The sequence below is a fragment of the Pyxidicoccus sp. M6 genome, assembly GCF_055568925.1.
Window position 1 is genome coordinate 10918312 of the sequence record NZ_CM145714.1, and the last position, 115343, is coordinate 11033654.

Genomic DNA, 115343 nt, shown 5'->3' on the forward strand with positions numbered 1-115343 from the left:
CATCGGGACCGCTTCGGACTGTGAGCTCGCGGTAGGGCTCCTCCTGCGACGTTCGGGTCAGGCCATTCCAGGCGTCCCCATCCGCGCGTCCTCGATGACCACGTAGTCCTGCTCACGGAGGACGCGGCAGGTGGGGCCGGCGCGCACGGCATCCAGTGCCTCTGGCAGCACCTCTGGACGCGCCGCGAGGAAGTACGGCACCTCGCCGTCCGCGGTGACGCGCTCCAGCACGCCGGACACCTCGTACAGCGTGGGCGTGCTCAGCTCCGGGTCCTCCTCGAGCTGACTGAACGAGGCCTCCAGCGCGCGCGACATGGCGAGGAAGAGCTGGCGCGCGCGGGCCCAGGTGGCGGGGTGCTCCTGCTGCCGCTCGAAGAGCTCCTCGGACTCGTAGAGGGCCACCGTCGTCAAATCCCTCCGGTGGTAGTTCCACAGCAGCAGCGACACCTCGTGGTGCACGTGCTCCACGGTGTAGCGGAAGTGGATGGCCACGCCCTGCCACGCCTCGGCCTGCGCGAGCGCGTCCTCCACGCTGCGGCATGGCGCGGTGCGCCCCGTCCACACGTGCTGCTGGAGCCGCGCCTCCAGCGCCAGCTCCTCGCAGTCCTCGTCGGTGGGGAGGACACCCTCCGTTTGGAAGACGGGCGCGAGGCGCGCCAGGACATCGGCCCGCGTCAGCGGCAGGGCGGGAAAACGAACGTAGTGGTCCTTCACTTCACGGCTCCCCTCTCCGGGTACCGGTGATGATGACCCAATCCGGCGGCAACCCGAAGGGGCAGGCCGGGGACGACGCGCGCCCGGGCGCGGAGTAAGGTGCCGGCTTTCCGCGCCATGAAGCTCTACGCCATCAGCGACTTGCACCTGCGCCACCCGGACAACAAGCAGGCCCTCCAGGCCCTCCCCGCGCACCCGGAGGACTGGCTCATCGTCGCGGGCGATGTGGGCGAGACGCTGGCGGAGATGGAGCTGATGCTGCGCACCCTCACCGAGCGCTTCCGGCAGGTGCTCTGGGTGCCGGGCAACCACGAGCTGTGGACGATGCCGTCGGAGCAGCCGCCCCTGCGCGGCGAAGCCCGCTACCAGCGGCTGGTGGCGCTGTGCCGCAGCTACGGCGCGCTCACCCCCGAGGACCCCTACCCGCGCTGGCCCGGCGAGGGGCCGCCGCGCGTGCTCGTGCCCATGTTCCTGGGCTACGACTACTCGTTCCGTCCGGACCATGTCCCGGCGGAGCGGGCACTGGAGTGGGCGTGGGAGGAGGACCTGCTGTGCACGGACGAGGTGCTCTTGCACCCGGAGCCCTACCTCAACCGTGCCGCCTGGTGCGCCGCGCGCGTGGAGTCCACGCTGGCGCGCCTGCAGGCACTGCCGGCGGACTGCAGGACGGTGCTCATCAACCACTACCCGCTGCGCTACGAGCACGTGCGCCTGCCGCGCATCCCCCGCTTCTCCATCTGGTGCGGCACGAAGAAGACGGAGGACTGGCACACGCGCTTCCGCGCGGAGGTGGTGGTCTCCGGGCACCTCCACATGCCCGCGACGCTGTGGCGCGACGGCGTGCGCTTCGAGGAGGTGTCGCTGGGCTACCCCATGCAGTGGAAGCACCGCGGCGGCGGAGGTCTGGAGCGCTTCATGCGCGAAATCCTCCCCGGCCCCACCGTCCGGCCGCTCTGAGGCCCGCGGGCCGTCCCTGAAACGCCGAAGCCCCGGGCACCCGCGCGAAGCGGATGACCCGGGGCCCCAACCGGCGCGGCTTTCACCGCGCCGGTGCTTCGGACCTATCGACTACTGGAGGAACGAGGCGATGAAGGCGATGTCCTCGTAGCCGCCCTTCGCGCCGAAGACCTCGATGTAGTACTTGCCGGCCGGCACGTTCAGGAGGTTGCACGTCTCGGACATGTGCTCCTTCACGCTGCGGCAGTCGTAGTCGGACTTCGTCGGGGCGGAGCCGAGCTTCACGTACACGTCGGGGTTGCCGTAGCCCTCACCCGTCGAGACGTACAGGCTGTTCTTGCCGCTGCCCGGCTTGCGCTCCGGCACGTTGATGGTGAACACCGTCGACGAGCCCGCCGCGCCGCTGAAGTACTTGTACGGCACGCCGCTCTGCACCGGGATGTAGCCACCCTTCCAGGTCACCTTCAGCGAGGTGTTGGAGTAGGAGCTGAAGCCACGCAGCATCACATACCAGTCGCCGTGCGAAGGAGCAGCGAAGGCGCAGGTCTCCTCGTTGCCCGAGCGGTACGGACGGCAGTCGTACGTGGTGGTCGTCGGCGCGTTGTTGTAACGGACGTACAGGTCCGCGTCACCCGTGCCACCCGACAGGGTGAACGTCAGGTCGTACGCACCCTCGGGGATGGTCACCTTGTAGTACTTCAGCGAACCGCTGGAGCCGGAGATGCCGGTGATCGGCAGGTCCTTCTCGAGAGGCTCCGTCACCGGGGGAGGAACCGGCACGCCCACGCCCACGGCCTTCCACGCGTTGCTCACCGAGGTGACCGTCGCCGCGTCGTAGCCGAGCTGCGTCGCCGCCTGCTCCGTGGCCGTCTTCGCGGCCTCGAAGTTGGACGACGGCAGGAGCAGGTCCGCGTTCGCCTTGTAGAAGATCTTGGCGGCCTTCTCGATGCCGATGCCGGCGACGACCGTGGTCGTCTTGGCGCGCGGGTGCGTGCCACCCTGCGACAGCAGGTAGAACGCCAGGTTGGAGATACCCGAGCTGTAGTGCACGTCCACGCCCGACGAGTAGTCCGGGTAGTAGTCGAGCGAGTCCCCGTCCAGCGTGGGGTTGTTCATGTAGCGGAGCGCGTCGTTCGGGATGCTCGGCGTCCAGACGTCGTCACCCACCAGCCAGTGACGCGGAGACACCTCACCCTGGCCGTCGCCGTACCACTCGCAGACCGCGCCGAAGATGTCGGAGAGCGACTCGTTGAGGCCGCCGGACTCACCCGAGTAGATGAGGTCCGACTCGTTCTCCGTCACCGCGTGCGTCAGCTCGTGCGCCGTCACGTCCAGCGAGTTCGCCAGGTTGGACGCGTTCACGCCGTCGCCATCGCCGTACACCATCTGGGTGCCGTCCCAGAAGGCGTTGACGTAGTTGTTGCTGTAGTGCACCGAGCTGATCAGCATCGCGCCCGCGTTGTTGATGGAGTCGCGGCCGAACAGCGTGCTGTAGCAGTTGTAGACGGTGCCCAGGTGGTCGTAGTTGGTGTTGACCACCTCGTCAGCCACGGGAGCCCCGCCCTCGACGCGCGCAACCGGGCCAGGCAGCGAGGTGCCGTGGTTGAGGTTGTGCAGGCGGCGGTTGAGCGCCTCCTTGATGGTCGGGATGCGCAGCTGCACGTCGCCGCTCTTCGCGTCGACCAGCAGGATGTCGCGCACGGGCGTGCCGTCCGCCTTCACGCCGGTCTGCAGCACCTTGTACATCAGGCGCAGCTCGTCGCCGTCGCGGAAGTACACCAGCTCCGTGTCGCGGCTGGTGACGAAGCCCTCGAGCGCCTCGCGGTCCGACCCCGCCGAGGACACCGCGGCCTCGGCGTCGATGCCGGGCTTCGCCTCCGCCTTCAGGTCGCTGCGAACGTTGGTGTTCGCCGCGATGACCTGACCGGCGCGCACGTGCAGGCGGAACTCACCACCGAACACCGCGATGCCGTTGTGCACCACGTCGTAGCGGAAGTGGCTGTCGCCCTGCGCGTCCGTGTAGCCCTTCTTGAACACCAGGTCGGCCGGAGCCAGGTGGAACAGCGGAGCCACCGCGTCCACCACCGGAGCCAGCGCGTCCCGGGTCAGGGAGCCCGCACCCGTGGCCGGAATCTCCGGCGCGGCGGCCAGATTTCCCGTGATGAACTTGGCGATACCCGCCGAGTCCTTCTCCACGATGTTCTGGCCACTCTCCAACGCCGCGGTATGGGCGGCCTCCGCGGGCTTGTTGGCCTCGGGAGCAGGGGTGGACTCGTTGCAACCAACAACTACGGAGAGAGCTGCAATTCCGAGTGCCCCACGCACTCGCTTGTTCTGCACCATGTAATCCTCCTAAGCGGAAAGATTAGGAAGCATGGTCGCATAACGGTTACGGCTATTTCAAGGTTGCTCGATTATTTCACTTAGTCACGATCTCTTAAAATCCAAGATATGTAAGTGAAAGCCAAAAATTCCATGGGCTTAGAAGGACCCAGCCGGGTCCGTGGAAACCACTAGAGAACGTGACAGGTCACATCCAGATCGGCGCTTTTTCACGAAGAGATGTGTGGCCGGAAGAACGTTCACGGGGTCCGCGCGCGAGACGGCGAAGAAAAGCGCTCCGGCGCCGCGCCGGAACGACCTCCGTGGCCGGGAAGCAGGAGGCAGGGTCCGCGCGCGCGAGGCCGTGGGAAGGAACGCGTCCGGGCCGCGTCGATGGGGTGCCTTGGGGAGGCACTCTGCATCGCGCGGCCGGCTCATGCGTGGAGAAGGATGACGTCCGAGTGGAGAAGCCGTCTGGTATCAGGCTCGCGCTCTACCTCTGAGCTATCTCCCGTCAGCAAGTCGGGAGAGCCGGACTCGAACCGGCGGCAACGGGCGTTGGTGCGTGTAGGGCCGCTCCGGCCGGACGTCGAAACGTGTGAAAGGCATTGAAGCGCCCGAGGGGTGAAGCCATCAGGTGATGCTCGATCTGCAGTCGAGTGCCTTTACCATTTGGCTATTCCGCCATGTGGTGGCGGAAGTTGGATTCGAACCAACATGAGTGCGTGTAGGGACTCACCAGCCGGGCGCTTCAAAAGGGTGGCTCGGTATCTGGCGGTGCCGCCGTCGACCTTGCCTGCGAGGAGAAGGACGCGCGCGGCGCGCGGGCCCTGACGTGCGCCGCATTTTTCGCGCGATTTCCTTCCTCGCGCGGCGGGCTGTGGCCGCTACTCTAGGGCCCCACCCTGGAGGTAGAGAGACATGCGCGCACTGCAACTGCAGCGGCTGGACGGGCCAGATGGGCTCCAGCTCGTGGACCTTCCCGAGCCCGAGTCGGATGACCAGGTGCTCATCGACGTCGTGGCGGCGGGGGCGAGCTTCCCGGACCTGCTGCTCACCCGCGGGCAGTACCAGATGAAGCCCGCGCTGCCCTTCGTGCCGGGCGTGGAGGTGGCGGGCGTGGTGCGCAAGGCGCCGGCCAACGCGGCGGTGAAGCCGGGGCAGCGGGTGATGGCGTTCAGCTTCGGGCTGGGCGGCTTCGCGGAGGTGGTGGCGATTCCGCCGGAGATGGTGTTCCCCATCCCCGAGCGCTGGAGCTTCGAGCAGGCGGCGGGCGTGGTGATGAACTACCACACGGCCCACTTCGCGCTGCACCGGCGCGGCCGGGTGAAGGCGGGCGAGGCGGTGCTGATTCACGGCGCGGCGGGCGGCGTGGGGACGGCGTCGATTCAGGTGGCGCGTGGCGCGGGCGCGCGCGTGCTCGCCGTCGTGAGCGACGAGCGCAAGGCCGAGGTGGCGCGGAAGGCCGGCGCGCACGAGGTGCTGCTGTCCACCGGTGACTGGCTGGCGCAGGTGCGCGAGAAGACGGGCGGCCTGGGCGCCAACATCGTGCTGGACCCGGTGGGCGGCGACATCTTCGACAAGAGCCTCAAGTGCCTCGCGCCCGAGGGACGGCTGCTGGTGGTGGGCTTCGCGGGCGGCCGCATCCCCGAGGTGCAGGTGAACCGGCTGCTGCTGCGCAACATCGACGTGGTGGGCGTGGCGTGGGGCGGCTTCCTCCTGCACGAGCCGTCGCTGACGCCCACCATCGCCAAGGACCTGGAGGCCATGGCGGACCAGGGCGTGCTGGAGCCGGTGGTGGGCAGCGTCTTCCCGCTGGAGCAGGGCGCCCAGGCGCTGCACGAGCTGGGGTCCCGGAAGGCGACGGGCAAGGTCGTGCTGCGGATGAAGTGAGCCGCGCGCGCGCTCGAAGTCCGCGCGCGAAGGGCTGGCCCGCGTTGTCCCGCGGCGGCAGGAGGAACTGGACCGTGCCCGCGCGCCCGCCGGGCATGCGTCCGGGCGCGAGCGCCCCCTCCCCCGCTGCCGTCCTCCCAGGACGGGCCGCACCTTGGGGCAGGAGGCAACGGCACCATGGCGGACAACCCCATCGACAGGCAGCACCAGCGCGAGCGGGAACAGGAGCGGGAGCGGCTGCGCGAAGAGGAGGAGAAGGACCTGGAGGTGGAGGCCCGCCGGGGGCCCCGGCCATTGGAGGGCTACGCCGGAGGGCACACGACGTGGACGGGCTCGCAGGACGACAAGGCCGCCGCCCGCGTGCATGCCCGCGACGCGGACGAGTCCTGGGAGGCCAGCGAGCGACAGGCACGGCTGGAGCCGGAGCCCGAGTCGCGCAACCCCGACGAGGACGAGGAGGCTCGGAGACGCGGCGAGGAGCCCGTGTCCCAGCGCGAGTAGGCGCGTGCCTGAGGAGCGAGGCACCCACGCGGCGGACTGGTAACGTCCCACGCCGTGCCTCCGTCTTCCCTGCCTCCTCCCGTGACATTGCAACCGGATGAAGCGCGGCGCTACCTCGTGGGCCAGCTCGGGCTGGCGCGCGACACGCTGCCTCCGGGCGCCAGGGGCGTGCGCGCCCTGCTGAAGGCGCTGCGCTGCATCCAGCTCGACCCGCTCGACGTCATCGGCACCAACGCGGACCTCGTGGCGCTGGCGCGCGTGAACGGAATCACTCGCGGCGACGTGTACCGCCACCTGATGCCGGGCCATGCCTTCGAGCACTTCGCCAAGGAGCGCTGCCTGCTGCCCGCCAGCGCCTTCCCCTACTACCGCGAGCGCGCCATCCAGGCACCGTGGTGGCGCCTGCAGGAGCGCCTCAAGCGCGTGCCCGAGGCCGTGCTGCACGCGGTGCTCAAGGAAGTGGAGGAACTGGGCCCGGCCTCCTCGAAGACGCTGACGGACCACGGCCCCGTGGTGCCCATCGACTGGAGCGGCTGGAAGGGCACCAGCCGCGCCACCGCCATGGCGCTGGAGGTGCTGTGGACGCGCTGCCAGGTGGTGGTGTGCGGACGCGCTCCTGGCGGCAAGGTGTACGACGTGCCCCGCCGCGCCCTGCCCCGCCACGCGGACAGCCCGGTGGACGAGAGCTTCGGACGCTGGGCCCTGGTGGAGCGCGTGGAGGCCGCGGGCCTGCTCAGCCGCGTCACCGGGCCGCACTGGTCCACGCTGACCGACGTGCGCACCTCGCCCCTGCCGGACGCGCTGGTGAAGGAGGGCGTGCTGGAGGAGGTGTCCGTGCCGGGCTCGCCGAGGCGCTACCTCGCACCGAGGGGCTTCCGCGCTCGCGAGCTACCGGAGCCGGACGCGCGCATGCGCATCCTCGGGCCGCTGGACCCGGTGCTGTGGGACCGCGCACTGGTGCGCGTGGCCTTCGGCTTCGACTACGTGTGGGAGGTGTACAAGCCCGCCTCGCAGCGGCAGTGGGGCTGGTACGTGTGCCCGCTGCTTCACCGGGGCGCGCTGGTGGGCCGCCTGGAGGCGCGCGTGCGCGAGGACACGCTGCACGTGGACAACCTGTGGCGCGAGAAGGGCGTGAAGCTGGACGACGCGGCGCTCGACGAGGCACTCGCGCGGCACGCGGTGGCGTGCGGTGTGGACCGCGTGCGCAGGCCCCGGGCCCGCGTCGCCTCGTGAGGCGCGGGCTTCAGCCCGTCTCGGGCAGCTCGCGGAGCTCGCGCGCCAGCGTGTCCGCGGCATGGGCGTCGCGCGACACGCCAAAGCGCTGTCGCGAGCAGGCCAGGAGCTGCCCCGCGTAGACGGTGTCCTCCAGCGCGGCCTGGTAGAGGCCCCGCTCCGCGAAGACGCGCGCCCGCTCGTCCACCAGCCGGGCGAGGATGCGCGCCTGCTCCGCGTGCGCGAAGAGGCGCACCACGGAGCGCGCGTCGAAGCACACCAGCGTGTCGAACTCCATGCCGAGCGACAACGTGCACGCCTCGCGGATGCCCTGGAGGCACTCGTCCCACGAGGCCTCCGCTCTCGCACGGGCGATGTCCGGAGCCAGGCGACCGAGCTCACGCACGGCGTTCAACGTGAAGACGTAGCGCAGGACGGGCATGCAGATGGGAACTACACCTCAGCCCCGGGGATTCATCCAGCCCCCCGAGGCGCGCTCCTCCTGCAAACTTCCCGGCTCACGCGATGAAGTCGTGAAAGACGTGAAGCTCTCGGTGGACCGTGCTTCGGCGGACGCGCCAGACTCGTGGCATGCACCTGCCGCGCATCGCGCTGTTCGTCCTGATTCCGTCGCTTGCCGCCCAGGCCGCCGAGTACCGGGTGGGCCCCGGCCAGACCTACACGTCCATCGGCGCGGTGCCCTGGGAGTCGCTCGCGCCCGGGGACACCGTGCTCATCCACGCCCGCTCCACGCCCTACGCGGAGAAGTGGGTGCTGGGCCGCCGGGGCACCGCCGCCGCGCCCATCACCGTGCGTGGCGTGAAGGACGCCGCGGGCAACCTGCCCGTCATCGTCGGTGAAGGCGCCACCACGCGCTCGCAGCTCAACTACTGGGGCGAGGAGCGCGGCATCCTCAAGATTGGCGGCTCCAACTCGCCCGCGGACACGCTGCCCGCGTACCTCGTGGTGGAGAACCTGCACCTGCGCCGCGCTCGCGGTTCCTTCACCGGACGCAACGGCGCCTCCACGTACGCGGCCAACGCCGCCGCCATCTTCATCGAGAAGGGCGAGCACATCACCCTGCGCGGCTGCATCCTCGAGGACAGCGGCAATGGCCTGTTTATCGCCAATGGCACCTCCGACGTCACCGTCGAGGGCAATGACATCCACGGCAACGGCAACGCGGGCAGCATCTACGAGCACAACGCGTACACCGAGTCGCTCGGAATCACATATCAGTTCAATCACTTCGGTCCGCTGTGCTCGGGCTGCCCTGGCAACAACCTGAAGGACCGGTCCGCCGGCACCGTCATCCGCTACAACTGGATTGAGGGCGGCAACCGGCAGTTGGACCTGGTGGAGTCCGACAGCGCCACGCTGCGCGCGGCCCCGTCCTACGCACGGACGTTCGTCTACGGCAACGTGCTGCTGGAGCCGGACGGCGCGGGCAACCGGCAGATTGTCCACTTCGGCGGTGACAACGGCGACACCGCGACGTACCGCCGCAACCTCTACTTCTTCCACAACACCGTGGTGTCCTCGCGCACGGACCGCACCACGCTGCTGCGCCTGTCCGACAACGCGCAGACGGCGTACGTGACGAGCAACGCGGTGGTGGTGACGGCCGGTGGCAACACGCTGTCCCTCACCGACGAGGCGGGCACGCTGCGCCACGGCGGCAACTGGTACAAGCCCGGCTACGTGTCCAGCTTCGGCACCGTCACCGGCGCCGTGGTGGACACCGGCGACAACGTCACCGGCAGCGACCCGGGCTTCGTCAGCCTCGCGGGTCAGGACTTCCACCTGACCAACGCCTCCGCGCTGCGCGGCACGGCGGTGGAGCCTCCCGCCGAGGCCAGCGGCCACCTGGTGGACAGGCAGTACGTGAAGCACACCACCGGAGAGATACGCGCCCGCGTCGAGCCAGCACACATCGGCGCGTTCGGAGACCCACCAGCGCCTGGAGCGGAAGGGCCGGATGCGGGGACTCCTCCGGATGCCGGTACCGCGGATGCCGGTACCGCGGATGCCGGAGCTTCCGACGCGGGCACGGGCTCGCAGGCCGATGCGAGCATCATGCCCGAACCCCCTCAACCGGATGGAGATGACGACGGCGGCTGTGCGTCCACCGGCGCGGGCTTCGCCGGACCGCTGGGCCTGATGCTCCTCGCGGCGTTGGGTGCAAGGCGCAGAGCTCGGGCCGACTGAGACGCGCGGGGCGGGCGCCGCGCTTCCGTGCGGCCCCGCCCCTGTTCTCACGCCTTCGCGAACGTGGCCCACCACGAGGGCGGGTCGATTCGCGTCAGCTTCTTGTCGGGCCCCAGGAAGAAGCGATTGGTGGGCTTGTCGAGCACGTACCGCGGCTCCACCATCTCCGGGTCCCAGGTGGCGTCCTCACGGCTGAAGACGGCCTCGTAGACGAACTCGGAGGCGACGCTGCCCGTGCCGCTCTTGCGCCGCTGGGTGAAGGCGGCCACCGTGACCTGACGCAAGGTGGGCGCGGCCATGAAGACGGTCCGCGTCACCAGCATCCCCAGGCCCGCCACCAGGCGCAGGTAGTCCAGGTTGCGCTCCTCCTTCTTGCGCTTGCCCTTCGTCTCCATCGCCCCGTCCCACCGCATGCGCTGCTCATCCTCGTCGAAGACGTCGTCGATTTCGGGCAGGTCCAGCGCGATGAGCACGCGCTCCGCGTCCTCGAAGAGGAACTCGCACTTCGACTCGCAGGGCAGTTCCAGGGCCTCCAATTCGCGCTGCACGGAGTCCAGGACGGCCTCGGGCTCGCCGGCCACGACCCTGCGGGTCCACTCCACCCGCTCGCGCTCCTTCTCCGCCCAGGTGGCGTGCTCCGCGTGGGCGGCGAGCGCCTCTCGCCAGTACTCGGGCCACTGCTCCTTGAAGCGCGCCTCGGCGAGGCGGCGCGTCTCCCGGCGCCAGGGCCCGGTGACCATCCACACGAAGAACACGTATCCGACGAGTCCCGCCACCCTCGCCCCGTTCATCCCCAGGGAGTCCTTCAACGAGGCACCGATGCCGCCGAACACACAGGGGAACAGCAGGAGGGAGAGGAGGATGCGCTTCCACTTCCCCCAGCTCCGCTCACTTCGGACCTGTGCGTCCACGGCCTTCCGGAAGGCCACCTCGTCATCGACCTCGTGCGTCTCGCGAGGAGGTTTCCCGTCGAAGGGCCGCTCGACGAGCAGCTCCGAGTAGTCCTTCGGAAGCTCCGGCATCTTCTGCCAGCAGGTCTCGTCGTGGAAGCCCGTCCCCGTCCCCTCGCGCGCTTCGATGTTGGCCCTTCGCTGCCGCTGCTCCCGCAGCAGCTTCGCGTGCTCGGGGCGCCATTCCTCCGGCGCGGGCAGCACCAGCTCATTGGAACGGTCGCGGTGGAACGCGGCCCACTGCTTCCGGATGCGCGGCGGGTGCCGTGGCGCTTCTTCCTCATGCTCCTTCGCGCCGGACGTCAGGTCGACGCTCCGGCGAGACTCGAATCCCATCGCTCTCGAGCTCCCCAAGGACGGCCCGCGCTCTCCCCCGGAGGACCATCCTCCGAGCCCCCTGCGCCAGGCGCCATCCGCGCGCAGCATCAACGCTCGCGTTCGCGGAGGAAAGCGGATTGCGGCACACTCGCGCGAGGAGGCGCTTCATGACACACGCAGGCCCCCCCAGTGCGCGCTCGCAGTGGAATTCCCGCTTCTCCGTGCAGGAGTACGTGTACGGGACGGAGCCCAACGACTTCCTCGCGGAAGCCGCCGCGGCGCTGCCCCCCGTGCCCGTGCACGTGCTCAGCCTCGGTGAGGGTGAGGGGCGCAATGCCGTGTTCCTCGCGTCGCTCGGCTACCGGGTGACGGCGGTGGACGCGTCGGACGTGGGGCTGCGCAAGGCCGAGCGACTGGCGGCGGAGCACGGCGTCTCCGTGGAGACGGTGGTCAGCGACCTGGCGGACTTCCACTTCGCGCCGGGCGCGTGGGACGCCATCATCTCCATCTTCTGCCACCTGCCCATGCCGCTGCGCCGGCAGGTGCACCGGGCCGCGGTCGCGAGCCTGCGGCCCGGGGGCTTGCTGATTCTGGAGGCGTACACGCCGGCCCAGCTCGCCATGCACACGGGCGGGCCTCCCGTGCGCGAGCTGCTCTACACCGCCGAGGAGCTGCGCGAGGACTTCGAGGGACTGGAGCTGTCCACCCTGCGCGAGCGGGAGCGGGACGTGCTGGAGGGGAAGCTCCACACGGGCCGAGCCGCGGTGGTGCAGGTGCTGGGGCGCAAGCCCATCGGCTGAGCGCCCTCGCGAGACTCCTTCCGGGCACACCGTCGTGGTGACGACAACTCCCGGGGTGGGCGCCTTCGCCTGAGCACCCGGCCGCGAAGGCGCGCGGGAGCGGTGATAGGCTGCCGCGCCGAGACGTCCATGCACACCGACTCCCGCCTTCCCGACGCCGTGTCTCACGTGCTGGAGGACGCGAAGTGAAAGACCTCGACGCCATCCTCCGCGCCCGGCAGCGGGCTCGCGGTCCGCTGGTGCTGGCCACCGTCGTCGCCGTGTCCGGCTCGTCATACCGGAAGCCCGGAGCCCGCATGCTGATGGGCGAGGACGGGTGGCTGGCCGGTGGTGTGAGCGGCGGATGCCTGGAGTCCGACATCGTCCGCAAGGCCTTCTTCTGGACGAGCACCGGGCCCCGGCTCCTGCGCTACGACTCCACCGGAGACAACGCCGAGGACGAGGGCGGCCTGTCATTCGCGCTCGGGTGCAACGGCGTGGTGGACGTGCTGCTGGAGCGTTGTGAAGGCGGGGCCGAGGAGGCGCTCACCTTCGCCGCCGAGCAGCGGCAGGCGGGACGCCGCGCGGTGGTGGCCACGGTGTACCGGGGGCCCGCGAATGCGGTGGGCTCGCGGCTGCGGGTTCGCGAGGACGGCTCGGCGGAGGGAGATTTGTCCGGCGCGCTGCGCGACGCCGTGCACGAGGCCGCTCGCGAGGCGCTGGAGGCGGGACGGACGTGGAGCGGGCCGTGCGGAGGCGCGGACGTGCTCGTGGAGGTGGTGGAGCCGCCGCACCCGCTGGTGCTCTTCGGCAGCGGCTTCGACGTGGCGCCCGTGGTGTCGCAGGCCGCGAGCCTCGGCTGGCAGGTCACCGTCGTGGCGGACCGGCCCGCGGAGACGCTGCGGCGCAGGTTCCCCCTCGCACACGCGGTGGTATCGGCGAAGGCTCGCGACGCGGTGGACGCGCTGACGCTGTCGCCGCGCACGCTCGCGGTGCTGATGACGCACAGCCTGCCCATGGACCGTGAGCTGCTGCCCCGGCTGTTGCCGAAGACGCTGCGCTACCTCGGAGTGCTCGGGCCCCGCTCGCGCACGGAGCGGCTGCTCGAGGAGCTGTCCCCCACACCGACGGCCGCGCAGTTGGAGAAGCTTCACGCGCCGGTGGGCCTGGACCTGGGCGCGGAGGGCGCGGAGGAGATTGCGCTGTCCATCGTCGCCGAGCTGCAAGCCGTGGTGTCGGAGCGCGAGGGCGGCAAGCTGCGCGAGCGGCGGGCACCCATCCACTCCGTGGCGCCGCCTCCGGCTCGGAAGCTGGCGTGAGGGCGGGAGACATCCGTCTGACGGTTGAAGGCCCCTCTCTGCTGGCCACCCTCATCGCTCGGAGGCGCATGTGACGGTCGGCGTCGTGCTACTGGCGGCCGGCGGCTCGTCGCGGCTGGGCCGTCCGAAGCAACTGCTACTCCATCAAGGCAAGACGCTGGTGCGTCGTGCCGCGGAGACGGCCATCGTAGCGAAGTGCGGCCCCGTGGTGGTCGTCCTCGGTGCGCACCGTGAGGCCGTGGCCGCCGAGCTCACCGGCCTGTCCGTGCAACTCGTGGAGCATGCGGACTGGGCCTCGGGCCCGGGTGGCTCGCTCGTCGCGGGCGTGCGCGCGCTCTCGGGGACATCCTCCGTGGACGCCGTGCTCATCATGCTGTGCGACCAGCTCCGCGTGGACTCCGCGCACCTCGAGACGCTGGTGGACACGTGGGAGCGCACGGGCTCGGCCGTGGTGGCGTCCTCGTACGACGGCACCCGGGGCGTGCCCGCGCTGTTCGCCCGCGCCATGTTCCCCGAGCTCGAAGCCCTCACTCCCGAGCAGGGCGCTCGCGGCGTCATCGCCCGTGATTCCGCTCGCGTGACGGAAGTCCCCCTGCCCGGTGGGGGTGAGGACGTGGACACCGTGGCGGACCTCGCGCGCTTGCGGTGAGCCGCGCCTTTATTCTCCGGCCGTCGCGCCTCGCGGGCCGGTGATTGCCCAGCAGGCGGACTGGCGACGCGTCCCCGGCCACCCGTTGCCGCATGGCGTTGACGTCCCAGTCTTCCCGTGGACCCGCGAGCCCCGTGCGCCGCGGGCCCCACGTGACACCGCCACGACACCCGGCCTGAACCGTCACCGTCACGTGACACGCACGCGCACGCTCGAAGGAGATGCACGCCATGGCGTACAGGGACTACGAGAATCGTCGCTACCTCGGAGACGACCGGGACCGCTGGGGAGTCCGCGAGCGGGACTTCGACGACAGCGGCTACCGCGGCAGTGAACCGGGGCCGAGACAGGAGCGTGGCCCGTGGCAGGGCGGGCAGGGGTACATGGGCAGCGGCTTCAACCGCGGCTACGAGGATTACGGCCGCAACATGCGCGAGGACTCCAGCCGCTACCTGGGCCGCGACCCGGAGCGCGACTACAACCCCGGCTACAACCGGGACTACAACTCCGGTTACAACTACAACCCGGGAGTCAACTTCCAGGGCAATCCCAACCACTTCGGCCGCACGCAAGGCTTCACCGGCAATGACGGGAACGCCCGCCCGGGCTACGGGCAGTACAGCGTGCCGGGCACCTTCGGCGGCGGCGGGTCCGACAGGGACCTCGGCTACGACAGGGGCCAGGACCGCGGCTTCGGCACCTACGTGGCGAGGGACAGGAACGACGGGCTCCACCTGCGCCGGGACATGGACGAGCGCGGCCCCTTCGAGCGGTTCGGAGACAGGGTCCGCGAGGGCGTGCGCAAGCTGGGCAAGAGCCCCAAGGCGTACACGCGCTCGGATGACCGCATCCGCGAGGACATCTACGACCGGCTGATGCACGGGTGGGTGAACGCGGAGAACGTGGAGGTCCAGGTGAAGAGCGGCGAAGTCACGCTGACGGGCCTGGTCGAGGAGCGCCGCGACAAGCGCATCATCGAGGACCTCATCGAGGACGTGCTCGGCGTGAAGGACGTCCACAACCACCTCAAGGTGGGCCACACCGACACGCTCGGCGCCAACGCCACGACGCCCGGGGCCACGGGCACCACCAAGGTCCCCCGCGTGTAGTCACACGCTCCGAGTCACCGGCGGCGCTCCGGAGTGACATCCGGAGCGCCGTCACCTGTTCACTGCTCCGGAGACGACCTCCGGCGTTCGTCTCCCTGGCGGCCCCGGGGCGTGGCCGCATAGGGTGGCGCCCATGGAGAGTCGCGCCACATTGGTGTTCACCGACGGTGCCTGTTCCGGCAACCCCGGCCCTGGAGGCTGGGGCGTCATCATCGTCACGCCCGACGGTCAGGTGACGGAGCTGGGAGGCCACGAGGAGGAGACCACCAACAACCGCATGGAGCTCACCGGCGCGGGCAAGGCGCTGCGCCACCTGGAGCGCGCGCCGGGGCCGCTGCACATCTACACGGACTCCACCTACGTCATCCAGGGCATCACCAAGTGGGCCTTCGGCTGGGCGAAGCGCGGGTGGAAGACCGCCGAGGGCGGCGACGTGGCCAACGCCGCGTACTGGAAGCGACTCATGGCCCTGCTCGCCGAGCGCAAGAAGACCTTCTCCGGCGAGGAGGCCGCCGTCGAATGGAAGTACCTCCGGGGCCACTCGGGCATCCCCGCCAACGAGCGCGTGGACGAAATCGCCGTCGCGTACTCCAAGCGCAAGACGCCCCTGCTCTACTCCGGCCCGCTGCAGAGCTACGGCGTCGCGGTGATGGACCTCCCCGAGGACACGTCCATCCCCGAGAAGTCGCCCGGCGAGCGCTCCAGCTCCAACAAGAAGGCGTACTCCTACCTGAGCGAGGTGGGCCGCGCCGTGAAGCGCCACTCCACCTGGGCCGCGTGCGAGCGCCGCGTGAAGGGAGTCCCGGGCGCCCGCTTCAAGAAGACGCGGAGCGCCCAGGAGGAGGCGCAGGTGCTGCAGGAGTGGGGCGTGAAGCCCCAGGACGTCCAGGCGGAGGACTGAGCTACTTCTTCAGCGGGAAGTAGCCCACCTTGGTGACGATGGCCTGGCCCTCGGGCGAGAGCGCGAAGTCGATGAACGTCTTCGCCTGTCCGCCAGGCTCGCCGCGCGTGTAGAAGAACAGGTCGCGGCTGAGCGGGTAGCGGCCGGACTGGATGTTCTCCTCGGACGGCGCCACCTCGTCGCTGCCCACCTTCACGGCCAGCTCGCGGATGCCCTTGCCGTAGGCCGCGCCGCCGAAGCCGATGCCCCACTTCTCCTTGGACACCGCGTTCACCACGGCGGCCGTGCCCGGCAACGTCAGCGCCTCGGGGGTGAAGTCCTCGCCCTTCAGCACCTCGTCCTTCACGAAGACGTAGGTGCCCGACGAGTTCTCACGCGAGTAGACGACGATGGGCGCGTCCGGGCCGCCCACGTCCTTCCAGTTCTTCACGTCGCCCAGGTAGATGGCCTGGAGCTGGTCCAGGCTGAGCGCGCGCAGCGGGTTGGCCTCGTTGACGTAGAAGGTGACGCCGTCACGCGCCACCGCCGTCGCCTTCGCCTCCACCTTGTGACGGGCCTGCACCTGCTGCGACTCGGCCGGCTTGATGGGGCGGCTGGACATGGCGATTTCGGTGGTGCCGTTGAGCAGCGCCGCGATGCCCGTGCCCGAGCCGCCGCCCGTCACCTGGATGCGCTGCTCCGGGTGCGCCTTCATGAAGGCCTCGGCCCACTGCTGGCCGAGGATGACCATGGTGTCGCTGCCCTTGATGGTGAGCGCGTTGCCACCCGGCTTCGGCGCGCTCGCCTCGGACTTCGCCTCGCCCGCCGCCGGCTCCTTGTCGCCGCCCTTGCAGCCGATGACGAGGGCGCACAGCGCGAGGGTACACAGGGAGGCAAGGATGTTCTTCATGCGCGACTCCGGAGATGGGGGACGTGGCATGGCGCCCCAAGCGCGGCGCCAGCGTCGCGACAATCCCATGCCCCCGTCGAAGTGGAACCCGGAATCCGGCGTCCGTCCGGTCCGCGACGTCCGCGCCTCAGGCGAGGGGCGGCAGGTGCTCCAGCAGCCGCTCCAGGTCGGGCTGGAGCTCGTCGGGCATGGCGCTGGCCAGCTCCTCGTGGGAGTGGGTGCCCCACGTCACGGCGTAGGTGCGCAGGCCCGCGGCCTGGCCCGCGCGCAAATCCAGGGTGGTGTCGCCCACCATCCACAGCCCTTTCGTGCCCAGCGCGGCCAGGGCGTGGTGCAGCACGTCCGGCGCGGGCTTGTGCGGGAAGCCGTCCGTGCCCTGCACGTGGTGCAGCAGCCCGCCCAGGCCCAGGGCGTCCACGAAGCGCCGAGCGATGTCGCCGCGCTTGGTGGTGGCCACGGACAGCAGGTAGCCCCGCTCGCGCAGGGTGCGCAGCACACGCTCCACGCCGGGAAAGGGGCGTGAGCGGTTGAGGAAGTTGCGCGGGTAGTGCTCGCGGTACACCGCGCACAGGGTCGTCACATGCTCCGGGGCGAAGCGCGAGTACATGGCGTCCAGCGGCTGGCCGATGAGGGCTCGCACCTCCGCGTGCGCGGGCGCCGGCAGCCCCAGGTGTGCGAAGCCGTAGAGGAAGCTGTCGATGATGTCCGGCAGCGAGTCCACCAGTGTGCCGTCGAGGTCGAAGAGGATTCCGCGGGGGTCAGCAGGGCTCACGCGCTGTTCCATACGCCCTCCGTCCCCCGCATGCACGGGGTTGTGCGCATTCCCCCAGTACGTCCGGCCTCGCCGGACGTTGTCCCTCCCAGCAGGGACGCACCGCTCCGGGCGGGCGTCACCCAAAGGGGGGGAGAACCAATGCCACGAGGCGCGCGGACGTCAGAAGGATTCTGGGTGGCTCCGGAAGTGCCGGGGCTGGAATTGCACCAGACGGCCCACACCCGGTGGTCCTCGCCCAAGCACTCACATGACGTCTTCTCCCTCGTGGCCTACGACGCGGGGGCGCATGCCATGCAACTGCAGGGGCAGCGCGTCGTGGCCTCGACGGGCAGCCTGCTGGCCATCGCCCCCGGGGAGATGCACGAAGGCCGGGCCGTGGACGCGAACATCGGGTGGGCCTACCGCATCCTCTACGTCCCGCCCGAGCTCCTCACTCGCGCGGCCGAGGAGGCGGGTGCGTCCCCCGGGACGCTGCCCGGCTTCGCCTCTCCCATGCTCCAGGACGCGGAGCTGCTGGCGTCCTTCACCGTCGCGTTCGAGGCCCTGAAGGACGCCGCGGCCTCGGGGCTGGAGCGCGAGGAGCGGCTGCTCGGGTTGCTGGTGACACTGCTGCGGCGCCACGCGGGCCTGACCCGGCGGGGACGGCGCACTCCGGTGAGTACTCCGGGCGTGCGCCGGGCGCGCGAGATGCTGGAAGCGGACCCCACGCGCAACATCACCCTCGAGGAACTGGCGAGCGCCGCCGGGCTCAGCCCGTGGCACCTGGTGCGCGCCTTCCACCGGCAGCTCGGACAGACGCCGCAGGTGTACCAGCGCTCGCTCCGCCTCCGCCGCGCGCAGGAGCTGCTGGCTGGGACGCTGCCCATGGCCGAGGTGGCGCTCGCCAGCGGCTTCACGGACCAGAGCCACCTCATCAAGCACTTCGGCCGCACGCTGGGCCTCACGCCCGGGGCCTACCGGGCCGCGGCCCACGCGGGGCGCGCACAGCGCAAGCCCGTACAATACGGGGCCGCCGCGGCCCTCTAACTTGGAACCCTCACTTCAGGAGGGTCCACACATGAGGGGCGACATCATCGCAGTGGCAGTGCTCACCGGCTGGCTCGCGGGCTGCGTGGGGGAGGAGCCCACCGTCGCCGAGGAGACGCCGGACACGGCGCAGTCCGAGGACACGCTCGACGCGCAGGCCCTGGGCCACGGCGCCGTCGTGCTCCCGCCGCATGCGCGCGTGCGCGGCCGCACCGTGACGGAGTGGGCGAAGGAGTGGTACCGCTGGCACTTCCGCGTCCCCGCGGACCGCAGCCCCATGCTGATACTGGACCAGGACTGCGCCGAGGAGCAGGACGGCCCCGTCTTCTTCGTGCCCGTCTATGACCTCGACACCACGTTCCAGCGCACCTGCCGCGTCCCGAGGAACAAGCCGGTGCTGGTGCCGCTGTGGGTCATCATCAACGACTACCCCTGCCCCGACCCGTCCTTCGAGCCCGCGCCGGGTCAGACGCTGGAGGACTTCCTCCGCCTGGGCGCCATCGACTTCAACAACGGCACGCAGGACCTCGTCGTCACCATCGACGGCCGGCGCATCGACGTGCGCCGCCACCGCCACACCAGCGGCCTCTTCACCTTCGACGCGGACCCGAGCCTCGTGGGGAAGATTCCCGACCCGTGCCTCGTCGGCGGCGAGCAGCGCGGCGTGACGGATGGCTGGTGGCTGATGCTCCACCTCGCGCCGGGCGAGCACGTGGTCAATGTCCGCGCCCTCGCTCCCTTCGGCGCGCCCATCGACTACACGTATACGCTGCGCGTCGGACGCTGACGCATCGTCCCCGTGCGACACGGCCCGCCCCGGACACATTCCGGAGCGGGCCGTGGTGCTTTGCGCTTCACGAGGAAGCTACTTGTCGGTGGCGTCCTCGACCTTGTCGCCCGCGGACTCGACGGCGTCGCCCGTCTTGTCGGCCGCCTTCTCCGCGGCGTCCTCGGTCTTGTCGGCCGCCTTCTCCACCGCGTCACCCGTCTTGTCCGCGGCCTGCTCCATGTCGTCCTTGGCGCTCTCGCGGGTGTTGCGATGGCAGCCCACGCCCAGCACCAGCGCGCCCAGCGCCATGGCCAGCAGCGTCTTCCTCTGCATTCCGTCCTCCCTGTGCAAGGCCCCGGGGCGCGGGGCCCCGGAGTCCGAACGTGCGCGGGAAGATAGTCACGACCTTCCAGGTGCCAAGGGAGCCCGAGCTACCGCCGCGCGCGCACGCGGGGCTTCTCGAAGTCGTCGAACTTGGACGGGAAGTGGCTCAGGTCCGTGTCCGTGTTCTGCGCCACCGGGTTGTGGCAGCCGAAGCAGCCCGCCTTGTCCGCGTTGGAGAGGGACGAGCCGTTCGGGTCATACGCCGTGGAGCCCGTCTGGAGGTACGTCTCCAGCGTGGTGTTGGCCAGGTGCGGGAAGCCCACTGCCGTCTTCTCCGGCACGCCCTGCTTGGGCTGCTGGAAGGTCTGAATCCAGAAGTCGCTGTTGGGGGACTGGGTGCCCTTCGTCCACAGCGTGCCGATGAGCTGGTAGTTCTTCCAGACGCCCGTGAGCTGCGGCCGGAACGTGGCATTGAGGCAGGACACGTTGCCGCCGCTGTTCGCGTTCGGGTCGTCGTTGGACGAGCTCACCACGGCGCAGTTGGCGTTGCTGGCGCCGCCCGCGGGCAGCGCGTCCGTGCGGCAGATGTTCACCTGCTTGAAGCCCGAGCCAGCATGCGGGTCCAGGTTGCACTGCGGGCTCGCCGGGGTGACGCCGCACGTCTGCGACGACATGACGCCCGCGGGCACGGTGGCCGGGTTGAAGAACGACCAGGGCGTGCCCAGCGGCGAGTTCTGATTGATGGGCGTGCTGGAGCCGGGGTTGCAGTCCGGCGTGTTGGCGATGTGCTCGAACGAGGCCCAGACCCACTCGCCATGCGTCGGCGTCTTCTGCGCGATGTGCAGGCCCACGAGGCCCAGGTTGGTGCCGGCGCAGTACATGACGGTGGAGGGACAGTCGTTGTTGGGGAACTGCCGCCACGCCGTCTTGATTTCGATGGAGCCCAGGTTGGCGCTGGTGCCGTCTCCCCACGGCAGCCAGAACTGCTGCGGGTTGGTGCAGTCCGAGAAGGGCGGGCTTCCCGCATCCGGCTGACAGAAGGCGTAGTAGCCCGCCTGCGTGTAGTAGCCGGCGCTCACGACGGCGTCGTAGAGCGACGGGTTGAAGCGGATGTCGTAGAGCACCGTCTGCCCGGCCACGTCGACGAGCGCGTCCTGCCCCGCGCCGGCCTGCTTCTGGTCGAGCATCGCGACCTCGAGCGTCGTCGTGCCGCCGGGGAAGGCGCCCGGCGCCGGCGAGCCGTCCGGCTTCAGCAGGTTGTACCAGGGCGCCCAGGACAGGAAGCGGGGCTTGGTGGGCGTGACGGGGTCGTTCCCGTCCTCGACGATTTGCGTCAGGTAGAGGAACTGGTTCCACGCGAAGGTGTGGAAGTCACAGAAGGACTGCTCGGGCAGCGGCACGTCGCCGAGGGGCTGCGGGTTGGCGACGCTGATTTTCGCCCCGGTGCTGAAGACGCCGTTGCAGAGCGTCTGCGGATTCGTGCCGGCATCAACCTGCGGCGAGGGCGAGGGCTCGGAGTCCTTGCAGTGGAGGGACAGGGCGCCCAGTGTCGCCACGACGAGCGTGGACCTCAGGGACGGCCGGGTACGGGCGTGGATGCGCATCGCGTCTCTCTTGGGGAAGGGGTGTGGCCGGCGCGATTGCAGGGCCGGTGCCAGGACGCCTCCACCGCGTGCTCCACTCGGACGTCGCGCGTGGCTCGCGCGGCGCGGGCCTGAGGCTGCGTCACGTGGATACGCGGATGCGTCCGGGGCGGACGGAAGGGCCGGGAATGCCGGCTGGGATTCCGGTGTCGATGTGCCCGATATCCCCACGCGCGGAGGCGGACACGGTGAGACAGGTCTTCCGGACGGGTGCGCTCGTCGTGATGCTGGTGGCCCTCCGTGCTTCCGCCGCCGCGCAGGCGCCGGACGGTGGGCCCCTGACACCGGAGCAGGAGTCGGCCATCACCCGCGCCGTCGAGGACGAGCTACGCGAGACGGGCGCACCGGGCGCCGCCGTCGCCGTGGTGCGGGGCGGACAGACGGTGTACCTGCGGGCCTTCGGCGTGCGCAGCAGCGAGGAGCGCACGCCCGTCACCCCGGACACGCTGTTCCGCCTGGGCTCCACCACGAAGATGCTCACCTCGCTGGCGGTGCTCGACGCGGCGGCGAAGGGACGGCTCGGGCTGGACGTCCCGGTGCGGACGTACGTGAAGGACCTGAACCCGGCGCTGGGGAAGGTGACGCTGCGCCAGCTCCTCTCGCACACGGCGGGCATGCGCGAGGCGTCCCCCTCCGTGCAGACGAAGGACGACGAGGGGCTGGCGCGAATGGTGCGCGGCTGGAAGGGCGACTACCTCTTCACGACTCCGGGAGATGTCTTCTCGTACAGCGGCCCCGGGTACTGGCTGGCGGGACTGGTGCTGGAGCGCGTCCACGGCAAGCCCTACGCGGACACGATGCGCGAGGTGCTCTTCCAACCGCTGGGCATGGAGCGCGCCACGCTGCGCCCGCTGGAGGCCATCACCTCCGACTTCTCACAGGGGCACGAGGAGGACGGTGGTGCGCTCAAGGTGGTGCGGCCCATGGCGGAGAACACGGCCATGTACCCGGCGGGCTCGGCGTACTCCTCGGCGCGCGAGCTGGCGCGCTTCGCCTCCGTGCTGATGCGGGGTGGACTGGACGGTGAGCGGCGCGTGCTGCCCGAGGCCTCCGTGCGCGACTTCTTCACGGCGCAGGTGCCGCTGCCCGGCGCGGGGCCGGAGGAGGCACGCTATGGCTTCGGCCTGGTGCGGCTGAAGCTGGGAGGGACGGAGGTGTTCGAGCACGGCGGCGTGCGCCGGGGATATGGCTCGCACTTCCGCTTCGTGCCGGAGCGTCAGGGCGCCATCCTCCTGCTCACCAACAAGAACGGCGTGACGCTGCGCAAGTCGCTGGACGTCATCTCGCGCACCGTCTTCGGGTTGCCGGCCCCACCCGCTCCGCTCCCGGATGACCCGCCGCTCACCGCCGTGGAGGCGGAGCGCTATACGGGGACGTATACCCACGCGGACCTCGTGCGCTTCGGCGTGTCGTGGGATGGGAAGCAGCTCGTGCTGACCACGGATTCGGCGAAGCCGCTCCAGCGCGCGCGGCAGGACAGCTTCCGCACGGAGGACGGGCAGGAGCTGGTGTTCGTCTTCAAGCCGGGACAGGCGAAGGCGCGCTACCTGCACATGGACCTGCTGACGGCGGTGCGCTCCGGGAAGTGACGCGTCAGGGAAGCGTCTCGGGGAGTCGGGGCCCCGCTTGCGCCAACCACTTGCGTGCCTTCTCCACTTCGGCGTCGAACCAGCCGGAGGCGTTCGCGTCCTCCACCTCCGCCCAGGTGAATCCCGGGCCTTCCGACGGAGGCAGCGGGTGTTCCCTCTGCCAGCGCGCGGCCATCGCGCGAGCCAGGTCCGACTGGCTCCGGGACAGCGCCACCGCGAGCATCAGCGCGCCCGCCTCGCGGTCCGATTCCTGGAGGGCCGCCGCCAGCTCGTGGTGACACCAGGGACGGTCGATGACGAAGAGCGCGGCCGTGACGAGCTGCCGCGAGGCGGGCACGGAGGAACGCAGCGCCAGCCGGACCAACTCGCGCGCGTGCTCGTGCGCATACTCCAGCGCGAGCAGCGCGAAGTCTCCGATGAATGGGTTGCCGCCGTACCCCTTCACCGGGTCCACCCGTGCGAAGGCGAGCATCGCCGCGAGCACACGCTCCCGCTCGAGGTTCCGCCTGAGGAGGTACTTCGCGGCGGCGTGCATGGGATAGGGGTGGTGCTCGCTGGGGGACAGCCGCTGCAACGCGAGGCGGAGCACGGCCTCGCTGCCCGCGGCCCCTGGCATTGCGTCCAGGCGCTCCACCGCGGCCCCCGTCGAGGAAGACACCGGACCTTCGATGACGCGCGTGCAGGCGCGGACCTGCTCCTCGTCCGTCGAGAGCCCCCGCAGGGCCGCGAGGGCATCCTTGGCCGTCCCGGGCGTCCCGGCGTGCGCGAGGAGCCAGTCGCGACGGGAGCGGCGCATGGCCTCGGCCTTCTCCTGGAACACCTCGCCGCCCGGGCGAGCGGCCAGCGCCTCGAAGTCGCGCAGGTGCGCCAAGCACCGCGTGGTGGCTTCGTCGCTCGACAGGTCCAGCGTCGCGGCGGCCTCCGCGAGCGCCTCCAGGCCAGGCGGGAGCCGAAAGGTGTTCGACAGCTCGGGCCGCCCGAAGAGCCCTCCGGCGCGCAGGTCGTCGATGGCGTCCACCATCAGCGAGGCACCGGGCAGGAGCGCACGGAGGCGGGACTCGGGCAGCGCGGGCGCGGTGAGTGACTGGATTCGCTGCGCGAAGAAGTACGCGTCGATGGTCGCGCCCTCCTCGTCGAGGAAGTCCATGTCGATGAGTTCGCCCGGGCCCTCGAAGTAGCAGCCGCTGCCATGGAAGCAGTACCGCCAGCCCGCGTACCCCGGCACGTCTCCTTCGTCCTCCTCGAGCCCGCGTCCGGTGATGCGCTCCCTCACCATCCGCAGCATCCAGCGCTGCCGGCTCACCTGCCGCAGCAGGCACAACAGGAGCCAGCCATGCGCCACCGGCGGCACGTCCTCCCGCAGGAGCGCCGCCGCCGTGGGCGCGGGTTCCTCCGACACCGCGGCACGCACCGCCGCCTCGAGCCGCTGCACACTCTTCGAGTCCCTCACCCCTGCATCCTCGGCGCGCCTTCGCGCGGCTCCAGGGTCTTCGACTCGAAGCGCATGTCCGCCATGCGCCGTGCTTAACACGCCCGGTGCGCGCCGTGCTCAGCCCCGGCCGGGCGGGCCGAATGCGCATGAGCCAAGCATTCCCTCCAGGAAGCGCAGCGCGCCGCGCAGGTCGGAGGAGGCCGACTCCGCCGGAGCACAGCGCGCCCGCTCCATACGGCGCCGCAGCGATTCCCGGGCCATCCTCATCCGCTCGGCGTCGTCCGGCGCGGCCCTCGCGCACGACACGTCCACCGCGCCCCGCAGCAGCGCGACCAGCTCGCGCAGCACCGGGTCTCCCTGGAGCTCGGGCGCGCCCTCCAGCACCACGAAGCTCGCCTCCGCGGCCGCCGGGTCTCCCAGGAAGGCCTCCACCGCCGCACGGTGGATGGCGAAGCGCAGCGCCTGCCCTCGCGACACGCGCCCCAGCCCGGACACCGCCTCCGACAGCCGCGCCCACGCATCCTCCAGCGCGCCCAGCACCGCCTCAGCGCGCCCCAGCTCGCCCAGCGCCGTGCCCTCCAGAAGCCGCTGGCCCAACTGACGCCCCATGCGCCCCGCCGCCAGCAGGTGCTCGCGCGCGTCCAGCGCCCTCCCCTCCTCCAACAGGAAGCAGCCCAGGTTGAGCCGCGCCAGCGCATGCCCCGCCCGGTCTCCCACGCTGGCCGCGCGAGTCATCGCCTCCTCCAACAGCGCCAGCGCCTCGCGCGTGCGGCCCGATTCGCCGATGGCCACCGCGCAGTTGGTGAGGAAGCCCACCTCGAACGTCACATCCCCCACCGAGCGGAACAGCACCTGCGCGTCCCGCAGGTGCGGAATGGCCGCCTCCGCGCCACAGCGCGCCTGCTCCACCAGCCCCAGGTTGCCCACCGCGTACGCTTCCAGCCAGCGGTCCTCTCCCGACGGCAGCCGCAGCGCCTCGCGCACCAGCGCCCACGCGTGCGGCACCTCGCCCTCGTGGCGCGCGACGATGGACAGGTCCACCAGCACGCGCTTCTCCCCCGCCACCACGCCCAGCCCCCGCAGCGCGGCGCGCGCGGCCTCCAGGTCCTTGCGCGCCTGGTCCAGGTGTCCCGCCTCCAGCATCACCCGGCCCCGCGCCGCCAGCGCCTCGGCCAGAAGCCGCGGAGAGGCCGCGACGGTGCTCGCCAGCGCCAGCGCCGAGTCCAGCCGCGCCAGCAACAGGCTCACCGGCCCGCGCGTGACGACCTCCGGCTCCAGCGCCACCAGCGCCTCCAGCGAGCGCTCCACCGAAGCTGGAGTGGCGGGCATGACGCGCAGCCCGTTGTCACACACGGCCAGGAGATTCTCCCGCTCCAGCGCGAGCTGCCGAAGCGCCTCCGCACCCCCGGGGCTGCGCACGCGCTCGCGCAGCCCCCGCGCCAGCGCGAGGTACCAGTCTGCGTGCCGCTGCGCGAGCGCCTCCGCCCCGCCCAATTCCCGCAGCTTCGCCGCCGCGTACTGGCGGATGCTCTCGTACTGGCCCAGCCGCCGCTCTCCACGCGGGTCCTCCGACTCCAGCACGCGCAGCAGCGACTTGGCGCGCAGCGACTCCAACACCTCCAGCACCGGCGCGTCGTCCGGCAGCACCAGCACCGCCTCCGCCGCCTCCAGCGTGAAGCCACCGCTGAACACCGAGCAGCACGCCAGCGCCATCTGCTCCGCGGGCTCCAGCATGTTCCAGGACCAGTCGATGGCGCCGCGCAGCGTGGCCTGCCGCGCGCTCGCGTCCCGCCGGCCTCCACGCAAGAGCTCGAAGCGGCGCGACAGCCGCTCCCGCAGCTGGCTCACGCTCAAGAGCGACATACGCGCCGCCGCCAGCTCCAGCGCCAGGGCAATGCCGTCCAACTGGCGCACGATGTCCGAGACGCAGGGTGCCTCCTCCGCCGTCAGCTCGAAGTCCCCCCGCGCCTCGCGCGCCCGCTGCACGAAGAGGCGCACCGCGTCCGAGCGCGCAATCTCCTCCAGCCGCCACTCGCCCACCTCCGGCACGGACAACGGCGTCAAATCCAGCAGGCGCTCGCCGGGAAGGCGCAGCGACTCGCGCGAGGTGGTGACGAAGCGCGCGCGCGGCGCCATGGCCATCCACCGCCCCAGCGTGGCCGGCACGTGCCGCACCGCCTGCTCCAGGTTGTCGAGGATGACGAGCACGTCCCCGCAGTCGTCCAGCACGCGGCCCATCCGCTCCACGGGCTCGGTGGGGTCTCCGTCCCGCCGCAGCGCCACGCCCAGCGCCTGGCCCACCGCGTGACAGAGCGCGTCCGCCGACTGCACCTCCGCCAGCTCGCACAGCCAGACGCCGCCCTCCCACGCGCCGGACTCCAGCTCCAGCGCGCCGAAGTGCGAGGCCAGCCGCGTCTTGCCCATGCCGCCCGGCCCCAGCACGGTGACGAGCCGCACCCCGTCCGCGAGCCAGCGCTTCAGCGACGCCAGCTCCGAATTCCGGCCCACGAGGCCGTCGCGCACCACGGGCACGTTGCCCTGCTTGTCGCGCGGCGCCCGGGGCGCGCCGAAGCGCCGCTCCGACAGCGACGCCGGCAGCACCTCCACCAGCGCCACCGCGTCGTCGATGCCCTTCAGCCGAAACGCGCCGAGCGGGCGCACCGCGGGCCGGCCCAGCGACCCCACCGCCGGCGCCACCTGCGCCCACGCGCTACCACTCACCAGCACCTGCCCGCCATGCCCCGCCGACGTCACCCGCGCCGCCACGTTGACCATGCGGCCCAGGTAGTCCGTGCGCCCCGTCTGCTCGTCTTGGCGGCACTCGGGCTCGCCCACATGGATGCCCATGCGCACGCGCAGCCCCCGGTGCAGCAGCCCGCGCGGGCCGTGCTCCTCCGCCGCCTCCGGCTGCGCGAGGAGGTCCGCCGGCCAGGGCGCGCGGAGCAACGCCTCCTGCGCCTCCAGGCACCAGCGCAGCGCCTCCGGCACGGTGGGGAAGGCCACCATGAAGGAGTCGCCCTGCGTCTTCACCTCGTAGCCGTTGCCGCGCGCCAACAGCGAGCGCAGCACCTCGTCGTGCACCTGCAGCGCGGCGCCCATGCCCGCGTTGCACCGCTCCCACAGCCGCGTGGAGCCCTGCACGTCGGTGAAGACCAGTGCCACCGTTCCGGTAGGCGCGGCCCGTGACGGAGCCTCGTCGCGCTCCGTCGCATGCCCGGGCACCGCCCGCAGCGTGCTCGTCGGTGGAAGCGTCAGCCTTCGCAAGACTTCTCCCATCGCCCTCTCCCGCCGTGCCAGCCGGGCACCCCAGGAACGGTCAAACCCGTCACGTGGATATGGATCTGACCACGTGAACTCCACGCCGCCCATCCGCGCCGCCCGCATGCGTGCGGCATCGACGGGGCCAGCATCCGGCAACGGACGGATGAACGAGGCAGCGTCCACCACGCCACGCACCAACTGCCCCGAGATGCCAGGAGCCACTGTCCACGTCCTCGCATCGCGAGTCGCGAGCTACCCGTGCGCGACGGGCATCCCTTGCGCGACGAGAGCGCACACCCCCGGCGCCGGGCCCACGCCCCGAATGTGGACGAGCATGTAGGCCTACAGGGCCCCCCGGCTTCCGCACGCGCAATGCAGATGCAACTTTCCCGCGCAGAAGGCCACCGGCACCGTGCTCGCGCTCCCGGGGTGGCCTTCTCGGAGCGGGCTCCCCGTGAGCCCCCCGATGAGACCTGGAGACCGAGGAGCCGATGCAAGCAAGCAGGTTCAGGAAGACGTATCGCGTGCTGATGTCCGTGCTGGGGTTCGCCGCGGGTTGCGGCCCCGTGGAGGTGGAGACACCCCCGCCGCGCGCACGACAGGAGCAGGCGATGGAAGACCTCAACGGCCTGTCGTTCAACGGCCTGTCCTTCAACGGGCTGTCCTTCAACGGCCTGTCCTTCAACGGGCTGTCCTTCAACGGCCTGTCCACGAGCGCCTTCAACACGTGGTTCCAGTCGAATCCCGCCACGGCGAATCTGGTGATGCGCTACGTGGTCCGCTGCGCCGTGCCCGCGGGGCAGACTCGCGCTTACACGGAGCCGTCCACGGGCCAGCAGTACGCCTGGCCCGGCGGGCTGGGGCTCGCGCCCGGCTGGGCCTCGGGCCAGACGCCCACGCTGGAGGAACAACAGATGGTGTCCGCGTGCATGGGCGCGCACGCCAACCGGCTCGGCGAGGAGGTGTCCATCTCCGTCCTCGGCCGGGACGCGGCGGGCACGCCCATCTCCTACACGGCGAACGAATTGACGTCGCACCCGCGGCGGGAGGCCTGCTTCTTCGGCAACCTCTTCTCGGACCAGGGCATCTTCGTGGGCTCCGAGCGCGAGCCGCTGGGGCCCGGCGAGAGCACCTCTCGCGCATGCGGCCCGCTGTTCAACGGGGGCAGCGAGTCCACCACTCCGTGCGCGCCCCTGACGTACGTGGGCTCCTGCACGACGTACTGCACGCTGGACGCGAGCGGGCTCTTCTTCACGTCCTGCACGTACAACGGCACCACCTACCACCGGCCCCTCACCACGCGGCTGCGCGTCCAGGACGTCCATGTGTGCGGGGACACCGTGTGCCAGGCCACCGAGCGGTGCGGAACCTCCAACCGGTATGACAGCTGCGGGCTGGACTGCGGTTCCTGCCCCTGAGTCGGACGACGGAGGGCAGCGTCGAAGGTGACGCCGCCCCCGCTCCTGCGTGCTTCAGCCGCAGGTGCCGCAGTCGTCCTTGCAGGAGAGGTAATCGTTCTTCTCGCCGCAGGACTCGGTGGGCTGGCAGATGCCGTCACCACACTTGTAGAGGTTGCGCCTGTCCAGCCGCGTGGTGAGGGCCGGGTACGTCACGCCATTCCACGTACACGTCGCGTAGAAGGCCTTCGACTCGTCCAGCACGCAGTGCCGCGCGCACCGGCCGATGTAGACGAGCGGCGCGCAGCGGCGGCGGTTGAGCTCCAGGTCCTCGGCGGAGTCGTCGCTGGACTCGCCCGAGGACGTGTCCTCCGAGTCGAGCTCCTCCGCCACCTCGTCCTCCTTGTCCCCGCGGCTGGCCACCACCGAACAGGCCCGCGACGAGCTCTCGCGCGGCTTGAGCCGGCCCTTGTCGCGGCCCACGTGCACGCCCTCGTCGGTGAAGAGGTTGCCGAAGAAGCAGGACTCCTTCCACTTGTACTGCTTCAGTTCGTCCTCGGTGACGGGAATGAAGCTTCCGTCCGCGCGCCGGCCCAGCACGGAGATGGGCACGTGCTGGTTGTACTTGTTGGCGTGCGCGGCGAGGCACGCGGACACCACCTGCTGCTCGGTGAGCGTGGCCGGCGCGCCTCCCGCCCAGAACGGCGCGAGGCCCAGCCCGCCGGGCCACGTGTACGTCTGTCCATCCGCCGTATACGTGCGCGTCTGCCCCGCCGGCACGGCGCAGTGGACCACGTAGCGCATCACCAGGCTGGCGAGCGCCGGGTCCTGGTGGAACCAATTGGCGAAGGCGCTCGTGGACAATCCGTTGAAGGACAGCCCGTTGAAGGACAGGCCGTTGAACGACAACCCGTTGAACGACAGCCCGTTCACGGAGAAGCCGTTGTCACTGTTCAGCGCCTGGGCCGTGCTCGCGGTGCTCGCGAGCGCGCCGGGCGGCGTGGATGTCGTAGGTGGCGCTTCCGTTGGGCCGCAGCCAGCAATGACCACCATCACCGCCAGCCACAAACCCACCCGCCTCTCCTGCGTTCCATTCCAGCTCATGCGTTTCCTCGTACGAGTCTGCGTGGACACCGGACGGGGCGCCCCGCCCCATCCGGAGGGGTGGATGAACCCGGTACTCAGAAGCGCGATGAACCCCTCGTGACATGGAACCCGGTTCTCCTTTTCTTGGGCACTGGGGGGTGTACCGAAGGCCCAGGTCTCCATCCCCAAAGACATACAGCACGTCGTTCCATGGACATGCCAGCCCCGGTTCTGTTCACCCGCGCCGATCGCGGCCTGACAAATGGGCACGTTTCAACACGGGCCCGAGGGTCCTCCGCCGGACAGTTCTCGCTCGCTTCGCGTTGAATGACTTGGAAGATTCCGGACAGCGGCTAGTTCCTGACGTCCCCGCCGCAGCTCCTGGTCCTCCCATGCACCTCTTCCCGCTCCGTCTCCCGCTCCGCGCTTCTTCCGCGCTGCTGCTCCTCACCACCGTGCTGCTCACCGTGCCCTCGCGGGTGCGAGCCGCGACGCCACTGGAGGACAACCGCCGCATCACCGAGGGCTACATCCAGCTCGCGTATGAAATGGGCACCGTGCTGGACCCGGCGCTGCCACCCGGTGGCGCCAGCGGCGTGCGGCCCAACTGGTACGTCTTCGCGCCGCACGCCTCGCGCACCGGAGGCGAGGGCATGCTCGGCACGGCCATCGCCCGGCGCATCATCGATGCCGCGCGCGCTCGGCCCTCGCTGTCCGTGCTGGGCGCGCTCCAGCGCGTGGGCCTCACCGGAAGCGTGCGGCTCTCCGCGGAGCGCCTCGGCCTGGAGCTGCTGGTGTATGGCCTGCCCCTGGACGCGGCCGCGTCGCTCGCGGCGCTGGCCACGGCGATGAACTGGAACGCCCTGGCGGACCCGCGCACGCTGGCCACCACCGCGGCGCGCTTCGCCGCCCTCTACTGGAGCGCCCCCGCCTTCTTCCCGCTGGACAAGGCGGAGCGCGTGGTCGTGACGATGGAGCGCACGCTGCATGAGGGCAACCTCGCCATCTATGGCGACATCGGCGGCGCGGGGCGGCTGTACCTCGACTGGCGCGCGGGCGCGGGCACGGTGACGCCGGAGCGCGTGCTGACGGAGTTCATCCTGAACGGCGCGGTGCCCGCCGAGTCGCGGCTGGCGTATGACTTCGCGCTGGCGCACGCGGGCGACACACCGCGCCCGTACGAGTTCGAAGTCCTCTTCCCGGGCATGCACTGGAAGAGCCTGCTGGTGGCCGCCTTCGCCGTGTACGAAGAGGCGCGGCTCGCACCCACGCCGGCCCGGCGCGACGCGCTCATCGCCATGGGCAACAACTTCATCGCGTGGCGAGAGCAACACGACATGGCACAGCCCGTCTTCACGCCGTCCTCGCCCCGCTCGGACGAGGTGTCCCGCTCGGCGCTGCTCCAGATGCTCACGCCGCTGCTCACGACGGACTTCGGCACGGTGAAGTGGAACTACGCCGACTACGCGTACAGCCAGCCGGACCGCGACGGCAACCCGTTCACCTCGCCGCCCACGGAGTACAACTGGGCCACCTTCTGGGACCGTTGGACGGGCATCCTCTTCGCGTTCGACCAGGCCTACCTCCAGCCGGAGGGGCTCTGGGTGATGCCGGGGCCGCTGGAGGACCCCACGGCGCTGTCGTCTGGGAACTAGCGCGCATGGGACGCGCCCGGCACCGGGGCCGCGCGAAGACACGGCACACGAGGCGCAGGCCGCCTCCCAGGTCCTCGGACGAGCGGAGCCCGCGGACGTCTTGACGGTCTCGGAGACGCGAGAGACGTTGAGTGGGGAGATGGGTCCCGTACCGCCGCCTTTCATCTCCCTGAAGCCACAGGAGCGCCGCGCCCCCGAGCGGCCTCTCCTGCCCTCGGTGGCCGCCGACGAGACGAGCCTCTCTCCCGAGGCCCGCCTGAGCGTGCTGCAGGAGATGATGGAGGAGGGGTTCCTCTCCCTGGACGCCCACGGCTGCATCCGCGACTTGAATGGCCGCGCCGCCTCGCTGCTGGGCCTGCCCGCGGACCGGCTGCGGGGACAGGAACCCTGGAGCGCCTGGCCCGAGCTCGCGGGCAGCCTGTTCCACGAGCGGCTGATGCGGACCCTCACCACGCGCGAGGGCGGACGCTTCCTCGCGGAGCTGCCCTCGCGCACGTGGCTGGAGGTGACGGTCCGCGCCGTGGGCGACGAGACATGGGTGCTGGCCGCGGACATCACCCGCCGCCAGCAGGCGGAGAGCGAGGTGGCGCGCACCGAGGAGCGCTACCGCCAGTTGGGCGAGCGCTTCCAGGTGGCGCTGGAGTCGGCGCAGATGGCCGTCTGGGAGACGAACCTCGCCACCGGGCAGGTGTTCCGCTCCGAGGGGCATGACCGGCTCTACGGCTACCCGGAGCCCTTGCGGGAGTGGACCCACGAGCGCTTCCTCGCCTCCATCCACCCGGAGGACCGGCCCGAGGTGGAGGCGCAGGTGGCCTCGCTCTTCACCCAGGGCGTGGACTCATACGCCTCCGCGTTCCGCACCCGGTGGCCGGACGGCTCGTGGCACTGGCTCATCAGCCGCGCGAAGGTGATTCGCGACACGGCCGGCCACGTCGTGGTGGTGCGCGGCGCCATCCTCGACGTCACCACGCTGAAGGAGACGGAGGCCGCGCTGCAGGAGGCGGTGCGCACGCGCGACGACTTCCTGTCGCTGGCGAGCCACGAGCTGCGCACGCCGCTCACCTCGCTGCGCCTGCAGCTCCAGATGCTGCGGCGCATGGCGGAGACGACTCCCGCGGAGCCGCTCGCGGCGCCGAAGGTGGCGGCGAAGCTGGACATCACCGAGCGCCAGCTCCGCAGGCTGGGCGCGCTGGTGGACAACCTGCTGGACGTCAGCCGCATCCAGACGGGCAAGCTGGACTTCCAGTTCTCGGAAGGGGACTTCGCCGCGGTGGTGTCGGACCTGGTGGCGCGCTTCGCGGACGAGGCACGGCTGGCGGGCGTGACGCTGAGCGCACAGGTGGACGGGCCAGCGCGGGGTCGCTTCGACCGGCTGCGCATGGAGCAGGTGGTGAGCAACCTGATGGCCAATGCCCTGCGGTACGGCGCGGGCAGCCCCGTGCGCGTGTCGCTGACGCACGAGGGAGGCCCCGTCCGGCTGGTGGTGAGGGACCAGGGTCCGGGCGTGGCGGAGAAGGACCGCGAGCGCATCTTCGAGCGCTTCGCGCAGAACCCCAACGCCGAGCACAAGGGCGGCCTCGGACTGGGGCTCTACATCGTCCGGCAAATCATCGAGGCGCACGGCGGGCGCGTGTACGTGGAGTCGCCACCCGGCGGTGGCGCGGCCTTCGTGGTGAACCTGCCGCTGTAGGCGCTGGAGCCGTCAGGCGGTGTCGGGCTCGTCGCTGATGAAGGCGAAGCCCTCGGACGTGTCGAGCCGGTAGCCCGGGTCCTCGAACACCACGCGCGCGCCGGTGCCCTCCAGCAATTCGCGCACGAAGCTCACGTGGACGCGCAGCGAGTTGTCGTGGAGGCGCGGGTCGTATTCGGCGTCCCACATGGCGCGCACACAGGCCTCCTTCGGCAGCGTGCGCCCCGGCTGACGGGCCAGCGCGTACAGCAGCCGGCGCGGCAGCACGCGCTTCGCCAGCGAGACGGTGCGCCCCGGGGTGCGCACCACGTGCTGGCGTGCGTCCACCACCACCGCGTCGGACACGCCCGGCGCGTCACCCGAGACCAGCGCGTTGCGCGGCGCCAGCGCGCGGGCCAGCTCCGGAATCAGCTCCGGGTCCGCCTCTCCCAGCGAGGCATCGCGCGCGGCGGCCTCCATCGCGGCCTGTGCATCCAGGGGCCGCTCCGCGCGCTGATGCAGCAGGGCCCGCGCCAGGTGCCCCAGCGCGCGCTCCAGCGCGAAGTCCTCTCCGCGCGTCAGCGAGTCGAGCGAGGCAAGCAGGCCGGCCACGCGCACGCTGTCGCTCCGCATGGCCGCGTGCAGGGCCGCGAGGGCGCGCTGGCGGGCGGCCACACCCGGGCGCACCTCGCGCGGCTCCACCGTGGCGGGCAATGCCACCTGCCGCGTGACGTCCACCGCGCGCGCCACCTCCGCGGCGCGGGCCAACCCATGCGCCCCGCGAGCGCGGGCGTCGGACTCCACCACGTCCAGCAGCGCCAGTCCCTCCGCGCGCCGGCCCAGCTCCAACAGCATGCGTCCGGCGCCGAGGCGCGAGAGATGCCGGACGAAGAGGTAGCCCGCGTGCTCGGCGCGGGCCTCCGTGTCCCGCAGCGCGGCGAGCGCGGCGCGGCGCTCCCCCCGGTCGGCGAGGCACCACGCGGCGATGCAGTCCAGCTCCAGCGCCAGGCGGGGCGCGCCCAGCCGGCCCAGCCGCTCGCGCGCCTTCGCCAACGCTCCCTCCGCCTCGGTGATACGGCCCAGCCGGCTGAGGATGCCCGCGGACATGGCCGTCACCATGGGCCCTCGCGAGTCCAGCGGCGCGCCCTCCAGCAGCGACACGCACTGGGCCAGCGGCTCCGCCAATTCGCTGTCGCGGCCTTCAATCCACAGCATCAGCACGCGCGCGTAGGCGCACCAGCCCAGCACCCGCTTGTCCTCCGACGCGGCCGCGGCGGAGTCGAGCATCTCCAGTGATTCGTCCAGCCGGCCCTGGAAGAAGCGCAGCGCCGCCCATGCCAGGAGCTGCTGGAGGAAGACCTCCGGCTGGCGCGGCATGGGCATGGCGCCGAGCGTCTTCTCGCAGGTGTCCACCTCCAGCGAGAAGAGCGCCACGCGCACCAGCACCGTGCCCACATCCTCGCGCAGCGTGTCCTCATCAGACGCGGGCGTCGCCTCCAGCGCGGCGCGCAGCTCCAGCAGCTCGGCCAGCGCGCGGCGCAGGTCCAGCAACCGCACCAGCGCGCGGGCCCGGGCCAACCGGGCCTCGGGCGTGCGCAGCTCCGCGGGCAGCGAGTCCAGCAGCGAGAGCAACTCGGCGGCGGCGCCCAGGCGCACCAGCGCCTCCGCCTGCGTGACGATGAAGGCCGCGCGCTCGCTGCCGCGGCCCAGCGACTGGAGGTGGCGGCACACCGCGCGCACGCGCACCACGGCGGGCAGCGGCTCACGCTCGAGCAGTGCCAGCAACGACTCGTGCGCGGCGCGCGCCTCATCCGGCGTGAGCATCGACGTGAGGGCGTCGCGCACCAGGTCGTGCACGCCGTGCCGCCCCTGCGCGTCCGTCTCCACCAGCAGCCGCGAGCCCAGCCGCCGCAGTGTCTCGCCAGCGTCGCCGCCGGGCAGCACGCCCTGGAGCGCCTGTGCCGGCAACGGCAGCTCACTGAGCGCCAGCACCGCGGCCAGCTTCCGCTCATCCGGGGGCAGTGCCGCCAACGCCGCGCGCACCGGCTCGTCGTCTCCCGCGTCGCCGGCATGGGCGCGGCGCAGGAGGAAGGGCACTCCGCGAGAGCGGGCCCATGCGGCATCGAAGCCCTCGCGCGTGCCGTACAGCGCGTCGAGCTGCTCCCACAGCGCACGGGCCGCGGGCTCCGGCAGGCCGTCCAGCCGCAGCTCGAAGCGGTCCGGACAGGAGGCGCGCCGGGGCACGGCTTCTCGCGACGTGGCCAGCAGCGCGCCCTGCCTCAACCGCCCGCCCACCTCCTCCAGCAGCGCGGCGCGCTCGGCGGGCTTGAGCCCGTGCAAATCATCCAGCACGCACAGCGCGCGGCGCGCCTCCAGCGCCAGGGCCAGCTCCTCCAGGCGCGACGCATCCGAGAGGGCCTGCGCGACGGGCGCCTCGCTGAGCAGGCGGCGCACGTCATCCACCACCGCGTCCAGCGTGTCGCCGGGACGGATGCGCCGGTGGACGACGGGGCCGCGGTAGCGCGCCGCCACCGCCGCCGCCAGCGCGGACTTGCCCACGCCCGGCAGGCCGTAGACGACGCCGGTCCGCACGCGCCGCAGCATGCCGCCGAGGCGCTGCACCTCCTCGGCACGGCCCACGAACACAGCGGGGGGCCCCAACCCCTGACGAGACGTCGTGTGCATTGGTCAACCATTGTAGGGCCGGAATGACCCGCGCTGGCAGTGCGGCGGTGGGCGGTCCTGGAAGGTCGCTCGTCAGGCGCGTCTGTCACCTCCCGTATACATGCGGGGCCAGGCCCCCGGACGTACCGCACCGGTGGCCCGATTCGGCAATGGGGTGCGAGGCTCACACACTCCAGTTTCAGACAGGGTGACGCCTTCTCAGAAGGAATTGGCGCCGGGAGTGAAACGGACCGTCGCCAAAAAGCGCATCATGCCTGCCATCATCCGATGCCCGGGGCTCGTTGCTGGAGTCGCCACGGTGTCATCGGGCCCGCCGTCCGGAGGCGCTCCGATGTGGATTGAGACCATCATCATGCCGCGCGAGGAGTCCGAGCCCTACGTCCCCGCGGTGGAGCGAGACCGGCGAAACGTCCTCAAGGCGGCGGCGAATGAGGGGCGGGCACTACGCGACGCCGTGATGGGTTTCCTGGACACCCACCAACTCTCCGGCGCGGTGAAGTGGATGAGCGAGCCCGGCTTCCTCCCCATCATCACCGTCCACTGTACGGACCTCGCGCTGTCGAAGCTGCGCGAGGCCGCTGACTTCGTGGTGGGCTGTGCCGCCCCCATCGACGCCTACCCGGCCCTGGTCCGCCCGCAGCCCCAACTGGCTCCCGAGGCGATGCTCCCGGCCGTCTCCCTGCACGAATCCCGGCTGTGAAGCGCGCCGCCCGTCGGCGCCGCGTGACTACGTGCGCGGTGTCTCGACGAGCGTGGTCGGCTCGTGGCTGACGGGGAAGTTGACCGAGTTGGCGATGAAGCACTTCGCATGCGCCTCGTGGTGGAGCGCGTGGGCCTTCTCCCGGTCGGAGCCCGCGGCAATCGTGACGCGCGGGCGCAGCACCACGCGCGTGAAGTGGCCGCCGCCATCCGCGTCCTCGGCCATCAGGCCCTCCGCCGCGTCCACGTAGTCCGTCACCACCACGCCCGCGACAGCACACAGGTGCAGGTACCAGAGCTTGTGACACGCGGAGAGCGAGGCCACGAGCAGCTCCTCCGGATTCCACCGCTTCGGGTCTCCGCGGAAGGCCGGGTCGGACGAGCCCGGAATGACGGGCTTGCCCTCCACGCTCAGCTCGTGCGCGCGCTCATAGGCGCGGTAGCTGGCCGTTCCCGCGCCCGTGTTGCCCGTCCACTTCAACGCCACCGTGTAGCGATGCTCGTGTCCCGACATGACGCCTCCCAGGTGTTCCGGCGCGCGTTGGATATGCGCCGGCCCCCTGGGACGCAAGCCTTCCCGTCATCGCGTCTTGGAGCAGCGATGCGGCGGTGGCCGCATCGAGGCGAGTCGATGCGGCGGTGGCCGCATCGAGGCGAGTCGATGCGGCGGTGGCCGCATCAAGGCGTGGCGATGCGGCGGTAGCGCGCCTCCAGGAGCTGGTACACGGCATAGGCCACGAGCCCCAACGCCACCAGGCCCAGGAGCCACGGGCCGAACGGCTGCGCCGCCAGCGCGCCCAGCGCCTCGCCGAGCCCGCCCGCCTCGCCCGGGTCCGCCTTCACGGCGGCCTGGATGAAGAAGGTGCCCACCAGCAGGAACACCACCGCGCGGGCCGCCACACCGGCCTTGCTGATGCGCTCCACCCACGTGCGCCGTCGCGCGGCCAGGCCCGTGAGGCTGAGCTTCTCCAGCATCTTCCCCTTCGCCGCCTGCTTGAACTGGTACACGGCGAAGCCAATCACCGCGACGCCCACCGCGCCCACGAGCACCTGGCCGAAGGGCTTCGACATCAGCTCCGCCGTCATGCCCTGCGTGCCTCGACCCCGGTGCGCATGGCCGCGCAGCAGGTTGAAGGCAAACAGCGCGAGGCTGGCGTGAATCACCCCGCTGCCCGCCAGCACGAGGCGCGTGACGAGCCCCTTGCCGGAGTGGCCCTTGCCCTCCACGTCGAGCACGGCCTGCACGAAGCGCCAGATGGCGAAGGCCAGCAGGCCCACGCCGAGCAGGGCGAGCAGCACCGAGCCAAAGGGCTGGCGGGCGACCTCCACCACCGCGCCGTGCGTGTCCGTGGTGCGGCCGCCGTGGCCCGCGGCCAGCATCAATGCCAGCACACCAATCACCGCGTAGACGGCCGCGCGCGCGGCGTAGCCCACCCGGGCCGCCAGCACCACGCCGCTCCTTCCGGCCTCCCGTCCCGCGTGCGTCATGCGTTGGAGGTCGGGCCCTCGCAGTGCTCCCGTCGCCATGTCTCCCCCTTTCAAGGTCGCGGCCCCAGCGCGGGCGGCCTCCGGAGACGATGCGCACGTGCAGGCCTTTCCCCAACGGGCGCTCGGCTGGCCGCACGCCCTCCGGCGCGCATGAGACATGGCTCGGAGCAGAACAACCCAGGCTCGGCGTGGCCGCTTGTAGCGCGAACCGTCACAGCATTGAGCCGCGTGTAACATGGATTGATACACGGGCCGCGACGCCCGGGGCACCGACGCTCGGGAGCACCCGCCGGCATGTTGGCTGCAGAACGAAGGCACCACTCCATTCCAGGAGGGGGCTTCATGACGAAATCGATGTTGATCGTAGCGGTCGCGCTGCTCGCCGCCGTTCCCTCTGTGTCAGAGGCGGGCGCAGCCAAGTTGACCCAGAGCTCGACGACCTCGGGCTATTCCGCCAACAACTTCGGCTATTGCGGGTCAGGGACCCGCAACTTCATGGTGTCGTACGAGTACTGTCCCGGCATCATCATCATCGGAGGGAGCTGCGGGCCCTACAACACCTGCGGGGCCAATCCCTATCGCATCAAGGCCAATCTCTACCTCAATGGCAATCTCGTCTCATCGATGCAGTATCAGACCTCGTCCTCCTGGGCGAACTTCCCCTTCTACAACGTGGGCGTCGGGGCGGGGCAGTACAAGGCCACGGTGACGCTGGAGAAGCGGAACTGGACCTGTATCGGCTGGTCCACCGTGGAGACGGTGTCCACCAACATCATCGTCTCGAACGCGGCTCCGGCCACGCCCAACTTCAACATCAATGGCATCAACCCGCCGGCGGATGGCTCTCCCATCAACGTCTGCGCCAGCAACATCAAGCTGAACGCCGACCCCACGAGCTGCGAGAACCACTACTTCGTGACGGTCCAGGAGAGCGACCGCTGGTGGAACCGGACCTTTGATTACGAGTGGGGCCGGTGGTTCGCGGGTCAGGCGCCCAACGGGCTGAACCTGCAGCAGATGTCCACCACGTTCAGCTACTCGCCCTACTTCACCGGCTCGCCGGGCCGCCAGGGGTCTCCGCTCATTGGCGGCAACCTCCCGAATGGCCAGAACCGGCACTACCGCGTCAGCGTGTGCACCGGTGAGCCCTCGTGGAATTGCAAGACGGGGCTCATCAAGGTGGACGGCAACTGCTTCGCGGGCGCGGCGGCAACTCCCAGCGAGGAGGAGCAGGCGGCGGACCTGAGTGACGAGGAGCGCAGCGTCGTCGAGGAGGAGAGGGGTCCCATCAAGGACCCCATGCCGGACATCAATCCGCCCACGGAGTGCAAGGACTCCTCGGCCAAGAAGTGATTCCGTGCCCTGCGCCCCCTTCTCCGAGGTGGGAGGGGGCGCAGGTGGTGGAGCGCGGCTCGGGAAACACCGGGAGCGTCAGGCGACCTGACACAGCACGCATGGGAGTGAACCGGGCCGGTGGGTTGGCGTCCTCGCGTCCCACCGGGCATGCTCCGGGGGACCGCACCCCACGCATGAGCACTCCCCATTCCGTTGGCGCCCGCCAGACTTCCGCCCCGCTCCTGAAACCCTGGCGCCGCGCCCTGCCCTGGCTCACCGCGCTCGTCCTCGTCGCGTGCAAGGGCACACCGCCCTCGGCCGAGAAGCCCGAGCCCGCCGCACCCGCCACCACCGCCGCGCCCCAGCAGGCACCGGACGCGAGCACCACCGCCGCCGCGCCCGCAAAGGAAGACGCAGCCGCGCGTGAGGCCTGGGCCGGCATCGTCACCCGCTACCGGCAGAACATCGTCCTCGCCGCGGACGAGGCCACGCTGGACGAGGACACCCGCGAGCGCGCGTCCATCGTCGGGCGCATGCTCTTCGAGGAGAACCGCCACGCGCTGGAGTCCCTCGAAGAAGCGCTCCGCGCCGCGCTGACCTCCGGCGCCGAGCCCGCGTCCGTCACCTCCTTCCTGGACTGGCTGGAGAAGGACGCCGAGCTGCACGACGCGGACAAGCTCGCCTTCAAGGACACGCTCACGGACGTGCGCGACGCGCTGGCCGCCCTGTCCTCCGCGCCCGCGTGGAAGGCGCCGCTGCTCGCGCGCCTCGAGGAGGACCAGCGCGCGCTCCAGGCCATCCAGTCCCGCTACGAGAAGGAGATGCAGGCCGTCTTCGGCCGCTTCGAGACGCGTGGCATGGCCGTGCGCCGCGAGGCCTGGGAGGCCTACGTCACCTTCCTCAAGGGCCGCTTCACCCGCGAGTCCATCCTCAAGTCCTTCGACGACACGCTGGGCTCGCTCGACGAGGGCCTGCGCGGCAAGGGCCCGCGCAAGGAGGACCCGGGCATCATCACCGGCAACTCCCTGCCGCCGAAGACGCTGGTGCTCACCTTCGACGACGGCCCGCATCCGAAGTTCACGCCCAACATCCTCGCCACGCTGGAGAAGTACGGCGTCAAGTCCATCTTCTTCGAGGTGGGGCAGAACGTCGCCGTGCGCGGCAAGGACGCAGGTGACGCGGGCACCGCGCTCCAGCGCACCGAGGCCTCCGCGTACTCCGAGCGCATCCTCCAGTCGGGGCACCTGCTCGCCAACCACTCGCTGACGCACGCCTTCCTGCCCAAGCTCAGCGACGCGCGGCTGGAGAAGGAAATCGACGAGTCGAAGCGCATCATCGAGGAGGTGACGAACAGCCGCATCGCCCTCTTCCGCCCGCCCTACGGCGCGCGCAACGAGAAGGTCGCCTCCGCGCTCGCGGCCCGTCAGCTCAAGGCCTTCCTGTGGAACGTGGACGCGCTCGACTGGAGCGACCCCATCCCCACCTCCATCGCCAACCGCGTGGTGCAGCAGGTGGAGGCCAACGGCCGCGGCGTCATCCTGCTGCACGACGTGCACAGCCAGACGACGGAGGCCCTGCCGCTCATCCTGGAGACGCTCCAGTCGCGCGGCTACCGCTTCGTCCTCTGGGACGGCACGCAGCTGGTGGGCGACGCCGCGGACGGCGGCGTGCCTGCCGCGCCCGCGCTCGCCGCCCCCACCCCCGGCGCGCTGTACCGCGAGAGCTGGGCCGTGGTGATTGGCATCAACGCGTACCAGAAGTGGCCCAAGCTCTCCTATGCGGTGAATGACGCGGAGGGCGTACGCGAGCTGCTCGTGCGCAAGTACCGCTTCAAGCCGGAGAACGTCACCGTGCTGCTCGACGGCGAGGCCACGCGCGAGCGCATCCTCTCCGTGCTGGGTGACGCGCTGGCGGACCCGAAGAAGGTGCAGCGAGAGGACCGCGTCTTCGTCTTCTTCGCGGGCCACGGCATCACCCGCCGCCTGCCCAACGGGAAGAGCCTCGGCTACATCGTCCCGGTGGACGCGGACACGTCCAACTACCAGAGCACGGCCATCTCGATGACCAACTTCCAGGACATCAGCGAGGCCATGCCCGCCAAGCACGCCTTCTTCGTCATGGACGCCTGCTACAGCGGCCTGGCGCTGACGCGCGGCGGAGCCCCGGCCGGCGGCGACGTGCGCAAGTACCTCCAGGAGGTGACGCGCCGGAGCGTGCGCCAGGTGCTCACCGCGGGCGGCGCCGACGAGCAGGTCGCGGACCAGGGCCCCAACGGCCACTCCATCTTCACGTGGACGCTGCTGCAGGGCCTGGAGGGGCAGGCGGACCTCAACACCGACGGCTACGTCACCGCCTCCGAGCTGGCCGCGTACGTGGGTCCCACGGTGTCCTCGCTGTCGAAGCAGACGCCCGCCTTCGGCAGCATGCCCGGCAGCGAGGGCGGCGAGTTCGTCCTCGAGCTCACCCACGAGGGCGAGTTCCTCAGTGAGAGCTCGGAGCAGCTCGACACCGAGGCCATCCGCCTCAACGCGGAGCTGGAGCGCGTGCGCTCCGAAATCGCCGCGAAGACGGCGCGCAACCAGGCCCTGGCGCGCGAGTTGGAGGAGGCAAGGAATCAGCTCTCGCAGTTGCAGGATGCCGGCCCCTCCGTGGCGGCCGCGACGGTGCCGCCCGCCACGCCCGCGGAGGAGGCCCGCCGCCGCAGCGACCGGGGCATGGCCCTGTATCGCGAGAAGCGCTACGAGGAGGCGCTGGCCGAGTTCCAGGCCGCAGTGAAGCTGGACCCGAAGGACGCACAGGCCACCAACAACGTGGGCTTCGTCTACTTCCGCAAGGGCGATTACGCCGAGGCGGTGAAGTGGCTGGAGAAGACGCTGGAGCTGGACCCGCAGCGCGCCGTCGCCTTCCTCAACCTGGGCGACGCGTACGTCAAGCTGGAGCGCAAGCCGGACGCGGCGAAGGCCTACGGGCGCTACCTCGCGCTGCTGCCCAACGGCCCCGCCGCCGGCACCGTGAAGGAGAAGCTGGCACGGCTGGGCCGCTGAAAACCGCGCCAGCCCCTCCCCACGTGCAGCCACGGGGTTGTCGCGCGGAACGGCCAGGAGCGGGGATTGAACCGGCTTGAATCCGCCCTCCCGGGTCAGCCGAAGCGCCCACGGAAGGCGTGCTGGTTGGGCCGCTCCTCGCCCCGCTCCCACACCGCGAACACCACCCGCTCGAAGGCGCCAGGAAGCGCGTCGAGGGCGCTGGCCAAGGCCTCCGCCACGTCTCGCGGCTCGTTGCGGAAGACGCCGCAGCCCCACGCGCCCAGCACCAGGGTGCGGTGTCCATGGTGCGCGGCCACCTGGAGCACCTTCAGGGCCCGCGCGTGCAACACGTCGCGCACGTGGGGCACCAACTCCGGAGCGTTCCTCCGGGCCGCACCCGCATTGGGCGCGGGCGCGGTGATGACCGACACCGTGAAGGGCCGCTCCAGCAGGTCGAGCCGCTCGTCCCGGAAGAACGGCACCTCCGGCGAGTAGATGATGTGGTCCGTGTAGAGCGGCGAGCGCTCCGCGCGGTTGACCTCGTAGTACTCGGGCTGCGTGAGGAGGCACTCATAGAGCGCCGAGCAGCGCGCCAGATCTTCCTCCTGCGCCTTCGCCCCGCCCAGGAAGCCACCGCCCGGGTTCTTCGCCGACGCGAAGTTGAGCGCGACGACGCCCGTGACACCTTCCTCCTCCACCAACCGTCGAGACGCGGCGCCCGTCTTCTCCGACGTCACCTCGATGCGCGGCCTTCCTGCATCCTCGAGTGCCTCCGGCCGGGGCAGCCGCGCGAAGTCACCGGGCCGGTAGAGCACCGTCCCACTCCGCGCACGCTCCACCGAGTTACCAATCGAGACGGGCCGCCCGGACGGCGCCACGTACTCTCCCCGCTCCACGATTCCCACCGTCTCCTGCGCGATTCCCTTCAGCGACATGACCTGCTCCCAGATATCTTCGTGTCCGAAACACACGAAGATTGCCGCACGGACCTGACAGGGCACCGGTTCTCATCAGAAGCGCCATGGGCAGAAGGGCTCCGCGCGGGAGAAAGGCTCACCGCGCGGCGCTTGAAGCCGGGAAGCGAGGGCCCCGGGGACCAGCGCGGGAGCGGCACGCCTCACACGGGAGGACGGCTCACCGCACCGGAGCTGAAGCCGGGACGCGAGGCCCAAGGGCCACCGCGTCCCGGCGGATGCGACGGTGCTACTGGCAGCCGATGCGCGCCGTGCTGCTGACGGCGACGTTGTCGATCCACGTCTCCGAGGCGGACTGGCCCTGCGGGTGGACGAAGCCGTAGCCCACGGCGAACCGGTCGAAGTTGCGCATGCCGATCCCGGCGATCTCCCAGGCCAGGGTGCCATTCCTGTAGATCTTGGCAGTGCCTTCCGTGGCGGACGCGCTGGCGCGGCGGACCTCCCACTCCAGGCACACCCACTGGCCCTTGGCCATCCCCACCGTGACGGGGGTGGGCTGGCGCTCCCAGCCCTGCACCTCGCGGAAGGACCAGTCATCCAGCGCGAAGCCGGTATCCGAAATCACCTGGAGCTCGATGCCGCCGAAGTCCGCATCGAGGTTCGACAGCACGAAGAAGGTGCCCATCTGCCCGAAGATGGCGGGCAGCGAGTGCATGTACACGTGCGCGCGCACGAAGAGCTGCGTGCCGAAGGCGGGGATGCGCTTCTCCCAGCGGCCAATCGCGTCCCAGTCCTGACCCACCGGGGCCTTGCTCTCGTCCACGCCGTCCGCGGTGATGATGTGCAGCCGGCCGCCGACGACTTCGACGGAGGCGCGGTCTGAGCTGGAGGACCATCCGCCGGCGCTGTTGGCGAAGGACTCGCAGATGAGGGCGCCCGTGGGGCACGTGGCGGTAGGGCTCACGCCCGGGTCCGCGCCCGCGTCGGGGAAGGTATAGGTGCCCGAGTCGGCGCCGGTGCCGGCATCCGTCCCGGTGCCCGAATCCGAGCCCGTGCCCGCGTCCGAGCGCGTGCCCGCATCGGAGGTCTCGTCATCGTCGTTGTCGTCCTCGTTCGAGCACGCCGGCAGCGCGCCCAGCGCGAGCAGCGCGAGGGGCAGCAACACAAACCGATTGAAGCGCATAGGGTCCTTCCGAACCGGGCCCGCAGGCCCGGACGTGGTTCCGAGTGCCCGCGGGGCCGGGCGGTCTCTGGGATGAAGAGGTCGAGCGGGCTCCCCGGGCCGTCGCCGACGCTTGGAGAATTATCACCCGGGCTGGCTCCAGGTCACCCCGGGCCGAAGGGACCCGGTAGTCCCAGGGCCCACCGCATCCCGGCTGCACGCACGACAGAGCAGGCAGGCACCGTGATTCGGTGGCGCGATGGCCGCGACGTGTGCAGAAATCCGCGCCCTTCAACGTCGGGCACGAGGATTCCACACACATGAAGCTCTTCTACTCCCCGGGTGTCTGTTCCCTGTCTCCCCACATCGTCCTGCGCGAGGCGGGCCTCTCCTTCGACATGGAGAAGGTCGACATCCGCGCCAAGAAGACCGAGCACGGCGGGGACTACTTCAGCATCAACCCCAAGGGCTACGTCCCGGCCCTGGGCCTCGACGACGGCGGCCTGCTGACGGAAGGCCCCGCCATCGTCCAGTACATCGCCGACAAGGTGCCGGAGAAGAAGCTCGTCCCGGCCAACGGCACCATGGAGCGCTACCGCCTCCAGGAGCTGCTCAACTTCATCTCCACCGAGCTGCACAAGGGCTACAGCCCGCTCTTCAACCCGGCGTTCCCCGAGGAGGGGAAGGCCATCTTCAAGGAGCGGCTCACGGCGCGCTACAAGCTCGTGGAGAGCATGCTCGCCTCCAAGGGCCCCTACCTCCTCGGCGAGTTCTTCTCCGTCGCCGACGCGTACCTCTTCACCGTGACGAACTGGGCGCCCCACGTGAAGCTGGACCTGTCGTCCTTCCCCTCGCTGCAGGCCTACATGGCTCGCGTGGCCGCCCGTCCCGCGGTGCAGGCCGCGCTGAAGGCCGAAGGCCTCGCGAAGTGACCCCGGCGTTCGTCAAGCTGCTTGTCTCGGACACCGCGCGCTCCCAGGCGTTCTACGAGGCGCTGGGCTTCGAGCACGTGGGCTCCGAGCCGCCCTTCGTCCACCTCCAGTGGGCTGGGGCGGTGGACGTCTACCTCGTCACCCCTCCTCCCTTCCTGAAGCTGGAGGGGCGGCGGGGCCTGGGCGTGCTGGTGGGCTTCCGCACGCAGGGGCAGAGCGGCCTCGACGAATTGCTGCTGCGCGCCCAGTCCCAGGGCGCGGTGGTGGAGGGCCCCGTGGTGCAGCCGTGGCACACGCGCGAGGTCATCATCACCGACCCGGACGGCTACCGGCTCAACTTCATCGAGCCCGCGTAGTCCCGCTGCTGCCTGGGGGGCGCGCGAAGCCCCCCAGGAGCAGGTCCACCATCAGGTCCGCGGACTTCCCCAGCGGCTTCAGCGTGAGCCACTCGTCCTTCTCCATGACGAGGTTGAGCGACACGAGGCCGTGCAGGCCGGCCCATAGCGTCTGGGCCACGAGGTCCACGTCGGTGTACTCGGGCTTGAAGCAGCCCGCGTCGCGCGCCTCCTGCACCTGCTTCTGGAGGAAGGCGTACGCGTCCTGCTCCGGGTTGCCCTGCTGGATTCCGCTCTCCGACTCCTCTCCGAAGTCCGGCGGGTGGCGCTGCATGAAGAGGAGCTTGTACGTGCTGGGGTGCTCCTGGGCGAAGGCGATATAGGCCCGGGCCAGCTTGCGCAGGCGCTCCATCGGGTCCTGCACGCGGGCCACCTTGTTGAGCACCTCGGCGAAGCGCAGGAAGTCGTGCGCGCACAATTCGCGGATGAGCGCGGCCTTGTCCTTGAAGTGCACGTAGATGGCGGTGGGGCTGTACTCAATCTTCTCCGCGACGGCGCGCATCGTCACCGCCTCGTAGCCCTCGCTGACGAAGAGCTCGCGCGCGGCGTCGAGGATGAGCTGCCGCGTCGCCTGTTTCTCCCGCTCTCGCCGCTCCTTGATGCCCATGGTGCCCTTCCGTGACGTCGCGACTTCCACCCCGCGTCATGCCACACCTCACGCTGGCGCGGGTGTGGCGGGGAGCGGGGTGCCACTCCCCTCTCCGGCCGTGGACGGTGCTTCCGGCTCCACCTCCGGTGCCAACAACTTGTACACCACCGGCGTCACCACGCGGGTGAGGAGCGTGGAGGAGATGAGCCCGCCGATGATGACCCACGCCAGGGGCGAATAGAGGCTGCTGTTCTCCAGCGCCAGCGGCAGCAGGCCGCCCAGGGCCGTCAGGGTGGTGAGCAGGATGGGGAGGAAGCGCGTCTCGCCCGCCTGCTCGATGGCCGCGTCCAGCGCCACGCCCCTCGCGCGGAGCTGGTTGGTGAAGTCCACCAGCAGGATGCTGTTCTTCACCTCGATTCCCACCAGGGCGATGAAGCCGATGGAGGCGGTGAAGGACAGCGTGTTGCCGGTGAGGAACAGCGCGGCGATGCCGCCCACCAGGCCCAGCGGAATCACGGACGCGACGATGAGGGTGCTCTTGAAGGTACGGAACTCCAGCACCAGGACCGCGAGCACGCCGAAGGCCGCGATGATGGCCGCCGCGGACACGCCGCTGAAGCTCTCCTTCCGGCTCTCCAGCTCACCGGCCGCTTCCCAGCGGTAGCCCGAGGGCAGCTTCAACTCCTTGTCCAGCCGCGCCATCACCCCCTGCGTCACCTTGTCCGTGTTGTAGCCATTGGCCACGCTGGCGGTGACGGTGACGGCGCGCTCGCCCTCGTGGTGCGTAATCCGGTTGGGGCTGGCCTCCAGCCGCACCTTCGCCACCTGCCCCAGCGGCACGAGGCTGCCGGTGACACTCGGGACGTGCAGCCGCTCCAGCGCGCCCAACTCCGGCCACGCGCCCGACTCCAACGGCAGCCGGACGAGGATGGGATGGTCCTCGCCGTCCGAGTCGCGGAACGTCCCCGCGTTGAGGCCCGCCAGTCCGAAGCGCACCGTGCGGGCCACCTCCCCCGCGGACACGCCCACGAGGCCCGCCTTCTCGCGGTCCACCTCCACCTCCAGGTCCGTGCGCCGCGTCTGCACGGGGTTCTTCACGTAGAGCGTGCCCGGCGTCGTCTCCAGCACCTTCTGCACGTCCACCGCCAGCTTGCGCAGCGTGTCCAGCTCCGGCCCCACCAGCCGCACGGCCACCGGCGCCTCGACGGGCGGCCCCTGCTCGAACTCGCGCACCTCGATGCGGGCGCCGGGGTACGCGTCCAATTCCCTTCGAAGATTGTCCAACATCGCGGGCGTGCGGTCCGGGTGGTACGCGTGGAGCTCGGCGAACACCTCGCCGGTGTTGGAGCGCTCCGCCTCGGGCTGCACGTTGTAGTAGACGCTCGGATGGCCGCGGCCGGAGTTGGCGGACACGCTGGCGATTTCGGGCCGCCTGCGCAGGGCCTCTTCCACGAAGCGCACCGCGCGGTCCGTCTCGGCAAGGCTGGTGCCGTCCGGCGTCTCCACCTTCACATGGAACATGGGCGTGCCCGCCTTGGGGAAGAGGCTGAAGCCCACCACCGGCACCAGCGCGAGGCTGCCCGCGAAGAGCGCCACGGCCACCGCCAGCGTCAGTACGGGCCTGGCCAGCGCGCGGTGCAGCACCGGACGGTAGCTGCGCTCGATGAAGTGGTGGAAGGCGCGCAGCACGCGGTTGCCCTCGGGGTGCGAGTCCTCCTTGAGGAAGAGGCTGGCGAGCAGCGGAATCACCGTGAGCGACACCAGCAGCGACGCGAGGATGGTGAACACCACCGCCATGGGCAGGCTGCGGATGAACTGCCCGGACGTGCCCGGGAGGAAGATAAGGGGCACGAAGGCCAGCACCAGCGTGGCGGTGCAGCCCAGCACCGCGAGGCCAATCTGCGACGTGCCTTCAATCGCCGCGCGCACGCGCCCCATGCCCGTGCGCAGGAAGCGGGCGATGTTCTCCACCACCACGATGCTGTCGTCGACGAGCAGGCCGAGCGCAATCACGAAGCCCACAATCGAGAGCTGGTTGAGCGAGAAGCCGGCGAAGTCCAGCGCGACGAGGCCCAGCGCCAGGGACAGCGGAATGGACACCATGACGATGAGGCTGGCGCGGAAGCCCAGCGGCAGCAGTGTCAGCAACACCAGCGCCAGCGCCAGGGCGAAGTCCGTCGCGAAGCCACCCAGCCGCCGGCCCACCTGGAGCGACTGGTCGAACCCCGTCTCCAGCCGCATCCCCGGAGCCAGCTCCTTCGCCCACTCGTGCGCCGCGGCCAGCGTCGCGTCGCGCACCGCGAAGACGTTCTGCCCCTCCTTCTGCGTGACGCTGATGAAGGCGGCGCGCTCGCCGTTGAAGCGGCCCAGGTGCACGGCGTCCTGGTCCCTCAAGGAGACGTCCGCCACGTCCCCCAGGCGCACCACGCCCTGCGCGCCGCCGCCCACCACCGTCGCGCGCACCTGCTCCAGCGAGGTGAACTCGCTGCTCGTCTGCACGTTGAAGCGCCGCGAGCCCACGTCCACGCTGCCGGCGGGCACGTTGACGTTGGCCCCGCCCAAGGCCTGCAGTACTTGAGGGAGCGGCACGCCCGCGCGCGTCAGTCGCTCCATGTCGAGCGACACGCGCACCTCCTGCTTCGGCACCGCGAAGACCTCGGCCTTCTTCACGCCCGTCACGTTGGACAGGCGCTCGGCCAGCGCGTCGGCCTTGCGCTCCAGCGCGTGCGCCGGGACGTTGGGCCCCACCAGCGCCAGTTGCACCACGCTCACGTTGGCCGCGCTGTAGCGCTCCACCTCGAGCCGCGCGAGGTTCGCGGGCAGCTTCGGCCGCGTGGCGTTCACCTGCCGCAGCACCTCGGAATACTTGTCGTCGGGGTCGGCGGACGCGTCGAACTCGATGTTGATGAGCGCGAGCCCGTCCTCCATCTGGCTGCGGACCTCCTTCACATCCTCCAGCTCCTCGAAGGCGTCCTCCAGCGGGTCCACCACGAGCTGCTCGAGGTCCCGGGGGCTGGCGCCAGGGTAGACGGCGACGAGGGTGAAAGCCGGCATGGGGAACACCGGGTCCTCCGCGCGCGGAATGGACAGCGCGCTGGAGACTCCGAGCGCCACCAGCATGGCGAAGACGACGAGGGTGAACTGCGGGTTCTTCACGGCGGCGGTGGAGAGCTGCATGGCGTGCCTCGCGAGTGAAGGGGGGTGGAATCAGCGGCGCGAGGTGGGGCCGTCGGAGGGCGCGTCCACCACCGCCACCGTCTGTCCGTCGCGCAGGAAGGCCACGCCGTCGGTGATGACACGCGCGCCGCTGCCCGGCCCTTCCGAGAGCGCCGCGCGCCCGTCCGTGCCGGAGAGGAAGGCCAACCGCACACGCTGCCGGCGCGCGGTGCGGCCGTCGCCGTCGAGCGTGAAGACGCTGGCCACCTCGCCGTCCCCCTCCAGCAGCGCCTCCACCGGGACGAGCTGCACCGCCTGCCGCTCGGAGGGCGTCACCACCGCCTTCGCGGACAGGCCGGACAGCAGGCGCGGCACCTCGGCTCCGGAGGAGCGCAAGTCCAACGCGAGCTCCACCTCCGCGGTGCCCACGCCCGGCGTGGCGGCGCTCGCCACCTCGCTGACGCGCGCGGGGAAGGTGCGGCCCGGGTACGCGTCGAGCGTCACCTCGGCCGAGTCGCCCTCCTTCACGCGCACCACGTCGCGGTCCGCCAGCCCCACGCGCACCACCCAGCCACTGTCAGCGCTGGCGAAGAGGAAGAGCGGCTGGCCCGGGGAGACCACCTCGCCCGGCTCCACCATGCGCTTGAGGATGCGACCGTCGGACGGCGCGAGCACGGCGGCCTGCCGCTGGTTGAAGGCGGCCGCGCGCCACGCGGCGTCCGCGACTTCATAGCCGGTGGTGGCGTCCTGGAGTTGCGCCAGCGTGGCCACCTCCTGCGCGTGGAGCGCCTTCACGCGCTCCAAATCCCGCAGGGCCTTCTCACGCGCCTCGCGGGCCTGGGCCACCTGCGGACCGATTTCCGACAGGTCCAACGCGGCGAGCACCTGGCCGCGCTTCACCTTCCGCCCCTCGTCGGCGGAGACCGTCTGCACCACGCCGCCGACCTTGGTCGACAGGCGCACCTCCTGCTTGCCGGCCAGCGTCCCACTGGCGCGGACGGGCCGGGCCACCTCCTCCGTGACGACGGGCGCGAGCCGCACCCGAACGGGGGCCTCGCCCGAAGCGGCGGGAGTGGAGGCCGCGGAGGCCGAACCAGAGCAACCGGAGGACAGCATGCCGGTGAGCAGGACCGCGAAGCCGCCGAGCAGCGCGGCGGAGACGGTCGGCGACGGGGCGCGAACCATGACGGTGACTCCTTTTCTTCCGCGCGCGGGCAGGCGCGGGACAGACGAATCCCCTGGCGCGGAGACGCGGGACCACGGGCAGCGAGGGGTTGACGACGCCTCTTCACTTAACGCCGTTAAGTCAATGAGACAAGTGCCCTGACAAAACTTCACAAACCAGGACACCATCGTGTCGCCCGCTTGGAAGCCACGGCGCATGCGCACCGGCATCGGCACGTCCGCGGCTTCTGGCGCGCGACGCCGCCCGTGTCACCGCGGAATCTCCACGACATCAGCACCGGCACCAGCCGGCCCAGGACGCGATTGGCAGCGTGCTGTTCGGAAATGTCGGGACATTGGCGGCGCAGAACCCCCGACATTTCCGAACAGGACGCTCCCTGGGGCGCCGGGCCGCCCGCCCTCCGGCCGTGCACCGGCACGTGCGGGACGCCGCCACCCACCGACCACTCCACCGAGGTACCGTGGGGCGTTCGGCCCGCGCCGTGACGGGCCGGCCTCTCTTCCGCGCATGGACTCCCGCGTCGAATCACTGCTCGCCCACGTCCGCGAGCACGCCGAGAACCGCCCCGGCGTCTACCGGATGTTCGGCCCATCGGGAGAGCTGCTCTACGTGGGCAAGTCCGTGCGCGTGCGGACGCGGCTCCTCTCGTACTTCCGCGCGGACGACGGCGAGAAGGCGGCCGAAATCATCTCCCACGCGCATCGGGTCGAATGGGAGTACACGGCCAGCGAGTTCGCCGCGCTGCTGCACGAGTTCCGCCTCATCAAGGCCCAGCGCCCGCTCTACAACGTGGAGCACAAGAAGGACCGCGGCCACTGCTTCATCCACCTCACGCGAGAGCCCGTGCCCCGGCTGCGAGTCGTGGGCCGCGCCAATGGAGAGAGCGGCGACTACTTCGGCCCCTTCCACGGCCGCGACTCCATCACCGAGGTGGTGCGAGCGGTGAGCGACCTCCTGGAGCTGCGCGACTGTCCCTCCGACACGCCGATGCGACTGGCGGACCAGTTCCAGCTCTTCCCCCTCAAGCAGGAGCCGCTGTGCATGCGCGGCCAGCTCTCGCGCTGTCTCGCGCCGTGCGCGGGAGGCTGCACGCATGCGGAGTACCATGCGCGCGTCGTGCAGGCCCGGGCCTTCCTCGAAGGCACGTCGGACACACCGCTCACCCTGCTGCGCGAACGAATGGCCCTGGCGGCCCGCCGCCTCCAGTTCGAGTACGCCGCCGAGCTGAGGGACCGCGCCGAGCGCCTGGAGCTGATGCGCGGCTGGATTGTCGAGCTGGGCCGCACGCTCAAGCAGCTCTCCTTCGTCTACACGGTGCCCGGCCACGGCGGAGAGGACCGCACCTACGTCGTGCGTCGGGGCAGCGTGCGCGATGAGCTCCCCGCCCCCGGCAGCCCCGAGGAGCACGCCCTCGTCGAGGCGAGGGCCCGCGAAATCTTCGAGCGCCCCGAGCCGGAGACGCTCGGCCTGCGCGCGCACGAGGCGCAGGAGGTGATGCTCATCGCCCGCTGGTTCCGCCTCCACCCCGAGGAGTTGGAGCGCACCCGTCCCGCGAAGCAGCTCCTCTCCCCGCCGGACGCCCCCACCTCCACGCCCTGAAAGCCGCCGCTCCAGCCTTCACGGAAGCGGCACGCCCGACTCGGGGACCGCCGTGTCACGGGAGCCATGCTCCGCGTCCAGCTCCACCATGACCCGGAGTGGCGCAGCAGCAGGAGTCACCCATGAGGTCCTACGAGCGTGAACGACTCCACGGGGAGGCAGGACACCCAGGCATGCGGATGTCAGGGATGGGACGTATGACTGCGTGGATATCCCTGTCCCGCGAGGCCGGTCCGGGCGGGGCGCAAGGCTTCCCATCCAGGGGGATGAAGAACATGAAGACGAAGCTCTCCGCGGTGACTCTCCTGACGGCCCTGCTCGCGGCGTCGGCGGCGTCGGCGGCCGTCACCGTGCGCTACTACAACCGCGACTCGCGCGACTACACGTGGTCGGCCGTGTGCAGCGGCGTGAAGACGAGCGTCACGTTCGGCCACAGCCAGACGGCCTCCGTCACCATCCAGGGCTCGGGCCCCTGCACCGTGCAGACGGACGCCGGCGCCGTGGTCCTCAAGGGCGGTGAGAACCTCGACATCAAGAACGGCAAGGTCCAGGTCAAGTAGGCAGCCAGGCGGGCCACCCACCCTACCGCCGCTGAAAATGGGCATCCGAAGAACAAATACCGACGGATTTAGACTAAAGAACCAATCCTGAAGGCCATCCCACATTGAAATTGGAAGAAGCCAGATCCATACTGCATTGCGTCAGCTTTCCGTGAGGAGGCGCAATGAAGAAGTGGTTGGCGGTGGCCCTGCTGGTCGGCGTGGGGGTAGCGGGTCTGCTGGTGAGCCCGGCGGCGCAGGTGAAGCAGGGGGGGCCCATCAACGGGGCGGACACCGCGTGGATCCTCACGGCGACGGCGCTGGTGCTGCTGATGACGCCGGGCCTGTCCTTCTTCTACGGCGGCATGGTGCGGCTGAAGAACGTGGTCTCCACGCTGCTGCAGAGCTTCATCGCCATGGCGGTCATCAGCCTGCTCTGGGTGGTGGTGGGCTTCAGCCTGAGCTTCGGTGACAGCTTCCACGGGCTCATTGGCGACCCTCGCACCTTCTTCATGTTCAGCGGCGTGGGCGGCGAGACGCACCCGGACCTGGCGCCGACCATTCCCCTGCTGCTGTTCGCGCTGTTCCAGCTCAAGTTCGCCATCATCACGCCCGCGCTCATCACCGGCGCGTTCGCCGAGCGGGTGCGCTTCAAGGCGTACCTGCTGTTCATGGTGCTCTTCACGCTGTTCATCTACGCGCCGCTGGCGCACTGGACGTGGCACCCCGAGGGCTTCCTGCGTCAGTGGGGCGTGCTGGACTTCGCGGGCGGCACGGTGGTGCACATGTCCGCGGGCTTCGCGGCGCTGGCGGGCGCGCTGGTGCTGGGGCGCCGGACCGTCCATGTGGAGAACACGCCGCACACGCCGGCCAACGTCCCCTTCGTGATGCTGGGCACGGGCATGCTGTGGTTCGGTTGGTTCGGCTTCAACGCGGGCTCGGCGCTGTCGGCCTCATCGCTGGCCACGTTGGCCTTCGCCACCACCAACACGGCCTCGGCGGCGGCGATGCTGGGGTGGATGGCCTTCGACTGGCTGCGCGGCCGCAAGCCCAGTGGCATGGGCGCCTGCGTGGGCGCGGTGGTGGGCCTGGTGGCGGTGACGCCGGCGGCGGGCTTCATCACCGTGGGCCAGAGCATCGTGGTGGGCCTGGTGGCCAGCTTCGTGAGCAACGCGGCGGCGCACTTCAAGAGCCGCACCGCCATTGACGACACGCTGGACGTGTTCCCCTGCCACGGCCTGGGCGGCGTGGTGGGCATGGTGCTGACGGGCGTGCTGGCGAAGGACGTGGGCCTCATCCACGGGCAGACGAAGACGTTCGCCATGCACATGCTGGCGCTGGTGCTGGTGTCCGTCTTCTCCTTCGTGGGCTCGTACCTGCTCTACAAGCTGGTGGACCTCTTCGTCCCGCTGCGCGTCACGCGGGAGCAGGAGGAGCTGGGGCTCGACCTCAGCCAGCACGGCGAGACGGTGGGCGAGGTGCCCGTGGCGCCCGGCGCGCCGCACGTGCCCGCCGCCGCTGCGGCCTCGGCCTCCGTCGCGGAGCCCGCCGAGCCGCGCGGCCCCTCCGTGCCGCTGCCCGCCTGACGGCGAGATTCCTTGGGGAAGCAGTCCTCCAGCGCCCGTGCTCCCCTCCTCGCGGGGGCGCACGGGCGCCGTCCTTTCCGCGGCCGGGAAGCGCCATCAACGTACGCTTGCAATGAAAGTGTCGCCGGAGCGTGATGACCGGCATGAACACGCCCGGCCCTCTCTCCCGAACCCTCGCGCTCCTCACCTTCCTGTTGGCCACCTCGGCCGCGGCCCAGACACAGGGCGTGGGCTTCCGCGAGCTGGCGCTGAAAGACCCCGTCGGTGGAGGCCCCATGGCGGGCCTGGTCTTCTATCCCTCCTCGCAAGCCGCCGAGCCGCTCTCCGTGGGGGCGTGGCGCGCCGACGCGGGGCGCGAGTTGGAGCCCGTCCCCGGCCGCTACCCGCTGGTGCTCATCTCCCATGGGCATGGCGGCAGCCGCTGGGGACACCATGACTTCGCCACGGCGCTCGCCCGCGAGGGCTTCATCGTCGCGTCGCTGGACCACCCGGGTGCCAGCTTCAAGGACGCCAATGGCCCGGCGGCCGGGACGGACGCCGTGTGGCTCGGGCGGGCCATCCAGGTCAGGGCGCTGCTCGATGGCGTGCTGGCGGACCCGACGGTGGGTCCCTCGGTGGACCCGGGCCGCGTGGGCGCGCTGGGCTTCTCCGCCGGGGGCTACACCACGCTGCTCCTGGCGGGCGGAGTGCCGGACTTCGGCCGGCTGGAGAAGTACTGCAACGCGAAGAAGAAGACCGTGCTCTGCGGGATTCTGCCGAAGGTGCGCGTCACGCGGCCGGACTTGAGGGACACCGCGGAGCCTCGCATCCGCGCCATCTTCACCATGGCGCCAGTGGGCGTCTTCTTCGACAAGGCCGGGCTGAAGAACCTGAAGGTGCCCGTGCGCCTGTACGCCGCCGCGAAGGACGAGGTGCTTCCGGTCGCGGACCACGCCGCTCACGTGCGCGCCTCGCTGCCCACGCCGCCGGAGTACACGCTCATCCCGCGCGCGGGGCACTACGTCTTCCTCGCGCCGTGCACGCCCGAGTCGAAGGAGGACGCGCAGGAGATCTGCTTGGACCCGCCCGGCGTGGACCGCGAGAAGCTCCACCGTGAGCTGACCGCGGACGCGGTGCGCTTCTTCACCCGCACGCTGGCGCCGGCACCCTCGAAGCCCTGAGGTCTCAGCCGCCCTTCTTCGCCGCCGCGCGCCCCTTGCGCCCGGCCGGCTTCGCGGTGGCCGTCTCCGGCATGGGGCCGGTGTTGGGGTTCGCCGCGGCCTCCGGGGACACCTTCGGCCGCCGCTTGAGGCGACGCGGGGGCAGGAGGTCCGGCTCGCCGGGCACCTTCTGCGCCATGAAGATGGCGGCATCCAGCTTGTAGAAGTTGCGAGCCCGGTACCACGCCAGGGCGGCCTCGTTGTTCTCCGCCACCTCCAGCACCAGGTGCGTGCAGCCGCGCGTGCGGGCCAGGTGCTGGAGCTGATCCATCATGAAGCTGCCCACGCCGCGCCCCTGGTAGTCCGGGTGCACGGCCAGCTCCTCCACGAAGAGCGGCCGCATGCCCCGCTTCTCGAACCAGCGCGGGTTCACCCAGTTGTCGTCGCCGGTGGCCTCGAAGGCGCACTCCGAGTAACCGACAATCTCCCCGTCCACCTCGTAGAGGAGCTGCTCAATCCACTCGGAGGTGTAGACCTCCATGAAGCGCCGCTTGGAGCGGGGGCGCTGGTACTCCACCGTCTCGCGATTGACGTCGCGGAAGACGAGCTTGAGGAACTCCCAGGTCCGGTTGAGGTCCCTGCGGTGGATGCGGCGGACGCGAACCTCGAGCGTGTCCTTGGGTTTGTCCGTCGACATAGGCGCCTGCTTCCTTAGCAGGCTGGCGGAAACCCACCAGCGGATCCCGAGGCCACCGGGTGTCCCCTGTCGGGAAATCAGGAGTCTGGGACACCGGGGCCACCCTCCCGGGTTCCGCTCCGCGTCAATTTCCCGGCCCGGTTCGGGATACGACGTCTGGAGGGTTGCCTGTAGGTGGGGTGGGAGGATGGAATGGTGGGAAATCAGCATTCGCCACACCCGCGAGCCCCGACCCCATGACCCGACCCTCCGACGGTGACCTCCGTACCGACACCGTCTTGCGCAACACCTACAAGATTGCCTCCGTGCTGGGACGGGGAGGCATGGGTTCGGTGTACCTGGCCCAGCACCTGCGCCTTCCCGGCAAGCAGGTGGCGGTCAAGGTGCTGCGCGGCGGCGAGAGCCTGCCCCAGGAGATCTTCACCCGCTTCCGGCGCGAGGCGGAAATCGCCTCCCGGCTCGGCCACCCCAACATCGTCGAGGTGCTGGACTACGACACGCTGGAGGACGGCACCCCGTTCCTGGTGCTGGAGTTCCTGCGCGGAGAGAGCCTCCAGTCCCGGCTGGAGCGCGGGCGGCTGCCGATGGACGAGGTGTTCTCCTATACGCGGCAGATGGGCTCGGCGCTCCAGGCGGCGCACGGCGCGGGCATCGTCCACCGAGACTTGAAGCCGGCCAACGTCTTCCTGGTGCCCACCGACTCCGGCGGGGTGGTGGGCCAGCGGGTGAAGCTGCTCGACTTCGGCATCTCCAAGGTCCTCACCTCGGAGACGCTGCAGACGCAGGAAGCCACGCTCATCGGCACGCCGCAGTACATGTCGCCCGAGCAGGCGATGGGCAAGAACCGCGAAATCGACGCGCGGACGGACATCTTCGCGCTCGGCTGCATCGTCTACGAGATGATGGCCGGCAAGCCCGTCTTCGGCGCGGGCACGCTCGCGCAGATGATCTTCCGCGTGGTGTACGAGCCGGCCGATCCCCTCGGCCCGCTCTGCCCGGAGGCCCCCGCGCAAGCCGTGTCCGCGGTGCACCGAGCGCTCTCCAAGAGCGCCGACGAGCGCTTCCCGGACGTGGCCTCGTTCGTGGAGGCGCTGACGGGCAGCCCGCTGCACACGCTGTCCCCGCCGTCGGGCGCGCAGCCCGCGCCGCGCCCCGTGAAGGCACCGTCGGGCGTCAAGGTGCCGTCGGGCATCGCCCTGCCCACGGAGGACCACGGGGACGAGGGATTCGAAGCCACGGTGGCTCCGGGCAGCGTGAGGGTGGCGCCGGACGCCACGGGCCGCATGGGCGTGGTGGAGATGGGCAATGGCGGGTCGGGCACCGAGCGCTTCGGAGGAGCCCCCGCGAGCGGCGGCCCCTCCACCGGGCGCATGGGCATGGTGCAGCCCCAGAGCGGCGGGCCGTCCACGGGACACATGGGCATGGTGCAGCCCGAGCCCTCGGGCGTGCCGCGGATGGATCCGCCGGCCCTGGAGCCCACCCTCATCTCCCAGAAGCTCGACGCCGTCCCCCCGCGCGCGCCGCTGCCCATCACCGCGGCGACGCCTCCGTCGCAGCCCGTGCCCGCGCCCTTCTCGATGGCGCCCGGGTCTCAGTCTGGCGCGGTGGCAGTCGCGCCCCAGCCCGTCGCCGCCCCGGTCTCCACGCCCGTGGCGCCCCAGCCCGTCGCGGTGCCGGTGGCGCGGCAACCGGCGGCGAAGGGCCGGGCTCCGCTGATTGCCGCGGCCGTGGCGCTCTTCGTCGCGGGGGGTGGCGTCGTCTGGTGGATGGGCCGTCCTGGGACGTCCTCCACCGTGCCGAACACGAATCCGCAGACCCCCGTGCCGCAGCCCGCGACGGGTACTGGCAACGGCACCCAGCAGGCCGGCGCCGTGCAGCAGCCCGCGACGGGCAGCCCCACTGGGACGCAACTGGCCGCGGCGGGCACGGATAATGGTAGCCAGACCGCCGTGCAGCCTCCGCCATCCACGACGCCCACGCCGGACCCGGGCCCCACGGCCACGCCTCCGACGGTGGCCACCACCACGACGGACAAGCCGGGCTCCACCCGGCCCACGCAGCGTCCGGAGTCGAAGGAGGTCCTCCCGGACGAGGTGCGGCAGGTGGTGGAGGAGGCGGAGCGTGCGCTGAAGGCCGGCAATTCCGATGAGGCCATCCGCCTGGCGAAGCTCAGCCAGCGCAAGCAGACCGGCGTCGTGCCCGCGAAGTCGTTCTCCATCCTCATCCGCGCCTACTGCACGCAGGGGGACCTGACCCGGGCGAAGCAGGAATGGGACAAGGCCGCCGCCTCGGAGAAGCCGAAGCTCCGTCAGTTCTGCAAGAAGTACGACATCGATTTCTGACCCGACAGGGAACATCGACCCACAGGGCCTTTGTCCAAGGAGGCCCTCCCATGCATCACGAGGTGATTCGCTTGAGAAACCTGGTCGCAATGATTGTCGCGGCAGTCGCGCTGGGAGCCTCCACGGCCCTGGCGGCGGCGCCGGTGGAAGCAGGCAAGGTGTATTCCGGCTCGGAGGGCGAGGAGGTGGCGGTGGTGCCCCTCTCGCCGCGCTCCGCCAAGAAGTACCTCCTCCGCGTGCGCGGCACCGGCTCCGAGTTCGACGGGAAGGTCTTCCCCTACGAGCTGCGCGACTGGAGCTCCCGCAGCTCGGACCGATTCAACTACACCACGCAGTGGCACGGCCGTGACTACTCGGCGCTGGTCGTGCGCGACCAGACCTATGAGCTGTACGTGCCCGGCCGCCAGCAGGAAATCCGCGTCACCTACGACGAGAAGAAGACGGCCGCCCTCAAGTCGGAGGAGGTCTACGCGCAGTACCAGAAGCTCCAGCAGGACGGCACGCTGGCGAAGCTGATGGCGTTCGACCGCAAGGGCGAGGCCGCCCAGCAGGACAAGGCCTATGCCGCGACGCTCCTGGAGATGAACAACGCCTGCGGCACCTCGGTGTCCGCCGCCATCGACTGGAGCACCGTCACCGACGACCAGCTCAAGGAGCTGAGCATCTCCAACTACTGCGAGTCCCCGCTCACTGCGTTGCAGGAGCTGTGCAAGGTCTCCAACGTCGCGAAGCAGACGGTGAAGGAGAAGGTGAAGCAGGTGAGCTGCCGCTTCGGCCCGGAGCTGCAGACGAAGCTCGAGGCCGACCGCCTCATCTGGACGACCTCCAAGGACGCCAGCAACCAGGAGCAGTACGCCACGAAGTTCTTCAAGAAGAACCTGTAGCCGGAGCCCTTCCCGATGAACTTCAAGCGATTCGCAGCGGTTGCCCTGTCCCTCGCGTGCGGCGCGTCCCACGCCGCCGACACCGTCACGCCGCCCTGGGGCAAGGAGGAGAACCTCGGCGAGAAGATGCTGATGGAGGCCACCTCCGTGTGCACCGACGGCAAGGGGCACTACGTGGTGATGGCGCCGCCTCGCGAGGACGAGAACCAGGGCGTCATGTACTACGGCGACGGGAAGACCTTCGTCGAGGTGGCCAGCCCCGGGCCGTACGCGTCGTCCAACTCCTTCCTGGACCCGCGCTTCTTCAACAAGGACTCCAACCCCAACTTCCGCGGCATGGACTACCGGGTCATCTCCTCGGTGCGCCTGGACAAGAAGGAGAGCTCCTGTGAGCTGCACTGCGGCACCAAGGAGATTCCCCTCAAGGTGGTGGAGGGCTCGCAGGCGGCGGAGCTCTTGCGCAAGGCGACGTACCAGCCCAACCCGCAGCAGTACGCGCCCCACGCGCTGCTGCGTGACACGAAGGGCAACTACTACTACGTGGACCGCGGCTACCACCCGGCCCAGCAGAAGAGCTACCGCGTCTTCATCGGCCCGCGCGGCACCCTCAAGCCGCAGAAGATGACCAACGTCGTCTCGGACTCCGAGGGCGAAATCTTCTCCACCAAGAAGGGCGAGCTCCGGCTGGTGCTGGACCGCGAGAAGACGTCCATGTGGATTGAGAACACCAAGAAGTCCTTCGAGCTGCGCCACGTGCCGGTGAGCGAGAACCTGCCGCTCATCTACAACGACCTGGGTGTCTACGAGGGCATCCGCCTGGGCACGCCCTGCGACGACCAGTAGACGCGAGAGAGAGCGTTCAACTCCGCCGTGAGCCATCCCCGCTACTTCGTCCCCCATGCCGCCAGCGCGGCCGAACCCGTCATCTCGGATGCCTCCGAGATGACGCACGTGGTGGACGCCTTCCGCCTGGAGGCGCCCCACCTGCTGGAGCAGGAGTGGGTGGTGGGCATCGACGCGGTGGGCAACGTGCACGTCGTCCCCGCCAGCGAGCGGGACGCCCTGCCCCCCGCCACGCGCGCGCAGCTCGCGCACCACGAGGTGGCCTCGGGCCGCACGCCGCGCCGCATCGCGGCGTCCGAGCTCTACTTCTTCGCCGTGGAGCTGGTGGAGCACCCCGCCGACGCGGAGGGCTTCAACGACCCCGTGTATCTCTACGGCCACCTCTCCGGCCCGTGGCCCTCGGACGCGCCCATGCGCGTGCCCGGGCAGCTGACGGTGACGCGCGGCGACGTGCTCGCCGGGCTGGTGCACGGCGCGGCGGACGCCTTCCACTACGTGCAGACGCCGGAGAGCCCGGCCGCACCGCGCGGCTACCACGCGCTGCTCCCCGGAGACCGCCCCGAGCGCCTCGCGGAGGGACGCGGGCTGGTGCTCGCCTGGCCCGTGGTGCCGCCGGAGCTCCAGGTCGGCAACGCGTCCAATGGCCCCATGGTGGCGCGCATCCTCCACGACGTCCTCACGCAGTTGCAGGAGGACGCGCGCGCCAACGGAGGCCCGGCGCCGCTCGCGGGGATGGAGCTGCCCGTGCCCAGCCGCGCCATGGCCATCGCCGACCTGGAGATGCGCGGCTACGAGGTGAAGGGCGACGTGGCCATCCTCCGGCGCAACCACCCGGGCCTGCTCACGCGCATGGCGGAGTGGCTGCGCGCGGAGAAGGTGAAGGTGCCCGTCGAGGCCGGCGCGCCCGGCTTCCTCGAGGTAGCGCGCAAGGCGCTCGAGGCGCTCCCCGGCTGGCCGAGCGAGACGGAACGCGTGCTCCGCTCGCTGGTGCGGGCCGGGGGCAGCGCGCCGCTTCCGCGAGGCACGCCCCTTCCTCCCGTCTCGGCGCCCGTGCCCAAGCGTCCCCTGCCCCCGCGCGAGCCTCCGAAGCCGCCGCGTCCGGATGACTGGATGCGCGACTTCCTGGACGCGCACGCGACGTCGCACCCGGGCGGCACGCAGCCGAAGCTGACGCGCGCGAAGCCGGCCTTCACCGCGCCGCCTCCGCCCGCGAAGCCCGGCACCCCCGCGTGGATGGCGGACTTCGGCGCGTCCACGCCTGCCTCCCCAGCACCCGCGAAGCCCAAGGCCCCCTCGGCGGCTCCCTCTCCGGGAGTGAAGAAGCCAGACTGGATGAGCGACTTCGACGACTGAGCGTCCTCATTGCGACGCCTGCCTGGGGGGCGATACCGTCGCGCTTCATCCGCAGGGGGAACACATGGGACACGAGAAGCCGGTAGAGCCGTTTTCCGACCTCCATGTCGAGGAGGGCAAGGTGCGCGCTGTGCTGCTGCACGACCCCACCGTGGAGGGCCTCGACGTGGCCATCTACATGGACGCGTCGGGCAGCATGAAGGACGAGTACACGTACAACACGCCCTCCCGCAGCTTCCTGGAGTGGATTCGCGGCGCGCCGCTGAAGGAGGCCGCCAACCAGGTCGAGCCGCAGGTGCAGTGGATGCTGGAGTACCTGGCCACCAAGGACCGCAACGGCATGCTGCGCGTGGCCTACTGGGCCAGCGGCGCGTCCGGCCGTGAGGTGGAAGTCGTCGGCGAGCTGAAGGGCGTGGACGTGAAGCAGTACAAGTTCCCCGGCGCGAAGAAGCTCGGGAGCCACACGTACCTGACGCCCGCGCTGAAGGACTACGTGAAGTACCTCAAGGAGCAGGTGCCGCAGGGCGCCCGCCGCGGGTGCGCGGTCATCGTCACCGACGGCCAGCTCCACGACGCGGACGAGGTGGAGAAGTTCTCCGCGCAGGTGGCCAAGGAGATTGCCGCCGGCAAGCTGCCGCGCCTCAACTTCGTGCTCGTCGGCGTGGGTGACGGCATCGACGAGGAGCAGCTCGAGCGAATCGCCCATACCGAGTACCCGGGCGTGGGTCACCTGTGGTGCCACCGCATCGCGAAGGAAATCACCCAGGTGGCGGAGCTGGTGGCGGTGCTCGTCGACGAGAACATGACCGTCGCGGCGGGCGGCACCATCTACGACGACAAGGGCAAGGTCCTGAAGACGTACGAGGGCCGGCTGCCCGCGGTGCTGGAGTTCGACGTGCCCGAGGGCACGGAGAGCTTCACGCTGGAAGTGAACGGCCAGCGCTTCACCCAGCCGCTGCCGGACGAGGACCACCACGACGAGGACGAGGACCACCACTGATGGCCGGACATGAAGTCATCGTGCGTCCGTTCTCGGACGTACATCGGATGGGGAACAAGGTCACCGCCACGCTGCTGCACGACCCGACGGTGGAGGGGCTGGACGTGGCCCTCTACATGGACGGCTCGGCGAGCATGGAGGACGAGTACGGCCCGCGCGGGGTGCTGGCGAAGCTGGCGCCGGTGAAGAACCTCGTGGAGCCGCAGATGCGGTGGATGCTCGAGTACCTCGCGAGCAAGGACCGCGACGGCGCGGTGCGCGTGGCCTACTGGGCCACGGGCGACGGCAGCCAGTTGGAGGTGCTCGGTGATTTGACGGCGGTGCAGGCGAAGGACTACCGCTTCCCGGGGCCGCGCTTCTACGGCAAGGCCACGGTGATGCTGCCGGTGCTACGAGACTTCGTGGCGCACATGAAGCAGCAGGTGTCGAAAAGCGCGAAGCAGGGCCTGGCGGTCATCATCACCGACTCGCAGCTGTCGGACGGCAACGACGTGCGGGCCTACGCCACGCAGGTGGCGAAGGAAATCGCGGCTGGCCGCCTGCCCCGGATGAACTTCGTGTTCGTCGGCGTGGGTGACCAGGTGGACGAGGAGCAGATGGAGGAGATTTCCCACGAGACGTACCCGGGCGTGGGACACCTCTGGTGCCACCGCATCGCCGACCGCATGGAGGAGATGGCGGAGCTGGTGGCGGTGCTCGTCGATGAGACGATGACCGTCGCCGCCGGAGGCACCCTCTACGACGAGCAGGGCAAGGTGCTGAAGTCGTACGAGGGCCGGCTGCCGGCGGTGCTGGAGTTCGACGTGCCGGCCACGTGCAAGGCCTTCACCCTGGAGGTGGCGGGGCAGAAGTTCACCCAGCCCATCCCCGAGGAGCACGAGGACGAGGACCACCACGAGGAGGAAGAGGCGAAGAAGCCCGAGCCCGTGAGTGCCCCCGCCCCCACGCCGTCCCGCAAGCACGGCGGCCACCGCCACTAGCACCAGGAAGAGACACGCCATGTCCGAGCAGAAGAAGAGCGAAGCGTCGTCCGGCGAAGCGCAGGAGCCCGGACATGGCGAGCCTCACGTCCACGGGCCGGGGTGCAATCACGACCACGGCCCGTCCCTGGCGGCCGTGAAGCCCGCCGGGAAGTTCTCCTTCAAGGAGCTGAAGGTCATCGGCCCGGTGAAGGCCGAGAATCACGTGCACGGGCCGGGGTGCAACCATGACCATGACCACGGTCATGACCATGACCACGGCCATGCTCACGCCCACGGCGAGAAGCATGAGCACGGCCCTGGCTGCTCGCACGACCACGGTCATGACCACGACCACGGTCACGAACATGGCGCCGGGTGCGACCATGACCACGACCATGGTCATCACCATCACCCCAAGCCGAAGCGCATCCGCCCGCCGGGGCACCGGCCCGCGGAGGGCGGCGGCGCGGCGCTCCAGCTCGACCTGGAGGGGGCACTGCCCGGTGAGACGGACGACGTCGGCCGCTTCGAGAAGCTGGAGGCCGCGATTGAAGCGCACCGCGGCGTCACCGACGTGCACCTCCGGAGGGACGGAGGTCACCCCGAGGTCTGCATCCACTACAAGCCGGAGGTGGTGAGCGTCTCGCAGCTCCTCACCGCCGCGCAGCGCATCGGCGCCGAGGTGGCGGCCCGCTACAAACACCAGACGTGGTTCGTGCGCGGGATGACGTCGGCCGACGCGGCCACCGCCATCGAGCACGGGCTGGGCAAGCTGAAGGGCGTCCTCACCGCGAGCGTGGCGTACGCCAGCGAGCGCCTCGTCGTGGAGTACGACAGCGAGGAGGTCTCGCTGAAGGACGTGGAGGCGAAGGCGAAGCGGCTCGGCTACGCGCTGGAGGTCCCCACCAGCGGCCATGCATGCTCGCACCACGCGCACGGCGGCGGCCTGGCGCCGCTCCTGGAGATGCCGCTGGTGGTGGTCTCCGGCGTGCTGCTGGTGGCCGGCTGGGCGCTTGAAAAGTTCGCGGGGCTCCCCGCGCTGGTGCCCACGATTGTCTGGGCCCTGTCCATGGCGAGCGGCGGCTTCTTCGCCATCCGGGGCTCGGTGAAGTCCATCCTCCAGCTCCGCGTCGACATCGAGACGATGATGGTGGTGGCGGCCCTGGGCGCGGCGGTGCTGGGAGCCTGGTTCGAGGGCGCGTTCCTCCTCTTCCTCTTCGCCGCGGGCCACGCGCTGGAGCACCGGGCCATGGACCGCGCGCGGCGCTCCATCGAGTCGCTGGGAGCGCTCCGTCCCGAGGTGGCGCGCGTGCGCCGGGGCGGTGACGTGGTGGAGGTGCCGGTGGGCGACGTGCAGCGCGGCGAGCGCGTCGTCGTGCGCCCCGGCGACCGCGTCCCTCTGGACGGCATCATCCGCGACGGCAAGAGCTCGCTGGAGCAGGCGGCGATTACCGGCGAGTCCCTCCCCGTCCCGAAGAAGGCGGGCGACGAGGTGTTCTCCGGCACCATCAACTGCGAGGGCCTGCTGGAGGTGGAAGTCACGCGTCTGTCGTCGGAGTCGGTGCTCGCGCGCGTGGTGGACATGGTGGCGGAGGCGGAAGCGCAGAAGGGCCCCAACCAGCGCTTCGCGCAGCGGCTGGAGCGCACGGTGGCGCCGCTGGTGATGATTGGCGCGGTGGTGTTCCCGGTGGTGCTGGTGCTGCTGGGCACGCCGGTGAAGGAGGCCATCCTCCGGGCGGTGTCGCTGCTGGTGGCGGCCTCGCCGTGCGCGCTGGCCATCTCCACGCCGTCGGCGGTGCTCTCCGCGGTGGCGGCGGCGGCGCGAGGCGGCGTGCTGGTGAAGGGCGGCATCTATCTGGAGCTGCTGGCGAAGGTGAACGCCATCGCCTTCGACAAGACGGGCACGCTGACGGTGGGCCGTCCGAAGCTGCTGACCACGGTGCCGGCGCAGGGCGTGTCGCGAGAGGAGCTGCTCGGCACGGCGGCGTCGGTGGAATCGCTCTCCGCGCACCCGCTGGCGCGCGCGGTGGTGGAGGCGGCGACGGAGAGCGGAATCCAGGCCCCGGCCGGGAGCGACTGCGAAGCCGTCCACGGCAAGGGCATCCGGGCGAAGGTGGGCGCCGACACGGTGGACGTGGGCAACCTCGCGCTGTTCGAGGGTGACACGGTGCCGGCGGACATCGCGGCCGAGGTCTCCAAGCTGGAGGAGGCGGGCCAGACGACGATGGTGGTGCGCAAGGCGGGGCGCTACCTCGGAGTGCTGGGCGTGGCGGACACGCTGCGAGCTGGCGCGCGAAACGTGGTGCACACGCTGAAGGACTACGGCATCGAGCGGACGGTGATGCTGTCCGGCGACAACGCGCGGGTGGCGAAGTCCATCGCCGAGCAGGTGGGCCTGGACGAGGCGAAGGCGCCGCTGATGCCGGCCGACAAGGTGGCGGCGGTGCGGGAGATGGGGCGCAAGGGCTCGGTGGCAATGGTGGGCGACGGCGTGAACGACGCGCCGGCCCTGGCCGCCGCGGCGGTGGGCGTGGCGATGGGAGGAGCGGGCTCGGACGCGGCGCTGGAGACAGCGGACGTGGTGCTGATGAGCGACGACCTGTCGAAGCTGCCCTTCGCGCTGGGGCTGGCGCGGCAGGCCACGCATGTGATGCAGCAGAACCTGGTCATCGCGCTGGGCATCAGCGGCATCCTCATCATCGCCGCTGTCTTCGGCCTCACGCACATCAGCCACGCCGTGGTGCTCCACGAGGGCAGCACGCTGCTCGTCGTGGCCAACGGCCTGCGCCTGCTCGCCATCCGGCCCCCGGCGATGAAGCGCGCGCCCGAGGCCGCGGTGGGTGTGCAGCCCGCGGTCGGCTGAGCTGGGCTGCCTGGTAACTATTAGCGATGTGAGATCTTCGTAATGCTGGCTACTTCGACACGCGGAACTCGTCGAAGAAGGAAGGCTCCAGCTCGAACGTTTTGACGGGCTTCAGGCCGAGTTCGAGCTGCTCGAACATATCGAGCAGCTTCTCTCCATCGACGAGCTCGATCGGAGGCACACCATCGCGCAGCGCCTCTTTCCGGGCCTCGCTGGTGAAGACACCCGTGGTGATGATGATTCCTTTGTCGGCACGTCCGAGCATCGCACCACGAAAGTCACGCACTGCGGACGGACCTACGGAATCCTTGTAGCGCTTACACTGGAAATAGACCCGGAAGCTGACGAATGGATTGACCTGGAGAACGCCATTACCGTCAAGCCCTCCATCTCCACTCCGCCCCGTCACGACAACCTGCTCGAATCCCGACTCACGCAGCAGTCGCTGACAAAGCTGCTCGAATCCACCGGGCGGCAATGTCTTCAAGAGGGCAAGCAACTCGGAGCGGTATGACTTCGGAGCCGAGGCACCAGGCCCCTTGCCCTCGGGACGGTCACCCGCCGAAGCATCTTTCTCGTCCTCATCGGCCTCATCGGTCCCGACTGCCGCGAACTTCTGATGAAGCTCCCGGAAAAGGCTCAAGGACTTTTCTGCATCTAGCTTTGTCTCTCGCCCCTTCTCCGTCAGGCTCCAGACACCTCGTGTAGAGGCGTCTATCAGGCCTGCCTTGGCGAGATAGAATCGCGCCCAGTTCACTTGGTTCGCGAATCGTGGCGACCCACTCTTGAGCTGCGCTGTCTGCTCGGACTCGGTGAGCCTGAAGCGCTCGGCAATCAGGTCCTGAACTTCAACAGGGCGACCAGAGCCCCCCAGCGTTCGCAGGGAATCGAGCACCGGACCGAAGTAGCGCACGAACTTCGGGCCTGCGGATTTCTTCTGCGGTTGAGACAAGAACACCTCCGTGAGGTACCTGAATCTACCTGAACCACCCAATGGGTGGCTGGGGACCTGCCTCACCTCCGAGTCGCTGCTGCTACTCCATGCGCGGATGGGTCACGAAGTGTTGCGCCCCTCAACGCTGCAAGGCCTCCAGGATGGCCTCGGCGCTGACGTGCTCGTCACAGAGGGCCTGGAACTCGGTGCGGTCCGGCACCCGCGAGACATACAGCTCCGCCGTCACCGGACGCGCGGTGACGTGCTGGGAGTAGCTGAAGAGGACGTCGGATGCCTCCTCGGAGCGTCCGTTCCGTCCATGCACCGTGACTTGTGGCGGCGTGAGGAACCGTGCCTTCACGGTGGTGGAGTGGAAGCCCAGGACGGCGGTGACCTTCGTCTTCTGGCGCTGCATGTCGAAGAACAGGGGCACGACACACCGCGGGTCCCTCGCGAGGTCCGCGTCCTTCGTCCACTGACGCAGCCACTGCCGCGTCAGCAGCGAGGCCGGGAGCACGGCCTCCGGGCTGTCCTCGAAGCCCAGCTCCTGCCGGACGATGGCGTGCGCCCCGCGGAAGAGGTTCTCCATCCACACCAGCTCTTCCAGCAGCGGCACCTCCTCTTCCTCGCCCCCTGGCAATACCCGCCGGGTATTGGCCAGGGCGAGCTCGCCCAGGAACTCGCAGAGCACGTTTCGGATGAAGCGGTACCCCTCCGCACGACGCCGGTAGAACTCGGCCAGCGGCTCGACGGAGAGCCGGGGCGCGACGATGAGCGGGATGCCTCCTCCAGCGGCAAGCTGCTCGAGCTGCTTGATGTGGGTCTCCCGCGTCATCGCGAAAAGCGCACGGAACTGCCGTTCCAACTCGGCGCGGTAGCGGGGCCCGATGACGAGCCGCTCCGCCTCCGGCATCCGCTCCGGTATCAGGAAGGGAACCAGCGCGTGGAACTGATGGTCATACCAGCCGGACTCCGGCGTCGGCGCGCTGTCGAGCCGGCCATCGCGAAGCCGCGCCATCAACTCATCGACGAGCTGGAAGTCCTCCGGGGGAGCCCTCTCGGAGAAGAGCGCCTTCACGAGCCGTCCCTCGTGTGAGTCCGAGGGCGGGAACAAGCACCGCTCTCCTCCCGACGCCGCGTCGAGCGCAGGCTGGGACAGCGGATTCGTCAGACGGCCGAGCAACCCGAGATGTCTGCGCCACCCCCCCAGCAGGAGCGCGTCCGACTGGAGCACCGAGAACAGGCACGTCGCCACGTCGTCCTGCAGCGGCGTCTGGAGAAGCCGGTCCTGCTTGAACAAGGCCTCCAGCTCGGGAGTCCACGTGTAGAAGCCCAGGGGCTTCGACGCGCCCGGACTGGCCTCGAACTCCGCGAGGGCCCGCTTCACCAGCAGCTGGAGTTTCCGGTCCTTCGTCTCCTCCAGCTCTCCCGTCATCGACAGCGCGGAGCGCAGGAGGACCAGTACCGGCTTCAGCACCTCGGCAGTGCCCTGCTGCCACTCCTTCAGCACGGTCTGCTGGAGCTGCTCGACGAGGTGGCGCTTGCCGGGAAGAGACGGTGTGCCGTGCTGCATACGCAGGTCGACGGCCGCGTAGAGCCCGTCATCGAAGGCCTTGGCCTTGAGCGCGAAGGCCATGGCCGGCGCCCACGTCCACTGCAGCTCCATCGAGGGCAGGGAGGTGTAGAGGCACGGCGGGATGGGGCGACTCATGTCGAGGGGTGTGATTTCCTCGGAGTCTCCGATGCGCTCCTTCGGCTTCCGGAGGCTGGGATGGCGCCGAAAGTTCCAGAAGGGCTCCTGGTCATCCGCCTCCAGCTCGAGACGCTGCGGGGACAGGTCGACCTCGACGTCGACGTCATGGTGCCGCGACGTGAACTGGTAGCGAGACATCACGCGAACGTAACGCACTCCAACGGCAACGCACCGCGTCCAACGCAGAGCCCCAACCACCGTGCGTGCAGGCGGGCGCTCGTTGGCATCCCAATGAGCGACGTCCGTCCGGACGCGGACAGCGACTTCGCCGCGAGGCGCTGGGAGGGAATACGAAACGTGGCATGTTCCGCCCCCCATGGCCGTCAGCGTCTTCGACCTCTTCAAGATTGGCATCGGACCCTCCAGCTCTCACACCGTCGGGCCCATGCGCGCCGCACGCACGTTCGCTCAGCGGCTCGCGGAGGGCGGCAAGCTGGAGCGCCTCTCCAAGCTCAAGGTGGAGCTGTTCGGCTCGCTCGGCGCCACGGGCAAGGGGCACGGCAGCGACAAGGCGGTGCTGCTCGGCCTGCGCGGTGAGACGCCCGAGGGCGTGGACGTCGAGTCCATTCCCGCGGTGATTGCGCGCTGGCGCACGGAAGGGCGCGTGGCCGTGCTGGGCCAACGTGAAGTCACCTTCAAGGACGGCGAGCACCTGGTGATGCACCGCCGCCGCACGCTGCCGTACCACCCGAACGGCATGCGCTTCTCCGCCTTCGCCGCGGACGGCACGGAGCTCGACTCGCGCGTCTACTACTCCGTGGGCGGAGGCTTCGTGGTGGACGAGTCGGCGGCCGAAGGCCAGAGCCCGATTCGCGCGGACACCACGCCGCTGCCCTTCCCCTTCACGTCCGCAGCGGAGCTGCTCGCCCACTGCGAACGCACGCGCCAGCCCATCAGCGCCATCATGCTGGCCAACGAGAAGACGTGGCGGAGCGAGGAGGAGATTCGCTCCGGCCTTTTGCGCATCTGGGAGGTCATGCAGGCCTGCGTGAAGCGCGGGTGCACGAGCAGCGGCATCCTCCCCGGTGGCCTCAAGGTGGAGCGGCGCGCGGCGGCCATGTACCAGCGGCTGCTCAGCCGTCCCGAGGCGGGCCTCACCAACCCGCTCACCGTGCTGGACTGGGTGAACCTCTACGCGCTCGCGGTGAACGAGGAGAACGCCGCGGGCGGCCGCGTCGTCACCGCGCCCACCAACGGCGCGGCGGGCATCATCCCCGCGGTGCTGCACTACTACTGGCGCTTCGTGCCGGGAGCGAACGAGGACGGCGTCGTGCGCTTCCTCCTCACGGCCGGCGCCATCGGCGTGCTCTACAAGGAGAACGCCTCCATCAGCGGCGCCGAGGTGGGCTGCCAGGGCGAGGTGGGCAGCGCGTGCTCCATGGCCGCGGGCGGGCTCACCGAGGTGCTGGGCGGCACGCCGCTGCACGTGGAGAACGCGGCGGAAATCGCCATGGAGCACAACCTGGGCCTCACGTGCGACCCCATCGGCGGGCTCGTGCAGGTGCCGTGCATCGAGCGCAACGCCATGGCCTCCGTGAAGGCCATCAACGCCACGCGCATGGCCATGTCCGGCGACGGGCGCCACTTCGTCAGCCTCGACAAGGTCATCAAGACGATGCGCGACACCGGCCGCGACATGAAGGACAAGTACAAGGAGACGGCGCGCGGCGGCCTCGCCGTCAACGTGCTGGAAGTGGCCAACCTGAGCGTCGGCCTCCCGGAGTGCTGACGCGCAACTGCGTTGCGCCCCGCCGTTCGCTCACCCGGCCGGGAAAAGTTGCGTGAGGACATACAGACGCGGCCGGCGTCTGGTTCGAAAACGTTTTGTTGCATTGTGGCTACTGCAATTAAGCGGAAGGATGGGGAGTCGCGGAATACCCACCGCACCTGCGCTGCCCCCGCGGCGCACGAGGAACCCCATCCAATGACAGACAGACAACGACGACCCCTCCGGGCCCTCCAATCCCTGCTCACCGCGCTCGCCCTGGCGCTGGTGGCCCTGCCCGCCGGCAACGCGCGGGCACAGACGACGTACTCGCTCTTCAGCAACGGCACGCCCGCCGTTCCCTCGGTGACCAACGACTCCTCCGCCGGGGAGCTGGGCGTGAAGTTCAAGGCCGACGTGAATGGCGAAATCGTGGGCGTGCGCTTCTACAAGGGCGCGGGCAACACCGGCACGCACGTGGGCCATCTGTGGAGCGCCACCGGCCAGCTGCTGGCCACCGCCACCTTCACCAACGAGACGGCCACCGGCTGGCAGCAGGTGAACTTCACCACGCCCGTGCCCGTCACGGCCGGCACCACCTACGTGGCCTCGTACCACGCGCCGAACGGTGGTTATGCCTTCACCGAGTACGGGCTCACGGTGGGCACGGACGCGCTGCCCCTGCACGCGCCCGCCAGCGCGGCCAGCGGCGGCAACGGCGTCTTCAAGTACGGCCCCGCCGGCACCTTTCCCAACGAAAGCTTCCACGACGCCAACTACTGGGTGGACGTCGTGTTCCGTCCGGCCGCGCCCGTCACCCTCTGGCCGGCCACCGCCACGCCCGCCATCGCCTCGGTGACGAATGACTCCACGCCCGTGGAGCTGGGCGTGAAGTTCAAGAGTGACATCGCCGGCAACGTGCTGGGCGTGCGCTTCTACAAGGGCTCGGCCAACACGGGCACGCACGTGGGCCACCTGTGGAGCGCGACGGGCCAGCTGCTCGCCACCGCCACCTTCACCGGCGAGACGGCCACCGGCTGGCAGCAGGTGACCTTCTCCTCGCCGGTGGCCATCGCCGCCAACACGACGTACATCGCCTCGTACCACGCGCCCGTCGGCGCCTATGCCTTCGACAACGGCGGGCTCGCCTCGGGCGTGGACACCGCGCCGCTGCACGCGCTGCCCGGCACCACCAGCGGCGGCAACGGCGTGTACAAGTACGGCCCGGCGGGCACCCTCCCCACCGACAGCTTCGGGAACTCCAACTACTGGGTGGACGTGCTCTTCCAGGCCACGGGCGTGCCGCCGCCGACGCCGCTTCCGACCGGCACCTACAGCCTCTTCCCCGCCACCGCGACGCCGGGCACCCCCAGCGTCAGTGACCCGGTCGCCGCCGAGCTGGGCGTGAAGTTCCGCGCGGACGTGGACGGCAGGGTGAAGGGCATCCGCTTCTACAAGGGCACGGGCAACACCGGCACACACGTGGGCAACCTGTGGAGCAGCACGGGCGCCAATCTGGCCAGCGCCACCTTCATCGACGAGACCGCCATCGGGTGGCAGCAGGTGAGCTTCGCCACGCCGGTGTCCATCACCGCGGGCACCACCTACGTCGCCTCGTACTTCGCGCCCGCCGGCGGCTACGCCTTCGACGCCAACGGCCTCGCCAACGGGGTGGACACCGCGCTGCTGCACGCGCTGCCCGGCACCACCAGCGGCGGCAACGGCGTGTTCGCGCAGGGCTCGGTGTCCTCCTTCCCCAACGGCAGCTTCCAGAACGCCAACTACTGGGTGGACGTGGTGTTCGAGCCGACCAGCGCCCTGCCCCGCCCGGGCGTCACCGGCTCCGGCCCGGTGCTGGTGGCCACGGACCCGACCAACCACTTCACCGACTACCTGAAGGAAATCCTCAAGGCCGAAGGCATCACCACCTTCGCCACCACCGACGCGGGCAACATCGGCAACACGGTGTCGCTCAATGACTACAAGGTGCTCATCCTCGGCGAGGAGACGCTAAGCGCGGCGCAGGTGACGCTCGTCACCAACTGGGTGAACGCGGGCGGCAGCCTCATCGCCATGCGCCCCGCGGCCAACCTCCACGCGCTGCTCGGAATCACCGCGGCCACGGGCACGCAGGACAACGGCTACATCCTCATCGACACCACCCAGGCGCCGGGCGCGGGCATCACCGCGGAGACGATGCAGTACCACGGCCCCGCGGACCGCTACACGGTGACGACGGGCACGCGCGCGGTGGCCACGCTGTACTCGAACGCCACCACGCCCACGACCTACGCGGCAGTCACGCTGCGCACGGTGGGCACCGGCACGGCCATCGCCTTCGCGTATGACCTCGCGAAGTCCGTCATCCTCACGCGCCAGGGCAACCCGGCGTGGCAGGGGCAGAACCGCGACGGCTCCGGCGTCGGTCCGGGCGCGCGCGCCAGCGACATGTTCTACGGCAACGCGTCCTTCGACCCGCAGCCGGACTGGGTGAACCTGAACAAGGTCCAGATTCCCCAGGCGGACGAGCAGCAGCGCCTGCTGGCCAACACGCTCCACCTCACCAGCAGCGTCCCGCTGCCGCGCCTCTGGTACTTCCCCAGCGCGAAGAAGGCGGTGGTGGTGATGACGGGCGACGGACACCCGGGCTACGCCATCACCCAGCGCTGGCAGAACTACCTCAACGCCAGCCCCGCGGGCTGCAGCGTGGAGGACTGGCAGTGCGTGCGCGGCACCGTCTACGACTTCATCGGCGGACTGACGGGGGCGCAGGCGCAGAGCTACACGGCGCAGGGCTTCGAGTACGCCCTCCACATCAACACCGGCTGCGCGGACTACACGGCCACCACGCTGGACCCGAGCTTCTTCACGCCGCAGCTCGCGGGCTTCGTGTCGTCGTACCCGGGCATCCCCGCGCCCGTCACCAACCGCACGCACTGCATCGCGTTCAGCGACTGGGCCACGCAGCCCAAGGTGTCGCTGGCCCATGGCATCCGGCTGGACACCAACTACTACTACTGGCCGGACTACTGGGTGCAGGACCGTCCGGGCGTCTTCACCGGCTCGGGCCTGGCCATGCGCTTCGCGGACGTGGACGGCACGCCCATCGACGTGTACCAGCTCGCCACGCAGATGACGGACGAGTCGGGCCAGTCGTACCCGCTGCACATCGACACGCTGCTGGCCAACGCGCTCGGCACGAAGGGCTACTACGGCGCCTTCAACGCCAACATGCACGTGGACTGGGACCCGTCGGCAGGCGCCTCGGGCTCCGCGGCCATCATCGCCTCCGCCCAGCGCGAGGGTGTGTCCGTCATCACCGCGAAGCAGCTCCTCACGTGGCTCGACGCGCGCGAGGCCACGCAGGTGTCCTCCGTCGCCTTCACCAGCACGACGCTCACCTTCACCGTGGCCTCCCCGGCGCGCAACCTGTCGCTGATGGTGCCCACGCGCACCGCGACGGGCCGCACGCTGGTCTCGGTGACGCGCAACGGCTCGGCCGTGACGACGGTGCCGCAGACCATCAAGGGCGTGGGCTTCGCGTTCATCAACGGCGCGCAGGCCGGCACGTACACGGCCACGTACAACTGAGTCACACGTCACCCCGTCCCACGGGGTGATATGCGCGGCCCGGCGGGGAGTGCTCACGCCGGGCCGCGCTGCTTTTCGCGTGGCGTGCGTGGCCCTTGGCGCCCCAACGTGGGGGGTGGCCCGTGCGGCGGGGTGCGTCTTGCGTCGGGTCGCCCGGCGGCTCTAAGACGCGCCCGGCCCGTCCCCCGGTTGGGCCCTTGTCCAGAGGACACACACCCCATGCTCAAGAAGATTCTCGGCATCCTCGCCGCCGCCATCCTCCTGTTCGTCGGCTTCGTCGCCACCCGCCCCGCGGAGTTCTCCGTGCAGCGCAGCGCCACGCTGCCCGTGCAGGGTGACGTTGCCTTCGTGCTCGTCAACGACTTCCACCGGTGGCCCGAGTGGTCTCCGTGGGACAAGCTGGACCCGAACATGAAGACCACGTTCTCTGGCGCGGAGTCCGGCCAGGGCGCGGTCTACTCCTGGGTTGGCAACAGCGACGCCGGCGAAGGCAAGATGACCATCGAGGAGAGCAAGCCCTCCGAGCTCGTCCGCATCAAGCTGGAGTTCATCAAGCCCTTCCCGTCCACCGCCATCACCACCTTCGCCTTCAAGCCCGCCGAGGGCGGCACCGAGGTGTCGTGGACCATGGCCGGCCAGAATGACTTCATGGGCAAGCTCTTCTGCGTCTTCATCGACATGGACAAGATGGTGGGCAAGGACTTCGAGAAGGGCTTCGCCAGCATGAAGACGGCCGCCGAGGCCGAGGCGAAGAAGCGCGCCGAGGCCGAGGCCGCGCGCGTGGCCGCGGAGAAGGCCGCTGCGGAGAAGGCGGCCGCTGAGGCCGCTGCCGCTGCCGCCGCCGCGGGCCAGCCCGCCGAGGGCGCTCCGGCCGTTGCTCAGCCCACGCCGTGATTCACAGCTGACGTCGTGCATGCCGCGCCCCGTGTGATGCGGATTCTCCGCGACCGGGGCGCGGTGCTGTTTCAGGCGCTCATGGACAGAACCTCGGCAACGAGTGCCTTCCCAGTGGATGACGTCGCCCACTGCCTGGTGCGGCCCATGACTTCAGTCCAACGTGCGCGGGCGCCTCAGTGAGGCATCCGCCCCACGAACATGCCCAGCATGAAGGCCAGCACGGCGACGGCGAGCACCCAGACCATCGGGACGCCCTTCCGTCCTGCATGGACCGGAGGAGAGATGCGCACCGCCCCCTGCTCCTCCGGGACGATGATGCGCACCTTGATGACGGCCTTCGTCAGCACGTCCTCCACGTCGTTCAGGAAGCGCTCGTACTCCTCCGGCGCCATCTCCAGCGGCTGGCCGTGGTGCGACTCGTAGCGCTTCGCCACGCCCTCGAAGTTGCGCAACTGCGCCTCGCGCTTGGACACGTCCACCCAGCCGCAGATGAGCGACGGCGCGTTGCCCTTCCTCGGCACCAGTGAAATCGCCTGCCGGGCCAGCTTGCCTCCCGCCGTGCTCGGCCCCTCCGGCTCGTCGATGCGCAGCACCCGGTGCGGCCCCCGGCCATACATCTTCGAGGCCAGCGCCCGCCGCAGCTCCTCCGCCAGCAGCGCCGAGTGGTTCGCGAACATCGTCCGCAGCGCCGGGGACTCGTCCTGCGCCGCGACCTTCCCCTTCGCGGGCTCCAGCGGATTCAGCCGCACCACGCCCACCTTCTCCGGCGCCGGGCTGGCCCGCTTGTCCTTGTCCTTCTCCTTGCCCCCGGCCTTCGCCAGCCAGCCCGTCGGCTTCGCGCCGGCCTTGCTCAACGGCTTCGGGCTCTGGATGTCCGTGGGCACGTCTGACGATTCGCTCCCCCGTGCCTTGCCGCCACGCACGGGCCGGTCCTCCACCGGCCCCATGCGCGTCGCGTTCGGGTCGATTTCGTCGAGCGGCGCCATGCGCGTCTCGAGCGGCCCCGTCTCCTCGCGACGGGTGAGCAGCGGGATGTCCCGCGTCGCGTCCTCGTCCCCCTCTGGAGCGACTCGCGTCTCGTCGGAGCGCCCCGGGCTGGCGGCCCTCCTCTTCCCATTGGACATGTGCGGCCCTCTCCCGGCCGAGCATACTTCAAGCCCGGCCCGAGGCCGTCAACGGAGACCCACCCCCACCGTCCTCAAGGCACCAGCCGCACCGTCAGCGTCCGCGCATCCGAGCGCCCCTGGTCGTCCACCGCGCGCACCACGTACGTCCCCGGCCGCGCTGCCCAGTGCAGGGGCTCGCCCCGGGGCGCGGTACCCACGAGCTGCTCGTCCACGAACCAGAACACCTTCCGCACGTCCGCGTCCGTCACCACCGCCAGCGGCACCGTCTGCGGCTCCTTCGCGGATGCGCGCACGTTGTAGTCCACGCCCTCCTGCGGCGTGGAGATTTGCGGCGCGGAGCCCTCGCTCGCGCGCTGCTCGAGGCCGCACGTCGCGTCCTCCGCGGGCGGCACGCGCCGGGGCAGGCCCGCCTTCTGGAACAGGCGCAGCAGGTCGGACGGCCAGAACTCGAATACCTGCGCGCGCGTGGACGGCCCGGGCGCGCACGTCCTCAAGCCCGTGCGCGTGTCCACCAGCACCTCGCGGTGCACGTCACACGCGCGGATGGGCGAGACACCCGGGATGAACCACGTGCTCGCCTTCCGGTGGCAGTGAGGCCCGGGGATGCCGCCGGACAGTGCGCACACCTGCACGCGGCTGACGCCGGGCGGAGGCATCGGGTGCACGCGCCGCACATCCGGGTCCTTCGCGCGCAGCGAGTCCACCACCTCGAACATCAGCGGCGCCGCCGCCGTCTGCCCCACGAAGGCCGGGTTGGGCCGACCGTCGAAGTTGCCCACCCACACCGCCACCACGTACGGCCCCACCACGCCCACGCTCCACGCATCGCGGAAGCTCGTCGACGTGCCCGTCTTCCACGACACCGGCACCGTGTCCCGCGCCCACTCGGCGCGGAAGGCCTGCGCGGGCCGGGGCCCCTTCGACAGCGCGTCCAGCACCATGAAGCTGGACTCCGCGCTCAGCATCCGCGTGCCCTCGTCGCGCGACGCGTCCACGGACAGGCGCAGCGGACGCAGCAGACCTCCGTTGGCGAGCATGGCGTACAGCTCCACCAGCTCCACCATGGACACACCGGCCGAGCCCAGCGCGAGCGACAGCCCGTAGTACGACTCCTCGCGCAGCCCGGTGACGCCCGCCTGCCGGAGGAAGCCATACAGCCCGGGCGCGCGGAGCTGCTTCGCCAGCGCCACCGCGGGGATGTTGCGGCTGCGCACCAGCGCCTCCTCCGCGGCCAGCGGCCCCACGAACTCACCGTCGAAGTTCTCCGGGTCATACCCCCGGAAGCCGGTGGACGCGTCCTTCACCATGGTGCGCGAGTGCACCAGCCCCTGGTCGAAGCCCAGCCCGTAGATGAAAGGCTTGAGCGCCGAGCCCGGCGAGCGCTTCGCCTGCGTGCCGTCCACCTGCCCGTCGATGCTCTCGTCGAAGAAGTCCGCCGAGCCCACCGCCGCGCGCACCTCCAGCGTGCGCCAGTCCACCAGCATCGCCACCGCGTTGCGGATGCCCACCTCACGCCGCCGCTCCACGTACTGCCGCACGTGGCGCTCCAGCAGCTTCTGCATCGACAAATCCAGCGTGCTCTTCACGCTGGAGCCCGCCGGGCTCGCCCGCAGCGCGCGGCCCACGAAGTGCGGCGCGAGGAAGGGCAACTCCTCCGGCGTGCGCACCGGGAGCGGCTGCGACAGCAGGGCCCGCCGCTCGGCGTCCTCCGGATGCGGCTCCAGCCACCGCTCGAACAGGCGCATCCGCGCCGCCGTCAGCGCGCCGGCATCCTTCCCCGGGTCCCTGCGCGCGGGGCTCTGGGGGACGACGGCGAGGGTGAGCGCCTCGGACAGCGACAGTCGCTCTACGTCCTTCGCGAAGTAGACGAGGCTCGCAGCTCCCACGCCCTCCACGTTGCGGCCATAGGGCGCGAGGTTGAGGTACGCCTCCAGGATTTCGTCCTTCGAATACGTGCACTCCAACTGGAGCGCCCGCAGCATCTGCAACACCTTGCCGCCCGGAGTGCGCGACTCGATTCCGTAGCGGATGCGCGCGAGCTGCATGGTGAGCGTGGAGCCGCCCATGCGCCGCCCGCGCGCGACGTACGTGTTCCACACCGCGCGGCCCACCGCCACGGGGTTGACGCCGAAGTGCTCGCGGAAGTGCTGGTCCTCGTGGAGCAGCGTGGCCTCCACGAGCGTGGTGGGAATCCGCTCCAGCGGCACCCAGAGCCGGTACTTCTCGTCCGGCGACAGGGTGAGCCGCAGGAGCCGCCCCTCACGGTCGAACACCGCCTGCGAGAAGCCCAGCCCCTCGCGCAGCGGCGGCCGGGGCACCGCGGCGTACAGCACCGCGAGCCCCAGCACCGTCAGCAACACCCGGCGCAACCACCGCGGTTTCACGGCGCGGCCACCGTCACCTTCGAGCCCACCGAGCGCGCCCTCACGCCGCGGTCATACATGCCCTCGGCGAAGGCCGGCGGCATGACGAAGGCGCCCGTGTTGGTCGCCTTGATTCGATAGATGTACTCGGTGACGCTGGAGCCCACCGTGCCGTAGAGCACCACCCGGTCCTCGCGCACGTCCACGTACTCGGGCGAGAACGAGGACTGGTCGCTGCCCACCGGCGGCACCCAGCCGCCCGCGACGGGCTCCGGCTCCTGGTAGTACGACTCCTCCCCCTCGCCCTCGTCGGACGCGTCCTCGGAGCCCTCGGACGACTCGGAGGACTCCTCCTCCGAGGAAGGCGCGGCCGGCTTCTCCATCACCACCTCGAAGCCACCGGGGAGCAAATCGGTGATGGCCACGTGCGAGACGTTGTCACCGACGGAGCGCAGCTTGAGGTGCACCTCCACCTCGCCGCCCAGCGGCACCTCCGTCACCACCTTGCCGTCCAGGCTCCGGAGCTCGCGCTGCACCTCCAGCTTCTGGACGATGGGCTGCGTGGGCACCTCCAGGTCGTAGCCCGCCTGCGTCACCTGGAAGAAGAGCGGCGCCTCCGTGGGGCCCTGCACGCGCACGCCGGTGGCCTGGTCGGAGAAGGCCACCTGCGGGAAGAGCCCGTCGGGAATCGTGAGCGGGCGGAGCGAGTCCGCCACCTTCTCCAGGATGGCCGTCCCGCTGCGCGACGGCATGCCCTTCGCGCCCAGCGCCTGTGCATAGGCCTCCAGGCCGAGGATGGCGTACGCGGAGGACAGCGTGTTGAAGCGCTCCGAGAGGATGGGCTGCGTCATCCCCACGAGCATCGCCCCGGTGATGGACTCGAGCCGCTCCGGGAAGTGCCGCGACACCAGGTAGAGCACCTGCGAGTCGTAGACGAGCCCGTCATACAGCCAGGCGTAGTCCGCCTCCTGCGGCGTCCCCACGCGCACCTTCTTCAGCGCGGCCTCGGCCTCCTTGTCCTGCTTGAGCAGCTTGTGCGTCGCGGCGATGTACGCGGCCGTCAAATCCGTGGGCCACGTCTCCGCGGCGTTCGTGTCCAGCCACTCGCGCAGCGACACCACGGACTGGCGGGACACCTTGCCGTTGCGGGTGAGCACGTACTGGGCATACGCCACGTTGCGCGCCTGGTTCAGGTCCGACGGCGTGCGGCTCACGAGCGACGTCAGCCACGTGAGGCCCCGGTTGAGGACATCCGGAGGCACCGCGAAGCCGCGCTCCTTCGCCTCGGTGAGGAAGTGCAGCGCATAGATGCTCGGCAGCGTGGGCGCGTACGAGTTGGCCGCCCACAGGCCGAAGGCGCCCTCCTCGTTCTGCCGCGTGCGCAGCACCTGGAGCGCCGCCGCGAAGGAGGCCTCGGCCACCTGCGGCCCCTGGCCCGTGAGCTCGCGACGGTTCTTCAGCACCACCGACGGGAAGGCGCGGCTGACGAGCTGCTCGGTGCACCCGTAGGGGTACTTGTCCAGGTACGTGGACAGGCCGCGCGCCAGGCCCAGGGGCAGCGGCGACGCGCTCACCTCCAGCGTGCGGTAGGCGCTGTGCATCTTCCGCGTCACGGCCACGTCCGTCTTGCCGTCCTTGACGTGGCCACCCGCCACGGACGTGAGGTACGGCACCGCGGGCCGCACGCTCAGGTCCACCGACTGCTTCACGCGCTCCTTGCCCATGGACGCGGTGAAGGCCAGCGTCCCCGAGCCGAGCACCGACTTCGCGCGCACGCGGAACGTCGTGCTCGCCTCGCGCCCCTCGTCGATGTCGAGCGGCCGGCTCGCCTCGCCCAGCACCTCCAGGTGCTCGGACGTCTTCAGCTCCAGCGTCACCTTCGCGCCCTTGCCGGAGCCCTCCACGCTGTTGGCCACCGCCACGCCCACGTTGAACTCGTCCCCGGGCGCCACGAAGGTGGGCACGCTGGGCGTAATCACGAAGGGCCCACGGATGACGGCGCGCTTGCTCGCCGCGCCCACCGACTCCGCGCCCACGGCCACGGCCATGACGCGCAGCTCGCCGTTGAAGTAGTCCGGCACGTTGTAGACGAGCTCCCGCTCCGTCTCGTCGATGTCCACGACGCCGGACCAGTAGGCCACGGGCTTGTCGCGCTTGCGCTTGAAGGGGTTGAGGTTCTTTCCAATCGCGTTCGCGCCCTCGTCGTCACCGCCCATGGCTGAGACGGCCTTGGACACGGAGAACTCGGGCAGCAGCAGGTCCAGAATCTGGCCCGTGCGGACCTCCAGCGCGCGCTTCTTGAAGAAGTGCGCCAGCGGGTCCGGCGTCTGGTATCCGGCCACCTGGAGGATGCCCTCGTCCACGGCGAACACCACCACCTTGCCGGCGCGGTCACCCTTGTAGCGGATGCGGTACGGCTCGCCGGGGCGGGCCTTGTCCGCGCTGGTGAGCGTCACCTGCAGCGCGCGGCTCGCGCGGCTCACGGAGAATGGCACCACGCCGTAGCTCAGCGGGCTCATGAAGATTTCCTGCGAGTCCATGGCGCGAACAAAGGTCACGTTGACGTAGCCGTTACCCTCCAGGCCCGGCGGCAGGCGGATGGTCTGCACGGTGCTGGTGGCGTCCGCCTTGAACCACTTCCACGCGTAGACGCGGTCTCGCTCAATCGTGATGAGACCCGCGCCGGTGTACGGCGCCTTGACGCTCAGCTCGATGTCGTCGCCCGGCGTGTAGTCCTGCTTCGCGAGCTTCACCTCCAGCTCCGCGTTCTTCTCCAGCGCGCGCGTGAGGTTGGCCTGGCCGGCCACAGAGTACTCCACGCGGCTGAGCTGGACGCCCTCCGCGTCCTTCACCATCACCACGTATTCGCCGGGCTGCTCGGTGGCCAGCGCGTACTTGAAGCCCGCCTCGCCCAGGGGCAGCTCGCGCGTGCGCACCGGGATGTCGCGGCGCACGGACTGGTAGCGGTACGTGCCGTTGGACTGCTGCGTGAGCACGGACACCCAGCGCTGCTCGATGAGCTCCGCCTTCAGGCCCTGCACCGCCACCTTCTTCAGATTCGGGTCCACGGCGATGAAGTCCACCGAGCGCGAGGAGCCCTGGCTCAGATAGTTCAGGCCGCCGTCCGGCTTGAAGCCGATGAGGTACGGCAGCGGCGACACCAGCAGCGACGCCTCGGAGGACACGCCGCGGCCGCCCTCCGCCTCGTAGCCCTCCGCGAGGAAGGACACGCGATACGTCGCCTTCTCGTACTTCTCCAGGCCCAGGGTGAACTCCACCTCGCCGTTGTCGTCGGTGGTGGCCTCCTCCAGGCGCTCGGTGAAGGTGCGCTGCGCGGTCAGCGGGTCATAGAAGTAGTAGCTGGAGTACTTGCGGAAGTTCGGGTACGCGGGCGAGAGGGACACCTCGGCCGTCACCCGCCGGTTGGCGGCGGGGATGCCGAAGAGGTTCTTCAGCGTCACCTGGCCCTTGAGGTCCTTCGGGGACACCCAGCCCTCGGTGCGCTCGGCGTTGAAGCGCGTGGTGATGCGCATGCGGTCCGGGAGGAACTCCTCCACGCGCACCGTGGTGGAGCCGAGCAGGCTGCCGCGCTGGCCGTCCTTCACCACGTACAGGTTCACCTGGTAGTTGCCCGTGGGGGACGTCTCCTCCGTCGTGTACTGGAGCGACTCCAGGCCCACGGCGGGGAGGGAAATCTTCTTCTTGAAGACCTCCAGGCCACGCGGGTCGAGGACGGCCGCCTCCAGCGGGACGCCAGTGGGCGGGCGGCTCCAGTCGGACGCCTTCACCACCAGCGCCACGTGGAAGGTGTCACCGGGACGGTAGAGGCCGCGGTCGGAGAAGAGGAACGCGGAGAGCCGGTCCGGCGTGGTGCCGTTCTCCACGCCGCCCACGTCGAAGCGGCTGAAGTTGAGCTGCCGGTCATACCGGTTGACGGGGATGAAGGCGAAGTCCTCGCCCTTGCGCGCCAGGTACACCGTGGGCGTGCGCTCGCGCACGAAGTCCGTCAGCTTCGGGAAGGCGGCGTGGCCGTTCGCGTCCGTGGTGACACTCACCACGGGGAGGCCATTCTTGCCCAGCACGCTCACCGTCACGCCCTCCGCGGGCGCACTGGAGCCGAGGCTCTGCACGAAGACGTCATGCGAGCCGTCCGCGTTGTCCTTCACGACGAGGCCCAGGTCCGTCACCAGCAGGAGCCGCGCATCCTCCTGCCCGGTGGGCGTCTTGTTCTCCGGGTCCCAGCTCTGGACCTTGAAGAAGAACAGGCCGCGCCGCTGGGACGGGGCGTTCTCCGGCGTGAGGTAGGGCGCGAGGTCGAAGGCGGCGTACTGCGCCTTGCCGCGGCCGGCGCCCTCCAGCGGGCGCACCTCGGAGAACGTCTCGGAGATGTTCTCCTCGTCGAACCGATACGAGGCGAACTCGGGGTGGGCGAAGCGCCCTTCCGTCTGCGTAATCAGGTGGTTGAGCTGGTCCGGCAGCACCCGGGCGAGCGAGAAGCGCAGCGCCTTCACGTCGCGCGACATCACCGTCACCTTCTTCTCACCCGCGAGGCTGAGCAGCGCGCCCTCGTGGAGGATGCTCACCTCCTCGGGGAAGGGCGGCACCTGGACGATGGTGTCGTAGCGCTCGGCCAGCACGTAGCCGCCCGCGGACTGCGTGCCCTTGTTGAGGCGCACGTAGAGGGAGCGGCCCACGTCCGCGTGGACGCGGAAGCTGTGCAGCGTGGCGAACTCCGTGTCCGTGGGCACCGCGTCCAGCTTCACCCTCGCGGAGGCCGGCAGCAGCTCCTCGCCGATGCTCGCGACGCCGTAGTCACTCCACGTGGCGTTGGGCACCGCGGGCTGGCCATCCTTCGCGGGCCGGTCCTTGGGGAGCAGCCAGACCTGGAGATTCTTTCGCAGCTCCGCCTCGGAGACGCCGGTGGTGAGGTTGAGCACCAGCACCTGCTCCGGCTCGTAGCGGTCATTGCGCACGAGCGAGACTTCGGTGCCGCCCACGTGGAAGTACGTGAACATGCCGGGGATGGTGACGCGGCGCTCCTGCCGGTCCTGGGCGGCCTCTCCGCCCCGCGCCGCGCGGATGCCGGGCGCCACCATCAGCGTCATCAGCGTGTCCTTCGGCGGAATCGGGATGAGGTCCGACTGGAGGTACGCCTGTCCCTTGAGCTTGTCGTAGGTGATGTTGAGCGGGAAGTTGTCGGAGCCCACGCCGAACAGCCCGCGCTTCTCCTCACCCGTGTGCAGCGAGACGTTGCGCACCAGCGTCGCCGGGTCCACCGCGTGGGAGAACGTCAGCGTGGCCACCACGCGCTTCTCCTTCGGATTGCGCGGGTCCTCGTAGAACTCGAGGTTGGAGATGGTCACGGAGAACGGCGCGGACTTGAAGGTCGTCTCGTACGCGTCCAGCAGCACGTGGTCCGGGAACAGCGAGCGGTCCAGCGAGACTTTGTACTCCTGCCCCACCGCCCAGTCCTCGGCCGGGGTGAAGGTGAGCATCTGGTCACTGGCCCAGCGCCACTCGCCCTTCACCGGAGGCGTCATCGTGATTCCCGCCGTGACGGGCTTGCCGATGGCCTCCAGGCGCGCCACCGAGCCGGTGAAGTGCAGGTACACCGGCATCGGCTGGAGCTGCTCCTCCAGCTTCGTCAGCGGAGGGTTGGTGGCGCTGAGGGCGTAGCTCACCGGCTTGGGGCGGTTCTGGTACCAGCGGTAGCCGGCATCCGCGCCCACGACGAGCAGCACGAGCGCGAGCAGCGAGAACGCGAAGCGCTTGGGGTGCTGGCGGACCTTGGCGATAGCGGCGCGCGCGGCGCGGGCACCGGCGCGGCCCAGGGCGGCGGCCCAGGGTGGTGGGTTCCATTGAAGCTCGCCGAACACGCGCGTGAGGAACCGCGGTCGGGGCGGAGTGGGTTCCGATTCGTTTGAGGACATGGGGTGGGGTGCGGCACGAGGTGCCTGCTCGGAAGAGAGCAAGCAGGAGGCCAGCTACGACCGATGAAAGCACGAGTCGGGCCGGGAACTGAAACGAGGGGACGCGGGCGGCGAGCCACGGGGGCGTGTGCGCGCGCGGCCACGCCTTCGCGCAGGTGCGTGGCTGGTTGGCCGCTTGCCCTGGCTCTAGCGGGAGCCGGAGCCCGGCCAGGGCGTGCGGAAGTTCCGATGCGAGCCGTTCCCCGGAGGCGCCGGCCTCGATGGAGGCGGGGGCTCTTGAGGGATGGGAGCGAAGGCATCGGGTGGGTCCATCACCACCACGGCGGGGCTGGGGGCGAGGACACCGCTCGCGAGGAGCGCTCCGACGAGCAGCCCGGCCACGGAGACACCCACGAGGGCCCAGCGCACCAGGCGGCGGCGCTTCGAGAGCGTTGGGGGGCCCTCGGCCTCGGTGACGCTCCCGCCCTCCTGAGCCCGTGGAGCCGGCTGCGCGGCGTCCCCATCTACCCGGGCCTGCATCACCGGAGGCGAGGAGGTCTCGGGAGCATCCCGAGAGACTTCGGGAGGCGTGGCACGCGCGGCACGCAGAGCCGCGAGCGCCTCCGCCGCGGAGCCGAACCGCTCGGAGCGCTTCTGCGCCAGCAACCTCCGGAGCAACGCCCGAAACGGCTCGGACGCCCGCACGTGCTGCTCGAAGGACAGCGCCAGCCCCTCGTCGAGCAGGTCCGCCGGCATGCGGCCACTGAGCGCGTGCACCAGCGTGGCGCCCAGGGCATACAAATCACTCGACGGCTCCACCGTCCCGCCGAGCTGCTCTGGCGGCATGTACCCGAAGGTGCCCACCAGCGTGGACCCGTGCGTCACCTCGCGCGCCAGGTGCCGGGCCGCGCCGAAGTCCACCAGCGCCGCGCGCCCGTCCGGACGGAGGATGAGGTTGGCCGGCTTCACGTCCCGGTGGATGAGCGCGGGCGTGCGCTGGTGCAGGGCCTGGAGCGTCTCCAGCACCTGCCCGGCCAGCGTCCACGCCTCGTCCTCGTCCAGGCGCTGCCGCTCCAGCCGCTGGAGGAGCGACTCACCCTCCAGGTACTCCTGCACGAGGTACAGCCGCGTCCCCACCCCGCGGCCCTCCTGGAAGCTCGCGACGAAGCGGGGGATGTCCGGGTGGCTCAGCGAGCGCAGCACCGCGGCCTCGCGCTCGAAGGCATCCAGTTGCTCCACGCCCGGCACCAGCGCGAAGAGGAGCTCCTTCAGCGCCACCCGGCGCCCTTCCGCGTCCACCGCGAGGTACACGCGCCCGTGCACCGACTGGGAGATGACCCGCTGCACGCGGTAGCCGCCCGGAGCCACGGCCGCGCCACAGTGGCCGCAGCGAGAGCCTTCGAGCGCGGCGTCGCACACCACGCACGCGGCCCGTCCGTCCTCGCGGTGGCCTGTGACGGATTGGATGCGCTCCACGGTGAACCTCCCAGACAGGCCCCAGTCTACGGGGCCAGGCCTGGGTGATGCGAACCGCGGGCCAGCCTACTTCCTGGGAGCCGTGGCTCCCCCGGCGCCAGGACGCGTCCAGCCATCCGGCCCGCGGCCGAAGAGCAGGCCCGGCCCCTCGCCCATCAGCACCGTCGACGAGAAGGCCGCCTTGATGAAGTCCTGCGCGCCCTGGCCGGTGCCCTCGGACAGCTTGCCGCCGTCCGCCTCGGCCCACTTGAAGGACTTGCCCCCGCTGGTCAGCTCCACCGCCAGCACCTGGCGGGACAGCTTGCTGGACAGGTCCGCCACGACCTTCGGGTCCAAGGCGCCGTCACGGCGCAGCTCGAGGAAGGCCATGCCCGAGGGCGAGCTGGCCGCGCGCCACTGCCACGCCTGCGAGAACTGCTGCGTCTGCCACCCCGCCGCGTCCATGTCCGCGACGAAGATTCGGCACTCGGGAGCGAGGCTCTCGGGGACGAAGCGCTCCTTCGGCGGGGACACCGTCCAGTCCTCCGCCACCACCGTGTCCGCCTGTCGCAGCCGGAAGGGGATGGTGTTGCACAGCTCCGCGAAGCGCTGCGCGTGGACGTCTTCCACCGAAGCCCCCGCGAGCAGCTTCGGCAGGGGCTGCGCTCCCACGGTGAGCGGCCCCGTCAGGTCGCGCGTGGCCACCTCCAGCGTCCGCCCGGCCAGGAACGCGGCCAGCCCCTCACGAGACAGCGAGTCGTACTTCTCGTATGCGCCGACGAAGCCATCCACCGCCGCCGACAGGGCGCGGAAGAAGGCCAGGTCCCACTGCTCGATACCCACCTCGCGGACGACGAGGAAGGTGCCCCCCTCGTCATGCAGCTTGTGGACGCTCCAGCGCAGCGTGCCCGGCGCGGCCGCGGGCGGCAGGGTCCCCGCCACCAGCCGCTGCCGCGACGTCACGGTGCGACCCACGCGCGCCAGCGCGGCGGTGATTCGGTCCGCGGCCTCCGGACCGACACCTGGTGCGAAACCTTCGATGAAGTGCCCCGCCATTCCTCACCCCGTTCAGAGCTTCCTGAAGTCGTAGCTCCCATCCGGCTTCAGGATGACCTCCATTCTGCCGTCCTTCGCGTTGATTTCGATACGCTTGACGAAGTCCTTGTCGAAAACGGCGCCCGGCGTCTGGATGGAGGTCGCGTCCGGGAGGCTCCAGTTCTTCTGGACGTCCGCCATGGTCCAGTGCGCGGAGGTGTCGATGTAGACTTCCACGTTCCGGATGTTGTGCTTCTGCGCCTTCTCCAGGGCCGCCATGGCCTGCGAGCGGGCGGACCAGGCCGTCATGCCCGGCTTGGAGGGGTCCGGAGTCCGCTTGAGCTGCATCGGCCGCGGCGGGTTGCCGATGAGGCCGTCGATGCCTGGATACGGCTTCTTGGTCGCATCGTCGCCGAAGAGGACGACGGGCTCTTTCCGGGCGGCCTGGAGCACCTCGGCCTGGGTGACTTCGTGCCCCGCGGGGATGTCCGCCTCGTAGCGGATCTCCACCCCGCCCGGCGACATCGTGCGCTGGGCGAGCTGGGGGTTGGTCAAATCCCCCAGGTTGCCGGCGTGGCGGATGAAGCGGTCCTGCTCCTCCAGGGCCTTGGAGATGCCGTTGAACTGCTGGCGCAGAATCTGGTCGCGCCGGGCGTCCGGCATCTTGAGGAACTTCTCCACCGTCTCCTCGAGCTTCGCGGGGCCTTTGTTGCGGGCCACGCGGTCCGCCCAGATGTCGAACGCCACCTGCTCCTTCGGGGTCAGCAGGCCGCGAGCCGCCACCTCGTGGGGGCCCGGCGTGCGGACCGCGCCGCCCGCCGTCTGCGCGGCGCTGAAGGAGACGGGCGCTCCGGGCGCCGCGGCTCGCGGCGTGAGGACCATCTTCTCCCCGGGGGGCAGCGCGCTGGCGCGCTCCAGCGCCGAGCCCAGCTCGGTGAAGCGGGCGAGCACCTCCTGCTTGTTGCCGGCCTGGGCCTGGGCCGCCGTCTCGCGAATCCAGGCGTCCATGCCGTCCAGCTTGCCCAGCCGCTGCATGTCCGCCGCGCGGTCGACGACCGCCACCAGCGGGGCCTCCATCACCTTCGGGTCCTGGAGCAGCTTCTCGATGTCGGCCAGCTCCGTCGTCCGCCCGCTGAACTCCTGGTGCACGACGTCGCCGTACTTGTCCACGTGGCCACGGCCCGGGGCGAGCGAGCCGAGGTTCGTCTCGTGCAGGCGCAGCTGGGTCTCCAGCTCCGCCACCTGCCGGTCGATGGACGCGCGCTCCGCCACCGTCGCGGCGTCGGGGCGGCCGCCCATGCTGGCGATGCGCTCGTCAATCTTCCGCTGCGCGGTGTCCAGCTCCGCGAGCATGCCCTTGAGCTTCTTCACCTCCAGGCGCGCCTCGAAGCCCGCGGTGCCGAAGCCCGGCGTCCCGGTGAGCGTCTGGTTGATGCGGTCCTTGAGCTGGCGAATCTTCCCCAGCGGCCCCTCGTACTTCTGGAGCGCGCGCGCCGTCTCCATGTGCGCGAGCACGTCCGCGTCGGTGGCCAGCGGCCCCCGCTCGATGCGCACCCGGCCATTGTCGTAGCGAACGCGCGTGGTGCTGCCCGGCAGGTCCGAGTTGGCCGCGACCGGAATCTCGCGGGGCCGCGTCATGCGGGACACGCCCTGCATGACGCCGTCCATGGCCACGCTGGTGCCCGCGCCGAACACGGTGCCGATGGTGCCGTCGCGCACCGCGCGGTTGCCCACCTGCGCCAGGCCCGGCATCAACCCGTTCTGCCAGGTCTCGCTCTGCATGGCCTGGTCCACCGCGCCGCCGGTGGCGCCGCTGATGCCGCCCTCCCACGCGCCCTGGATGGCCGCACCCTTCAGCCGCTGCATCACCGTCTGCTTGGCGACCTGCTCCGCGCCCTCGATGGCCGCCACCGAGCCGCCGCCCAGGCCCTTGGGCAGCGGAATCACGGCGGTGGCGCCCTCGACGGCGCCCACCACGCCCTGCTGCATCAGCCCGTCGGTGCCGAGCGAGTCCCCCTTGAAGTACGCCTGCGTCGCCATGCGCGTGCCCGCGCCCAGCGACGCGTAGCCCGCGATGGCGAGCGGCGTGGCCGCGCCGCCCGTGGCCACCACCGCGGCCGTCGTCACCACCACCACGGCGGCCGTGGCGGCCATGTCCGCGGTGCTGTCCTTCGTCTCCTGCAGGTCCTTGACGTCGTCGGTGGAGTAGCCCAGGCGGCGGTTGGCCGCCTCGGTGTTGCCCGTGGAGATGGCCGTCTCCGCCGCCGTCAGGTTGCGCTCCAGCCGCGCCGAGTCCGACTCGCCCTTCGTCCACGTCTGGATGGTGTCGATGACGCCCAGGCCGTCGCTCTGCTCGAACTTCTGCTGCGCCCGCAGGCGCGCCGCCTGCTGCTGCGCGGCGTCCGGCGCGTTCATGTCCACCGCGCCCAGGTCGAACATCTGGTCGACGATTTCGAACTTGTCGCGCCCGCCCAGCTCGGAGGTCAGGTCCGAGCGCAGGTCCTTCTTGTAGAGGTCGCGGTAGGCCGCGGCGATGTCGTTGATTTGCGTCTTGGACTTGTTGCCCAGCACCTCGCGCAGGGCGGCCTCGTCGGTGCCCATGCCGTCCATGGCGCGGTGCAGCCGCTCCGCGTCCGCCTGCGCCTGGCCCAACTTGTCGTTGGCGGCGGGCGGGTTGAGGTAGCGCAGGCCCACGGCGGCGTCATTGCCGCCCCAGCTCCGCACTTCGCTCTCCAGCGAGCGGCCGGTCTGCTTCTGGAACTCGGCCTTGAGGGCGGGCAGCTCCTCCGGCTTCGTGTTCTTCAGCACGTCGATGATGGCGCTCTTGTCCGCGCCGAACCACCCCTGCGTCGCGCTGTTGATTTGCGCGGCGCTGGCGACGGCGCTGTTGCCCTCCAGCAGGCCGCGAGCGCGGGTGTAGTCCTCCTTGGAGAGCTTCTTCTGCATCTCCGCCTGGAGCGACGGGTCCGCGAGCAGAATCTTCTTCTGCTCGGGCGGCAGGTCCTTGATGGTGTCGAAGACCTTCTGGCTGTCGGCGCCGAAGAAGCCCTGGAGGGCGTCGTTCACCTTGGAGCGCGCGGCGCTGGCCTCGAGCTGGTTCACCTGCGCGGGCGCGGTGGCGCTGGTGGTGGCGAGCAGGCTGCGAAGCTGCGTCTTCTGCGCGTCGTTGAGGCTGGGCTCCAGCGCCTTGCGCATGAACTCCTCGGGCGAGGAGGCCTGGATGTCCTTGTGGTCCTTCCCGTACATCTGCTGGAAGGAGCGGGCGATGGACTGGCGCTCGGCGGGGCTGGACTGCTGCAGCGTCTTGATGATGGCGTCCTTGTCACCGAACCAGCCCGTCTGCTGCTGGATGGCGGCGGCGCCCGCGTTGCCCTTGTTGCCGGAGAGGATGCTGTTGGCGCGGGTGAGGTCGTCGCCGCTCAGCTCCTCGCGGATGGTGCTGTCCAGGTCGAGGTTGTAGTGCTCCTTGAAAGACTGGCGGATGAGGGCGAGGTCGCCGGGGGACTTCTTGTCCAGCGTGGCGAACAGCTTGTCCTCGTCGGTGCCCCAGCCGGTGAGCCCGCCCTTCATGGCGCGGTACAGCTCGGTGGCATCCTTGGCGGCCTGCTCCTTCGTGTAGCCCGGCGTGACACCCGGCGGGCCGGCCGGAGTCTGGCGCGTGGGCTGCGCGGTGGTGGGCGACGCGGGCACGAAGGAGCTGGCGTTGGACGCGCGGTTGCCGGCGCTCCTCGCGGACGTGGCGGCCTGCTGCGCGGAGGTGTTGGCGCGCGCGACGGCCTGCTCGGCGCGGGTCAGCTCGCTCTTGGGGGCGCCCTGCTTCTTCGCCTGCTCGAGCGCCGCCTGGGCCTGCTTCAATGCGTCCTGGGCCTTCTTCGCCGCGGCCTCCGCGCGGGCCTGCGCCTGGGCGGCCTGCGCTGCCTGGGCCCGAGCCGCCTCCGCCGCCGCACGCGCGGCCTCCTCCGCGGCACGCTGCGCCTCGCGCGCGGCGCGTTCGGCTTCCGCGGCCGCCGAGCTCTGACCGGAACCGCTCGACTCACCCGTTCCCGTCGTCCGGGACGCGCCGCCGTCGTTGACTCTCATGGCCCCCACTCCACGCACTGTCCGCCCATGGCGGACAAAGGAATACACGGGCCCCCACCCCAGCGAGGGCCCACACGTCTCTCAACAGAGATTATCGAAGTAGGGAGGGGCCGGGTTGCTTCACACCCCGGTACGACCTTCCCCTGGCTACGTGCTGCGTCGGATCAGCCTTCCTTCTCCTCCAGCAGCACCTTCACGTCGGTGATGATGCGCATCCGCCGTGGTGGGTCCTCCTTCTCGGAGGACAGGTCGGCCTGGACGCGCATCTCCATTTCGCTCCGCGCGGGCCACAGCCGATCGAGGCGGAACACCGTCTCGCCCTTCGTCTGCGAGCGCAGCATCATCCGCTCTCCGCCATCCGTGCGCGTCTGGTACTCCGGCGGTACGGCCTGATCTCGCGAGGTCTGCTGGATGAGGAAGCGCGTGGTGAGCCTCTCGCCCTGGATGTCGGCCAGCTCGAAGCTGGCGGAGCCGTTGGCGGGCATGGGGCCGGAGCCATAGAGGGGCTCCTCCCAGCGGGCACCAAGGCCGATGGGCTCCTGCGGGAACGGGTTGCCGACGAACTGGAGCGCCTTGGCCAGGTCGTTGAGCTCCTTGCGGCGCGCGGGCTCCAGGCTCGAGGGCAGCGCGAGCTGGAGCGTGTTGCCCCGCCGCCCCGCGGAGCCCTTGCCGGTGAGGCCCGGCAGGAAGGCGAGGCTCTGCTTGAAGCCCTCGATGCTCTGCTCGGACGTGCCGGGCTGGACGAGCAGGTCCACCGCGTCGAGCGTGAAGTCGTAGCGGACGTCGCCCTCGGGGGAGACGGACTGCACGTGGATGATGAAGGTCATCCGCGTCGCGGGCACGCGCGGCGCGGGCTCGGAACGGCCACCGGTCTCCACGGTGACGGCGGAGGCATGGGTGGCGGTGACGACCTGCTTCGACCCGGGCTGGGGCCGGAGCACCATCTGCCGCCGAGGCTCACGGCCCTGGGTGACGAGGCTCATGGCGGCGACGCTATCACGTGCCCGCCACCACGACGGGCTCCGGCTGACGCGGCAGCACGGCCTGGAGCACCAGCCCGAGCACCACCACCAGCGCGCACCCAATCACGTTGAACCACAGGTAGCCGATGTCGCTGAGCATGAAGAGCGCAATCACCGTGGCCTGCGACAGGACGGCCGCGCCGAAGACGGCGTGCCCGCGCACGTGCTTGAGGAAGAAGGCCACCAGGAAGATGCCCAGCACCGTCCCGTAGAAGATGGAGCCGAGGATGTTCACCGCCTGGATGAGGTTGTCGAGCAGCGAGGCGAAGGTCGCGAAGCTCACCGCCACCAGGCCCCAGAACACGGTGAACAGCTTGGACGCCACCAGCACGTGCCGGTCCGAAGCGTCCTGCCGGAAGACGCGGCGGTAGAAGTCCACCGTCGTCGTCGCGCCCAGCGCGTTGAGCTCACTCGCGATGGAGCTCATCGCCGCAGCGAGAATGACGGCGATGAGCAGCCCGAACAGCCCACTGGGCAGCCACCGCTTCACGAAGCCGATGAAGATGTAGTCAGAGTCCTTCGTCTCCACGCCCGGCAGCGCGCGGGCCACCACCGCCTTCGCTTCCTTGCGGATGTCATTGGCCTGCTGCGCCGCGCCCCGCAGCGCCTCGCGCGAGGACGCCTCCGCGGCCGCGTCTCCCGCCTCACGCGCCGCGAGGTAGCGCTCCACCTCCGCGCGCTTGGCCGTCTGCGCCTGCTCCCACCGCGCCTCGACGGCGGCGTACTCGCCCGCTTGCGCGGTGGCCTGCACTCGCTCGCGCAGCGGCTCGTTGAAGAGCAGAGGCGGCGTGCTGAACTGGTAGAAGACGAAGACGAGGACTCCGACGAACAGGATGAGGAACTGCATCGGAATCTTCAGCACGCCGTTGAAGAGCAGCCCCAGCCGGCTCTCGGAGATGGAGCGCCCCGTCAGGTAGCGGCCCACCTGCGACTGGTCCGTGCCGAAGTACGACAGCGACAGGAAGAAACCGCCGGTGATGCCGGACCAGAAGTTGTAGCGGTCCTGCACGTTGAAGTCGAAGCTCACCACGTTCATCCGCCCGAAGGCGCCCGCGACGTCCACGGCCTTGCCGAACGAGACGTGCTCCGGCAGCCGCCAGATGATGACGAGCGCGGCCACCACCATGCCGCCCATCATCACCACCATCTGCTGCTTCTGCGTCTGGCTGACGGCGTTGGAGCCGCCCGTCACCGTGTAGAGAATGACGAGCGCCCCCATGGCCACCACCGTGGGCTCCAGCGGCCAGCCCAGAATCGACGAGAGGATGATGGACGGCGCGTAGATGGTGATGCCCGCGGCCAGCCCGCGCTGGACGAGGAAGAGGAACGCGCCCAGGAGCCGCGTCTTCAAGTCGAACCGCGACTCCAGGTACTCGTACGCGGTGATGACGTTCAGCCGGTAGTAGATGGGCACGAAGACCGCGCTGATGAGCACCATCGCAATCGGCAGTCCGAAGTAGAACTGCACGAAGCGCATCCCGTCCTCGTAGGCCTGCCCGGGGACGGAGAGGAACGTAATCGCGCTGGCCTGCGTGGCCATGACGGCGAGGCCGATGGTGGGCCACTTCAGCTCGCGCGCGCCACGCAGGTAGTCCTCCGTCGTCTTCGCGCTCCGCGCCTTCCACAACCCCCAGATGACGATGAATGCCGTCGTGCCGCCGAGGACCAGCCAGTCGAGCAGTGTCACGAGTACGCCTCGGTGAGCGCCCAGAACAGGGCGACGAACAGGACGAAGGTGCCGAGCACCACGAGGTAGATGTTGCGCCACGAGCCAAGCAGCGGCGGCGCGTCATCCATCTCGGGCCGGGGCGCGGGGGACTTCTGCAGGGACGGAGCGGGAGAGCTCATTGCGCGAGGATGTTCGCCAGGAGGCGGTAGGCGCCGGGTACGCCGGCGGGGAGCTGACGGAAGAAGGCGAGCCCCGTGTACACGAAGGCACCCTTGCCATGACGGGCCACCAGCAGCGAGCCCTTGAGCGGAGCCTCGCCCGCGTCGTTCATCGCGAACACGGGCCGGTAGTGTGAGTCCCACGTGGACGCGAAGTAGAGGCCGCGCTCCTGCACCCAGCCCTCGAAGTCCGAGGCCGACAGCGCGTTGGGCGCGCGCAGCAGCGGGTCGTTCGGAGTCACGGGCGTCATCGCCGCCGTCTCGTCCGTCACGCGGTCTCGACCAATCTCCATTGGATACGGGCCGACGAAGCTGGTGAGCGGGCCGACGCGGCTGTTGGTGTTGTACTGCACCACCAGTCGCCCTCCCCCTTCGACGTACTTGAGCAGCCGCTCACGGTGCACGGCGAGGCGCGGGTTGGCGTTGAAGGCGCGCACGCCGACGAGGATGGCCTCGAAGCGCTCCAGCTTCTCGCTCGCGAGCCGCTCCTCGGGGAGCACCGTCACCTCGTAGCCCACCGCCGCCAGGCTCTCCGCCACGCGGTCTCCCGGCCCGGAGATGTAGCCCAGGCGCTTCACCTTCGTGGCCAGCGTCAAGGGCACCAGCGTCGCCTCCGACGGCTGGCGCACCGCGAGCGGCGGGATGTGCTCGTGCGACACCGTGCGGGCGCGCCACGACTCCGTGCGTCCGCCGCTCTCCACGACGGCGCGCAGGCGGCCCTTCGCCGTGGCGCCCTTCGGCGGCGTCACCTGGAAGACCACCGTGCGCTCGTCACCGCGCGCGGCGAACTGGAACGGCACCTCCGCGGGCTCCACCTTCCAGCCCTCGGGCACCTCCAGCCGGGCCTTGCCGCTGGCGTCCGAGCGGCCCGCGGCCAGCACCACCGCCACGAGCTGCGTCGCTCCATTGGGGAACATCAGCACGTCCCGTTCCAGCGTCGCGGTGACGGCGGGGACGATTTCGAAGGCGCGATAGAGCTCACCGCGCACCGGGTCCGTCCACACGTAGACCACCGGCCGCGTCACGCTGATGCGGCGGCCGTTCGCCTCGCAGACGAACGTCACCGCGAGCGCGGGCTCCCCTTCCGGCCTCCCGGTGAGCGCGCGGTCCGCGCCCTCAAGCGTGTAGAGGCCGCCCGTCACGGGCGTGCGCAGCCAGTACGGCGTCGAGATGGCCGCGTCCTGGGGGAGCGCCACCTTCCGCGTCAGCTTGAACGGCGCATGCAGCGCCAGCGCGTTGCTCGCGGCCACGGACTCACCACCGGGAAGCGTGACACTCACGAGCCGCAATGCCGCGGGCGAGCGGTTCAGCGCCGTGAGGTTCAAGTCCACCTGCGAGCCCGGCACGGCCGAGGGCTCCGTGGCGCGAGCCTCCAGGAACAGGCCCGCGCACGCGGCGATGAGCGCCTCCGTCTCGCGCAGCTTGAGCGCCTTCCACGGGTTGTCCTCCGGCAGCGAGGTCAGCGCCTCGTGGACGCGGACGAGCGCCGGCACACTGAGGTACGGCGCGCGGGCATCGAAGCCCTTTTGCGCCTCGTCTACCGCGCGGGCCACGCCTTCCGCGCCCGGCCAGCGCTTCCACGAGAGGTCCAGCCCCTCGAACACGTCGCCCTTCGGACGCGTCCCCGCGAGCGGCGAGAAGTACTCCAGCAGCGGACCGCGCTCGGCGGGCACGCCGAAGCCCTGGCTCTTGTGCTGGCTGCGGCTCTCCGCGGCCACCTCGCCCCACGAGCGTCCGAGCAGCGCGTCGTACCCGCCCACGTCCACCTTCAGGTAGCCGGACATGTCCGCGCCTTCCGGCAGGCTCCACGTGGAGGTGTTGTGCAGCAACCGGTCCGCCTTCCAGGGCTTCACCTCGGAGAGCTGCTCGGGGAAGCGCTTCGGGTCGGCGGCCGCGGTGAAGGCCTCCGCCGCCAGGATGGCGGACGCGGTGTGGTGCCCATGGTTCGGCGGCTTCGTGGTGAAGCGCGTGACGATGACGTCCGGCCGGAAGCGGCGGATGGCGAGCACCACGTCCGCGAGCACCTCGTCGTGGCCCCAGATTTTCAGCGCCTCGTCCGCGCTCTTCGTGTAGCCGAAGTCGCGCGCCCGCGTGAAGAGCTGCTCCGCGCCGTCCACGCGCCGCGCCGCGAGCAACTCATACGTGCGGATGAGCCCGAGCATCGAGTCCTGCTCGGTGCCGATGAGGTTCTGTCCACCGTCGCCGCGCGTGAGCGAGAGGTAGCCCGCGCGCATGCCGCGCTCGCCCACGAGGTACGCGAGGAAGCGCGTGTTCTCGTCGTCCGGGTGGGCCGCGACGTAGAGCACGCTGCCCGTCACTCCCAGCCGCCGCAGCCCCGCGGCGAGTTCTCCTGCGTGGGGTTGTCGAGGCGCCTGCGCGAGTGCCGTCGACCCGACTCCAAGACTCATGACCAACGCCATTCCCAAGCCGAGCAGGTTCCGCATTCGGGCGGACCCTATAACAAGGCATTCGTAGCCGCGCGCGTGACCTTTTCATGAGCCTCGAATGCCGATTGACGCGATTGGCCAGGGAATAAGTGCGCGGCGCAAATGTCGGTTGCCTGCTCGTTCCACACCGGACCTGTTATTCAAGCCCGACCGTGACGTCATCGATCTCTGCCGCGTGGCTTCGCGGAGATGCGCGTGCGCTCTCCATCCTTCCCGACCGCTGTCGCCAGCCGGCCGCACGTGCCGAGGCGGTGGCCGCCGCCGCGTCTCGCACCGTGCCTCCGGCGCTGCTCGACGTCCTCATCGCCCGCAACGCGCGCCTCGCCCCCAGCCCCGCGCGCGAGCGACACCTCGAGATGCTGTCCCGGCCGGGCACCGTGGCCGTGGTGACGGGACAGCAGATGGGGTTGTTCCTCGGCCCCCTCTTCACCCTCTACAAGGCCGCCGCCGCCATCGTCGCGGCCCGCGCGCTCTCCCAGGAGACGGGCCGGCCCTGTGTCCCCATCTTCTGGTTGCAGACGGAGGACCACGACCTGCCCGAGGTCGACCACGTCTTCCTGCCGCGCCGCACCGGCGGTCCCCTGCGCGTGGCCCTGGAGCTCCCCGACGCGGCCACCTCGCGAGCGCCCATCGCCCACCGCCACCTCGGCCCGAGCGTCACCGCGGCCCTGGCCATGTTGCGCAATGAGCTGAGCGAGGAGCCGCACGCGCACGAGTACCTCGCGCTGCTGGAGCGCGCCTACCGTCCTGAAGCCACGTTGGCGGAGGCCTTCACCGAGGTGCTCTCGACGGTGTTCGCCGAGGAAGGACTGGTGTTCCTCGACCCTCGGGACGCACGCCTCGCACCGCTCGCCGCGCCCGTGCATCGCCGTTCCATCCTGGAGGCGGAGGCCATCTCCACCGCGCTCGCCGCCCGCGTGCGTGCTCTCAGCGAGGCGGGCTTCTCCGAGCAGGTCCACATCCGTCCCGGCTCTCCGCTGGGCTTCTTCTCTCCGGACGGCGTGGACGGTCCGCGCTACCGCATGGACCCGAGCGGCCCCAATACGTGGAGCCTCGTCGGACACCCGGAGGGGCGCACCGTGACGACGGCCGAGCTGCTCGGCTGGCTGGAGAGGGAGCCGCTCCGCTTCACCACGTCCGCGCTGCTGCGGCCGCTCCTCCAGGACACGTGGCTGCCCACTGCGGCCTATGTCGGAGGCCCCGGAGAGATTGCCTACTTCGCGCAGCTCGAACCGCTCTACGCGCACTTCGGCAGGCCGATGCCGCTCGTCGTGCCGCGCGCCCGCTTCCGGGTGCTGGATGACCGCACGCGACGATGGCTCGGCAAGCTGGGCCTCCAACCTGACGACGTAGGCACACCGCGAGAGGAATTGCTGACGCGGCTGGCCGCGCGCGACACCGCGCAGCCGCTCGAAACTCCGGAGGCCCTGGAGTCACGTCTCTTCGGCAACTTCGCGAAGGAACTGGACCGCATCAATGACTCGCTGCTCGCGCTGGACCCGATGCTCCAGGATGCGCTCCAGCGCACGCGTGGCACCGTGCGCGTCGCGGTGTCCCGCCTCACGGGCCGGTACTCCCGAGCACTCGCCCGGCGCGACAGTTCCACCGCCGAGCGCGTGGACCGCCTGCGCACGTACCTCACTCCCAATGGGGAGCCACAGGAGCGCGTCCTCGGCATGGCCCACATTGCATCGCGCATCGGCACGCGAGCCTTTGCGAAACAGGTGCTCGACGCCTGTGTGCCTTTCTCCGGCGTCCTGAAGGACCTGACGCCATGAGCGAGACCTACGGCATCGACGTCCTCGCTTTCGGACCGCACCCGGACGACGTGGAGCTGTTCTGCGGCGGCCTCCTCGCGCGCATGGCGGCCCAGGGCTACCGCACGGGCATCATCGACCTGACGCGCGGAGAGAAGAGCTCGCGCGGCACACCCGAGACACGGGCCGAGGAGACCCAAGCGGCCTCCCGCGCGCTCGGCCTGTCCCTCCGAGAGAATCTCGGCCTGCCCGACGGCTGGGTGAATCCCTGGGCCGGCTTCGAGTCCTCCGAGCCCGAGCGCACGCGAACCGCCGCCGTGTCCCGCGTGGTGGAAGTGCTGCGCCGCCTGCGCCCGGAGCTCGTCATCGTGCCGTGGGAGGAGGAGCGTCACCCCGACCACGAAGCCACCAGCGCCCTCGTGACGCGCGCGCTGTTCTTCGCCGGAGTCCGCAAGTTCGACACCGAGCCACCTGGCGCGCCCTTCACACCAAGGCAGGTGCTCTACTACCCGCTGCGCCACCTGGCCGAGCCCAGCTTCGTCGTGGACGTCACCTCCGTGTACGAGCAGAAGCGCGCCGCGGTGCGCTGCTACGCGAGCCAGGTGCAACCCCGCCCGGACGCGCCGCCCACGCTGGTGGGCTCTCCGCTGTCCCTCTCCTCGCTGGAGGCCCGGGACGCCTTCTACGGCGCGCAGGTGGGCGTGGCGTACGGCGAGCCGTATGTCCTCCGCGAGACGATGGGCCTCATCGACCCGGTGGAGCACTTCCGCCGGAATAGCTTCGCGCGCCCCCTGTTCTTCCCCCAACGCCGATGACTGACTCGCTCAACGTGGCCATCACCTGCTTTCCGACCTTCGGTGGCAGTGGCATGGTGGCCACCGAAATCGGCCTCGCCATGGCGGACCGGGGTCACCGCGTCCACTTCATCGCGAAGGACCTGCCGGTGCGCCTGCACGGCACCAGCCGCAAGGTCTTCTTCCACGAGGTGACGGAGAGCGACTACCCGGCGCTCCAGCACTCCAGCACGTACCCCATCGCCCTGGCCTCCAAGATGATTGAGGTGGCCAGCTACGAGCGACTCGACGTGCTCCACGTCCACTACGCCGTCCCGCACGCCACGGCCGCATGGATGGCGCGAGAGGTGCTGGGCGACAAGGCGCCGCGCGTCGTCACCACGCTGCATGGGACGGACACCACGCTGGTGGGAATCGACCCCAGCTACCTGCCGATTACGCGCTTCTCCATCCTGCGCAGCGACGCGGTGACGACGCCCTCGGACTTCCTCCGGCGCGCCACGTGGCAGGGCTTCGGCATCCCCGAGAGCGTCCCCATCGACGTCATCGCCAACTTCGTGGACACGCAGCGCTTCGCGCCCCGGAGAGACCGCGCGTGCCTGCAGCCCCTCTTCCCGGACCTGCGCGAGCCGGAGCCGGTGCTCATCCACATCTCCAACTTCCGCGCCGTGAAGCGCATCACCGACGTGGTGGGCATCTTCACCGAGGTCCACCGCCAGCGCCCCGCCCGGCTGGTGATGATTGGCGACGGCCCGGAGCGCACGTCCGCCGAGCGCCACCTCCGCGGACTCGGCCTGGAGGACCGCGTCGCCTTCCTGGGCAAGCAGGACCGCTTCGAGGAACTGCTCGCCGCCGCGGACGTCTTCCTCCTCCCCAGCGAGCAGGAGAGCTTCGGGCTCGCCGCGCTGGAGGCGCTGAGCTGCGGCGTTCCCGTGGTGGCCAGCGACATCGGCGGCATCCCCGAGCTCGTCACCCACGGAGAGACGGGCTTCCTCGCGCCCGTGGGGAACATCCAGGCCATGGCCGCGCATGCGCTCCACCTGGTGGAGGACGCGGCGCGCTGGTGGGCCTTCTCACGCCGCGCGCGGGAGGTGGTGCTCGAGCGCTTCCAGCTCGGGCCCGCCATCGACCGCTACGAGGCGCTCTACCGCCGGCTGGCGAGGGGAGCCCCCAAGCGCTGAAGGGCTCCCGGCTCGCGTGCGCGGGCTACTTCTTGTTCTTCCACTCCGCGAGCGCCTTGGACACCTGGTCGCGGAAGAAGAAGTTCTTGTCCTTCTGGCCCAAATCCCACGCGAGCTGCGCGGACTTGCGGGCCTCGGCGTAGTTGCCCAGGCGCGCGAGGATGTCGGCGCGAATCCACTGGTTGAACCAGGTGGACTGGATGGCGACGGACGCATCCGCCTGCTTCAGCGCGGCGGGGTAGTCCTTCTGCGTGTCGGCCAGGTAACGGGCCGCGTTGGCGAGCATGCGCGAGGAGCTGTCCACCGTCGCCTGGATGCTGGCCTTCGCGTGCGCGGTGGAGTCCACCTTGATGGGCACGGAGACGCGCAGCTTCTCCCACTCCATGTCGAGCGACGTCGAGTCATCCGTGGTGTCGGAGAAGAGGAACGCCAGCCGCTCGCGGCTCGGAATTTCCGTGGTGGTGGCATCCACGGTGGCCACGTCGTTGGAGGCCACGTACGGAGCGGGCGTCGACCACAGGCCCAGCTCCTTGTTGAGCATCACCTTCCACCCCTTCGCCGAGGGCAGGGTGACGATGGAGTACGTGCCCGCGGGGACGGCCTTGCCGCCGAACGTCACGTCACGGCTGAAGGTGATTTTGGTGGCCGCGTTGGCACCGGTGCGCCACGGCTTGTCGAGGGGCACCAGGTCGCCCCAGACTTTGCGGCCCTTCACTCCGGGGCTGGAATAGTCGATGGAGATGTCGGTGACACCCACCCGCTGCATCACCTTCGCGGAGGGGCTGGCGGCGGGGAGCTCGAGCTGGGCCTCCGCGGGCGTGGCCGCCAGCACCACGAGCGCGGAGAGAAGACATCCAAGGGCCAGGTTCTTCATCGTCCTCACTTCGTCCTTTCTCGACCGGTGGGGTCGAAGAGCGGGCGGAGTGTAGCGATGCGAACTGGCCCTTCCAGACTTTCGACGTGGCCCGGCGCGTCACCAGCCCTTCACACCGCCGCCTCCTGGCTTCGCGGTGCCCGCGTCATGCGTGCCGGCATCCGCGGAGCCGGAGCCGCCCGTGCCCTCGTTGCTGCTGGCGCGGTCCTCCGTGTTCTTGTTGCCCTGGTTGCAGCCCGTGGCGCCTCCGACCAGCGCGCCGCCCATCACCAGCACCTGGAACAGCTTCCGGTAGTCCATGTCCGGCCCGAACCTTTCCGGCGGCGGATTGCCCCGCACGCCCCTGGGAGAAGACACCACCCTACCCCGGAGGCGGGGCTCGCGGCGCCTGCCCGCACGTGCGAAGCGCGGACGTGGACACTCGGCTCGAAAGAGGTGTTTCCCCTCCATGCCGGGGTGGCCATGCTGCGAGCACGATGAAGCTGACGAGGCTCGTGGTCCACCACTACCGAAGCGTCACCCCCGGCACCGAGCTGGTGTTCAGCCCTTCGCTCAACCTCGTGTTGGGAGAGAACGGCACCGGGAGGACCACGCTGCTGGAGCTCATCTCCACCGTCGTCGGCTCGGACTTCTCCGGCCTCGTCCATGAGGCGTTCTCCCTCGAATACGACCTGACTTTTCCGGGGATGAAGCTCCACGTCTACGTGCGCAACGAGCAGACCGCCGTCGCGCCGGACCCGAACGAGCCGCCGCGCAAGGGCGCCGAGCTGCTGCCGCTGCGCACTCCGCAGACGGGCACGTCGGGGCTCCACCCCCGCATCGAGGTGGAGCTGCGGCTCACGTCTCCCGCCGCGCGGCTGGTGATGCGCGCGGATGAGGCGGGCATCGACTGCAAGGTGGACGGAGAGGCCTCGTGGTCTCGCACCATGCACTGGTCGCTGCTGGACCGCTCGGTGTGGACGCTGCTCTTCATGACGGCGCAGTACATCGACCGCGACATGAAGGAGCGGCTCAAGGACTTGCTCCGTCGCACCTTCCTGCTCGCGCCGCAGCGGTTCGACGAGGCGCTCGGGATGTTCGAGCGCATCGGCAACATCCGCTACGCGATGGAGGCGCGGGATGGAGAAGTCTTCCCGCTGGGGCTGATGGCGCTGCCCACATGGATGCCGGCCTGGCTGCGCGAGCAGGTGGAGCGCGAGGCCCCGCCGGACGTGCTGGAGCTGCGGCATGACGCGATGGAGCGGAGCTTCCTGTCGCGCTTCGTGTCCCTCGCCGGCTTCAAGGCGGGGACGTTCCGCGTGGAGGTGCAGGAGAAGCGCTCCTTCGAGAACGGCGGGCGCGTGGGCTTCGGCGGCTTCGGCTTCCACTTCACGCGCGCGGACGGCGGAGGGCTCTCCCACGCGGAGCTGGGCTTCGGGCAGAAGCGGCTCTTGTCCTTCCTCTACTACCTGGATGTGAACGAGGACTTCGCGATTGCCGACGAGCTGGCCAACGGCCTGCACCCGCGCTGGGTGGAGGCGTGCATGCGGGAGGTGGGAACGCGGCAGGTGTTCCTCGCCAGCCAGAACCCGCTGCCCTTCGAGCACGTGCTGTTCTCTTCCGCGGAGGAGCTGCGCTCGTCCCTGCTGCTCTGTAGCGCGGGGACGTGGGCCAACCCCACGTGGGCGGCCGCGGGACAGCTCTTCGATGCGTACAAGCTGGGCGCGCGGCCGCTGGGAGCGCTGCTGCGAGAGCAGGGGCTGTGGTGATTAGAAGTGCCCGGCGCGCGCGGCGTCGAAGTCCACCCGGTGCTTCATGTAGAGGGTGTCCAGCATGTGATTGCTGATGGGGTTGAGGTTGCCGTCGGTGAAGCGGTGCACCACGGCGCCCTTGCCCGCGTCCTTGATGAAGGCGAGCGGGTCCACGCTGCCGCCGAGGCCGGTGAGCGTGGGCACGGCATCGGCATTGTTGACGTAGTGCACGTACTGGGGCCCATCCGGGTAGCGTGTCGACGCGGCGCCGAAGGTCTCCACCTTCAGCTTGCTCATGAGCTGCTCGGTCTGGGCCTGGGACATGCCGTCCTCGATGCGCAGCCGGCGCTGCACGTCGAAGAGGGCGCGCGCGGTGATGAGGCCGCCCTGGCTGTAGCCCATGAGGTGGACTTCACGCCCGGCCTTGAGCTCGCCGTAGACGGTGTCCGCGAGCGTGTCCACGGCGGGGTTGGTTCCCTTGTCGAGCTTGTCCGTCACGCACTGGGCCAGGTCCGTCACCAGTCCCTGGGTGGCGTTGTGGATGCCGATGACGCGCGCGTCGGCGGTGTCGGCAATGGACTGCATCTCCTGCAGCTGCCCCTGCATGGGGGTCATGATGCCGTTGACGTAGAGGATGGTCTTCGACGGGTTCGGATTGTCGAGCGGCGTGACGGCGGGAATGTCCTTGAGCGGGGTACCGGGAGGGAAGGACTGGCCCTTGGCGCCGACGAACTTCCCGTCGCTCATGCGGTCCGGCTTCGCGTCACCGCCGAAGATGCGGCGCAATTCGCTGAGGTGCGTGGCCTCGAAGACGTCCGCGCCCATCTTCACGAAGCGGGGGATGTCGGCGATGCCCTCCTTCGCGGCCTCCACCACCGAGCCGAGCAGGTTCTTCTGCGCCGTCGCGGTGCTGCGCGCCGGAGTGGGGACAGAGAGGTTGCGGCTGCGGTCGATGGGGCTCATGGGGGGACCTCCGGCCCATGGGGGCGATGGGCTTGCCCACCATTGTCTACCAATCCGGAATGAAGTTGCGCGCCCGGGGGCCGGAAGCGTTGGAGGTGCTTGTTAACGTGAAGCGTCAACACCCGGCGGTGAGGGGGCGCCAGAACCGGGAGTATCCGTGATGACCCTTCGTGGCGCTGTCTCGCTGTGGCTGGTGTTGCTGCTGACGGGGTGCTCGACCTCGCGCGTGGTGCGGCTGGAGACGGGACAGGGCCGGCCGCTGGAGTACGTCCCGCCCTCGACGAACAGGTCCGTCCCGGTGGACGAGGACGCATTCGAGGAGGCCCTGGCGCGACTGGTGCTGGAGGTGCCGCTGTCCATTCGCGCGTCTCAGGCGGGCTGGCTGGTGCGGACCTCTGCCTCGGACGGATTCGCGGCAGCGGACAGGGCGTGGCAGCTCTCGCTGCGCAAGGACTACGGGCGTTGGTGCCGGGCATACGAAGCACCAGGAGACTGCCTCTCGCTGCTCGAAGAGGGCCTGGGCTTCACGTCTATGGACAGGCTGGCGCTGGCGCTCGGCCTGTCGCTGGACCCCATGCACGCGAGCATCGCCGAGGCGCTGGAGGACACCTTCAACCCCACGTTCTTCAAGGTGGTGGTGGTGTCCGCCCTCGTCACCTGGGCGGTGCTGGCCGCGAACCCGGAGCCGGTGTTCACCAAGGCGGCGGCGGTGCTGAGCGTGCTCATGCTCGCGTACCTGGGAATCGATTCGTTCCTGGAGGTGGTGCGGGCGTGCTGGGAGCTGAAGAAGGCGAGCGACAAGGCCACCACGTTCCAGGAGCTGCATGTCGCGGGAGAGCGCTTCGGCGGGGTGATGGGGAAGGAGGGTGCTCGCATCTTCGTGCTGGCCACGACGATGCTGGTGAGCCGGGGCACCGTCGGGAGCGCGACGTGGCTGGCGACGAGGCTGCCCCAATTGCCCCGCTTCACCGAGGCAGCGGCGCTGGCCGCGAGCCAGTTGGGGTTGAGGCTGGAGGCCGCGGGCGCGGTGACGTCCGTGGCGGTGGTGGAAGGGAACCTCGTCATCACCCTGGCACCGAATGCGGTCGCCATGGCGGCCATGGGCTCTGGTGGCGGACACCCTGGCGTGAAGGTGCTGCCCTCGGGTGGCCCGGGGGAATGGGTGCAGGCCTCGGAATCGATGCCTGAGAGTGCCCGTGCCTACCAGGAGAAGGTGACGGGCGCTCCCAGAGGTTGGGTCTACCGGGTCAAGGTGGATGGTGATGAGGTGGACTTCGACGGCTTCAACCCGAAGGAAGGCGTGCTGCTGGAGGCCAAGGGGCCCAACCTGGCCAAGTTCTTCGACGGAGAATTGGACGCGAAGTGGTTTTTCAAGGGCGCAAACAAGTTCATTCTTCAGGCCAATCGGCAGCTCAGCGCCGCCAACGGCATGCGCGTCCGATGGGTCATCGCAGAGAAGAAATTCGCGGACGCGTTACGCAAGCTGTTCAGTCAAAGCGGTGTCAAAGGCGTCGAAATCAGTCACGTTCCTCCGTGAGGACTTCACGACGAAATGCTCGAGACCTACTACTCGGCCTGCTACTGGCCGCCCCGCCACGAAACCGTTGAGGCGTGCGCTCGACGCGCGGAGGATTTCTTTCGTCGAATTGGGCCGCTGGAGCCGACCTGGAACCGGTGGCACGAACCAGGGAGTTCCTTTGCGAAGGCCCGCGAGCGACAGGTCGAGCTGGATGCCGAAGCCTTCATGAGGCGCTTCCTGAAAAAGAAGAACCGGGTTGGCAAGGATGGGTTCCAATATTGGCTCTGGGCAGGTGACAACCCGAAGGAAACATCCGGTGCCACCGGCTTTTGCGGCTCGGACAATCGGTGGCTGCAACCAGTCTGTCTGCTCAAGACTCCTAGTCGGGGAGTTGTCATGGAGAGGGTCCTGACCGCGCCTGTACTGACTGAAGTGGTGCGCGCCATGGCCCTCGCCTGGGACCCGGAATGTGGTATCGCCACCTCCGACCTCCACCGCGATTCAACCTGGCAGGAACCTGCAGTAGGCACCTTCACCGGCTGGGTGACGTACTTCTCCCGCGAGCGAGGCACGGTGCCTCCCCTCCCCGCCCCGGTGCGCATCGAGCCCGTGGAGGACAAGGGCACCCTCGTCATCCTCACCCCTGAGCGCTTCACCGCCTCCAACCCGGAGCACGTCGCCCTCGCCGCGCGCGTGCAGGAGCTGCTCGACCGCGCGGGCCTGCTCCGCCCTATGCATCCACCCACGGCGAAGTAGCGCGGGCAGGAGAACGGAGTCCTCCCGCCCGCACCGGCTCAGCACCTCAGTGCCTCAGCACCCCGCCCCGGTGATTCCGGACGCCTCGCACCCGAGCAGGCCTCCCTGGATGGGGATGGGCGTCACCGCGCCGTTGTATTCGAGCCGCGAGCGCTCGAACCACTGCGCCCGAATCCACCGTCCATCCTTCGTCTGGAAGTCCAATTCCTTGGAGATGGGATACCCGAGCACGCCCACCCCCTTCGCGTTGAAGTAGTCCCGGAACGAACCGCACACCCACTTGCCGCCGCCCGCGAACGGGCCGACGAGCGTGCAGTTCGACGCGGGCTGCGACTGCCCCGGGGTCCAGTCATCCGGGTTGATGCCATACTTCTCGCGCGCGAGCTGGCTGCCGATGGAGCCCAGCATCACCTGCGAGCCCGCCGCCTGCTCGGGGTGGTACTCCAACCGGTGCCGCTGGAACCACTGCTGCCAGAGGATGCGCCCGGTGCGCGTGTCCACGCCGCAGTCCTCCTCGCCAATCGGATAGCCGAACACGGCCAGCCCGCCCCTCGAGTCATACGTGCTCAGGAACAACCCGCGCACCGTCTTCCCCGTCTCGGGGAACGCCCGCGACGGAGTCGTCGACGGCTGCCGCGCGCACTCGCCCCAGCCCGTGTTCGCGTCGCCCGCGTTGTACACATTGGAGTTGTTGGCGAACGCCTGCCGCACCGCGGGGTAGCGCGCCAACGACTGCTGCGGCCACGCACCGTCGTTCCACGTGTACCAGACGGCGCCGATGAGGTCGTGGTTGGTACCGCCCCCGTTCCACGAGTTGATGTCGGTGAGCGCCGCGCCGATGAAGCTCGCCACGTTGCTCTCGGTGGAGGAGCCCTCCACGTTCGCCGCCCACTCGGACAGCAGCACCGGCACCTGCGAGTAGCCCAGGGCGTCAATCCACTTGAGCGTGTTCTGGTAGCCCAGCCCCGCGCCCGTGGTGCCCTTGCGGAACGTCTCCAGGCCCACGCTCGAATTGCTCACGCCCCCCGCGTACGCGTGGATGGCGATGCCGTCCACCTCCACCGGCTGCAGGTTGTAGAGCAGCCCCGTGAGGTAGTCCTTGCCGGAGGTGTAGACCTCGGAGGTGAAGTCCGTCGCGTTGGGCGACACGCCGCCCACGAAGACGGCGTCATTCTGGTGCCCCGACGTGCCCCGGATGAGCGCCCGCGCGGACCGGTAGACGTCCCCGTAGACGTGGTACGGAATCGTCCCGCCGGGGAAGCCCAGCGCCTCGCCCTTCATGTTCATCTCGTTGCCGATGATCCACGTGTGCACCGCGCCGTTGTTTGGCGCGGAGAGGACGCGGCGGATGTAGTCGAGGTAGCACTCCTTGTGGGTACCGCCGGGCGTGGTGATGTCGCTGCCTGCGCGAGCGCTCGGGTCCGGCGAGAGGTAGCAGCGCCCCCACGAGCCGTTGCTGCTCGTCCCGCCCTCCCACGGAATGGTGGCGCCGGCCACCGCCGCGCCCTGCGGGTTGATGTTGCCGCCGCCGCGCGCGTAGTCCACGCGCAGCACAGGGGTGAAGCCCTGCCCCGCCGCGGTGGCCAGCTCCCCCACGAGCCCGCCAATCCAGTTCACATCGGTGCTGTAGGACTCCTTCACAATCCAGCCCTTGCGCCCGGGGAACATCGCATTCAGCGCGCCCAGGTTGTTGGCGATGTCGGGCGAGTGGACGCCCAGCATCACCGGCGAGCGCGGCGCCGGATAGTTGCCGCGCGTCGCGCCGATGGCCGCGGTGGAGACCGCCACGTCCGCGGATGCCCGCGTGTCTTCGGCCGGAGACTGGGGACCGCATGCGCTCGTCACCACCAGCGTCGCGCCCGCGAGCGATGGCTTGAGGAATGATTTCATGTGCGTGCTCTCCGCGAGCGGACGCGCGTGAAGGTGGCGTCCCGGCCCGCAGGTCGAAGTAGCTCCGCACTGGACAAGGAAGTCAAAGCTTACAGGCCTGTCCCAAAAGTGAAGGAGACGTCTGTCTCAACACAGCTCACCCTCTGAGCAAGCGGACGGAACTTCTTCGCGCCTGAGAATGTCTGAGGGCCGCGTGATGCAACCGAGATGGAGTCGACATGCAATTGCGACACACGGCCTGGCTCCTGCTGGCCGTCCTTGGCTGTGCGACGAGCAGCGCCCCCACGAAGCTCGCGGCCACGGAGGGGCACGCGCTGCCCTTCATCGAGGATGACTACGGGGCCGCGCTCCGCGAGGCGCGAGAGAAACACCTGCCCCTGTTCGTGGAGGCGTGGGCGCCCTGGTGCCAATCCTGCCGCTACATGCGCGCGACGGTGCTGAAGGATGCGTCCCTCCGCCCCCACGCGGACCGCTTCGTCTGGCTGGCAATGGATACGGACAAGTCCGGCAACGAAGCCTTCCTCCGGCGCTTCCCCATCGACACGTGGCCCACAGGAGCTGAAGGCCACTCCCGACGCGCCCAACGTCCAGAAGCAACTGCGCACGTTGCAGGCCACACTCGACGTCGTGCGTGCACAGGGCAAGGAGTGACCAGCGATTCGCCATCCCTCGGCATGAGGCGCCCCAGGCATGAGCGGCGCCTCGGGCCTTCCCAGGTCAGTGCGAGGCCGGCGGTGACGGCTCGTGCTCCTCCACCGGGCCCACCTTCTGCTCCACGCGCTTGCGCATGAGCCGCTTCGTCGCCATCTCCTCCTCCTCGGTGCGCTGGCGCCGGCGCACCAGCCCCTGCGTCTCGTCCACGAACCAGAACACCACCCGGAAGAACGCGGCGATGACGGTGACGAGCAGCGACGACAGGAGCCACCGCAGCACCGCGCCCGGCCAGCCGCCCACCGTCACGTCGATGGCGTACGTCCCCGTCAGCGGCACCAGGGCGAAGGCCACGTAGTGCGACACGCAATAGGGACACGACACCAGGTACCCGAACCACGTGTCCTTCCCCCCCAGCCGCTCGCGCAGGGGCGCGAAGATGCGCTCCCTGGCGATGGTCTGCGACACCCCCATCACCACGGCGGAGACGGCGAAGAGCTGGAAGGCATCCACCATTCGCCAAAGGTGGAGATGACGCGGGAGGTAAGAAGGAGCACACCCTCCTTCCGAGGGCCTGTCCGCCTGCCCGCCCTCCCCGGCCTCCACGCGTTGGCCGCTCAACAGCCGGAAGAGACTTCCCCAAGGCACCCTGAAAAAACTTCCGACTACCGGCCCTAAGCACCCCGAGGCGTTTGTGCAAACCCGCGTATCCACTCGGAAACGCTGCCTGCCGGGCGTGGCACACGCATTGCGATAGGCCACCCCCGTCCGCAGTCGAGCGGTCCCCCGAGATTCGTTCTCTTTTCCCCGAGAGACACCATGCAGACCACCAACGCCTTCTCCGCCTCCCCCGACTCTCTCTCCACGTACCTCTCGGAGATCAACCGCTACCCGCTGCTGACACAGGCGCAGGAGCAGGAGCTGTCGCGCCGCTTCCGCGCGGGGGACCTCGCCGCGGGCCACCAGCTCGTCACGGCCAACCTGCGCTTCGTGGTGAAGGTGGCCTACGAGTACCGCTCCTACGGCCTGAAGATGTCCGACCTCATCCAGGAGGCGAACATCGGCCTGATGAAGGCCGTGCAGAAGTTCGACCCGGACAAGGGCATCCGACTCATCTCCTACGCGGTGTGGTGGATTCGCGCGTACATCCAGAACTGCATCCTCAAGAACTGGAGCCTGGTGAAGCTCGGCACCACGCAGGCGCAGCGCCGGCTGTTCTTCAGCCTGGCCCGCACGCGCCGCGAGCTGGAGAAGCTGGGCGCCGGCGAGGGCCACATCGTCAACGCCGAGGAGATTGCCCGGAAGCTCAACGTGAAGGCCTCCGAGGTGCGCGAGATGGAGCAGCGCATGGGCGGCCGTGACCTCTCGCTCGACGCGCCCATGGGCGAGGACGGCGACGCCACGCACCTGGACTTCGTCGAGTCCGAGTCCGCCTCCGCGGTGGACGAGGTGGCCGACAAGCAGCAGGCGGACCTCACCCGCGAGTTGGTGCAGCGCGCCCTGCGCCGCCTGGACCCGCGCGAGCGCTTCATCATCGAGCAGCGCGTCATGGGCGACGCGGAGATGACCCTCAGCGAGCTGGGCGAGCACTTCGGCTTCTCCCGCGAGCGCGCCCGCCAGCTCGAGATTCGCGCCAAGGACAAGCTCAAGGCCGCGCTCGCCACGCTGATGGCCGAGGCCGGCGTGGACGAGGCCACCCTCGCCGCCTGAGCCGCGACCCCAGCTCCTCGCAGTGACTCCGAGCCAGCGTGCCCATGCGAGTGGGCGCCCTGGCTCGCGGTGTATTCAGGCCGCGCCCTTCACCACGCTGACGCCGCGCCGTCTCGCCGTGACGCGCCAGGCTCGCGGCCCCGCGCGCCGCGGCGGGGGCGTGGCTTCAGCGAGGAGGCCCCTCCAGTTTGCTCAGCGCCTGCGCCGCGGCCCGGCGCGAACCACACCTGTCACTTCCGCCGTCGGGCCCATGCTCAGCCAGCTCCCGCAGCGGCTCGCGGGCCTCTTCCACGGACAACCCTCCGAGCGTCCGCGCCGCCGCGGCACGCACCGGGCACTCCGGGTGGCCCAGCAGCTCCACCAACCGCGACACCGCCTCGGGGTGTCCCGCCTCCGCGCCCGCGCGATAGTCCTCCACGGCCAGGCGCGGCTCCCCCAGCACCTCGCGAAGGCGGCCCCGGAGGAAGGCGCGAACGCCCACGTCCTCTTCCTGACCGAGCAGCGCCTCCACCTCGCGCGCCTTCGTGTCCCGCTCCGTTTCGGGTAGGCGTGCCAGGGCCTCGAGCGCGACCTCCGCCCTCGAGGGCCAGAGCCACGCGAGCACCGCCCCCAGCGGAGCCGCCAGCAGCCCCAGCACGAGCGCCACCCGCCCCGCCTGCTTCCACGTCACGTCGCGCACCCGCCGCGTGAATCCGCGCAGCACCAGCGACGCCTGCGCCGCCCGGCGGAGCGCCTCGCCGCGCCAGCCGACGCCGCCCCGTGACGCACCTTCACCGGGCATGAGGGCCCGCGCACGGAACACACGCACACCTTCGGGAAGGGCCTCGGGGTCGAGGGGACCCACGCTCTCGGCGGGCAGGCGCGCCCTGTCCATCACCAGCCAGGTGGACTCGGTGAGGAACACGCCGCCGTCGACGAGGGCCTCCTGGAGCCGGCCCGCCAGGTCCACCGGCGCACCGCAGACGTCGTCCGGCTCCAGCCACACCTCGCCGGTGCTCACCACCTGCCGCAGCGAGAACCGCACGGGTCGGGCCGCGTGCGCGACGTCACGCGCGCGAAGTGCCTGCACCTCCAGTGCGCACAGGACGGCGTCAGTAGGCGACGGGAAGGTGACCAGGAACGCGCCGCCGCGCACGGTGTACACCCGACCTCCACGGGCGCGACACGTCGGCACCACGCACCAGGCATGCGCGTCGCGCAGCCGCCGCTCTTCGTCAAACGTGAGAGGGCGGTCATGCGTCACGTCATGCACGACGCGCGTGAGGAGGATGGCGAGGTTGGCGGTCTTCACTCCGGCTGGTGACGCGCGAGCGGGTGAGCTGTGACACACGCGCGCATCGCGAGCTCGCGACAGCCGAATGTCAGCCTCCGGATCAATATTCATCACGCGGCCCCATGACCCTTTTCTTTCAGGGTCAAGCGTTGAAGTGCCATCCGTACGGCGACTCACACCCTCGAGCGTTCCCCGCTTTCGATCAGCCCCGGACCTGCTGACCGGATTCGCGATGGGAACCGTAGGCCGCGATGTCCATCTCTCGTGAAACCTTCTGGAATGTCTGGCAATGCCATAGCGAGTATCTCTACGGCCAGAGCCTCTGTCTGATGAATGGAAACCGCGCGGACGCGGACGACGCGTTCAGCATGGCGATGCTTCGCGCGTGCGAGTCGGTGCATCGGCAGGGTCCCCAGGTCACCAACGCGAAGGCGTGGCTGGGCGCGGTGCTGCGCAACGTCTGCCTGGACGTGCACCGTGGCCGCCGCCGCTTTCGCGATGACTCCAACGAAGACGAGGACGAGCCGATGGACCGGCTCGCCACCCTCGAGTCGCCCGTCCTCTCGCCGGAGATGAACCTGCTGCGCGACGAGCTGGACTCCCGCCTCTGGGAGCACGTCCAGGCGCTGCCGATGACGCTGCGCGAGCCCTTCGTCATGCGCTTCGTACACGACATGCCCTACTGCGACATCGCCGAGGAGTTGGGGCTGACGAACTGCAACGTCCGCAAGCGCATCCAGCTCGCGTACCGCGCGCTGCGCGACGTGCTGGGCGACCTGAAGCCGGAAGCGCGGCGTACCCAACGCGGCCTTCGCAAAGGGCGGGCCGAGGCATTTTGAACGTCCCGCGTTGAAGCTCCGCCTGTCCCAGGGCAACCACCCGCCTGCCCGCGCTGGCGTCCACGCCAGCGGGCAAGCGGGCATTGCCATCATGGTCAGGCACCCGGTGCGGGCACACACGACGGGCGCGGACGTCTTTGCGCCGCGGCCCGGCGCAGCTCCAGCGCCAGCGCGCCGCGCCCGAGGCGGCACAGCCGCTCCAGGCCCAGCCAATCGCCAGCATGCAGATGCGTGTGGACGTGCGGGAGGAGCCCGTCTCGAGCACATGAGCGGGCTCAGGCGGCCGTCACCGATGCCGCCCGAACCCTTGAAGACCTCTCCGCGGAGCGGCTAGCTACGCGGCGGGACGTCGATCGGAACGGAGCCCTGCGCGCGGCCCGAGACGGCGTTGAAGAGGAACACCTGCAGGCGCGTGGCCGCCACATCCTTCGGCAACGTGACGTAGAGGTTGACGCTCTTCCGCTCCGGCACCGCGCCGCCCGTGAAGAACTTGAAGTACTGAAACGAGGGCGGCTGCTGCGGCTCGTAGTCGATGAGGTAGACGCCTGGGGCGGTCTGCTTCTGCACGTCCGTGACCAGCGCCGCCTTGTCGTAGGACTGTGGATAGAGGTTCAGGAATGCATCGAGGCGCGATGCGGTGGCATCCACCTCGGCGGCGGACGCGCCGAAGCCCGTCACGGACGCCACGATGTTCGCACGGAGGAAGTAGATGACGGGCGCGAACTCCCTGGAGCCGTAGTAGCAGACCTCGCCAATCGTCTCGCTGCGCCTCATCGTGGGCATCTGGTACCGCTCGAGCTGGCTCGCCAGGCCCACGCTGGCGGCGGCGGCGCTGTCGTACTCGTCGATCTGCACGTACAGCGCCTGGGACTTGTCCTGCGTGTTCTGCCAGACAGCCCGCGAGGGGCGCGGCGTGGCGAGCGGATTCGCATCGAGATGCTCGATGAGCTTCCAGTTGTCGCCAGGCGACTCGAACGCCGCCTGCATGCCGTACAGCAACAGGCCCCCCGTCAAGGGAGGCGTCGAGGTGAGGTCGTCGTTGATGCTGGACTGCGATTGGGTCGTGGACATGGCGTCTCTCCTTGCCTCCCTCACTGCACCGGGTACCGCTGCGCGCCGCCGAGGGTCTGGACGTTCACGTTCGTGAGCAGCGGGCGGTAGTTCATGTCGAACTGCATGTTGCTCGGCAGCACCGGAGCCGCCTGGTTGAGCCGGCAGGCCGCATCGAAGACCTGGCTGTTGGTCGCGAACTGCACCCAGCAGACTTCGTGGAAGCTCCAGTTCCAGATGTTCCAGCCCGCCGTGCCCATGCCGTTGATGGGCAGGGTCGTCAGGGCATTGCCCAGAATCGCGTTCACGAACTTGCCGGACCAGTAGGTCGCGCCCAGGAGGTTCGACAGCAGCATGACGAGGGCACCGCAGTCGAAGCAGTTGAGCGTCATCGGGTAGGCGGCGCCACCCGCGCGCCAGGTGAGGAAGGTGGTGAGGTACACGTTCACCGTTCCGCCGTTGTTGATGAACAAGGTGGGGGCGGGGTTGTACTGCGCTCCCGAGCCGTTGATGCCCGTGGTGATTCCCCCCGCGGCGGCGGCCGCGGCGCCAGCGCCCTGGGCATACGCGCATGCGGCCTCGAGCGCCGTCACCCACGGGTCCTGGTTGCTGCCGTTCTGCGTCCACGGAGGGCTCGGCGTATCCAGGATGAGGAACGAGCGGTGGGTGGTGTTGCCGAGCTGAGTCACCTGGCCGCCTCCATCGGTCGCGGTCCACGCCCAGGTCGTGTTGACGACACCGACCGTCTGCGCCCCGATAGTGCAGTTGGCGAGTGGCATCTGCACGTTGGCCCGGCCGTGCTCGTCGAACGCCACCTCCCGCGGGGCGATGTCGCCCAGGGGCGTTCCATTGCCCACCGCCGCGATGGTGAGAATCTCTCCCGCCTCGGCACCGGAGAGGGCCACCCCAATCTGGGGAACGTTGCCTCCGGCCAGGACCTGGGCAATCGCATACGCCGACGGCTCATTGGTGCCGCCGCGGGTCCATTCCGGCACGTTGATCGCCGTCGCGTAGTCCCTGCGAATCCGCAGCGCGCTGGTCTGCGGATTGGCCCCCCAGTAGAATGTGATTGAGTCGAGCTGCACTGGCATTACGTCCTCCATTTCAGTGATGTCTGGAAGACGGTCTGGTGGGCTCGGCGTGAATTCGTCCGCCATCGCCGTGCCAGGCCCGCACCGCGTGGCGCGCACGCGCGGCTCAGCCCGGGGAGCCACCTCCTCCCTTGCACGTCTCGGAGCCAGCGGCACCCCAGCAATCCTTCAGGTTCTTGCATCCCGCGGCCGCGGCGGCATTGGGCGCCAGGACGCTGGCCTGGGCCTTGATGATGAAGTTCACATACACGTTGAGCGGCCGTGTCTCGGCCTCGGCGCGAGGTTCCTCCTCGCCCTTCGCGGCGACCACCCCTTGGGTGTCAGCGTCCTGCGTGGTGA

Annotated in this window: 85 protein-coding genes and 1 tRNA gene (1 of these 86 running past the window's edge); 44 read left to right on the plus strand and 42 right to left on the minus strand. The window is 70.0% G+C overall.

Going from position 1 to position 115343, the window contains the following annotated elements:
• Window positions 1-57: 57 nt before the first annotated feature.
• Entirely contained in the window at window positions 58-714 is a 657-nt protein-coding gene (locus tag ACVTJA_RS42760; protein WP_465829339.1) for a hypothetical protein, read from the minus strand.
• 117 nt (window positions 715-831) lie between these two features.
• Between ACVTJA_RS42760 and ACVTJA_RS42765 the strand changes: the two genes are divergently transcribed.
• Window positions 832-1671, plus strand: coding sequence for a metallophosphoesterase family protein (locus ACVTJA_RS42765; RefSeq protein WP_465829340.1), 840 nt, complete (start codon window positions 832-834; stop codon window positions 1669-1671).
• A 111-nt stretch (window positions 1672-1782) separates the two neighbouring features.
• Here ACVTJA_RS42765 and ACVTJA_RS42770 read toward each other — a convergent pair whose 3' ends face one another.
• Both ACVTJA_RS42770 and ACVTJA_RS42775 read right to left on the minus strand, forming a co-directional pair.
• Window positions 1783-4014, minus strand: a complete 2232-nt coding sequence (locus tag ACVTJA_RS42770; protein ID WP_465829342.1) for a M4 family metallopeptidase — start codon at window positions 4012-4014, stop codon at window positions 1783-1785.
• A 501-nt stretch (window positions 4015-4515) separates the two neighbouring features.
• Window positions 4516-4677: transfer RNA gene (locus ACVTJA_RS42775), tRNA-Cys, on the minus strand.
• A gap of 237 nt (window positions 4678-4914) precedes the next feature.
• On the opposite strand from ACVTJA_RS42775, the gene ACVTJA_RS42780 reads away from it, so the two are divergent.
• From ACVTJA_RS42780 to ACVTJA_RS42790, 3 genes are all read left to right on the plus strand, one after another.
• A complete protein-coding gene (locus tag ACVTJA_RS42780; RefSeq protein ID WP_465829344.1) occupies window positions 4915-5886 on the plus strand; it encodes an NADPH:quinone oxidoreductase family protein in 972 nt (323 codons plus the stop codon).
• A gap of 177 nt (window positions 5887-6063) precedes the next feature.
• Window positions 6064-6387: a hypothetical protein gene (locus ACVTJA_RS42785; protein ID WP_465829346.1), complete on the plus strand. Its 324-nt coding sequence runs from the start codon at window positions 6064-6066 to the stop codon at window positions 6385-6387.
• Between the two features lie 54 nt (window positions 6388-6441).
• Window positions 6442-7620: a DNA glycosylase AlkZ-like family protein gene (locus ACVTJA_RS42790; RefSeq protein ID WP_465829348.1), complete on the plus strand. Its 1179-nt coding sequence runs from the start codon at window positions 6442-6444 to the stop codon at window positions 7618-7620.
• A gap of 10 nt (window positions 7621-7630) precedes the next feature.
• Here the strand turns inward: ACVTJA_RS42790 and ACVTJA_RS42795 are convergent, their stop codons facing one another.
• Window positions 7631-8041, minus strand: a complete 411-nt coding sequence (locus tag ACVTJA_RS42795) for a hypothetical protein (protein ID WP_465829349.1) — start codon at window positions 8039-8041, stop codon at window positions 7631-7633.
• 149 nt (window positions 8042-8190) lie between these two features.
• Between ACVTJA_RS42795 and ACVTJA_RS42800 the strand changes: the two genes are divergently transcribed.
• A complete protein-coding gene (locus tag ACVTJA_RS42800; protein ID WP_465829351.1) occupies window positions 8191-9807 on the plus strand; it encodes an MYXO-CTERM sorting domain-containing protein in 1617 nt (538 codons plus the stop codon).
• Window positions 9808-9854: 47 nt separating this feature from the next.
• On the opposite strand, the gene ACVTJA_RS42805 is transcribed toward ACVTJA_RS42800, so the two are convergent.
• Window positions 9855-11093 carry a hypothetical protein gene (locus ACVTJA_RS42805; RefSeq protein WP_465829353.1) on the minus strand — a complete coding sequence of 413 codons (1239 nt, stop codon included), beginning with the start codon at window positions 11091-11093 and terminating at the stop codon, window positions 9855-9857.
• 149 nt (window positions 11094-11242) lie between these two features.
• Here ACVTJA_RS42805 and ACVTJA_RS42810 point away from each other — a divergent pair, with 149 nt between their 5' ends.
• From ACVTJA_RS42810 to ACVTJA_RS42830, 5 genes are all read left to right on the plus strand, one after another.
• Entirely contained in the window at window positions 11243-11875 is a 633-nt protein-coding gene (locus ACVTJA_RS42810; RefSeq protein WP_465829355.1) for a class I SAM-dependent methyltransferase, read from the plus strand.
• 185 nt (window positions 11876-12060) lie between these two features.
• Entirely contained in the window at window positions 12061-13173 is a 1113-nt protein-coding gene (locus tag ACVTJA_RS42815) for an XdhC family protein (protein ID WP_465829357.1), read from the plus strand.
• Between the two features lie 70 nt (window positions 13174-13243).
• Window positions 13244-13822, plus strand: a complete 579-nt coding sequence (locus ACVTJA_RS42820; RefSeq protein ID WP_465829358.1) for a nucleotidyltransferase family protein — start codon at window positions 13244-13246, stop codon at window positions 13820-13822.
• Window positions 13823-14052: 230 nt separating this feature from the next.
• The gene (locus tag ACVTJA_RS42825; RefSeq protein WP_465829360.1) at window positions 14053-14931 is read left to right on the plus strand and encodes a BON domain-containing protein; all 879 of its coding nucleotides are present in this window, start codon (window positions 14053-14055) and stop codon (window positions 14929-14931) included.
• Between the two features lie 133 nt (window positions 14932-15064).
• Window positions 15065-15832 carry a ribonuclease H1 domain-containing protein gene (locus tag ACVTJA_RS42830; protein WP_465829362.1) on the plus strand — a complete coding sequence of 256 codons (768 nt, stop codon included), beginning with the start codon at window positions 15065-15067 and terminating at the stop codon, window positions 15830-15832.
• Window position 15833: 1 nt separating this feature from the next.
• Here the strand turns inward: ACVTJA_RS42830 and ACVTJA_RS42835 are convergent, their stop codons facing one another.
• Together ACVTJA_RS42835 and ACVTJA_RS42840 are read right to left on the minus strand one after the other, a co-directional pair.
• Window positions 15834-16721, minus strand: coding sequence for a phosphate ABC transporter substrate-binding protein (locus ACVTJA_RS42835; protein ID WP_465829363.1), 888 nt, complete (start codon window positions 16719-16721; stop codon window positions 15834-15836).
• Window positions 16722-16848: 127 nt separating this feature from the next.
• Window positions 16849-17505 carry an HAD family hydrolase gene (locus ACVTJA_RS42840; RefSeq protein ID WP_465829364.1) on the minus strand — a complete coding sequence of 219 codons (657 nt, stop codon included), beginning with the start codon at window positions 17503-17505 and terminating at the stop codon, window positions 16849-16851.
• 165 nt (window positions 17506-17670) lie between these two features.
• On the opposite strand from ACVTJA_RS42840, the gene ACVTJA_RS42845 reads away from it, so the two are divergent.
• Window positions 17671-18522 (plus strand): AraC family transcriptional regulator, encoded by an 852-nt coding sequence (locus ACVTJA_RS42845; protein WP_465829366.1) that lies wholly within the window; start codon window positions 17671-17673, stop codon window positions 18520-18522.
• Window positions 18523-18553: 31 nt separating this feature from the next.
• A complete protein-coding gene (locus tag ACVTJA_RS42850; RefSeq protein ID WP_465829368.1) occupies window positions 18554-19309 on the plus strand; it encodes a hypothetical protein in 756 nt (251 codons plus the stop codon).
• A 78-nt stretch (window positions 19310-19387) separates the two neighbouring features.
• On the opposite strand, the gene ACVTJA_RS42855 is transcribed toward ACVTJA_RS42850, so the two are convergent.
• Together ACVTJA_RS42855 and ACVTJA_RS42860 are read right to left on the minus strand one after the other, a co-directional pair.
• Complete coding sequence (locus ACVTJA_RS42855; protein WP_465829370.1) at window positions 19388-19624, minus strand: YtxH domain-containing protein; 237 nt, start codon at window positions 19622-19624, stop codon at window positions 19388-19390.
• 98 nt (window positions 19625-19722) lie between these two features.
• On the minus strand, window positions 19723-21219 hold the full coding sequence (locus ACVTJA_RS42860) for a hypothetical protein (protein WP_465829371.1): 1497 nt from the start codon (window positions 21217-21219) through the stop codon (window positions 19723-19725).
• A 227-nt stretch (window positions 21220-21446) separates the two neighbouring features.
• Between ACVTJA_RS42860 and ACVTJA_RS42865 the strand changes: the two genes are divergently transcribed.
• Complete coding sequence (locus tag ACVTJA_RS42865; protein WP_465829372.1) at window positions 21447-22847, plus strand: serine hydrolase domain-containing protein; 1401 nt, start codon at window positions 21447-21449, stop codon at window positions 22845-22847.
• Between the two features lie 4 nt (window positions 22848-22851).
• On the opposite strand, the gene ACVTJA_RS42870 is transcribed toward ACVTJA_RS42865, so the two are convergent.
• Together ACVTJA_RS42870 and ACVTJA_RS42875 are read right to left on the minus strand one after the other, a co-directional pair.
• Window positions 22852-24297, minus strand: a complete 1446-nt coding sequence (locus ACVTJA_RS42870; protein WP_465829374.1) for a DUF6896 domain-containing protein — start codon at window positions 24295-24297, stop codon at window positions 22852-22854.
• A 99-nt stretch (window positions 24298-24396) separates the two neighbouring features.
• Window positions 24397-27555: an ATP-binding protein gene (locus tag ACVTJA_RS42875; RefSeq protein WP_465829375.1), complete on the minus strand. Its 3159-nt coding sequence runs from the start codon at window positions 27553-27555 to the stop codon at window positions 24397-24399.
• Window positions 27556-28031: 476 nt separating this feature from the next.
• Here ACVTJA_RS42875 and ACVTJA_RS42880 point away from each other — a divergent pair, with 476 nt between their 5' ends.
• Window positions 28032-28958 carry a hypothetical protein gene (locus ACVTJA_RS42880; protein ID WP_465829377.1) on the plus strand — a complete coding sequence of 309 codons (927 nt, stop codon included), beginning with the start codon at window positions 28032-28034 and terminating at the stop codon, window positions 28956-28958.
• Between the two features lie 54 nt (window positions 28959-29012).
• Here ACVTJA_RS42880 and ACVTJA_RS42885 read toward each other — a convergent pair whose 3' ends face one another.
• Window positions 29013-30041 carry a hypothetical protein gene (locus ACVTJA_RS42885; RefSeq protein WP_465829379.1) on the minus strand — a complete coding sequence of 343 codons (1029 nt, stop codon included), beginning with the start codon at window positions 30039-30041 and terminating at the stop codon, window positions 29013-29015.
• A gap of 374 nt (window positions 30042-30415) precedes the next feature.
• On the opposite strand from ACVTJA_RS42885, the gene ACVTJA_RS42890 reads away from it, so the two are divergent.
• Both ACVTJA_RS42890 and ACVTJA_RS42895 read left to right on the plus strand, forming a co-directional pair.
• Complete coding sequence (locus ACVTJA_RS42890; RefSeq protein ID WP_465829381.1) at window positions 30416-31678, plus strand: hypothetical protein; 1263 nt, start codon at window positions 30416-30418, stop codon at window positions 31676-31678.
• Between the two features lie 139 nt (window positions 31679-31817).
• A complete protein-coding gene (locus tag ACVTJA_RS42895) occupies window positions 31818-33368 on the plus strand; it encodes a sensor histidine kinase (protein ID WP_465829382.1) in 1551 nt (516 codons plus the stop codon).
• A gap of 12 nt (window positions 33369-33380) precedes the next feature.
• Here the strand turns inward: ACVTJA_RS42895 and ACVTJA_RS42900 are convergent, their stop codons facing one another.
• On the minus strand, window positions 33381-36032 hold the full coding sequence (locus tag ACVTJA_RS42900; RefSeq protein ID WP_465829384.1) for an AAA family ATPase: 2652 nt from the start codon (window positions 36030-36032) through the stop codon (window positions 33381-33383).
• A 250-nt stretch (window positions 36033-36282) separates the two neighbouring features.
• Here ACVTJA_RS42900 and ACVTJA_RS42905 point away from each other — a divergent pair, with 250 nt between their 5' ends.
• A complete protein-coding gene (locus ACVTJA_RS42905; protein ID WP_465829385.1) occupies window positions 36283-36732 on the plus strand; it encodes a hypothetical protein in 450 nt (149 codons plus the stop codon).
• 27 nt (window positions 36733-36759) lie between these two features.
• Here ACVTJA_RS42905 and ACVTJA_RS42910 read toward each other — a convergent pair whose 3' ends face one another.
• Both ACVTJA_RS42910 and ACVTJA_RS42915 read right to left on the minus strand, forming a co-directional pair.
• On the minus strand, window positions 36760-37245 hold the full coding sequence (locus tag ACVTJA_RS42910; protein ID WP_465829387.1) for an OsmC family protein: 486 nt from the start codon (window positions 37243-37245) through the stop codon (window positions 36760-36762).
• Window positions 37246-37409: 164 nt separating this feature from the next.
• On the minus strand, window positions 37410-38258 hold the full coding sequence (locus ACVTJA_RS42915; protein ID WP_465829389.1) for a DUF1206 domain-containing protein: 849 nt from the start codon (window positions 38256-38258) through the stop codon (window positions 37410-37412).
• A gap of 303 nt (window positions 38259-38561) precedes the next feature.
• Here ACVTJA_RS42915 and ACVTJA_RS42920 point away from each other — a divergent pair, with 303 nt between their 5' ends.
• Together ACVTJA_RS42920 and ACVTJA_RS42925 are read left to right on the plus strand one after the other, a co-directional pair.
• Window positions 38562-39572 (plus strand): hypothetical protein, encoded by a 1011-nt coding sequence (locus ACVTJA_RS42920; protein ID WP_465829391.1) that lies wholly within the window; start codon window positions 38562-38564, stop codon window positions 39570-39572.
• A gap of 176 nt (window positions 39573-39748) precedes the next feature.
• A complete protein-coding gene (locus tag ACVTJA_RS42925; RefSeq protein WP_465829392.1) occupies window positions 39749-42598 on the plus strand; it encodes a polysaccharide deacetylase family protein in 2850 nt (949 codons plus the stop codon).
• A gap of 95 nt (window positions 42599-42693) precedes the next feature.
• Here ACVTJA_RS42925 and ACVTJA_RS42930 read toward each other — a convergent pair whose 3' ends face one another.
• Together ACVTJA_RS42930 and ACVTJA_RS42935 are read right to left on the minus strand one after the other, a co-directional pair.
• Window positions 42694-43515 (minus strand): TIGR02452 family protein, encoded by an 822-nt coding sequence (locus ACVTJA_RS42930; protein WP_465829394.1) that lies wholly within the window; start codon window positions 43513-43515, stop codon window positions 42694-42696.
• A gap of 268 nt (window positions 43516-43783) precedes the next feature.
• Window positions 43784-44677 carry a hypothetical protein gene (locus ACVTJA_RS42935; RefSeq protein ID WP_465829395.1) on the minus strand — a complete coding sequence of 298 codons (894 nt, stop codon included), beginning with the start codon at window positions 44675-44677 and terminating at the stop codon, window positions 43784-43786.
• 299 nt (window positions 44678-44976) lie between these two features.
• Here ACVTJA_RS42935 and gstA point away from each other — a divergent pair, with 299 nt between their 5' ends.
• A complete protein-coding gene (gene gstA / locus ACVTJA_RS42940; RefSeq protein WP_465829396.1) occupies window positions 44977-45588 on the plus strand; it encodes a glutathione transferase GstA in 612 nt (203 codons plus the stop codon).
• Complete coding sequence (locus ACVTJA_RS42945; protein WP_465829398.1) at window positions 45585-45944, plus strand: VOC family protein; 360 nt, start codon at window positions 45585-45587, stop codon at window positions 45942-45944. The genes gstA and ACVTJA_RS42945 overlap by 4 nt, the downstream gene beginning before the upstream one ends.
• Here ACVTJA_RS42945 and ACVTJA_RS42950 read toward each other — a convergent pair.
• From ACVTJA_RS42950 to ACVTJA_RS42960, 3 genes are read right to left on the minus strand one after another with little or no spacing between them, the layout of a single operon-like run.
• Window positions 45928-46590, minus strand: a complete 663-nt coding sequence (locus ACVTJA_RS42950) for a TetR/AcrR family transcriptional regulator (RefSeq protein WP_465829400.1) — start codon at window positions 46588-46590, stop codon at window positions 45928-45930. The genes ACVTJA_RS42945 and ACVTJA_RS42950 overlap by 17 nt on opposite strands.
• 48 nt (window positions 46591-46638) lie before the next feature.
• The gene (locus ACVTJA_RS42955; protein ID WP_465829401.1) at window positions 46639-49749 is read right to left on the minus strand and encodes an efflux RND transporter permease subunit; all 3111 of its coding nucleotides are present in this window, start codon (window positions 49747-49749) and stop codon (window positions 46639-46641) included.
• A gap of 30 nt (window positions 49750-49779) precedes the next feature.
• Window positions 49780-50913 carry an efflux RND transporter periplasmic adaptor subunit gene (locus ACVTJA_RS42960; protein ID WP_465829403.1) on the minus strand — a complete coding sequence of 378 codons (1134 nt, stop codon included), beginning with the start codon at window positions 50911-50913 and terminating at the stop codon, window positions 49780-49782.
• 508 nt (window positions 50914-51421) lie between these two features.
• On the opposite strand from ACVTJA_RS42960, the gene ACVTJA_RS42965 reads away from it, so the two are divergent.
• The 4 genes from ACVTJA_RS42965 to ACVTJA_RS42980 all read left to right on the plus strand — a co-directional run bounded on the left by ACVTJA_RS42965 (window position 51422) and on the right by ACVTJA_RS42980 (window position 55798).
• Window positions 51422-52513 (plus strand): UvrB/UvrC motif-containing protein, encoded by a 1092-nt coding sequence (locus tag ACVTJA_RS42965; RefSeq protein ID WP_465829404.1) that lies wholly within the window; start codon window positions 51422-51424, stop codon window positions 52511-52513.
• Between the two features lie 275 nt (window positions 52514-52788).
• Complete coding sequence (locus tag ACVTJA_RS42970) at window positions 52789-53073, plus strand: hypothetical protein (RefSeq protein ID WP_465829405.1); 285 nt, start codon at window positions 52789-52791, stop codon at window positions 53071-53073.
• A 164-nt stretch (window positions 53074-53237) separates the two neighbouring features.
• Window positions 53238-54638: an ammonium transporter gene (locus ACVTJA_RS42975; RefSeq protein WP_465829407.1), complete on the plus strand. Its 1401-nt coding sequence runs from the start codon at window positions 53238-53240 to the stop codon at window positions 54636-54638.
• Window positions 54639-54781: 143 nt separating this feature from the next.
• Entirely contained in the window at window positions 54782-55798 is a 1017-nt protein-coding gene (locus tag ACVTJA_RS42980) for an alpha/beta hydrolase family protein (RefSeq protein ID WP_465829409.1), read from the plus strand.
• Window positions 55799-55802: 4 nt separating this feature from the next.
• Here ACVTJA_RS42980 and ACVTJA_RS42985 read toward each other — a convergent pair whose 3' ends face one another.
• Window positions 55803-56474: a GNAT family N-acetyltransferase gene (locus tag ACVTJA_RS42985; protein WP_465829411.1), complete on the minus strand. Its 672-nt coding sequence runs from the start codon at window positions 56472-56474 to the stop codon at window positions 55803-55805.
• 236 nt (window positions 56475-56710) lie between these two features.
• Between ACVTJA_RS42985 and ACVTJA_RS42990 the strand changes: the two genes are divergently transcribed.
• The 7 genes from ACVTJA_RS42990 (at window position 56711) to ACVTJA_RS43020 (ending at window position 66721) form a co-directional block, all read left to right on the plus strand.
• Window positions 56711-58816, plus strand: coding sequence for a protein kinase domain-containing protein (locus ACVTJA_RS42990; RefSeq protein ID WP_465829412.1), 2106 nt, complete (start codon window positions 56711-56713; stop codon window positions 58814-58816).
• A gap of 50 nt (window positions 58817-58866) precedes the next feature.
• Window positions 58867-59700, plus strand: coding sequence for a hypothetical protein (locus ACVTJA_RS42995; RefSeq protein ID WP_465829413.1), 834 nt, complete (start codon window positions 58867-58869; stop codon window positions 59698-59700).
• Between the two features lie 15 nt (window positions 59701-59715).
• Complete coding sequence (locus tag ACVTJA_RS43000) at window positions 59716-60543, plus strand: hypothetical protein (RefSeq protein WP_465829415.1); 828 nt, start codon at window positions 59716-59718, stop codon at window positions 60541-60543.
• A gap of 27 nt (window positions 60544-60570) precedes the next feature.
• Window positions 60571-61896: a hypothetical protein gene (locus ACVTJA_RS43005; RefSeq protein ID WP_465829417.1), complete on the plus strand. Its 1326-nt coding sequence runs from the start codon at window positions 60571-60573 to the stop codon at window positions 61894-61896.
• Window positions 61897-61960: 64 nt separating this feature from the next.
• A complete protein-coding gene (locus ACVTJA_RS43010; RefSeq protein ID WP_465829419.1) occupies window positions 61961-62896 on the plus strand; it encodes a vWA domain-containing protein in 936 nt (311 codons plus the stop codon).
• Window positions 62896-63876 carry a vWA domain-containing protein gene (locus tag ACVTJA_RS43015; RefSeq protein ID WP_465829421.1) on the plus strand — a complete coding sequence of 327 codons (981 nt, stop codon included), beginning with the start codon at window positions 62896-62898 and terminating at the stop codon, window positions 63874-63876. Before ACVTJA_RS43010 ends, ACVTJA_RS43015 begins: the two co-directional genes overlap by 1 nt.
• A gap of 19 nt (window positions 63877-63895) precedes the next feature.
• Window positions 63896-66721 (plus strand): heavy metal translocating P-type ATPase, encoded by a 2826-nt coding sequence (locus ACVTJA_RS43020; RefSeq protein ID WP_465829423.1) that lies wholly within the window; start codon window positions 63896-63898, stop codon window positions 66719-66721.
• A gap of 49 nt (window positions 66722-66770) precedes the next feature.
• Here ACVTJA_RS43020 and ACVTJA_RS43025 read toward each other — a convergent pair whose 3' ends face one another.
• Together ACVTJA_RS43025 and ACVTJA_RS43030 are read right to left on the minus strand one after the other, a co-directional pair.
• Window positions 66771-67673: a restriction endonuclease gene (locus tag ACVTJA_RS43025; protein ID WP_465829425.1), complete on the minus strand. Its 903-nt coding sequence runs from the start codon at window positions 67671-67673 to the stop codon at window positions 66771-66773.
• A gap of 121 nt (window positions 67674-67794) precedes the next feature.
• Window positions 67795-69549 carry a hypothetical protein gene (locus ACVTJA_RS43030; RefSeq protein WP_465829427.1) on the minus strand — a complete coding sequence of 585 codons (1755 nt, stop codon included), beginning with the start codon at window positions 69547-69549 and terminating at the stop codon, window positions 67795-67797.
• Window positions 69550-69724: 175 nt separating this feature from the next.
• On the opposite strand from ACVTJA_RS43030, the gene ACVTJA_RS43035 reads away from it, so the two are divergent.
• From ACVTJA_RS43035 to ACVTJA_RS43045, 3 genes are all read left to right on the plus strand, one after another.
• Window positions 69725-71137, plus strand: coding sequence for an L-serine ammonia-lyase (locus tag ACVTJA_RS43035; RefSeq protein ID WP_465829428.1), 1413 nt, complete (start codon window positions 69725-69727; stop codon window positions 71135-71137).
• Between the two features lie 195 nt (window positions 71138-71332).
• Window positions 71333-74704 carry a DUF4082 domain-containing protein gene (locus tag ACVTJA_RS43040; protein WP_465829429.1) on the plus strand — a complete coding sequence of 1124 codons (3372 nt, stop codon included), beginning with the start codon at window positions 71333-71335 and terminating at the stop codon, window positions 74702-74704.
• 219 nt (window positions 74705-74923) lie between these two features.
• The gene (locus ACVTJA_RS43045) at window positions 74924-75598 is read left to right on the plus strand and encodes an SRPBCC family protein (RefSeq protein WP_465829430.1); all 675 of its coding nucleotides are present in this window, start codon (window positions 74924-74926) and stop codon (window positions 75596-75598) included.
• 176 nt (window positions 75599-75774) lie between these two features.
• On the opposite strand, the gene ACVTJA_RS43050 is transcribed toward ACVTJA_RS43045, so the two are convergent.
• The 10 genes from ACVTJA_RS43050 to ACVTJA_RS43095 all read right to left on the minus strand — a co-directional run bounded on the left by ACVTJA_RS43050 (window position 75775) and on the right by ACVTJA_RS43095 (window position 96923).
• Window positions 75775-76725: a hypothetical protein gene (locus ACVTJA_RS43050; protein ID WP_465829432.1), complete on the minus strand. Its 951-nt coding sequence runs from the start codon at window positions 76723-76725 to the stop codon at window positions 75775-75777.
• 74 nt (window positions 76726-76799) lie between these two features.
• Complete coding sequence (gene pbpC, locus ACVTJA_RS43055; RefSeq protein WP_465829434.1) at window positions 76800-79112, minus strand: penicillin-binding protein 1C; 2313 nt, start codon at window positions 79110-79112, stop codon at window positions 76800-76802.
• Window positions 79109-84967 (minus strand): alpha-2-macroglobulin, encoded by a 5859-nt coding sequence (locus ACVTJA_RS43060; RefSeq protein ID WP_465829436.1) that lies wholly within the window; start codon window positions 84965-84967, stop codon window positions 79109-79111. The genes pbpC and ACVTJA_RS43060 overlap by 4 nt, the downstream gene beginning before the upstream one ends.
• 240 nt (window positions 84968-85207) lie before the next feature.
• On the minus strand, window positions 85208-86476 hold the full coding sequence (locus tag ACVTJA_RS43065; protein ID WP_465829438.1) for a serine/threonine-protein kinase: 1269 nt from the start codon (window positions 86474-86476) through the stop codon (window positions 85208-85210).
• A gap of 66 nt (window positions 86477-86542) precedes the next feature.
• Window positions 86543-87511, minus strand: coding sequence for a hypothetical protein (locus ACVTJA_RS43070; RefSeq protein ID WP_465829440.1), 969 nt, complete (start codon window positions 87509-87511; stop codon window positions 86543-86545).
• Between the two features lie 12 nt (window positions 87512-87523).
• Window positions 87524-91570, minus strand: coding sequence for an annexin (locus ACVTJA_RS43075; protein WP_465829442.1), 4047 nt, complete (start codon window positions 91568-91570; stop codon window positions 87524-87526).
• A 164-nt stretch (window positions 91571-91734) separates the two neighbouring features.
• The gene (locus ACVTJA_RS43080; protein WP_465829443.1) at window positions 91735-92553 is read right to left on the minus strand and encodes a hypothetical protein; all 819 of its coding nucleotides are present in this window, start codon (window positions 92551-92553) and stop codon (window positions 91735-91737) included.
• A gap of 13 nt (window positions 92554-92566) precedes the next feature.
• On the minus strand, window positions 92567-94279 hold the full coding sequence (locus tag ACVTJA_RS43085; RefSeq protein WP_465829445.1) for a sodium:solute symporter family protein: 1713 nt from the start codon (window positions 94277-94279) through the stop codon (window positions 92567-92569).
• On the minus strand, window positions 94276-94440 hold the full coding sequence (locus ACVTJA_RS43090; protein ID WP_465829447.1) for a hypothetical protein: 165 nt from the start codon (window positions 94438-94440) through the stop codon (window positions 94276-94278). Before ACVTJA_RS43090 ends, ACVTJA_RS43085 begins: the two co-directional genes overlap by 4 nt.
• Window positions 94437-96923, minus strand: a complete 2487-nt coding sequence (locus ACVTJA_RS43095; protein WP_465829449.1) for a PIG-L family deacetylase — start codon at window positions 96921-96923, stop codon at window positions 94437-94439. The genes ACVTJA_RS43090 and ACVTJA_RS43095 overlap by 4 nt, the downstream gene beginning before the upstream one ends.
• Window positions 96924-97039: 116 nt before the next feature.
• Between ACVTJA_RS43095 and bshC the strand changes: the two genes are divergently transcribed.
• The 3 genes from bshC to bshA are packed head-to-tail and all read left to right on the plus strand — an operon-like array spanning window position 97040 to window position 100658.
• Window positions 97040-98704, plus strand: a complete 1665-nt coding sequence (gene bshC / locus ACVTJA_RS43100) for a bacillithiol biosynthesis cysteine-adding enzyme BshC (RefSeq protein ID WP_465840654.1) — start codon at window positions 97040-97042, stop codon at window positions 98702-98704.
• The gene (gene bshB1, locus ACVTJA_RS43105) at window positions 98701-99498 is read left to right on the plus strand and encodes a bacillithiol biosynthesis deacetylase BshB1 (protein ID WP_465829450.1); all 798 of its coding nucleotides are present in this window, start codon (window positions 98701-98703) and stop codon (window positions 99496-99498) included. Before bshC ends, bshB1 begins: the two co-directional genes overlap by 4 nt.
• On the plus strand, window positions 99495-100658 hold the full coding sequence (bshA, locus tag ACVTJA_RS43110; protein WP_465829451.1) for an N-acetyl-alpha-D-glucosaminyl L-malate synthase BshA: 1164 nt from the start codon (window positions 99495-99497) through the stop codon (window positions 100656-100658). Before bshB1 ends, bshA begins: the two co-directional genes overlap by 4 nt.
• 25 nt (window positions 100659-100683) lie before the next feature.
• Here bshA and ACVTJA_RS43115 read toward each other — a convergent pair whose 3' ends face one another.
• Together ACVTJA_RS43115 and ACVTJA_RS43120 are read right to left on the minus strand one after the other, a co-directional pair.
• Complete coding sequence (locus tag ACVTJA_RS43115) at window positions 100684-101532, minus strand: DUF2911 domain-containing protein (RefSeq protein WP_465829453.1); 849 nt, start codon at window positions 101530-101532, stop codon at window positions 100684-100686.
• Window positions 101533-101631: 99 nt separating this feature from the next.
• On the minus strand, window positions 101632-101832 hold the full coding sequence (locus tag ACVTJA_RS43120) for a hypothetical protein (protein ID WP_465829455.1): 201 nt from the start codon (window positions 101830-101832) through the stop codon (window positions 101632-101634).
• A gap of 176 nt (window positions 101833-102008) precedes the next feature.
• On the opposite strand from ACVTJA_RS43120, the gene ACVTJA_RS43125 reads away from it, so the two are divergent.
• A complete protein-coding gene (locus ACVTJA_RS43125; RefSeq protein WP_465829456.1) occupies window positions 102009-103280 on the plus strand; it encodes an AAA family ATPase in 1272 nt (423 codons plus the stop codon).
• On the opposite strand, the gene ACVTJA_RS43130 is transcribed toward ACVTJA_RS43125, so the two are convergent.
• Window positions 103281-104225 (minus strand): hypothetical protein, encoded by a 945-nt coding sequence (locus ACVTJA_RS43130; RefSeq protein WP_465829458.1) that lies wholly within the window; start codon window positions 104223-104225, stop codon window positions 103281-103283.
• Window positions 104226-104385: 160 nt separating this feature from the next.
• Here ACVTJA_RS43130 and ACVTJA_RS43135 point away from each other — a divergent pair, with 160 nt between their 5' ends.
• Together ACVTJA_RS43135 and ACVTJA_RS43140 are read left to right on the plus strand one after the other, a co-directional pair.
• Complete coding sequence (locus ACVTJA_RS43135; protein WP_465840656.1) at window positions 104386-105762, plus strand: restriction endonuclease fold toxin 5 domain-containing protein; 1377 nt, start codon at window positions 104386-104388, stop codon at window positions 105760-105762.
• Between the two features lie 15 nt (window positions 105763-105777).
• Window positions 105778-106500 carry an immunity 52 family protein gene (locus ACVTJA_RS43140; RefSeq protein ID WP_465829460.1) on the plus strand — a complete coding sequence of 241 codons (723 nt, stop codon included), beginning with the start codon at window positions 105778-105780 and terminating at the stop codon, window positions 106498-106500.
• A 54-nt stretch (window positions 106501-106554) separates the two neighbouring features.
• Here ACVTJA_RS43140 and ACVTJA_RS43145 read toward each other — a convergent pair whose 3' ends face one another.
• Window positions 106555-108390 carry a hypothetical protein gene (locus ACVTJA_RS43145; RefSeq protein WP_465829462.1) on the minus strand — a complete coding sequence of 612 codons (1836 nt, stop codon included), beginning with the start codon at window positions 108388-108390 and terminating at the stop codon, window positions 106555-106557.
• A 218-nt stretch (window positions 108391-108608) separates the two neighbouring features.
• Between ACVTJA_RS43145 and ACVTJA_RS43150 the strand changes: the two genes are divergently transcribed.
• Window positions 108609-109181, plus strand: a complete 573-nt coding sequence (locus ACVTJA_RS43150; protein WP_465829464.1) for a thioredoxin family protein — start codon at window positions 108609-108611, stop codon at window positions 109179-109181.
• Here the strand turns inward: ACVTJA_RS43150 and ACVTJA_RS43155 are convergent.
• Window positions 109108-109557: a hypothetical protein gene (locus ACVTJA_RS43155; RefSeq protein ID WP_465829465.1), complete on the minus strand. Its 450-nt coding sequence runs from the start codon at window positions 109555-109557 to the stop codon at window positions 109108-109110. The genes ACVTJA_RS43150 and ACVTJA_RS43155 overlap by 74 nt on opposite strands.
• Before the next feature lie 303 nt (window positions 109558-109860).
• Here ACVTJA_RS43155 and ACVTJA_RS43160 point away from each other — a divergent pair, with 303 nt between their 5' ends.
• Window positions 109861-110751 carry an RNA polymerase factor sigma-32 gene (locus tag ACVTJA_RS43160; protein ID WP_465829467.1) on the plus strand — a complete coding sequence of 297 codons (891 nt, stop codon included), beginning with the start codon at window positions 109861-109863 and terminating at the stop codon, window positions 110749-110751.
• 166 nt (window positions 110752-110917) lie between these two features.
• Here ACVTJA_RS43160 and ACVTJA_RS43165 read toward each other — a convergent pair whose 3' ends face one another.
• Entirely contained in the window at window positions 110918-112042 is a 1125-nt protein-coding gene (locus ACVTJA_RS43165; RefSeq protein ID WP_465829469.1) for a HEAT repeat domain-containing protein, read from the minus strand.
• A 233-nt stretch (window positions 112043-112275) separates the two neighbouring features.
• On the opposite strand from ACVTJA_RS43165, the gene ACVTJA_RS43170 reads away from it, so the two are divergent.
• Entirely contained in the window at window positions 112276-112863 is a 588-nt protein-coding gene (locus ACVTJA_RS43170; protein WP_465829471.1) for an RNA polymerase sigma factor, read from the plus strand.
• Between the two features lie 330 nt (window positions 112864-113193).
• Here ACVTJA_RS43170 and ACVTJA_RS43175 read toward each other — a convergent pair whose 3' ends face one another.
• From ACVTJA_RS43175 to ACVTJA_RS43185, 3 genes are all read right to left on the minus strand, one after another.
• Entirely contained in the window at window positions 113194-113934 is a 741-nt protein-coding gene (locus tag ACVTJA_RS43175; protein WP_465829473.1) for a hypothetical protein, read from the minus strand.
• 20 nt (window positions 113935-113954) lie between these two features.
• Window positions 113955-115004: a hypothetical protein gene (locus tag ACVTJA_RS43180; protein WP_465829475.1), complete on the minus strand. Its 1050-nt coding sequence runs from the start codon at window positions 115002-115004 to the stop codon at window positions 113955-113957.
• A 106-nt stretch (window positions 115005-115110) separates the two neighbouring features.
• Window positions 115111-115343, minus strand: the final stretch of a protein-coding gene (locus ACVTJA_RS43185; protein ID WP_465829476.1) for a tail fiber protein. The gene runs 487 nt beyond the window's last position; only the last 233 of its 720 coding nucleotides appear in the window; its start codon lies beyond the right edge, outside the window — the gene reads right to left on this strand; it ends in the stop codon at window positions 115111-115113.

Excerpts from the sequence above, each read along its gene's own strand:
- ACVTJA_RS42765 (WP_465829340.1), top strand. The coding sequence starts at position 832 with ATGAAGCTCTACGCCATCAGCGACTTGCACCTGCGCCACCCGGACAAC.
- ACVTJA_RS42770 (WP_465829342.1), bottom strand. The coding sequence starts at position 4,014 with ATGGTGCAGAACAAGCGAGTGCGTGGGGCACTCGGAATTGCAGCTCTC.
- ACVTJA_RS42780 (WP_465829344.1), top strand. The coding sequence starts at position 4,915 with ATGCGCGCACTGCAACTGCAGCGGCTGGACGGGCCAGATGGGCTCCAG.
- ACVTJA_RS42785 (WP_465829346.1), top strand. The coding sequence starts at position 6,064 with ATGGCGGACAACCCCATCGACAGGCAGCACCAGCGCGAGCGGGAACAG.
- ACVTJA_RS42795 (WP_465829349.1), bottom strand. The coding sequence starts at position 8,041 with ATGCCCGTCCTGCGCTACGTCTTCACGTTGAACGCCGTGCGTGAGCTC.
- ACVTJA_RS42800 (WP_465829351.1), top strand. The coding sequence starts at position 8,191 with ATGCACCTGCCGCGCATCGCGCTGTTCGTCCTGATTCCGTCGCTTGCC.
- ACVTJA_RS42805 (WP_465829353.1), bottom strand. The coding sequence starts at position 11,093 with ATGGGATTCGAGTCTCGCCGGAGCGTCGACCTGACGTCCGGCGCGAAG.
- ACVTJA_RS42810 (WP_465829355.1), top strand. The coding sequence starts at position 11,243 with ATGACACACGCAGGCCCCCCCAGTGCGCGCTCGCAGTGGAATTCCCGC.
- ACVTJA_RS42825 (WP_465829360.1), top strand. The coding sequence starts at position 14,053 with ATGGCGTACAGGGACTACGAGAATCGTCGCTACCTCGGAGACGACCGG.
- ACVTJA_RS42830 (WP_465829362.1), top strand. The coding sequence starts at position 15,065 with ATGGAGAGTCGCGCCACATTGGTGTTCACCGACGGTGCCTGTTCCGGC.
- ACVTJA_RS42835 (WP_465829363.1), bottom strand. The coding sequence starts at position 16,721 with ATGAAGAACATCCTTGCCTCCCTGTGTACCCTCGCGCTGTGCGCCCTC.
- ACVTJA_RS42840 (WP_465829364.1), bottom strand. The coding sequence starts at position 17,505 with ATGGAACAGCGCGTGAGCCCTGCTGACCCCCGCGGAATCCTCTTCGAC.
- ACVTJA_RS42850 (WP_465829368.1), top strand. The coding sequence starts at position 18,554 with ATGAGGGGCGACATCATCGCAGTGGCAGTGCTCACCGGCTGGCTCGCG.
- ACVTJA_RS42855 (WP_465829370.1), bottom strand. The coding sequence starts at position 19,624 with ATGCAGAGGAAGACGCTGCTGGCCATGGCGCTGGGCGCGCTGGTGCTG.
- ACVTJA_RS42860 (WP_465829371.1), bottom strand. The coding sequence starts at position 21,219 with ATGCGCATCCACGCCCGTACCCGGCCGTCCCTGAGGTCCACGCTCGTC.
- ACVTJA_RS42875 (WP_465829375.1), bottom strand. The coding sequence starts at position 27,555 with ATGGGAGAAGTCTTGCGAAGGCTGACGCTTCCACCGACGAGCACGCTG.
- ACVTJA_RS42880 (WP_465829377.1), top strand. The coding sequence starts at position 28,032 with ATGCAAGCAAGCAGGTTCAGGAAGACGTATCGCGTGCTGATGTCCGTG.
- ACVTJA_RS42885 (WP_465829379.1), bottom strand. The coding sequence starts at position 30,041 with ATGAGCTGGAATGGAACGCAGGAGAGGCGGGTGGGTTTGTGGCTGGCG.
- ACVTJA_RS42890 (WP_465829381.1), top strand. The coding sequence starts at position 30,416 with ATGCACCTCTTCCCGCTCCGTCTCCCGCTCCGCGCTTCTTCCGCGCTG.
- ACVTJA_RS42895 (WP_465829382.1), top strand. The coding sequence starts at position 31,818 with ATGGGTCCCGTACCGCCGCCTTTCATCTCCCTGAAGCCACAGGAGCGC.
- ACVTJA_RS42900 (WP_465829384.1), bottom strand. The coding sequence starts at position 36,032 with ATGCACACGACGTCTCGTCAGGGGTTGGGGCCCCCCGCTGTGTTCGTG.
- ACVTJA_RS42905 (WP_465829385.1), top strand. The coding sequence starts at position 36,283 with ATGCCTGCCATCATCCGATGCCCGGGGCTCGTTGCTGGAGTCGCCACG.
- ACVTJA_RS42910 (WP_465829387.1), bottom strand. The coding sequence starts at position 37,245 with ATGTCGGGACACGAGCATCGCTACACGGTGGCGTTGAAGTGGACGGGC.
- ACVTJA_RS42915 (WP_465829389.1), bottom strand. The coding sequence starts at position 38,258 with ATGGCGACGGGAGCACTGCGAGGGCCCGACCTCCAACGCATGACGCAC.
- ACVTJA_RS42920 (WP_465829391.1), top strand. The coding sequence starts at position 38,562 with ATGACGAAATCGATGTTGATCGTAGCGGTCGCGCTGCTCGCCGCCGTT.
- ACVTJA_RS42925 (WP_465829392.1), top strand. The coding sequence starts at position 39,749 with ATGAGCACTCCCCATTCCGTTGGCGCCCGCCAGACTTCCGCCCCGCTC.
- ACVTJA_RS42930 (WP_465829394.1), bottom strand. The coding sequence starts at position 43,515 with ATGTCGCTGAAGGGAATCGCGCAGGAGACGGTGGGAATCGTGGAGCGG.
- ACVTJA_RS42935 (WP_465829395.1), bottom strand. The coding sequence starts at position 44,677 with ATGCGCTTCAATCGGTTTGTGTTGCTGCCCCTCGCGCTGCTCGCGCTG.
- gstA (WP_465829396.1), top strand. The coding sequence starts at position 44,977 with ATGAAGCTCTTCTACTCCCCGGGTGTCTGTTCCCTGTCTCCCCACATC.
- ACVTJA_RS42950 (WP_465829400.1), bottom strand. The coding sequence starts at position 46,590 with ATGGGCATCAAGGAGCGGCGAGAGCGGGAGAAACAGGCGACGCGGCAG.
- ACVTJA_RS42955 (WP_465829401.1), bottom strand. The coding sequence starts at position 49,749 with ATGCAGCTCTCCACCGCCGCCGTGAAGAACCCGCAGTTCACCCTCGTC.
- ACVTJA_RS42960 (WP_465829403.1), bottom strand. The coding sequence starts at position 50,913 with ATGGTTCGCGCCCCGTCGCCGACCGTCTCCGCCGCGCTGCTCGGCGGC.
- ACVTJA_RS42965 (WP_465829404.1), top strand. The coding sequence starts at position 51,422 with ATGGACTCCCGCGTCGAATCACTGCTCGCCCACGTCCGCGAGCACGCC.
- ACVTJA_RS42970 (WP_465829405.1), top strand. The coding sequence starts at position 52,789 with ATGAAGACGAAGCTCTCCGCGGTGACTCTCCTGACGGCCCTGCTCGCG.
- ACVTJA_RS42975 (WP_465829407.1), top strand. The coding sequence starts at position 53,238 with ATGAAGAAGTGGTTGGCGGTGGCCCTGCTGGTCGGCGTGGGGGTAGCG.
- ACVTJA_RS42980 (WP_465829409.1), top strand. The coding sequence starts at position 54,782 with ATGAACACGCCCGGCCCTCTCTCCCGAACCCTCGCGCTCCTCACCTTC.
- ACVTJA_RS42985 (WP_465829411.1), bottom strand. The coding sequence starts at position 56,474 with ATGTCGACGGACAAACCCAAGGACACGCTCGAGGTTCGCGTCCGCCGC.
- ACVTJA_RS42990 (WP_465829412.1), top strand. The coding sequence starts at position 56,711 with ATGACCCGACCCTCCGACGGTGACCTCCGTACCGACACCGTCTTGCGC.
- ACVTJA_RS42995 (WP_465829413.1), top strand. The coding sequence starts at position 58,867 with ATGCATCACGAGGTGATTCGCTTGAGAAACCTGGTCGCAATGATTGTC.
- ACVTJA_RS43000 (WP_465829415.1), top strand. The coding sequence starts at position 59,716 with ATGAACTTCAAGCGATTCGCAGCGGTTGCCCTGTCCCTCGCGTGCGGC.
- ACVTJA_RS43010 (WP_465829419.1), top strand. The coding sequence starts at position 61,961 with ATGGGACACGAGAAGCCGGTAGAGCCGTTTTCCGACCTCCATGTCGAG.
- ACVTJA_RS43015 (WP_465829421.1), top strand. The coding sequence starts at position 62,896 with ATGGCCGGACATGAAGTCATCGTGCGTCCGTTCTCGGACGTACATCGG.
- ACVTJA_RS43020 (WP_465829423.1), top strand. The coding sequence starts at position 63,896 with ATGTCCGAGCAGAAGAAGAGCGAAGCGTCGTCCGGCGAAGCGCAGGAG.
- ACVTJA_RS43035 (WP_465829428.1), top strand. The coding sequence starts at position 69,725 with ATGGCCGTCAGCGTCTTCGACCTCTTCAAGATTGGCATCGGACCCTCC.
- ACVTJA_RS43040 (WP_465829429.1), top strand. The coding sequence starts at position 71,333 with ATGACAGACAGACAACGACGACCCCTCCGGGCCCTCCAATCCCTGCTC.
- ACVTJA_RS43045 (WP_465829430.1), top strand. The coding sequence starts at position 74,924 with ATGCTCAAGAAGATTCTCGGCATCCTCGCCGCCGCCATCCTCCTGTTC.
- ACVTJA_RS43050 (WP_465829432.1), bottom strand. The coding sequence starts at position 76,725 with ATGTCCAATGGGAAGAGGAGGGCCGCCAGCCCGGGGCGCTCCGACGAG.
- ACVTJA_RS43070 (WP_465829440.1), bottom strand. The coding sequence starts at position 87,511 with ATGGCGGGGCACTTCATCGAAGGTTTCGCACCAGGTGTCGGTCCGGAG.
- ACVTJA_RS43075 (WP_465829442.1), bottom strand. The coding sequence starts at position 91,570 with ATGAGAGTCAACGACGGCGGCGCGTCCCGGACGACGGGAACGGGTGAG.
- ACVTJA_RS43080 (WP_465829443.1), bottom strand. The coding sequence starts at position 92,553 with ATGAGCCTCGTCACCCAGGGCCGTGAGCCTCGGCGGCAGATGGTGCTC.
- ACVTJA_RS43090 (WP_465829447.1), bottom strand. The coding sequence starts at position 94,440 with ATGAGCTCTCCCGCTCCGTCCCTGCAGAAGTCCCCCGCGCCCCGGCCC.
- ACVTJA_RS43095 (WP_465829449.1), bottom strand. The coding sequence starts at position 96,923 with ATGCGGAACCTGCTCGGCTTGGGAATGGCGTTGGTCATGAGTCTTGGA.
- bshB1 (WP_465829450.1), top strand. The coding sequence starts at position 98,701 with ATGAGCGAGACCTACGGCATCGACGTCCTCGCTTTCGGACCGCACCCG.
- bshA (WP_465829451.1), top strand. The coding sequence starts at position 99,495 with ATGACTGACTCGCTCAACGTGGCCATCACCTGCTTTCCGACCTTCGGT.
- ACVTJA_RS43115 (WP_465829453.1), bottom strand. The coding sequence starts at position 101,532 with ATGAAGAACCTGGCCCTTGGATGTCTTCTCTCCGCGCTCGTGGTGCTG.
- ACVTJA_RS43120 (WP_465829455.1), bottom strand. The coding sequence starts at position 101,832 with ATGGACTACCGGAAGCTGTTCCAGGTGCTGGTGATGGGCGGCGCGCTG.
- ACVTJA_RS43125 (WP_465829456.1), top strand. The coding sequence starts at position 102,009 with ATGAAGCTGACGAGGCTCGTGGTCCACCACTACCGAAGCGTCACCCCC.
- ACVTJA_RS43130 (WP_465829458.1), bottom strand. The coding sequence starts at position 104,225 with ATGAGCCCCATCGACCGCAGCCGCAACCTCTCTGTCCCCACTCCGGCG.
- ACVTJA_RS43135 (WP_465840656.1), top strand. The coding sequence starts at position 104,386 with ATGACCCTTCGTGGCGCTGTCTCGCTGTGGCTGGTGTTGCTGCTGACG.
- ACVTJA_RS43140 (WP_465829460.1), top strand. The coding sequence starts at position 105,778 with ATGCTCGAGACCTACTACTCGGCCTGCTACTGGCCGCCCCGCCACGAA.
- ACVTJA_RS43145 (WP_465829462.1), bottom strand. The coding sequence starts at position 108,390 with ATGAAATCATTCCTCAAGCCATCGCTCGCGGGCGCGACGCTGGTGGTG.
- ACVTJA_RS43150 (WP_465829464.1), top strand. The coding sequence starts at position 108,609 with ATGCAATTGCGACACACGGCCTGGCTCCTGCTGGCCGTCCTTGGCTGT.
- ACVTJA_RS43155 (WP_465829465.1), bottom strand. The coding sequence starts at position 109,557 with ATGGTGGATGCCTTCCAGCTCTTCGCCGTCTCCGCCGTGGTGATGGGG.
- ACVTJA_RS43160 (WP_465829467.1), top strand. The coding sequence starts at position 109,861 with ATGCAGACCACCAACGCCTTCTCCGCCTCCCCCGACTCTCTCTCCACG.
- ACVTJA_RS43170 (WP_465829471.1), top strand. The coding sequence starts at position 112,276 with ATGTCCATCTCTCGTGAAACCTTCTGGAATGTCTGGCAATGCCATAGC.
- ACVTJA_RS43175 (WP_465829473.1), bottom strand. The coding sequence starts at position 113,934 with ATGTCCACGACCCAATCGCAGTCCAGCATCAACGACGACCTCACCTCG.
- ACVTJA_RS43180 (WP_465829475.1), bottom strand. The coding sequence starts at position 115,004 with ATGCCAGTGCAGCTCGACTCAATCACATTCTACTGGGGGGCCAATCCG.